The sequence below is a fragment of the Microbacterium sp. NPDC064942 genome (genome assembly GCF_049545525.1).
In the GTDB taxonomy this organism is placed as follows: Bacteria; Actinomycetota; Actinomycetes; order Actinomycetales; family Microbacteriaceae; genus Microbacterium; species Microbacterium gawkjiense.
Map to the genome: position 1 here is coordinate 227,492 of NZ_JBMWDR010000002.1, position 110,604 is coordinate 338,095.

Annotated in this window: 109 protein-coding genes and 3 tRNA genes (2 of these 112 only partly in view); 67 read left to right on the forward strand and 45 right to left on the reverse strand. The window is 70.8% G+C overall.

Features of this window, described 5'->3' with window-relative positions; all coding sequences use genetic code 11:
* A protein-coding gene (gene galT, locus ACPEH2_RS05405) for a galactose-1-phosphate uridylyltransferase (RefSeq protein WP_217529465.1) crosses the window boundary here: on the reverse strand, positions 1-631 show its 5' portion. 551 nt of this gene lie to the left of the window's left edge; the window shows 631 of its 1,182 coding nt (coding positions 1-631); its start codon is at positions 629-631; its stop codon lies off the left edge, out of view.
* A 105-nt stretch (positions 632-736) separates the two neighbouring features.
* Here galT and ACPEH2_RS05410 point away from each other — a divergent pair, with 105 nt between their 5' ends.
* Complete coding sequence (locus ACPEH2_RS05410; protein WP_423718462.1) at positions 737-1,675, forward strand: LacI family DNA-binding transcriptional regulator; 939 nt, start codon at positions 737-739, stop codon at positions 1,673-1,675.
* Positions 1,676-1,802: 127 nt separating this feature from the next.
* Here ACPEH2_RS05410 and galE read toward each other — a convergent pair whose 3' ends face one another.
* The 3 genes from galE to ACPEH2_RS05425 form a co-directional block, all read right to left on the reverse strand.
* A complete protein-coding gene (gene galE / locus ACPEH2_RS05415) occupies positions 1,803-2,780 on the reverse strand; it encodes a UDP-glucose 4-epimerase GalE (protein WP_423718384.1) in 978 nt (325 codons plus the stop codon).
* A 107-nt stretch (positions 2,781-2,887) separates the two neighbouring features.
* Positions 2,888-4,528: a phosphoglucomutase (alpha-D-glucose-1,6-bisphosphate-dependent) gene (gene pgm / locus ACPEH2_RS05420; RefSeq protein ID WP_217529459.1), complete on the reverse strand. Its 1,641-nt coding sequence runs from the start codon at positions 4,526-4,528 to the stop codon at positions 2,888-2,890.
* Between the two features lie 61 nt (positions 4,529-4,589).
* The gene (locus ACPEH2_RS05425; RefSeq protein ID WP_423718386.1) at positions 4,590-5,525 is read right to left on the reverse strand and encodes a LysR family transcriptional regulator; all 936 of its coding nucleotides are present in this window, start codon (positions 5,523-5,525) and stop codon (positions 4,590-4,592) included.
* Positions 5,526-5,597: 72 nt separating this feature from the next.
* On the opposite strand from ACPEH2_RS05425, the gene ACPEH2_RS05430 reads away from it, so the two are divergent.
* Both ACPEH2_RS05430 and pheA read left to right on the forward strand, forming a co-directional pair.
* Positions 5,598-6,521, forward strand: coding sequence for an EamA family transporter (locus ACPEH2_RS05430; protein WP_423718388.1), 924 nt, complete (start codon positions 5,598-5,600; stop codon positions 6,519-6,521).
* Complete coding sequence (gene pheA / locus ACPEH2_RS05435) at positions 6,518-7,480, forward strand: prephenate dehydratase (protein ID WP_423718389.1); 963 nt, start codon at positions 6,518-6,520, stop codon at positions 7,478-7,480. The genes ACPEH2_RS05430 and pheA overlap by 4 nt, the downstream gene beginning before the upstream one ends.
* Before the next feature lie 140 nt (positions 7,481-7,620).
* Here pheA and ACPEH2_RS05440 read toward each other — a convergent pair whose 3' ends face one another.
* Positions 7,621-8,664 carry an LLM class flavin-dependent oxidoreductase gene (locus ACPEH2_RS05440; protein ID WP_423718390.1) on the reverse strand — a complete coding sequence of 348 codons (1,044 nt, stop codon included), beginning with the start codon at positions 8,662-8,664 and terminating at the stop codon, positions 7,621-7,623.
* Positions 8,665-8,715: 51 nt separating this feature from the next.
* On the reverse strand, positions 8,716-9,750 hold the full coding sequence (locus ACPEH2_RS05445; RefSeq protein ID WP_423718391.1) for a LacI family DNA-binding transcriptional regulator: 1,035 nt from the start codon (positions 9,748-9,750) through the stop codon (positions 8,716-8,718).
* 157 nt (positions 9,751-9,907) lie between these two features.
* Between ACPEH2_RS05445 and ACPEH2_RS05450 the strand changes: the two genes are divergently transcribed.
* From ACPEH2_RS05450 to ACPEH2_RS05465, 4 genes are all read left to right on the forward strand, one after another.
* Positions 9,908-11,923, forward strand: a complete 2,016-nt coding sequence (locus ACPEH2_RS05450; protein ID WP_423718392.1) for a beta-galactosidase — start codon at positions 9,908-9,910, stop codon at positions 11,921-11,923.
* Positions 11,920-12,855: a carbohydrate ABC transporter permease gene (locus tag ACPEH2_RS05455; RefSeq protein WP_423718393.1), complete on the forward strand. Its 936-nt coding sequence runs from the start codon at positions 11,920-11,922 to the stop codon at positions 12,853-12,855. The genes ACPEH2_RS05450 and ACPEH2_RS05455 overlap by 4 nt, the downstream gene beginning before the upstream one ends.
* The gene (locus tag ACPEH2_RS05460; protein ID WP_423718394.1) at positions 12,852-13,751 is read left to right on the forward strand and encodes a carbohydrate ABC transporter permease; all 900 of its coding nucleotides are present in this window, start codon (positions 12,852-12,854) and stop codon (positions 13,749-13,751) included. Before ACPEH2_RS05455 ends, ACPEH2_RS05460 begins: the two co-directional genes overlap by 4 nt.
* Before the next feature lie 81 nt (positions 13,752-13,832).
* Complete coding sequence (locus ACPEH2_RS05465; RefSeq protein WP_423718395.1) at positions 13,833-15,176, forward strand: ABC transporter substrate-binding protein; 1,344 nt, start codon at positions 13,833-13,835, stop codon at positions 15,174-15,176.
* Between the two features lie 74 nt (positions 15,177-15,250).
* Here the strand turns inward: ACPEH2_RS05465 and ACPEH2_RS05470 are convergent, their stop codons facing one another.
* Positions 15,251-16,615 (reverse strand): cryptochrome/photolyase family protein, encoded by a 1,365-nt coding sequence (locus tag ACPEH2_RS05470; RefSeq protein WP_423718397.1) that lies wholly within the window; start codon positions 16,613-16,615, stop codon positions 15,251-15,253.
* A gap of 61 nt (positions 16,616-16,676) precedes the next feature.
* Complete coding sequence (locus tag ACPEH2_RS05475; protein ID WP_359920283.1) at positions 16,677-17,846, reverse strand: diacylglycerol/lipid kinase family protein; 1,170 nt, start codon at positions 17,844-17,846, stop codon at positions 16,677-16,679.
* Between the two features lie 103 nt (positions 17,847-17,949).
* Between ACPEH2_RS05475 and serS the strand changes: the two genes are divergently transcribed.
* The 7 genes from serS to ACPEH2_RS05510 all read left to right on the forward strand — a co-directional run bounded on the left by serS (position 17,950) and on the right by ACPEH2_RS05510 (position 23,804).
* Complete coding sequence (gene serS / locus ACPEH2_RS05480; protein ID WP_064003780.1) at positions 17,950-19,215, forward strand: serine--tRNA ligase; 1,266 nt, start codon at positions 17,950-17,952, stop codon at positions 19,213-19,215.
* Positions 19,212-20,117, forward strand: coding sequence for an HAD family hydrolase (locus ACPEH2_RS05485; RefSeq protein WP_359920286.1), 906 nt, complete (start codon positions 19,212-19,214; stop codon positions 20,115-20,117). Before serS ends, ACPEH2_RS05485 begins: the two co-directional genes overlap by 4 nt.
* A 100-nt stretch (positions 20,118-20,217) precedes the next feature.
* Positions 20,218-20,302: transfer RNA gene (locus tag ACPEH2_RS05490), tRNA-Ser, on the forward strand.
* A 20-nt stretch (positions 20,303-20,322) separates the two neighbouring features.
* On the forward strand, positions 20,323-21,630 hold the full coding sequence (locus ACPEH2_RS05495; RefSeq protein WP_423718399.1) for an LCP family protein: 1,308 nt from the start codon (positions 20,323-20,325) through the stop codon (positions 21,628-21,630).
* Between the two features lie 74 nt (positions 21,631-21,704).
* Positions 21,705-21,796: transfer RNA gene (locus tag ACPEH2_RS05500), tRNA-Ser, on the forward strand.
* A 357-nt stretch (positions 21,797-22,153) separates the two neighbouring features.
* Positions 22,154-22,747, forward strand: a complete 594-nt coding sequence (locus ACPEH2_RS05505; protein WP_231477208.1) for an RNA polymerase sigma factor — start codon at positions 22,154-22,156, stop codon at positions 22,745-22,747.
* Positions 22,713-23,804: a CU044_5270 family protein gene (locus ACPEH2_RS05510; protein ID WP_359920289.1), complete on the forward strand. Its 1,092-nt coding sequence runs from the start codon at positions 22,713-22,715 to the stop codon at positions 23,802-23,804. Before ACPEH2_RS05505 ends, ACPEH2_RS05510 begins: the two co-directional genes overlap by 35 nt.
* 173 nt (positions 23,805-23,977) lie before the next feature.
* Here ACPEH2_RS05510 and ACPEH2_RS05515 read toward each other — a convergent pair whose 3' ends face one another.
* Positions 23,978-24,970 (reverse strand): Fic family protein, encoded by a 993-nt coding sequence (locus tag ACPEH2_RS05515; protein WP_239281567.1) that lies wholly within the window; start codon positions 24,968-24,970, stop codon positions 23,978-23,980.
* Positions 24,971-25,745: 775 nt separating this feature from the next.
* Here ACPEH2_RS05515 and ACPEH2_RS05520 point away from each other — a divergent pair.
* From ACPEH2_RS05520 to ACPEH2_RS05555, 8 genes are all read left to right on the forward strand, one after another.
* Entirely contained in the window at positions 25,746-26,267 is a 522-nt protein-coding gene (locus ACPEH2_RS05520) for a DUF1877 family protein (protein WP_423718400.1), read from the forward strand.
* A gap of 65 nt (positions 26,268-26,332) precedes the next feature.
* Positions 26,333-27,784: a DUF3375 domain-containing protein gene (locus ACPEH2_RS05525; protein WP_423718464.1), complete on the forward strand. Its 1,452-nt coding sequence runs from the start codon at positions 26,333-26,335 to the stop codon at positions 27,782-27,784.
* The gene (locus tag ACPEH2_RS05530; RefSeq protein WP_053547123.1) at positions 27,781-28,440 is read left to right on the forward strand and encodes a DUF4194 domain-containing protein; all 660 of its coding nucleotides are present in this window, start codon (positions 27,781-27,783) and stop codon (positions 28,438-28,440) included. The genes ACPEH2_RS05525 and ACPEH2_RS05530 overlap by 4 nt, the downstream gene beginning before the upstream one ends.
* The gene (locus ACPEH2_RS05535; RefSeq protein ID WP_359920293.1) at positions 28,437-31,790 is read left to right on the forward strand and encodes an ATP-binding protein; all 3,354 of its coding nucleotides are present in this window, start codon (positions 28,437-28,439) and stop codon (positions 31,788-31,790) included. Before ACPEH2_RS05530 ends, ACPEH2_RS05535 begins: the two co-directional genes overlap by 4 nt.
* The gene (locus ACPEH2_RS05540; RefSeq protein WP_359920296.1) at positions 31,787-32,908 is read left to right on the forward strand and encodes a DUF3322 domain-containing protein; all 1,122 of its coding nucleotides are present in this window, start codon (positions 31,787-31,789) and stop codon (positions 32,906-32,908) included. Before ACPEH2_RS05535 ends, ACPEH2_RS05540 begins: the two co-directional genes overlap by 4 nt.
* A 112-nt stretch (positions 32,909-33,020) precedes the next feature.
* The gene (locus ACPEH2_RS05545; protein WP_204964613.1) at positions 33,021-33,545 is read left to right on the forward strand and encodes a helix-turn-helix domain-containing protein; all 525 of its coding nucleotides are present in this window, start codon (positions 33,021-33,023) and stop codon (positions 33,543-33,545) included.
* A gap of 25 nt (positions 33,546-33,570) precedes the next feature.
* The gene (locus tag ACPEH2_RS05550; protein ID WP_359920299.1) at positions 33,571-34,155 is read left to right on the forward strand and encodes a PIN domain-containing protein; all 585 of its coding nucleotides are present in this window, start codon (positions 33,571-33,573) and stop codon (positions 34,153-34,155) included.
* A gap of 291 nt (positions 34,156-34,446) precedes the next feature.
* Positions 34,447-35,637, forward strand: coding sequence for a MalY/PatB family protein (locus ACPEH2_RS05555; protein ID WP_359920302.1), 1,191 nt, complete (start codon positions 34,447-34,449; stop codon positions 35,635-35,637).
* Between the two features lie 10 nt (positions 35,638-35,647).
* Here the strand turns inward: ACPEH2_RS05555 and ACPEH2_RS05560 are convergent, their stop codons facing one another.
* Positions 35,648-35,965 (reverse strand): hypothetical protein, encoded by a 318-nt coding sequence (locus ACPEH2_RS05560; RefSeq protein ID WP_217529425.1) that lies wholly within the window; start codon positions 35,963-35,965, stop codon positions 35,648-35,650.
* Positions 35,966-36,034: 69 nt separating this feature from the next.
* Here ACPEH2_RS05560 and ACPEH2_RS05565 point away from each other — a divergent pair, with 69 nt between their 5' ends.
* From ACPEH2_RS05565 to ACPEH2_RS05605, 9 genes are all read left to right on the forward strand, one after another.
* Positions 36,035-36,730 carry a TetR/AcrR family transcriptional regulator C-terminal domain-containing protein gene (locus ACPEH2_RS05565; RefSeq protein WP_359920305.1) on the forward strand — a complete coding sequence of 232 codons (696 nt, stop codon included), beginning with the start codon at positions 36,035-36,037 and terminating at the stop codon, positions 36,728-36,730.
* Between the two features lie 68 nt (positions 36,731-36,798).
* Positions 36,799-37,443, forward strand: coding sequence for a hypothetical protein (locus ACPEH2_RS05570; protein WP_254631846.1), 645 nt, complete (start codon positions 36,799-36,801; stop codon positions 37,441-37,443).
* A 7-nt stretch (positions 37,444-37,450) separates the two neighbouring features.
* Positions 37,451-37,837: a DUF1304 domain-containing protein gene (locus ACPEH2_RS05575; RefSeq protein WP_359920309.1), complete on the forward strand. Its 387-nt coding sequence runs from the start codon at positions 37,451-37,453 to the stop codon at positions 37,835-37,837.
* Positions 37,834-38,811: a Gfo/Idh/MocA family protein gene (locus ACPEH2_RS05580; protein ID WP_359920339.1), complete on the forward strand. Its 978-nt coding sequence runs from the start codon at positions 37,834-37,836 to the stop codon at positions 38,809-38,811. Before ACPEH2_RS05575 ends, ACPEH2_RS05580 begins: the two co-directional genes overlap by 4 nt.
* Positions 38,812-38,832: 21 nt before the next feature.
* Positions 38,833-39,432 (forward strand): DUF1349 domain-containing protein, encoded by a 600-nt coding sequence (locus ACPEH2_RS05585; RefSeq protein WP_423718404.1) that lies wholly within the window; start codon positions 38,833-38,835, stop codon positions 39,430-39,432.
* Positions 39,433-39,470: 38 nt separating this feature from the next.
* Positions 39,471-40,112: a ThuA domain-containing protein gene (locus ACPEH2_RS05590; RefSeq protein ID WP_254631845.1), complete on the forward strand. Its 642-nt coding sequence runs from the start codon at positions 39,471-39,473 to the stop codon at positions 40,110-40,112.
* Between the two features lie 191 nt (positions 40,113-40,303).
* The gene (locus tag ACPEH2_RS05595) at positions 40,304-41,449 is read left to right on the forward strand and encodes a zinc-dependent alcohol dehydrogenase (protein ID WP_423718405.1); all 1,146 of its coding nucleotides are present in this window, start codon (positions 40,304-40,306) and stop codon (positions 41,447-41,449) included.
* 13 nt (positions 41,450-41,462) lie between these two features.
* Entirely contained in the window at positions 41,463-42,038 is a 576-nt protein-coding gene (locus tag ACPEH2_RS05600) for a hypothetical protein (protein WP_217529413.1), read from the forward strand.
* A gap of 185 nt (positions 42,039-42,223) precedes the next feature.
* Entirely contained in the window at positions 42,224-42,553 is a 330-nt protein-coding gene (locus ACPEH2_RS05605; RefSeq protein ID WP_217529411.1) for an ATP-dependent DNA ligase, read from the forward strand.
* A gap of 38 nt (positions 42,554-42,591) precedes the next feature.
* Here the strand turns inward: ACPEH2_RS05605 and ACPEH2_RS05610 are convergent, their stop codons facing one another.
* The gene (locus tag ACPEH2_RS05610; protein ID WP_423718407.1) at positions 42,592-42,885 is read right to left on the reverse strand and encodes a hypothetical protein; all 294 of its coding nucleotides are present in this window, start codon (positions 42,883-42,885) and stop codon (positions 42,592-42,594) included.
* 196 nt (positions 42,886-43,081) lie between these two features.
* Here ACPEH2_RS05610 and ACPEH2_RS05615 point away from each other — a divergent pair, with 196 nt between their 5' ends.
* Positions 43,082-43,888, forward strand: a complete 807-nt coding sequence (locus ACPEH2_RS05615; RefSeq protein ID WP_423718408.1) for a lytic transglycosylase domain-containing protein — start codon at positions 43,082-43,084, stop codon at positions 43,886-43,888.
* Positions 43,889-43,925: 37 nt separating this feature from the next.
* Here the strand turns inward: ACPEH2_RS05615 and ACPEH2_RS05620 are convergent, their stop codons facing one another.
* Complete coding sequence (locus tag ACPEH2_RS05620; RefSeq protein WP_311860339.1) at positions 43,926-44,117, reverse strand: hypothetical protein; 192 nt, start codon at positions 44,115-44,117, stop codon at positions 43,926-43,928.
* 383 nt (positions 44,118-44,500) lie between these two features.
* On the opposite strand from ACPEH2_RS05620, the gene ACPEH2_RS05625 reads away from it, so the two are divergent.
* The 4 genes from ACPEH2_RS05625 (at position 44,501) to ACPEH2_RS05640 (ending at position 46,169) form a co-directional block, all read left to right on the forward strand.
* Positions 44,501-44,791 carry a hypothetical protein gene (locus ACPEH2_RS05625; RefSeq protein WP_423718410.1) on the forward strand — a complete coding sequence of 97 codons (291 nt, stop codon included), beginning with the start codon at positions 44,501-44,503 and terminating at the stop codon, positions 44,789-44,791.
* 98 nt (positions 44,792-44,889) lie between these two features.
* Complete coding sequence (locus tag ACPEH2_RS05630; RefSeq protein ID WP_423718411.1) at positions 44,890-45,207, forward strand: hypothetical protein; 318 nt, start codon at positions 44,890-44,892, stop codon at positions 45,205-45,207.
* A 70-nt stretch (positions 45,208-45,277) separates the two neighbouring features.
* Positions 45,278-45,508, forward strand: coding sequence for a hypothetical protein (locus ACPEH2_RS05635; RefSeq protein ID WP_311285265.1), 231 nt, complete (start codon positions 45,278-45,280; stop codon positions 45,506-45,508).
* Between the two features lie 103 nt (positions 45,509-45,611).
* Positions 45,612-46,169: a Dps family protein gene (locus ACPEH2_RS05640; RefSeq protein ID WP_064003810.1), complete on the forward strand. Its 558-nt coding sequence runs from the start codon at positions 45,612-45,614 to the stop codon at positions 46,167-46,169.
* A 32-nt stretch (positions 46,170-46,201) separates the two neighbouring features.
* On the opposite strand, the gene ACPEH2_RS05645 is transcribed toward ACPEH2_RS05640, so the two are convergent.
* On the reverse strand, positions 46,202-46,531 hold the full coding sequence (locus ACPEH2_RS05645) for a hypothetical protein (RefSeq protein WP_217529403.1): 330 nt from the start codon (positions 46,529-46,531) through the stop codon (positions 46,202-46,204).
* Between the two features lie 61 nt (positions 46,532-46,592).
* Here ACPEH2_RS05645 and ACPEH2_RS05650 point away from each other — a divergent pair, with 61 nt between their 5' ends.
* Both ACPEH2_RS05650 and ACPEH2_RS05655 read left to right on the forward strand, forming a co-directional pair.
* On the forward strand, positions 46,593-46,916 hold the full coding sequence (locus ACPEH2_RS05650; protein WP_064003812.1) for a hypothetical protein: 324 nt from the start codon (positions 46,593-46,595) through the stop codon (positions 46,914-46,916).
* Positions 46,894-47,382, forward strand: coding sequence for a CinA family protein (locus ACPEH2_RS05655; RefSeq protein ID WP_423718412.1), 489 nt, complete (start codon positions 46,894-46,896; stop codon positions 47,380-47,382). Before ACPEH2_RS05650 ends, ACPEH2_RS05655 begins: the two co-directional genes overlap by 23 nt.
* Before the next feature lie 182 nt (positions 47,383-47,564).
* On the opposite strand, the gene ACPEH2_RS05660 is transcribed toward ACPEH2_RS05655, so the two are convergent.
* Entirely contained in the window at positions 47,565-47,918 is a 354-nt protein-coding gene (locus tag ACPEH2_RS05660; RefSeq protein WP_217529401.1) for a hypothetical protein, read from the reverse strand.
* Between the two features lie 299 nt (positions 47,919-48,217).
* On the opposite strand from ACPEH2_RS05660, the gene ACPEH2_RS05665 reads away from it, so the two are divergent.
* Positions 48,218-48,442 carry a hypothetical protein gene (locus ACPEH2_RS05665; protein ID WP_217529397.1) on the forward strand — a complete coding sequence of 75 codons (225 nt, stop codon included), beginning with the start codon at positions 48,218-48,220 and terminating at the stop codon, positions 48,440-48,442.
* Positions 48,443-48,475: 33 nt separating this feature from the next.
* Positions 48,476-48,982: a MarR family winged helix-turn-helix transcriptional regulator gene (locus ACPEH2_RS05670; RefSeq protein WP_217529395.1), complete on the forward strand. Its 507-nt coding sequence runs from the start codon at positions 48,476-48,478 to the stop codon at positions 48,980-48,982.
* A gap of 30 nt (positions 48,983-49,012) precedes the next feature.
* On the opposite strand, the gene ACPEH2_RS05675 is transcribed toward ACPEH2_RS05670, so the two are convergent.
* Positions 49,013-49,564, reverse strand: a complete 552-nt coding sequence (locus tag ACPEH2_RS05675) for a flavin reductase family protein (protein ID WP_253035669.1) — start codon at positions 49,562-49,564, stop codon at positions 49,013-49,015.
* Between the two features lie 231 nt (positions 49,565-49,795).
* On the opposite strand from ACPEH2_RS05675, the gene ACPEH2_RS05680 reads away from it, so the two are divergent.
* The 3 genes from ACPEH2_RS05680 (at position 49,796) to ACPEH2_RS05690 (ending at position 53,046) form a co-directional block, all read left to right on the forward strand.
* Positions 49,796-50,788: a pyridoxal-phosphate dependent enzyme gene (locus ACPEH2_RS05680; protein ID WP_359920329.1), complete on the forward strand. Its 993-nt coding sequence runs from the start codon at positions 49,796-49,798 to the stop codon at positions 50,786-50,788.
* A complete protein-coding gene (locus tag ACPEH2_RS05685; protein WP_423718413.1) occupies positions 50,785-51,942 on the forward strand; it encodes a cystathionine gamma-synthase in 1,158 nt (385 codons plus the stop codon). Before ACPEH2_RS05680 ends, ACPEH2_RS05685 begins: the two co-directional genes overlap by 4 nt.
* Positions 51,943-52,062: 120 nt before the next feature.
* A complete protein-coding gene (locus ACPEH2_RS05690) occupies positions 52,063-53,046 on the forward strand; it encodes a Gfo/Idh/MocA family protein (protein WP_423718415.1) in 984 nt (327 codons plus the stop codon).
* 3 nt (positions 53,047-53,049) lie between these two features.
* Here ACPEH2_RS05690 and ACPEH2_RS05695 read toward each other — a convergent pair whose 3' ends face one another.
* Positions 53,050-53,631 carry a DUF1992 domain-containing protein gene (locus ACPEH2_RS05695; protein WP_423718416.1) on the reverse strand — a complete coding sequence of 194 codons (582 nt, stop codon included), beginning with the start codon at positions 53,629-53,631 and terminating at the stop codon, positions 53,050-53,052.
* Positions 53,632-53,724: 93 nt separating this feature from the next.
* On the opposite strand from ACPEH2_RS05695, the gene ACPEH2_RS05700 reads away from it, so the two are divergent.
* Genes ACPEH2_RS05700 through ACPEH2_RS05710 form a run of 3 tightly spaced genes read left to right on the forward strand, consistent with a single transcriptional unit; the run spans position 53,725 to position 57,910 of the window.
* The gene (locus ACPEH2_RS05700) at positions 53,725-54,342 is read left to right on the forward strand and encodes a PadR family transcriptional regulator (RefSeq protein ID WP_253035664.1); all 618 of its coding nucleotides are present in this window, start codon (positions 53,725-53,727) and stop codon (positions 54,340-54,342) included.
* Positions 54,339-55,058, forward strand: coding sequence for an ABC transporter ATP-binding protein (locus ACPEH2_RS05705; protein ID WP_311285274.1), 720 nt, complete (start codon positions 54,339-54,341; stop codon positions 55,056-55,058). The genes ACPEH2_RS05700 and ACPEH2_RS05705 overlap by 4 nt, the downstream gene beginning before the upstream one ends.
* On the forward strand, positions 55,055-57,910 hold the full coding sequence (locus ACPEH2_RS05710) for an FtsX-like permease family protein (protein WP_423718417.1): 2,856 nt from the start codon (positions 55,055-55,057) through the stop codon (positions 57,908-57,910). Before ACPEH2_RS05705 ends, ACPEH2_RS05710 begins: the two co-directional genes overlap by 4 nt.
* 151 nt (positions 57,911-58,061) lie before the next feature.
* Here ACPEH2_RS05710 and ACPEH2_RS05715 read toward each other — a convergent pair whose 3' ends face one another.
* The 4 genes from ACPEH2_RS05715 to ACPEH2_RS05730 are packed head-to-tail and all read right to left on the reverse strand — an operon-like array spanning position 58,062 to position 63,592.
* On the reverse strand, positions 58,062-59,444 hold the full coding sequence (locus ACPEH2_RS05715) for an aspartate aminotransferase family protein (RefSeq protein ID WP_423718418.1): 1,383 nt from the start codon (positions 59,442-59,444) through the stop codon (positions 58,062-58,064).
* 46 nt (positions 59,445-59,490) lie between these two features.
* On the reverse strand, positions 59,491-60,852 hold the full coding sequence (locus tag ACPEH2_RS05720; RefSeq protein ID WP_423718419.1) for a pyridoxal phosphate-dependent decarboxylase family protein: 1,362 nt from the start codon (positions 60,850-60,852) through the stop codon (positions 59,491-59,493).
* A complete protein-coding gene (locus ACPEH2_RS05725) occupies positions 60,849-62,561 on the reverse strand; it encodes an amidase (RefSeq protein ID WP_423718420.1) in 1,713 nt (570 codons plus the stop codon). The genes ACPEH2_RS05720 and ACPEH2_RS05725 overlap by 4 nt, the downstream gene beginning before the upstream one ends.
* Positions 62,558-63,592, reverse strand: coding sequence for an agmatine deiminase family protein (locus tag ACPEH2_RS05730; protein WP_423718421.1), 1,035 nt, complete (start codon positions 63,590-63,592; stop codon positions 62,558-62,560). The genes ACPEH2_RS05725 and ACPEH2_RS05730 overlap by 4 nt, the downstream gene beginning before the upstream one ends.
* 66 nt (positions 63,593-63,658) lie before the next feature.
* Here ACPEH2_RS05730 and ACPEH2_RS05735 point away from each other — a divergent pair, with 66 nt between their 5' ends.
* Positions 63,659-64,282 (forward strand): TetR/AcrR family transcriptional regulator, encoded by a 624-nt coding sequence (locus tag ACPEH2_RS05735; RefSeq protein WP_253035657.1) that lies wholly within the window; start codon positions 63,659-63,661, stop codon positions 64,280-64,282.
* Positions 64,283-64,412: 130 nt separating this feature from the next.
* Here the strand turns inward: ACPEH2_RS05735 and ACPEH2_RS05740 are convergent, their stop codons facing one another.
* The 6 genes from ACPEH2_RS05740 to ACPEH2_RS05765 form a co-directional block, all read right to left on the reverse strand.
* A complete protein-coding gene (locus tag ACPEH2_RS05740) occupies positions 64,413-65,048 on the reverse strand; it encodes a hypothetical protein (RefSeq protein WP_423718423.1) in 636 nt (211 codons plus the stop codon).
* A 1-nt stretch (position 65,049) separates the two neighbouring features.
* Positions 65,050-65,751 (reverse strand): hypothetical protein, encoded by a 702-nt coding sequence (locus ACPEH2_RS05745; RefSeq protein WP_311285281.1) that lies wholly within the window; start codon positions 65,749-65,751, stop codon positions 65,050-65,052.
* Positions 65,752-65,955: 204 nt separating this feature from the next.
* Positions 65,956-66,411: a hypothetical protein gene (locus tag ACPEH2_RS05750; RefSeq protein ID WP_423718424.1), complete on the reverse strand. Its 456-nt coding sequence runs from the start codon at positions 66,409-66,411 to the stop codon at positions 65,956-65,958.
* Between the two features lie 36 nt (positions 66,412-66,447).
* Positions 66,448-66,915, reverse strand: a complete 468-nt coding sequence (locus ACPEH2_RS05755) for a hypothetical protein (protein WP_423718425.1) — start codon at positions 66,913-66,915, stop codon at positions 66,448-66,450.
* 81 nt (positions 66,916-66,996) lie between these two features.
* Entirely contained in the window at positions 66,997-68,343 is a 1,347-nt protein-coding gene (locus ACPEH2_RS05760; protein ID WP_423718426.1) for an NAD(P)/FAD-dependent oxidoreductase, read from the reverse strand.
* Entirely contained in the window at positions 68,340-69,776 is a 1,437-nt protein-coding gene (locus ACPEH2_RS05765; RefSeq protein WP_423718427.1) for an aminobutyraldehyde dehydrogenase, read from the reverse strand. Before ACPEH2_RS05765 ends, ACPEH2_RS05760 begins: the two co-directional genes overlap by 4 nt.
* Positions 69,777-69,892: 116 nt before the next feature.
* On the opposite strand from ACPEH2_RS05765, the gene ACPEH2_RS05770 reads away from it, so the two are divergent.
* On the forward strand, positions 69,893-71,500 hold the full coding sequence (locus tag ACPEH2_RS05770) for a PucR family transcriptional regulator (protein ID WP_423718428.1): 1,608 nt from the start codon (positions 69,893-69,895) through the stop codon (positions 71,498-71,500).
* 7 nt (positions 71,501-71,507) lie between these two features.
* On the opposite strand, the gene ACPEH2_RS05775 is transcribed toward ACPEH2_RS05770, so the two are convergent.
* Genes ACPEH2_RS05775 through ACPEH2_RS05805 form a run of 7 tightly spaced genes read right to left on the reverse strand, consistent with a single transcriptional unit; the run spans position 71,508 to position 79,090 of the window.
* Entirely contained in the window at positions 71,508-71,843 is a 336-nt protein-coding gene (locus ACPEH2_RS05775; protein ID WP_423718429.1) for a cupin domain-containing protein, read from the reverse strand.
* On the reverse strand, positions 71,840-73,276 hold the full coding sequence (locus ACPEH2_RS05780) for an NAD(P)/FAD-dependent oxidoreductase (protein WP_423718430.1): 1,437 nt from the start codon (positions 73,274-73,276) through the stop codon (positions 71,840-71,842). The genes ACPEH2_RS05775 and ACPEH2_RS05780 overlap by 4 nt, the downstream gene beginning before the upstream one ends.
* The gene (locus ACPEH2_RS05785; RefSeq protein WP_423718431.1) at positions 73,273-74,925 is read right to left on the reverse strand and encodes an amidohydrolase; all 1,653 of its coding nucleotides are present in this window, start codon (positions 74,923-74,925) and stop codon (positions 73,273-73,275) included. The genes ACPEH2_RS05780 and ACPEH2_RS05785 overlap by 4 nt, the downstream gene beginning before the upstream one ends.
* Before the next feature lie 3 nt (positions 74,926-74,928).
* Positions 74,929-75,840: an ABC transporter permease gene (locus tag ACPEH2_RS05790; protein WP_423718433.1), complete on the reverse strand. Its 912-nt coding sequence runs from the start codon at positions 75,838-75,840 to the stop codon at positions 74,929-74,931.
* A complete protein-coding gene (locus ACPEH2_RS05795) occupies positions 75,837-76,721 on the reverse strand; it encodes an ABC transporter permease (protein ID WP_423718434.1) in 885 nt (294 codons plus the stop codon). The genes ACPEH2_RS05790 and ACPEH2_RS05795 overlap by 4 nt, the downstream gene beginning before the upstream one ends.
* Complete coding sequence (locus tag ACPEH2_RS05800; RefSeq protein ID WP_423718436.1) at positions 76,714-77,901, reverse strand: extracellular solute-binding protein; 1,188 nt, start codon at positions 77,899-77,901, stop codon at positions 76,714-76,716. Before ACPEH2_RS05800 ends, ACPEH2_RS05795 begins: the two co-directional genes overlap by 8 nt.
* A gap of 37 nt (positions 77,902-77,938) precedes the next feature.
* Entirely contained in the window at positions 77,939-79,090 is a 1,152-nt protein-coding gene (locus tag ACPEH2_RS05805) for an ABC transporter ATP-binding protein (protein WP_423718438.1), read from the reverse strand.
* A gap of 328 nt (positions 79,091-79,418) precedes the next feature.
* Between ACPEH2_RS05805 and ACPEH2_RS05810 the strand changes: the two genes are divergently transcribed.
* The gene (locus ACPEH2_RS05810; RefSeq protein ID WP_423718439.1) at positions 79,419-80,261 is read left to right on the forward strand and encodes a sulfurtransferase; all 843 of its coding nucleotides are present in this window, start codon (positions 79,419-79,421) and stop codon (positions 80,259-80,261) included.
* A 3-nt stretch (positions 80,262-80,264) separates the two neighbouring features.
* Here ACPEH2_RS05810 and ACPEH2_RS05815 read toward each other — a convergent pair whose 3' ends face one another.
* Positions 80,265-81,503, reverse strand: coding sequence for an FAD-dependent oxidoreductase (locus ACPEH2_RS05815; RefSeq protein WP_423718441.1), 1,239 nt, complete (start codon positions 81,501-81,503; stop codon positions 80,265-80,267).
* Positions 81,504-81,555: 52 nt separating this feature from the next.
* Between ACPEH2_RS05815 and ACPEH2_RS05820 the strand changes: the two genes are divergently transcribed.
* From ACPEH2_RS05820 to ACPEH2_RS05850, 7 genes are all read left to right on the forward strand, one after another.
* Positions 81,556-82,590: a zinc-binding dehydrogenase gene (locus ACPEH2_RS05820; protein ID WP_423718443.1), complete on the forward strand. Its 1,035-nt coding sequence runs from the start codon at positions 81,556-81,558 to the stop codon at positions 82,588-82,590.
* Positions 82,587-83,540, forward strand: a complete 954-nt coding sequence (locus tag ACPEH2_RS05825) for an aldose 1-epimerase family protein (RefSeq protein ID WP_423718444.1) — start codon at positions 82,587-82,589, stop codon at positions 83,538-83,540. The genes ACPEH2_RS05820 and ACPEH2_RS05825 overlap by 4 nt, the downstream gene beginning before the upstream one ends.
* Positions 83,541-83,569: 29 nt before the next feature.
* The gene (locus tag ACPEH2_RS05830) at positions 83,570-85,045 is read left to right on the forward strand and encodes a serine hydrolase domain-containing protein (protein ID WP_423718445.1); all 1,476 of its coding nucleotides are present in this window, start codon (positions 83,570-83,572) and stop codon (positions 85,043-85,045) included.
* Positions 85,046-85,094: 49 nt separating this feature from the next.
* On the forward strand, positions 85,095-85,739 hold the full coding sequence (locus ACPEH2_RS05835; protein WP_363378945.1) for an asparagine synthase: 645 nt from the start codon (positions 85,095-85,097) through the stop codon (positions 85,737-85,739).
* 62 nt (positions 85,740-85,801) lie between these two features.
* A tRNA-Arg gene (locus ACPEH2_RS05840) sits at positions 85,802-85,874 on the forward strand.
* A 350-nt stretch (positions 85,875-86,224) separates the two neighbouring features.
* Entirely contained in the window at positions 86,225-86,647 is a 423-nt protein-coding gene (locus ACPEH2_RS05845; protein WP_423718465.1) for a MarR family winged helix-turn-helix transcriptional regulator, read from the forward strand.
* 13 nt (positions 86,648-86,660) lie between these two features.
* Positions 86,661-87,083: an organic hydroperoxide resistance protein gene (locus ACPEH2_RS05850; RefSeq protein WP_423718446.1), complete on the forward strand. Its 423-nt coding sequence runs from the start codon at positions 86,661-86,663 to the stop codon at positions 87,081-87,083.
* Between the two features lie 54 nt (positions 87,084-87,137).
* On the opposite strand, the gene ACPEH2_RS05855 is transcribed toward ACPEH2_RS05850, so the two are convergent.
* Positions 87,138-88,574 (reverse strand): DUF3459 domain-containing protein, encoded by a 1,437-nt coding sequence (locus tag ACPEH2_RS05855; protein WP_423718447.1) that lies wholly within the window; start codon positions 88,572-88,574, stop codon positions 87,138-87,140.
* Positions 88,575-88,619: 45 nt separating this feature from the next.
* Positions 88,620-90,671 (reverse strand): prolyl oligopeptidase family serine peptidase, encoded by a 2,052-nt coding sequence (locus ACPEH2_RS05860; protein ID WP_423718448.1) that lies wholly within the window; start codon positions 90,669-90,671, stop codon positions 88,620-88,622.
* A 139-nt stretch (positions 90,672-90,810) separates the two neighbouring features.
* On the opposite strand from ACPEH2_RS05860, the gene ACPEH2_RS05865 reads away from it, so the two are divergent.
* Complete coding sequence (locus ACPEH2_RS05865; RefSeq protein WP_251578385.1) at positions 90,811-91,260, forward strand: Hsp20/alpha crystallin family protein; 450 nt, start codon at positions 90,811-90,813, stop codon at positions 91,258-91,260.
* A gap of 74 nt (positions 91,261-91,334) precedes the next feature.
* Here ACPEH2_RS05865 and ACPEH2_RS05870 read toward each other — a convergent pair whose 3' ends face one another.
* Positions 91,335-91,763 carry a MarR family winged helix-turn-helix transcriptional regulator gene (locus tag ACPEH2_RS05870; protein WP_064003846.1) on the reverse strand — a complete coding sequence of 143 codons (429 nt, stop codon included), beginning with the start codon at positions 91,761-91,763 and terminating at the stop codon, positions 91,335-91,337.
* Between the two features lie 36 nt (positions 91,764-91,799).
* Here ACPEH2_RS05870 and ACPEH2_RS05875 point away from each other — a divergent pair, with 36 nt between their 5' ends.
* On the forward strand, positions 91,800-92,333 hold the full coding sequence (locus ACPEH2_RS05875; RefSeq protein WP_359920084.1) for an LPXTG cell wall anchor domain-containing protein: 534 nt from the start codon (positions 91,800-91,802) through the stop codon (positions 92,331-92,333).
* Between the two features lie 171 nt (positions 92,334-92,504).
* The gene (locus tag ACPEH2_RS05880) at positions 92,505-93,095 is read left to right on the forward strand and encodes a TetR/AcrR family transcriptional regulator (protein ID WP_359920081.1); all 591 of its coding nucleotides are present in this window, start codon (positions 92,505-92,507) and stop codon (positions 93,093-93,095) included.
* Between the two features lie 74 nt (positions 93,096-93,169).
* Here ACPEH2_RS05880 and ACPEH2_RS05885 read toward each other — a convergent pair whose 3' ends face one another.
* Both ACPEH2_RS05885 and ACPEH2_RS05890 read right to left on the reverse strand, forming a co-directional pair.
* Positions 93,170-95,230: a PhoX family protein gene (locus ACPEH2_RS05885; RefSeq protein WP_423718466.1), complete on the reverse strand. Its 2,061-nt coding sequence runs from the start codon at positions 95,228-95,230 to the stop codon at positions 93,170-93,172.
* 81 nt (positions 95,231-95,311) lie between these two features.
* Positions 95,312-95,740 (reverse strand): DUF2087 domain-containing protein, encoded by a 429-nt coding sequence (locus tag ACPEH2_RS05890; RefSeq protein WP_311285300.1) that lies wholly within the window; start codon positions 95,738-95,740, stop codon positions 95,312-95,314.
* 133 nt (positions 95,741-95,873) lie between these two features.
* Between ACPEH2_RS05890 and ACPEH2_RS05895 the strand changes: the two genes are divergently transcribed.
* Both ACPEH2_RS05895 and ACPEH2_RS05900 read left to right on the forward strand, forming a co-directional pair.
* Entirely contained in the window at positions 95,874-97,583 is a 1,710-nt protein-coding gene (locus ACPEH2_RS05895; protein WP_423718450.1) for a long-chain-fatty-acid--CoA ligase, read from the forward strand.
* Between the two features lie 80 nt (positions 97,584-97,663).
* Complete coding sequence (locus tag ACPEH2_RS05900; RefSeq protein WP_359920072.1) at positions 97,664-98,548, forward strand: aldo/keto reductase; 885 nt, start codon at positions 97,664-97,666, stop codon at positions 98,546-98,548.
* A gap of 151 nt (positions 98,549-98,699) precedes the next feature.
* On the opposite strand, the gene ACPEH2_RS05905 is transcribed toward ACPEH2_RS05900, so the two are convergent.
* From ACPEH2_RS05905 to ACPEH2_RS05920, 4 genes are all read right to left on the reverse strand, one after another.
* A complete protein-coding gene (locus ACPEH2_RS05905; RefSeq protein ID WP_359920069.1) occupies positions 98,700-100,106 on the reverse strand; it encodes an IS1380 family transposase in 1,407 nt (468 codons plus the stop codon).
* A gap of 57 nt (positions 100,107-100,163) precedes the next feature.
* A complete protein-coding gene (locus ACPEH2_RS05910) occupies positions 100,164-100,364 on the reverse strand; it encodes a helix-turn-helix transcriptional regulator (protein ID WP_359920066.1) in 201 nt (66 codons plus the stop codon).
* The gene (locus tag ACPEH2_RS05915; RefSeq protein ID WP_359920065.1) at positions 100,364-100,843 is read right to left on the reverse strand and encodes a hypothetical protein; all 480 of its coding nucleotides are present in this window, start codon (positions 100,841-100,843) and stop codon (positions 100,364-100,366) included. The genes ACPEH2_RS05910 and ACPEH2_RS05915 overlap by 1 nt, the downstream gene beginning before the upstream one ends.
* Before the next feature lie 480 nt (positions 100,844-101,323).
* On the reverse strand, positions 101,324-102,979 hold the full coding sequence (locus tag ACPEH2_RS05920; protein ID WP_359920062.1) for a RecQ family ATP-dependent DNA helicase: 1,656 nt from the start codon (positions 102,977-102,979) through the stop codon (positions 101,324-101,326).
* A gap of 129 nt (positions 102,980-103,108) precedes the next feature.
* Here ACPEH2_RS05920 and ACPEH2_RS05925 point away from each other — a divergent pair, with 129 nt between their 5' ends.
* Together ACPEH2_RS05925 and ACPEH2_RS05930 are read left to right on the forward strand one after the other, a co-directional pair.
* On the forward strand, positions 103,109-103,681 hold the full coding sequence (locus ACPEH2_RS05925; protein WP_359920059.1) for a cysteine hydrolase family protein: 573 nt from the start codon (positions 103,109-103,111) through the stop codon (positions 103,679-103,681).
* Between the two features lie 44 nt (positions 103,682-103,725).
* Complete coding sequence (locus ACPEH2_RS05930) at positions 103,726-105,810, forward strand: S9 family peptidase (protein WP_359920056.1); 2,085 nt, start codon at positions 103,726-103,728, stop codon at positions 105,808-105,810.
* Positions 105,811-105,989: 179 nt separating this feature from the next.
* Here the strand turns inward: ACPEH2_RS05930 and coaBC are convergent, their stop codons facing one another.
* Positions 105,990-107,231: a bifunctional phosphopantothenoylcysteine decarboxylase/phosphopantothenate--cysteine ligase CoaBC gene (coaBC, locus tag ACPEH2_RS05935; protein ID WP_359920053.1), complete on the reverse strand. Its 1,242-nt coding sequence runs from the start codon at positions 107,229-107,231 to the stop codon at positions 105,990-105,992.
* 42 nt (positions 107,232-107,273) lie between these two features.
* Between coaBC and ACPEH2_RS05940 the strand changes: the two genes are divergently transcribed.
* Together ACPEH2_RS05940 and ACPEH2_RS05945 are read left to right on the forward strand one after the other, a co-directional pair.
* Positions 107,274-107,975 (forward strand): NRDE family protein, encoded by a 702-nt coding sequence (locus ACPEH2_RS05940; RefSeq protein WP_359920050.1) that lies wholly within the window; start codon positions 107,274-107,276, stop codon positions 107,973-107,975.
* A gap of 33 nt (positions 107,976-108,008) precedes the next feature.
* A complete protein-coding gene (locus tag ACPEH2_RS05945) occupies positions 108,009-108,650 on the forward strand; it encodes a YdeI/OmpD-associated family protein (protein WP_359920047.1) in 642 nt (213 codons plus the stop codon).
* Here the strand turns inward: ACPEH2_RS05945 and ACPEH2_RS05950 are convergent.
* Positions 108,633-109,562: an NAD(P)/FAD-dependent oxidoreductase gene (locus ACPEH2_RS05950; protein WP_359920045.1), complete on the reverse strand. Its 930-nt coding sequence runs from the start codon at positions 109,560-109,562 to the stop codon at positions 108,633-108,635. The two genes, ACPEH2_RS05945 and ACPEH2_RS05950, sit on opposite strands and share 18 nt — an antisense overlap.
* Before the next feature lie 68 nt (positions 109,563-109,630).
* Between ACPEH2_RS05950 and ACPEH2_RS05955 the strand changes: the two genes are divergently transcribed.
* On the forward strand, positions 109,631-110,182 hold the full coding sequence (locus tag ACPEH2_RS05955; protein WP_359920043.1) for a helix-turn-helix domain-containing protein: 552 nt from the start codon (positions 109,631-109,633) through the stop codon (positions 110,180-110,182).
* 31 nt (positions 110,183-110,213) lie between these two features.
* Positions 110,214-110,604: the 5' portion of a hypothetical protein gene (locus ACPEH2_RS05960; protein ID WP_359920040.1), read on the forward strand. The gene runs 191 nt beyond the window's last position; the window shows 391 of its 582 coding nt (coding positions 1-391); its start codon is at positions 110,214-110,216; the stop codon falls past the right edge of the window.

Sequence of the window (110,604 nt, forward strand, 5' to 3'; positions counted from 1 at the left end):
CGCCGCGATTCTCGAAGGGGAACACCTGCTCGATGCCGGGAAGGGCGGACAGGGCGGCGGTGCGGTCGGCCCACGCCTCGATGACGGTGCGGGCACGGGTGACGGACTGCGTGCCGAACGAGCCGGTGCGCTCGGGCGAGAAGCAGACCACCTCGGTGCGGCCGACGCTCGTGCGGGTGCGGCCGAGCCCGAGGTGGGCGAGGTCGTCGAGCCCGCGCGGCGGGTCGACTGCGGCGGGGACGTCGTCGGTCGCCTCGGCCAGGGCGGGGCCGAACGAGGGCGACTTGTTCTCGAAGACGGCGACGTCGTAGTGCGATGGGATCTCGGACGGGTTCGTCGGGGTCTGCGGCGCGAGCGGGTCGAGCTCGGCGGGGGGCAGGAACGCGCGGTTCTGCCGGTTCGCGGCGACGGAGACCCAGTCGCCGGTGAGGACGTCCTGCCGCATCGTGGCGGTCTCGGGGCGGGCGTCGAGATCGCGGGTGTCGACGGCGCGCTCCGGGCCGAGGGTCGTGCCGGGGTCGTCGAAGTAGATCAGCTCGCGGCCGTCGGCGAGGCGGGTGCTGCGCTTGACGACGCCGGCGCCCAGGTCGGATGTCTCGGTGGGGGTGGGCTCGAACTGCGGCGTGTTCACGTCAACACGGTAGCCGAAGGGCTGTGTTATCGTCAACATCGCGCGGATCTCCGCAGATCGTGCCGGGGCCGCGCCGGGGAGGATGCCGTGCAGCGACGCGTCTCGATGGCCGACGTGGCCGCGGCGGCGGGTGTGTCCGGCCAGACCGTCTCGCGCGTCGTCAACGGCAGCCCGCGCGTCGACCCCGAGACCCGCGCGCGCATCGAGGCGGCGATGGCCGACCTCGGCTACCGCCCGCACCGCGCCGCCCGGGCCCTGCGCACGGGCCGCTCCGGCACGATCGGTGTCATCGTCGCGACCCTCGCGACGGTCGGCAACTCGCGGATGCTCGAGGCCGTGGCATCCGCTGCGGCCCGGCGCGACCTGGCGGTCACCCTCATCTCGCTCGCCGAGCGGACGGGCATCGCCGATGCCTTCGACCGCCTGCACGACCTCGGCGTCGACGGCGCGATCGTTCTCAACGAGGCGACGGCCATCGCGGAGGGCGTCGCGCCGCCCGCGGGTCTCGCGCTGGTCGCAGTCGACTCACCCGGCGGGGCGTTCGCGACGGTCCAGTCCGACCACGCGGGCGGCGCCGAGACGGCCACACGCAGGCTGACGGATGCCGGGCGTCGTGCGATCGCGCACGTCGCCGGGCCCGCCGGGTCGTTCGCGGCGGCCGAGCGCGAGCGCGGGTGGCGGGCGGCGCACGACGGGCCGCCGCTCCGGGAACCGTTGCGCGGGGATTGGGGTGCGGCATCCGGTCACGCGGCGGGAGTCGTCCTCGCCGCCGACCCGGGCGTCGACGCGGTGTTCGCCGCGAACGACCAGATGGCGCTCGGCGTGCTGCGCGCGCTCGCCGAGGCGGGACGTGAGGACGTCGCCGTCATCGGGTTCGACGACGTGGCGGATGCCGCGGACTACCGCCCGCCGCTGACCACCGTGCGGCAGGACTTCGACGCCCTCGGCGAGGCCGCCGTCGCCGCCCTCGCGGCGACGCTCGACGGCGAGCCCGCGACACGGACGGTCGTCCCGACGACGCTCATCGCCCGCGCGTCGGGCTGACGCGCCGCCCGCTCGCTCGCGGTTGTTCGCGCGAAAGCGCCCCCTGCTGCCGAGAGCGCCCGTCCGAGCGTGTCAGCAGGCGGCGCTGTCGGCACGGACGCGCGCTCTCGCGCGTGACCGGGGGCTCTCAGCCGGCGGTGCGGCGGGCGTCCCAGCCGGTGCGGACCATCTCGTCGACGGTGTACCGCATCTTCCAGTCGAGGTCGCGGGCGGCGAGCTCGCCGGTGGCGACGATGCGGTCGGGATCGCCGGCGCGGCGCGGGGCGATCTCGGGGGTGAACGGGATGCCGGTGACCCGGGCGACGGCATCCATGATCTCGCGCACCGACAGACCGTTCTGCGAACCGAGGTTGTAGGCGGGCTCGACCGGTTCGCCCGCGCGCAGACGCTGCGCCGCGACGACGTGCGCGGCGGCGATGTCGGCGACGTGCACGTAGTCGCGCACGTTCGTGCCGTCGGGGGTGTCGTAGTCGTCGCCGTTGATTCGCGGCGTCTCACCCTTCAGCAGCATCTCGAAGACGATCGGGAACAGGTTGTGGGGGCTCGTGTCGTAGACCGACGGGTCGCCCGAGCCGACGACGTTGAAGTACCGCAGCGAGGTGTGACGCAGGGGTGCATCGGATGCCGCCGTCGCGAGGCCCTGCGCCGCGATCAGCCACTCGCCGATGAGCTTCGATTCGCCGTACGGCGAGGCGGGACGCTTGGGCAGGTCCTCGGTCACGAGGGGCACGTCGGGGGTGCCGTACACGGCGGCGCTGGAGGAGAACACGATGTTCGTGACCCCGGCATCCGCCATCGCCGCGAGCACCACGCGGGTGCCCTCGACGTTCTGCTCGTAGGTGTGGAGGGGGCGCTGCACCGAGACACCGGCGTACTTGAACCCGGCGACGTGGATGACGCCCTCGACGCCGTGCGTGCGCAGGGTGTCGGCGACGAGCTGCTGGTCGAGGATCGTGCCCTGCACGAAGGGCACCCCCTCGGGCACGAACGCGGCGTGTCCGCTGGAGAGGTCGTCGAGGACGATCGGGTCGAGACCCGCCTCGGCGAGAGCGCGGACGATGTGCGCGCCGATGTACCCGGCGCCTCCGGTGACGAGCCAACTCATGGTCCCGAGCCTACTGGCGCGGAACCGGGCCGCCGGACCTCAGGGACCGGGCCGCCGGACCCCAGGAACCCGGCGCCCGCGGCCTCAGAAACCCGGTGCCCGCGGACTCAGGAACCCAGCGCGGCGGCGACGACCTTGCGCGCCTCCTCCTGCACCTGCGCGAGGTGCTCGGGACCCTTGAGGCTCTCGGCGTACAGCTTGTAGACGTCCTCGGTGCCCGACGGGCGCGCCGCGAACCACGCGTACTCGGTCTGCACCTTGAGCCCGCCGATCGCCGCACCGTTGCCGGGCGCGTGCGAGAGCTTCGCGGTGACGGGGTCGCCGGCCAGCTCGCTCGCCGAGACGGCGTCGCCCGACAGCTTCGACAGCGCCGCCTTCTGCTCGGGCGAGGCGGGTGCGTCCACGCGCTGATACGCGGATGCCCCGAACTCGGCCTCGAGCTCGGCGTACCGCTGCGAGGGGGTCTTGCCGGTGACGGCGAGGATCTCGGCGGCGAGCAGACAGAGGAGGATGCCGTCCTTGTCCGTCGTCCAGACGGTGCCGTCCTTGCGCAGGAACGACGCACCGGCGGATTCCTCGCCGCCGAAGGCGACGGAGCCGTCGAGCAGGCCCGGGACGAACCACTTGAACCCGACGGGGACCTCGAGGAGGGTGCGGCCGAGCGAGGCGGCGACGCGGTCGATGATCATCGACGACACGAGGGTCTTGCCGATGGCGGCATCCTGCGGCCAGCCTTCGCGGTGGCGGTAGAGGTAGTCGATCGCGACGGCGAGGAAGTGGTTCGGGTTCATGAGCCCGGCGTCGGGCGTCACGATGCCGTGACGGTCGGCGTCGGCGTCGTTGCCGGTGAGGATGTCGAACTCGTCGCGCCGGGCGACGAGGGCGGCCATCGCCGAGGGGGAGGAGGGATCCATGCGGATCTTCTCGTCCCAGTCGAGCGTCATGAACCGCCACGTCGGGTCGACCTCGGGGTTCACGACCGTGAGGTCGAGGCCGTAGCGCTCGCCGATGAGAGCCCAGTACTCGACCGACGCACCGCCGAGCGGGTCGGCGCCGATCCGAACGCCCGAGCGGGCGATCGCCTCGACGTCGATGATGGATGCCAGGTCGGCGACGTAGCCTTCGCGGAAGTCGTACTCGCCGAGGGTCGCGTCGTCGATGTCCGCGTGGCGGATGCGTCGGACGCCCTCGAGGCCGGCCTCGATGAGCGCGTTCGCGCGGTCGGCGATCCAGCCGGTCGCGTCGGTGTCGGCAGGTCCGCCGTGGGGCGGGTTGTACTTGAAGCCGCCGTCGCGCGGCGGGTTGTGCGAGGGGGTGACGACGATGCCGTCGGCGCGACCGGCATCCGATTCGTCCCGACCCTTGTTGTAGGTGAGGATCGCGTGGCTGAGGGCGGGTGTCGGCACCCACGAGTCGCGGCTGTCGACGCGGACGTCGACGCCGTTCGCGACGAGGACCTCGATGGCGGTGTGCTCGGCGGGCAGCGAGAGTCCGTGCGTGTCGCGGCCAAGGAACAGCGGGCCGGTGATGCCCTGCGCCGCGCGGTAGTCGACGATCGCCTGGGTCGTGGCGAGGATGTGGTCCTCGTTGAAGCTGCGCGACAGCGACGAGCCGCGGTGGCCACTCGTCCCGAACGCGACCCGCTGCGCGGCGACCGACGGGTCGGGCTTCAGGTCGTAGTAGGCGCCGATGAGGGCGTCCACGTCGACGAGGTCAGAGGCTTCGGCTGGCTGTCCTGCGCGGCTCATTCGCCCAGTCTGCCAGGGAACTCGGACGGGAGCGCCTGCGTGTCGCGGATCCGCAGCGAGCTCACGCCGGAAGGCGGCCCGCCTCGGTGACCATCACCGCCGCTCGCTCCGACAGCGCGTCGAGCACGGTCCGCAGAGCCGGCGAGTCCGACATGGTCCGGCGGTGGATCGCCGACACCTCGCGGATGGACTCCGGCGACACGGTCGGGATCGCGACCAGGTCGGGGCCGAGGGGCGGGCGGCCCAGGCGCGGCACCAGCGCGACGGCGATGCCCGCGCGGGCGATCTCGAGGTGGTTCTCGAACTCCATCGACTCGTGCACGATCCGCGGGGCGCCGCCGATGCCGTCGAACAGCCGCCGCAGCCATTGCCGACAGATCGTCGACTCGAACGTCGCGACCCACGGCTCGCCGCCGAGGTCCTCGGGGCGCAGTTCGGTGCGGCCGGCGAGCGGGTGGTCGCGGCGCAGGATGATGTCGGCGACGTCGGTGAACAGCGGGGTCTCGACGAGGTGGTCGGGGATCGCGAGCGCGACGTTGCCCCAGCGGTGCACGAGTCCCAGGTCCCGTTGACCCGACGCGACGAGGGCGACCGTCTCCCACGGTTCGCTCTCGCGCAGCGGCAGTCGCAGATCCGGATGCCGCCGGCCGAGGTCCGCGATGAGGGGCACCATGACCCCGCGCACCACCGTCGAGAACGCCCCGATGCGGATCTCGCCGGCGACCCGGTCGGGCTCGCCGCCCCCGTGGAGGTCGGCGCGAACGCGCTCGAGGTCGGCGAGGATCGGCGTCGCCGAGACGACGAGGCGCGTCGCGGACTCGGTGAGCACGACCCCTCGCCCCACCCGCTCGAGCAGTGCCACGCCGGTGTCGCGCTCGAGGCGCTTGATCTGCTGCGAGACGGCCGACGGTGTGAAGCCGAGAGCGGTCGCGGCGGCGGCGACGCTCCCCTCCGTGGCCACGGCGCGCAGGGACACGACGGCCTCGAGATCGATCATGAAGCGATGCTACCGATTTGCCTCGCCGAATGATTGCTTGTCCTTCACGGATGCCGCGGGTGGACTGGTCCCGTGACCCGCCGTGACATGCTCCTCGCCGCCCTCATCGCCTCGCTGTGGGGCCTGAACTTCGTCGTCATCGACTGGGGGATGAGCGGCATCCCGCCCCTGCTGTTCGCGGCGATCCGGTTCGCCGTCGTCGCACTCGCCGTCCTCGTCGTGCCGCGGCCGCAGACCGGGTGGCGCGTGATCGTCGGAGTCGGCCTGTTCATGAGCCTCGGCCAGTTCGCGCTCCTCTACACGTCGCTCGCGCTGGGGCTGAGCCCGGGCCTCGCCGCGCTCCTCATGCAGGCGCAGGCGGTCTTCACGATCGTGATCGCCGCGATCGCCCTGCGCGAGCGCCCCTCAGCGACGCAGGTCACCGGTGTCGGCCTCGGCGTCGTCGGTCTCGCGATCGTGGCGCTCTTCCGCGGCGGCGACGCTCCCGTGCTCGCGGTCTGCCTCGCGCTCGCGGCCGCGCTGTCGTGGGCCGTCGGCAACGTGATCTCGCGCCGCGCGGGCGTCGTCACCGGGATCGGCCGCGGCGGCACGCTGTCACTGACGGTCTGGTCGTCGCTGGTCGTGCCGATCCCCGCCCTGGCCCTGTCGATCGTCATCGACGGTCCTGCGGCGGTCGGAGCGGGGCTCGCCGCCATCGGACCCCAGGCCGTCCTCTCGACCCTCTACACCGCGGGCCTGTGCACCCTGTTCGCGTACGCCGTCTTCAACGGACTGCTCGGCCGCAATCCGTCCGCGGCCGTCGTGCCGTGGATCCTGCTCGCTCCCGTCGTCGCGATGGGCTCGGCCGCACTGCTGCGCGGCGAGGTTCCGAGCGTCGGAGAGGTGGTCGGCGGGGCGGTTCTCGTCGCGGGTGTACTGATCAGCGGCATCCGTCGTCGACAGCCGATGCCGCGGGCGGTGGGGCTCATGGGGGTGCCCACTAGGCTGTCCGCGTGACATCCGAGCCCCCGGCTTCCCCCACCCGTCGCACGTACAGCTTCCTCGGCCCCGCCGGCACCTTCACCGAAGCCGCCCTCGCGCAGGTCCCCGAAGCACGCGACCAGACCTGGCGCCCCGTCCGCAACGTCGGCGAGGCGCTCGCCGACGTCATCGACGGCCGGTCGGATGCCGCGATGATCGCGATCGAGAACTCCGTCGACGGCGGCGTCTCGACGACGCAGGACGCGCTGGCGACCGTGCCGGGACTCCGCATCGTGGGGGAGTACCTCGTGCCGGTCGAGTTCGTGCTGGTCGCCCGGCCCGGCGTGCGGCTCGAGGACGTCTCGGTCGTCGCAGCCCACCCCGTCGCCTACGCGCAGTGCCTCACGTGGCTGACGGCCGCGCTGCCCGAGCACTCGCACATCCCCGCCACGAGCAACGTCGCCGCCGCCGTGGGACTCGTCGACGGCGGGATCTCCGCGGATGCCGCGATCGCCCCGCCCGGCATCCGCAAGCTCTACGACCTCGACCTGCTGGCCGAGAAGATCGGCGACAATCCGCACGCCGTGACGCGGTTCGTGCTGGTGAGCCGCACGGCTCCGCCGCCCGCGCCGACGGGGGCCGACAAGACGTCGCTCATCGTCGAGCTGCCCGAGGACCACCCGGGTGCCCTCCTCGAGCTGCTCGAGCAGTTCGCAACCCGGGGCATCAACCTGTCGCTGCTCGCCTCGCGCCCGATCGGCGACGAGCTCGGCCGGTACCGCTTCGTCATCGACGCCGACGGGCACATCGAGGACGAGCGCATGGCCGACGCGTTGCTGGGCCTGCGCCGCTTCTCGCCGCGGGTGCTCTACCTCGGCTCGTACCCGCGGGCCGACCGCGCGATCGTCCGCTACCCCGAGCGGTACTCCGACGAGGTGTTCGTCGAGGCGCGCGACTGGCTGCGCGGCCTCGTCTCGGGCGAGCCCGAGGCCTAACCCGCCCGCCTGCGCGGCACCAACCGCGGAGATGTGCCGCTGCGTGGCGGGTGGAACCGGTTACCACCGCGTCTCGGTGACGGATCTCCTCGGTTGTCGCCGCCCGCGTGCGGCGGCACGCGCCTCAGGCCGCACGCGCCTCAGGCCGCGAGCAGCTCGAGCGTGCGGAGGCGCGAGGGCGCGGCATCCATCGGCTCGTCCTCGGTCGCGGCGGACACGGGCGACACCATGACCTCGTCGACGCCGTGGCGGGCGGCGAACTCCGCGAGCCGGCTGCGCACCTCGGGTCCGGTCCCGACGAACCAGCGCGAAATCATCGCGTCGAACACGGGGGCGGCGAGCTCGTCCGAGGCCTCGGCCGCCGCGGCCTGCTCGACGGTCTCGAGCGCCGTGAGGGGCTTGCCGCCGCGCAGACGCGCCATCATGCGCGCCTGCGGCAGCGCGGCGGCGCGGGCCTGCGCGTCGGTGTCGGCGACGACGGCGTTGGCCGTGACGAAGGTGCGGGGCTCGGCGAGCGTCTCGGACGGCTGGAACTGCCCGCGGTAGAGGTCGAGCGCCCGCTCGAGGCCGTCGCCCGAGAAGTGATTCGCGAACACGTACGGCAGGCCCATCCCCGCGGCGAGCTGGGCCGAGTAGCCGCTCGAGCCGAGCAGCCACACCTCGGGGGTGCTGGTCGACGCGGGCGTCGCCCGCACGTCGTACGTGCCGCCCGAGGTGAACCGCAGCGTCGCGCCCTCGGCCGAGACGAGGGAACGGATGTCGGTGACGTGGTTCGGGAACCGCTCGACGTCGCTCGTGGTCCCCGACTGGCGCAGCAGCTGCGTGATGACGGGGTCCGAGCCGGGGGCGCGGCCGATGCCGAGGTCGATGCGACCGGGGGCGAGGGCTTCGAGGGCGGCGAACTGCTCTGCCACGACGAGCGGGGAGTGGTTCGGCAGCATGACGCCGCCGGAGCCGACACGGATGCGGCGGGTCCGCGCCGCCGCGGCGGCGATCAGCACCGGGGGAGTGGTCGAGGCGACGGCCGGCATGTTGTGGTGCTCCGCGAACCAGTAGCGCCGGTAGCCGAGCTCGTCGGCGCGCTGCGCGAGGGAGAGCGAGGCGGCGATCGCCTGGCTGCTGGTCTGCCCCGTGCGAACGGGGACGAGGTCGAGAACGGAGAGGGCCGGGGTCGCAATGCTCATATCCTGGGCTGCAACCGGCGCGGGTCGCCCGGCATTCCGTGCCGACGCCGATCAGGCCGAGTTGCGCCAGACGACGGGGCAGGGGAGGACCGTGCCGCCGGCATCGGGATCCTCGCCGCGGAGTTGACGGAGGACCGACTCGGCGGCCGCACGGCCCAGTCGATCGGCCGGCTGGTGCACGGTCGACAGGGGCGGATCGCAGCGCAGCGCCCACGAGCTGTCGTCGAAGCCGACGATGCCGACGTCGTCGGGGACGACTCGGCCGGCGGACTGCAGCACGTCCATGGCGCCCGCGGCGACGGCGTCGCTCGACGCGAAGACGCCGTCGATGTCGGGTGCACGTTCGAGCAGGGCGCGCATGCCCTCCTGCCCGTCGGAGTAGGAGTACAGCGGAACGCGTTCGACCAACTGAGGGTCGAAGCGGTTTCCGAGGGCGTCGACGAATCCCGCGAGGCGGTCCGATCCCGAGTCGCGGTCGAGAGCGGAGGCGATCATGCCGATCCGGCGGCGGCCCGTCGCGGCGAGCCGGTTCGTGATCTCGCGCGCCGCGCCGCGGTTGTCGATGGCGACGAAGGCGGCGTCGCCGATGTCGCGCGGGTGTCCGACGAACGCGGCGGGCAGGCCGAGGTCGGCGACGGCGCGGGTGATGGGGTCGCCGACGCGGGCCGAGACGATGATGACGCCGTCGATGAGGCCTCCGCTCAGATAGCGGGCGAGGCGCTCGATGTCGCGGGTCGTGTCGGCGATCATGAACGTCAGCTGGTAGTCCGCCTCCGACAGGGCGGCATTGGCGCCGAGGAGGATCGAGCCGATGTTGGGGTCCTCGACGAAGAGCGAGTGCGGCTCGTGGACGATGAGGCCGATCGCCTGCGAGCTCTGCATGACGAGGCTCCGGGCGGCGCGGTTCGGGACGAAGCCGACCTTGGCGATGGCTGCCTCGATGGCCTCGCGTGCCTCGTCCGAGACGTAGGGCTGCCCGTTGAGCACCCGGCTGACGGTGCCCCGCGAGACGCCGGCTTCCGTGGCCACGTCCTTGACGGTCGCGCGACGGCGGCGGCCCATGACATCCGTGCGATCGCTGCTCACGCGTTCATCGTATGTGCACGCACACACCGCGCACAGAGGTTCTGGATCAGTGTTTGACAGCCAGCGACGTCCGACCTACTCTGTACACGTTCACAGATCCTCAACGCGGAGGAACACCGCTCGGACCTGTGCACGTTCACAGGATCCAGAGGAGAACATGTCGGTCCCCGCCCGCCCCTTCGAGCACGACGGCATCGCGTTCGGTTGCGACTACAACCCCGAACAGTGGACGCCGGACGTCTGGGACGAGGACATCGCGCTCATGCGCGACGCCGGCGTCGACCTCGTCGCGATCAACATTTTCGGGTGGGCGCACATCGAGCCGCGCGCGGGGGAGTACGACTTCGCCCGCCTCGACGACATCATCAGCCGGCTGCACGCCGCCGGCATCCGGGTGAACCTCGGTACCGGCACCGCGTCGACGCCCGCGTGGCTGACGACGGCGCACCCCGAGATCCTCCCCGTCGTCGACGACGGCACCCGACGCTACCCCGGCGGACGCCAGGCGTGGTGTCCGAGCTCGCCCGTCTACCGCGAGGCCGCCCTCGCGCTCGTCCGCGCCGTCGCCGCCCGCTACGGCGCGCACCCGGCCGTCGCGCTCTGGCACGTCTCGAACGAGCTCGGATGCCACAACGCGCTCTGCCACTGCGACGAGAGCGCCGCCGCCTTCCGCACCTGGCTGCAGGCCCGTTACGGCACGGTCGCCGAGGTGAACCGCGCGTGGGGCACGGCCTTCTGGAGCCAGACCTATTACGAGTGGGACGAGATCCTCACCCCGAAGGCCACGCTCTCCAGCCGCAACCCGGGTCAGGTCCTCGACTTCCACCGCTTCAGCAGCGACGCGCTGCTCGAGCACTACCGCGCCGAGGCAGAGGCCATCCGCGCGCACAGCGACCTGCCGGTCACCACCAACTTCATGGTCACGGCGCACATCGAGAACCTCGACTACTGGTCGTGGGCGGGAGAGATGGACGTCATCGCGAACGACCACTACCTCGACCACCGCCTCGGCGACCCCCGGTCGGAGCTCGCCTTCGCGGCCGACCTCTCCCGCGGTCTCGCGCAGGGCGCCCCGTGGATCCTCATGGAGCACTCGACCGGCGCCGTCAACTGGCAGCCGCTCAACAAGCCCAAGGCGCCGGGCGAGATGATCCGCAACTCCCTCACCCACGTCGCCCGAGGCGCCGACGGCGTCTGCTTCTTCCAGTGGCGGGCCTCGGTGCAGGGCAGCGAGAAGTTCCACTCCGCGATGCTGCCGCACGCCGGCACCGACTCGGCCGTCTGGCGCGAGGTCGTCGAGCTCGGCGGCATCGTCGACCGCCTCGGCGAGGTCGCCGGCTCGCGCGTCGAGACCGACGTGGCGCTCCTCTTCTCGTGGGAGTCGTGGTGGGCGAGCCAGAGCGAGACCCGCCCGAGCCAGTCGCTCGGCTACCTCGACCAGGTCCACGCCGCCTACCGGGCGCTCCACGCGAACGGTCTGACCGTCGACGTCGTCGCCCCCGGCGCCGACCTGTCGGCCTACCGGTTCGTCGTCGTGCCGGGTCTGCACCTCATGACCGAGACGGATGCCGGGGTCCTCACCGCGTGGATCGCGGCGGGCGGCACCGCGCTCGTCACCTTCTCGACCGCCATCGTCGACGAGAACGACCGCGTCTACACCGGCGGCTACGCCGGTCCGCTGCGCGAGGCGCTGGGCCTCCACATCGAGGAGTTCGCCCCCGTCGCCCCCGACGCCGCGCTCACCCTGAGCGACGGGTCCACCGCGCGGCTGTGGTCCGAGCGTTCGCGCCCGACGACGGCCCGGGTCGAGGCATCCTTCACCGACGGACCCGCCCAGGGGATGCCGGCCGTCACCCGCAACGCGTGGGGTGACGGGACGGCGCACTATCTCGCGACGCTTCTCAGCGACGCCGACTACCGTGACCTGGCGGCGCGCCTCGCCGCCGAGGCGGGGGTCGCCCCCGCCGCCCACGCGCAGCCCGGCACCGGCGATCTCGAGATCGTCCGCCGACGCGGCGAGGGGGCGTCGTATCTCTTCGTGATCAACCACGGCGAGACCGAGGTCCACGTCGACTCCGACGGCGTCGACCTCGTGACCGGCGCATCCGTCGCCGGCCACGTCACCGTTCCTGCGGGAGCGGTGCGCATCATCAGAGAGGAGGCGGCCGCATGACCGCCACGGAAGTCCTCGTGACGCGTTCGTCGGCGAAGTTGCCGCGCGCGAAGCGGATCCCGCGGGCCAAGACCCCGCACAAGGGGGCGATCGCGGTCTTCACCGGACCGTTCGGCATCCTCTTCCTGCTCTTCTACCTGATCCCCATCGGGTACGCGATCTGGCAGTCGCTCCTGGTCGTCCAGCGCGACGGGCTGTACGGCGAGCCGACCGAGGTGTTCGGCGGGCTCACCCAGTACATTCAGGTGTTCCAGAACGCGCCGTTCTGGGAGTCGGTCGGGCGCGTGCTGCTGTTCGGCGTCGTGCAGGTTCCGGTCATGCTCGGGCTCGCACTGCTGTTCGCGCTGCTGCTGGACTCTCCGGTCCTGAAGGGCAAGCGGTTCTTCCGCCTCGCCTTCTTCGCGCCCTACGCCGTGCCCGGCGTCATCGCCGCGATCATGTGGGGCTTCCTGTACTCGCCCAACCTGTCGCCCTTCACCGATGTCACCCGCACGGTCGACTTCCTCTCGCCCGAGATGGTGCTCTGGTCGATCGCGAACGTCGTGACGTGGGTCTTCGTCGGCTACAACATGCTGATCATCTACTCCGCGCTGCTCGCGATCCCCGCCGAGGTGTACGAGGCGGCACGCCTCGACGGCGCCGGTCAGATCCGCATCGCCTGGTCGATCAAGATCCCGATGGTCGCCCCCGCGATCATCCTCACGGCCGTGTTCTCGATCATCGGGACGCTGCAGCTGCTCGCCGAGCCGCAGGTGTTCCGCTCGTTCAGCTCGGCGGTCTCGTCGACGTACACCCCGAACATGACGATCTACGCGACCAGCGCGGTGCCGAATCCCTACCTGGCGGCGGCGTTCTCGGTCGTGCTGGCTCTGGCCACCTGCGTCCTGTCGTTCGCGTTCTTGAAGCTCACCCAGCGGAAGGCCGAGCAATGAGCCTCCTCACCCGTACGAACGGCGCCCTCGCGACCGATCTGCCGAAAACGCGCGGACCGCGCGAGAGCATCCTGTCGCGCACCGCCGCCCTGCTGGTCATGGGCGTGTTCACGCTCTACTTCCTCGTGCCGATCTGGTGGCTGTTCATCGCCTCGACGAAGGACCGCGGCCAGCTCCTGACCACCAACGCGCTGTGGTTTGCCGACTGGAACCTGTTCGCCAACATCGGCGATCTCGTCTCGTACAACAACGGCATCTACTTCCGCTGGCTGCTCAACAGCCTCGCCTACGCCGGTCTCGGAGCGCTGCTGGCGACCGTCTTCGCCGGTATGGCGGGGTACGCGCTCGGCAAGTACAACTTCCGCGGCCGTGAGGCGTTCTTCAACATCGTGCTCGGCGGCGTCCTGGTCCCCGCGACCGCCCTCGCCCTGCCGCTGTTCCTCCTGTTCAGCCAGGTGAACCTCACGAACACGTTCTGGTCCGTCCTGCTCCCCAGCATCGTCAGCCCGTTCGGCGTCTACCTCGCTCGCATCTACGCGTCGTCGTCGGTGCCGGACGAGCTCATCGAGGCGGCACGCCTGGACGGCTCGGGCGAGGTGCGCACCTTCTTCACCGTGTCGTCGCGGCTCATGGCACCGGCGCTCGTGACGATCTTCCTCTTCCAATTCGTCTCGATCTGGAACAACTTCTTCCTGCCGCTGATCATGCTGCGCAGTCAGGAGCTGTTCCCGGTCACCTACGGCCTCTACACGTGGAACACGCAGCTCAACCAGATCCCCGAGCTGCGCACCTACGTCCTGGTCGGCGCGTTCCTGTCGATCGTGCCGCTCATCGTCGCTTTCCTCTTGCTTCAGCGCTTCTGGCGAGGCGGACTGGGCACCGGTTCCGTGAAGTGAGTCCCCGCCGCGGGCGGCGCCCGCGGCATCCCTGCAGTACCTGTCCTGTCACACCCGATCAACGATCAGATTGGAAATCCCATGCAGCACACCAAGAAGGCAGTCGTCGCCGGCGTCGCACTGCTCACGGCGTTCACCCTGGCCGGCTGCGCCGGCGGCAACGGTGGCTCCGGCAACGGCAGCGGCGGCGCAGCCGACCCCGCGGCCTGCGCCCCGTCGGACGGCAAGGTCACCCTCGACTTCACCTCGTGGATCCCCGGCATCGAGGACGTCGTGAAGATGTGGAACGACGAGAACCCCGACATCCAGGTCAAGGTCCAGACCGGCCCCAACGGCAACTCCGGCACCTACTCGAGCTTCTTCAGCCAGCTCGAAGCCGGCAACGCGCCCGACCTCGGCCAGATCGAGTACGACGCGCTGTCGAGCTTCCGCGTGCAGGACGGTCTCGAGGACCTGGCCGCGTGCGAGGACGTCGCCGCCGCCAAGGACGAGTTCATCCCGTGGACCTGGAACCAGGTCACCCTCGGCACCGACGGCGTCTACGGCATCCCGCAGGACTCCGGCCCCATGGCGCTGTTCTACCGCTCCGACCTGTTCGAGCAGAACGGCATCGACGTCCCCACCACGTGGGACGAGTACAAGGAGGCCGCCAAGAAGGTGCGCGAGGCCGGTGGGTACATCACCAACTTCTCGACCGCCGACATCAACCAGTTCGCCGGCTTCGTCTGGCAGACCGGTGGCGACTGGTTCTCCAACGACGGCAACGCCTGGAAGGTCAACCTGACCGGCGACCAGTCCAAGACGGTCGCGGACTACTGGCAGGAGCTCATCGACGAGGACCTCGTCTCCACCTACCCGGCCTGGACCGAGGAGTGGAACAACGCCTACAACTCGGGTGAGGTCTGGACCTGGAACTCGGCCGTGTGGGGTGCCAACTCCATCTCGTCCGGTGCTCCCGACACCGCCGGCAAGTGGTCGGTCGCGCCGTCGCCGCAGTGGAAGGCGGGCGAGAAGGCCGCCGGCAACTGGGGCGGATCGTCGATCGCCGTCTTCAAGGGCACCGACCACCCGTACGAGGCCGCGAAGTTCGCGCTGTGGCTGAACACGTCCGACGAGGCCCTCACCGCCCTCAACGAGTCGGCGAACATCTACCCCGCCACGACCGAGGGTCTGACCCTGCCGTCGCTGCAGGAGGGTGTCGAGTTCTACGGCGGGCAGAAGATCTACGACGTCTTCGCCGAGGCCGCTGCGCAGGTCAACCCCGACTTCGTCTGGGGCCCGACCATGACGCAGACCTACGCCGACGTGTCGGACGGCTTCCAGAAGGCCGCCACCGGCCAGGGCACGCTGTTCGAGGCGCTCGAGGCGGCGCAGACCAAGACGGTCGACGCCCTCAAGGCGCAGTCCATCCCCGTCTCCGAGTGACCGCTCGCTGACACCACGCATCCGCGCCGCGGGTCGGGCCTCCGGGCTCCGACCCGCGGCGCGGCCGCGTTCGGTCAGGACTCGCGCGAGGCCTGCTTGACCTTCTCGTAGGCGTCGAGCGCGTTCTGCCGGGTCGCCTTCAGGTCGACGATCGGCAGGGGCGGCTGCCCGTCGGCATCCCGGTACTCCGGAGCCCACCGCCCAACGTACTCGCGGTTCTTGTCGAACTTGTCGGCCTGCAGCGCCGGGTTGAAGACGCGGAAGTACGGTGCGGCGTCGGCGCCCGACCCGGCGACCCACTGCCAGTTGAACGGGTTGCTCGCCCCGTCGGCGTCGACGAGGCAGTCCCAGAACCACTCCTCGCCGCGGCGCCAGTCGATGAGAAGGTTCTTGATGACGAAGGATGCCGTGATCATCCGCACGCGGTTGTGCATGTAGCCGGTCTCCCAGAGCTCCCGCATCCCGGCATCCACCATGGCGTAGCCGGTGCGCCCCTTCTGCCAGGCCTCGAGTGCGGAGGGCTTCACGCGCGGCCAGGGGAACGCGTCGAACTCCCGCCGGAGGTTCTTCGTCGCGAGGTCGGGGAAGTGGTACAGGGTGTGCCAGGCGAACTCGCGCCAGCCGATCTCGGACAGGAACTGCGAGGCTCCCGTCGCCTCGACCGCAGCGTGCCAGACGGTGTGCGGGCTCAGCTCGCCCCACCGCAGGCGCGGCGAGAGCATCGAGGTCGCCCCGGCGGCGGGACGGTCGCGGGCGTCGCCGTAGTGGCCGAGGTCCTCGTCGAGGAACTCGCGCAGGCGACGGCGGGCCGCTGGTTCGCCCGGCTCCCACGTGTCGCGCAGGCCCTGCGCCCAGTCCGGTGCGGTCGGCAGCAGACCCCAGTCGTCGAGGTCGTCCGACGCCGGGTAGCGCGAGGGCCCGCTCACCTCCCGCGGTTCGGGCAGCGGCGCGCGCGGAGCGGGCTGCGCGAGGCACGCCCGCCAGAACGGGCTGTAGACCGAGAAGTGCGTGCCCGACCCCGTCTGGATGGTCCAGGGTTCGAAGAGAACGGATGCCGCGAACGACGCGACCTCGACGCCGCCCTCCCGCAGGCCCGCCTTCAGCTGCGCGTCGATCTCGCGCTCCGGCCCGCCGTAGCGCCGGTTCCAGAACACGGCGCCCGCGCCGGTGTCGTCGGCCACGTCGCGGACGACGCGGGCGGCGGGTCCGCGGCGCAGGATCAGCCGCGAACCGCGCTCCGCGAGCCGTTCGGCGAGCGAGGCGAGCGAGTGGTGCAGCCACCACCGGGCCGCCCCGCCGAGCGGGCGGATGCCCTCGGACTCCTCGTCGAGGACGTAGAGACCGATGACGGGCTCGCCGCGGTCCACGGCCGCGCGCAGGGCGGGGTGGTCGGCGAGGCGCAGGTCGTCGCGGAACCAGACGATCGAAGGGGACGGCATCCCCTCATCCTCGTCACCCGACGAGGCCGGCGCCGCCCCTTGCAATCCGGCGCGGAATCCCTCAGACAGCCTCGACGGAGTGCCCGCGCGGGATCGCGAGGGTGAGTCCGCCCGCGATGACACGGACGGCGATGCGGGTCGCCTCGCCGAACTCGTCGCCGTCGAGCTGCACGGGGTGCGCCTCCTCGGCGGCGAGGTCGATGCCCTTGCCGCGCGAGTAGCGCACGGAGTTGTCGGCGGTGCGGAGCGAGAGGATCTTGCGCCCGGTGCGGAACTTGCGCAGCACGCTGTTGTCCCACGCGAGGCGCCGCCAGACGAGCAGCCAGCCGAACGCGGAGCGCGGCTGCAGGATCGCGACGTCGAGTTCGCCGTCGGTGATGGATGCCTCGGGGATCAGCTCGAGCCCCGCCTGGAGCGACCCGCAGTTGGCGAAGAGCACACTCTGCACGTCGGCCCGGTGGATGCGGTGACCCGGCACCTGGTAGACGACCGGGAACGGCTTGGCCTGGGCGATCGACCGGGCGGCGCCGTCGACGTAGGCGACCCAGCCGACCTTCTTCTTCAGGTCGCTGTTCGTGTTGGCGATCATCGCGGCGTCGAGCCCCATCCCGCCCATGACGACGAACGCGTGCTCGGCGGTCTCGCCGTCGGGACGACGCAGCTGCGCGAGGCCCACGTCGATCGCGAGGGTGTCGCCGTCGAAGGTGGCGGCGATCATCGCCTCCGGGTCGTCGAGCGGGAGCCGGAGGTTGCGGGCCAGCAGGTTGCCGGTGCCGCTCGGCACGATCGTGAGGGGGACGGGGGAGCCCGTCATCGCCTCGCTCACGGCGCGGACGGTGCCGTCGCCCCCGGCGACGAGGACGGCATCCACCCCTTCGTTCAGGGCCTGGCGGGCGACGTCGTCGCCGAGGTCGTCGACGGTGGTCTCGTAGAAGAGGGGCTCGGACCAGCCGGCCGCCTTCGCGGCGGTCGCGACCTGCTCGCGCAGCGCGTCGCCGTCGACCTTGATGGGGTTGTAGACGAGGGCGGCCTTCGGGCTCGGCCGACCGTCCTCGTCGGGCATCGGCTCGGTCGATCCGCTGCGGTCGACCCGGCGGGCCTCGCCCGTCTCGCCGTCCTCCGTGTCGGGCGCGATGTCGTCGGGCTCGCGGATGACGCCGTCGGGTTCTGCGACAGCAGCCGGGTCGTGCGCGTCGTCGGAGCCGTGCGTCGTGCCGGGGTCGGTCGCCATGCGTACAGGATAGGGCCCGGCATCCGTCTCCCGGGGCCCCTTGCGCGGCTGCGCGATCCGCACCAGGGGAGGGGGCCGGGAGGCCCGCGACTAGACTCGACGGGTGATCGATCTCGCCCTCCTCCGTGACGACCCGGCCCTCGTGAAGCGCTCGCAGGAAGCCCGCGGCGAGTCGCCCGACACCGTCGACGCCGCCCTGGCCGCGGACCGTGAGCGGCGCGCGGCGATCACCGCCTTCGAGGAGCTCCGCGCCGAGCAGAACGCGCACGGCAAGCGCGTCGCGAAGGCGCCGAAGGACGAGAAGGCAGCGCTCGTCGCCGAGGCGAAGGACCTCAGCGAGCGCGTCAAGGCCGCCCAGCAGGCGGTCACCGTGGCCGAGGAGGCCGCCTCGGCGGCCCTCGCGCGCATCGAGAACATCGTCATCGACGGCGTGCCCGCCGGTGGCGAGGACGACTTCATCACGCTGCGCACGCACGGCGAGCCCGCGACGTTCGACTTCGAACCCCGCGACCACCTCGCCCTCGGCGAGATGCTCGGGGCGATCGACACCGAGCGCGGGGCGAAGGTCTCGGGCGCGCGGTTCACCTTCCTCACCGGGATCGGTGCCCGACTCGAGCTCGCCCTCATGAACCTCGGGATGCAGCGGGCGCTCGAGGCCGGCTTCATCCCGATGATCCCCCCGACCCTCGTCCGCGCCGAGGTCATGCGCGGCACCGGCTTCCTCGGTCAGCACGCGGACGAGGTCTACCACCTCGACGACGACGACCTGTACCTCGTCGGCACGAGCGAGGTCCCGCTCGCCGGCTATCACATGGACGAGATCCTCGACCTCGAGGCGGGCGCGAAGCGCTACGCCGGCTGGTCGACGTGCTACCGCCGCGAGGCCGGCTCGTACGGCAAGGACACCCGCGGCATCATCCGCCTGCACCAGTTCAACAAGCTGGAGATGTTCGTCTACACGACGCCCGACGACGCCGAGGCAGAGCACCTGCGCCTCGTCGAGATGCAGGAGCGCATGCTGCAGGACCTCGGTCTCGCGTACCGCGTGATCGACGTGGCCGCCGGCGACCTGGGGTCGTCCGCCGCGCGCAAGTACGACGTCGAGGCCTGGGTCCCGACGCAGGGCGCGTACCGCGAGCTCACGTCGACGTCGAACTGCACCACCTACCAGGCCCGCCGCCTCGACATCCGGTACCGCCCCGAGGGCGGCCGCACGGCTCCCGTCGCGACGCTGAACGGCACGCTCGCGACGACCCGCTGGATCGTCGCCCTGCTCGAGACGCACCAGCGCGAAGACGGCTCGGTCGTCATCCCCGAGGTCCTGCGCCCGTACCTGGGCGGCCTCGAGGTGGCGGAGCCGATCGCGTGAGTCCCGAGGGAGCCCCCGCGACCGGCGAGGTCCGTGCCGTCTCGCCCGACGATGCCGCCGAGGTGGTCGACGAGATCGCGACGGATGCCGCCGAGCCCCCGCGCGAGCGACTGCTCATCGCGCTCGACGTCGACGGCACGATCCTGCTCGAGGACGAGAGCTACAGTCCCGGTGTCGTGGACGCGATCGCCGACGCGCAGCGGGCCGGGCACGAGGTCATGCTCGCGACGGGTCGCTCGTGGGAGGGGACGCGCCACATCCTCGAAGGGCTGGCGCTCACCCCCGAATACGTCGTGTGCTCGAACGGCGCGGTGATCCTGCGGCGCACCGGCGCCGAAGGCACCCGGGAGTACGAGCGGTTCCACACCGAGCAGTTCGACGCGTCCGAGGTGCTGACCCTGCTGCGCGACCACCTCCCCTCGGCGCGGTACATGGTCGAACTGCCCGACGGGCGTCGCCTCTACACCGACGACATGGACGAGTGGAACGTGTCGCGCGCCGACCGCGTCCCGTTCGAGGACCTCTCCGCGCAGCCGGTGTCGCGCGTCGTCGTGGTGTCGGAGGAGGGCACCGATCAGGACTTCGTCGACCTCGTGTCGCGGATCGGCCTGAACGAGGTCTCGTACGCGGTGGGCTGGTCGGCGTGGCTCGACATCGCGCCGCAGGGCGTCGACAAGGCGACCGGCCTCGAGAAGGTGCGCGACTGGCTGGGCATCGACCCCGCCCACGTCGTCGTCATCGGCGACGGACGCAACGATATCGGGATGTTCCGATGGGCGCGCGCGAACGGTGGACGGGCGATCGCCATGGGCCAGGGGCCCGATGAGGTGACCTCCGAGGCGTCGGAGCTCACGGCATCCGTCACCGAGGGCGGAGTCACGGCGGTGCTGAAGGCCCTCTGACCGGGCCCGTTCAGGCCGCCCACAGGCGCTGCCGCGAGAATGGACGGGTTCTGGGGTCGGCTAGACTCGGCCTGTTCGACCGGGGCTGTCTGCGCGGTCGGGAGGGTTGTCCGAGCGGCCGAAGGATCCGGTCTTGAAAACCGGTGGGCAGCAATGTCCCGTGGGTTCGAATCCCACACCCTCCGCACTGTCCGAAAGGTGATCCGTGAGCGCAAGGCATGACGCGAAGGCGACGAAGTTTCGCCGTCAACCCGTCGCCCGTCACGGAGCGCTGACGTCGCCGCATCCGCTGCGCCAGGTCTTCACGATCCTCGCGGCGGTCCTCGCCGTCGCGCTGGTCAGCACGGTCGCCATCGGCGGGTTCTACGTGTGGGATGCCGCGCGCAGCCTCGACGAGAACGGTGTGGCGATCGGCGACGACGCCACCCTGCCGCCGCACATCGGCGAGATCGAGGGCGGCGTCAACATGCTCGTTGTCGGCACCGACTCGTGCGAGGGTCAGGACCTCAAGCTCTTCCCGCGCTGCGCGGACGACGACGGCGGCGAGCGCAACGACGTGACGATGCTCGTGCACATCAGCGACACGCCCCGCCGCGTGACCGTCGTCTCGTTCCCGCGCGACATGATCGTGCCCATCCCGTCGTGCACCTCGCCGGACGGCACGACGTCCGCCGCGATGAGCGCGCAGATGATCAACACCTCGTACAGTTACGGGGGCCTCGGCTGCTCGGTCGCGACCGTCGAGGAGTTGACGGGGATCGACATCCAGTTCGCCGCGGCGATTCGCTGGACGGGCGTCATCAACATGTCCGACGCGATCGGCGGTGTCGACGTCTGCCTCAGCGACGACATCAAGGACCGGCACACGGGTCTCGACCTCAAGAAGGGCAACCAGACGCTCGTGGGCGCCGAGGCGCTGCAGTTCCTCCGCATCCGCCACGGCATCGGCGACGGGTCCGACCTCGGCCGCATCTCGAACCAGCAGCAGTTCATGAGCTCGCTCGTGCGCAAGCTGCAGTCGGGCGAGGTGCTCTCGAACTACCCCGCGCTGCTGAACCTCGCCAATACGGCACTCCGTCAGGTGAACGAGAAGCAGCTGGTCCTCAGCGAGTCGCTCACCAACCCGCAGCGGATGGTGCAGATCGCGATGGCCGTCGCGGACGTCCCGTACAAGGACATCGTCTTCGTGCAGTACCCGACGTACTACGCCCCCGGTGGTGCCCGCGTGCTGCCGGTCACGTCGGCGGCCGACGTGCTCTTCACGGCTCTGGCCGAGAACAAGCCGATCCGCGTGACCGGTGCTGCGAGCGGCGGCAACGGCGTCGAGGTCGTCGGCGAGGCCGACGACCCGAACGCGACGCCCGATCCGACCGGATCCGCGACGCCCGACCCGAGCGGGACCCCCGGGGCCACGGCGACCCCGCCGGCGGGCGAGGAGGGCACCGTCGACCTGCCGGGCGAGATCACGGGCCAGTCGGCCAACGAGGTCACCTGCACCGTCGCGCAGCGCTGAGCCCCGGTTCGGTGAGGCGCCGCAGAGCGGTTATGCTTGCGTGGTGTATCCGCGCCGTCCGCGGCTGGATGCCTGGAGACGTCGCATAGTCAGGCCTAGTGCACCACCCTGCTAAGGTGGAGTCCCCGTAAGGGGACCGAGGGTTCAAATCCCTCCGTCTCCGCCAAAAAAAGTCCTGATCAGAGGCAATTTTCTTCCGCTTCTGCCACGAAATCTGCCATTTCTGCCACGTTTTCGATGTGGTTGGCGTTGAGCAATCTTGCGGTTCTGCGGGATTATGCTGAGCGTTCTGCTCACTGTGAGTTGCTCGGCGCATGGTTGCGGCTACTCAAGGGTGAGACCGAGCGCGCGATCCCTCCGTCTCCTCCCCGACTCGGCGTGCCCGCTCGGGCGCTCGCTTCCGCTCGCTGTGCTCGCGCCGTCGGCGGCTATCGTCGCGTTGTCCGCACCGGCACGTCGTGTCATCAGATCGGGTCGAGGTGGTGGATCGTGAACTCGAACGGGAGGAATGAGCAATACAGACGTGAGCACAGACAACGAGGTGATCGAACGTTCGGCGGATGAGCCGGGTGCGTTCGCGTTGCTCTTCGATCGACATGCGCCGGCGATCTACCGCTACGCGGCGCAGCGGCTGGGAGAGGGCAGCGCCGAGGACGTGATGTCGGAGACGTTCCTCGTCGCCTTCGAGAAGAGAGCAGCGTACGACCTCGCGATCGTCGATGCTCGCCCCTGGCTGTTCGGGATCGCCACCCGCTTGATGCATAAGCATGTGCGGCTGGAAGCGCGGGCATGGAAGGGCATGGTCGCGGATCTCGCGGCGCAGCTCTCGCCCGACATGATCGAACAGGCGGGCGCGCGGTTGGACGCGGCACGGCTCACGCGGCGCTTGGCTTCGGCGCTGCGTGGCCTGCCCGCGTCCGACCGCGACACCCTGCTGCTGTACGCCTGGGGCGACCTCGACTACGCGGGCATCGCACGCGCTCTCGACGTGCCGATCGGCACCGTCCGCTCACGCCTGAATCGTGCCCGCCGCATCCTGCGGACCGCGGCCGGCACCAACGATCCCGAACTGGAGAAGGAACATGGACGAGTTGACGCTGCTGCGCAACACGCGTAGCGAGACCGAACCGCCGGAGTCGACGTTGCACCGGGGCAGGGCGGCGCTCCTAGACGCAGCCTCCGGCTCCGCCCAGCCGCACATCGGCACGTCGCGCCGACCGAAACGCGCCCGACGCTTTGCGATCGGCGGACTCAGTACGGTCGGCGCCGCGGCACTGGTGGCGGGGCTCGTGCTGACGGACGTGGTCGGCCTCGCTGGCTGGCGTGGTGGGGCGGATGCCGCTGCCGCCGCCGTGCTCGACGAGGCGAGCGCCGCCGCGATCACCTCAGTCGATCCCGCGGTGCAGCCCGGCCAATATCTGAGGGTCAACACCAGGGGCGTACACCTCTCAAGCGGAGGTATCGGTGATGTTGTGGCGTCGTACCAGTACGCGTCCGATGACACTCTCTACCGCCCCGCAGATCCCTCCGATGACTGGGTGTGGGTCCGCGGTCCGCAATCCATCGCGGCGACATTCGGTCCGGAGTCCGAGCAGGTGGCGAACGCGTGGTGGGAAGCCGTGTCCTCCTCGTCAGGTTCATTCGAGGCTGGGGATCTTCTCCGGGCACCTGGGGGCGCGTTCTACGGGGGTGACGCCGGGGCGGGGTTTGCCGATCTGGACCAGCTTCCGCGTGACCCGTATCGACTGCTCAACTACATCTACCGTGTCACCCTCGGCTCCGGTCCCTCGCCCGACACCGAGGCTCTCGTGTACATGGCCGACCGTCTCCGTGCCGGGAACGTGCCCGCCGACCTGCGCGCCGCGATGTACAAGGCTGCGGCCTTGATCCCGGGCGTCACGTTCATCAGCGATCAAGCTACCCTTGACGGCCGCACGGGGGTCGCGATCGGCCGCGTCGAGGACGCGTGGGGCACCCGGGTGGACATCATCATCGACCCCGATACCGGCACGTTCATCGGCGATCGCGAGGTCCTCCTCCGCGACCAGGACGGCGTACCGGCGGGCACGGCGGTGCGCTGGACGAGCGTCACCTCCTCGGTCGTCGACGAGGCGCCCGAGGGCGGATCGGTGTGCGGGAAGATGACCGTCAACCCGGAGACCGGGCAATGCTGACCGGGACAACTGTCGGAGTCGAACCGACGAGTCTCATCCTCCCTCCGACGGAGTCGCTTGTGATTCCGCTCGACCTGCACCGACCTCATGCGATGAGCGACCAGCGCTGATTGCACCACATCGATTCCCCTCGCGACCCGTGAGGGGGATCGATGTGGTGAAGCGCGTGCCGACTATTGCTTCTTCTCGCCACGTGAGTACTTTGATGCCTTGTACTCCTCGAGAGCAGACTTGCTCGACCGGTACCGGCCGTCGCTCCCGATGATGGCTTCGAGGCGCCCGCGCGATGCGGCTTGCTTTAAGGCGACGAGGCTGAAATCGTCGTCGACGAGTGCCTCGAGAGGCACGTACTTGGCAGGGCCGGCGATGTTCGGGATGAGCCGATGGAGATTGTCGACGACGGAGCGGCTGATCACCTCTGCCAGAGGCCCGTCATCCCCTTGATCCGAGCGTTCGAGTGCGCGGAGGTACTTCCGTCGCTGTTCCTTGAGGATGATCGCGGGCGGCCACCCGAGCCGGATGAGTAGAAGGTTGAGCAGGAGTCTTCCGCTGCGTCCGTTGCCATCGATGAACGGGTGGACGCACTCGAACTCGCGATGCAGCCGGGCCAGCTCTTCCGGAACCGCGGCGATGGTGAGTGATCCATCGGTGATCTGTTCTTGCAAGTGATTTGCTCGATCGACCCACGCGGTGATCTCGGACGGGATGAGCGGGAAGGTCGGGGGCTTCATGCCGCCCGCAAATTCCTGGATCTCATGCTGCCGCCAATTGCCTGGCCCTTCGGTGTCATGCGCATCCGGGTGTGGCGCCACCTCCCACACCTTCGCCATGGCGAGAGCATGGACGCGCCGAACCTCGGTGACGGTGACCAGACCGTCGTGCGACCACTCATCCGGGGCGACGGCCTGCTGGTATACCCACCGGGCGGCTTCGGCGTATCCGAGGACCTCCATGTAATCCTTCAGCTCCTTCGCCCCCACAGCGCGCCCCTGTTCGAGCAGGGTCTCGACTTCGCGGAGGACGAGAGTGTTTCCCTCGATCGCTGTCGAGTGGTGAGCTTCAAGATGCCACAGATGATCCCACAGCGACTTGGCTTCGTAGGGCTTCGGCAGCCCGCCGTAGTTCGCCAGCTCATCGATTGCGGTCGCGAAACGCTTGTAGATCACTTCACGGCTCGGTCGTCCGCGTCCCGGCCGCCCACTCGTAGAATTTGTCATCACCGCTCCGCCCTAAATCAACATCGACAACTTAGCATGTTGTCATCGCTGACCACTGATTAATCAACAACGACAAACTCAAGTCCGTCAGGCGTCTGAACGCACAGGACCGGGTCTTCGTGAGGAGATAGCTTCCGCCCAGAATCCTCGACCGTTTTGAGACGCGGCGCGGAGCGGTCGAAGCCCTCGAAATGATCGTCGAGCCTGAATCGGCGTAGGCTGAAATCGCGTGCTGAAAGCGGCGCGCGGCCGTGGGATCGCTCCTCAATCGCTGCCACGTTTCTGCCACGAATGGAACCGAATCGACCTGATCGAAACGGACGCCGCCGGGGTCAGAACCCGCGGAATCACGCGGTTTCAGTTGACTTCGATTGCCATCGGCGCGATTTCAAATCCCTCCGTCTCCGCGGAAAATCCCAGATCAACGACGGTTTATTTCGCATCTGCCACGAAATCCGCCATTTCTGCCACGTTTGCGAAGCGTTCCGTTCTGGGCGCTCTGAGCTCGATCATGAGTTCCCGCTCATCAACCTGCTCGGTTGCGGCTGGACCGGGCGAAGGTTCAGTGCCGCTGCCCGCGAGACCGCGAGCGCATATCCCTCGATCTCCAGGGGCGGGGCCATGCGAAGGCCTCCGGTCCTCCACAGCGGCGGATTCGGGCGCGTTCTCCCCACGGCGTCGGATGCGGTGATCGTGGCTGCGCCTGCATCGGGATGCTGGCCGCATGGGAATCCGCTACTACGCCTATGCCTTCGATGCCGACCTTGCTCAGCAGGCGGTCGATGACCCGCACAGCATCCTCTCCAGCGACCCGCTCGCTGACGCGTGGGGCCTGGAGCCGCACGCGAGCGTGAGTGTCGCGACGTTCGAGCAGGTCTCACCGAAGCGCGACATGCTCTATCTCGACAAGGTATGGTCCGCATTGCAGTCCCTCACGCGCTCGGGGCCCGGAAGTCCCGCCGCCGGCTCGTGCTACCGGATGTTCGAGGGGAACGTGACGATGCACGACATGGGCTGGGACCCGTGGGTGAGGACGATCCTCCCGGAGGAGGTGCCAGCGATTCGGGACGACCTCTGTGCGATCGACGAGGACCAGGCGCGAACGTGGGCGCGCACTTGGCGAAGCCGGCACGGAGTCGACGACGACGACGAGCTCCGCTACGTCCTCGACTACCTCACGCGGGCACAGGAATTCGTCGAGGCGCTCGCGACAGACGGTCGCGGGATGGTCTACCTCATCGGGTGACTCAGCCCGAGCTATCCGCCGCCGCCGCGTCAACGGATGTCGGTGTGTTCCTTCAGAATGGACGCGTGCCCGCCGTCGCCCAGGTTCTCGAGCTCCTCCAGCTTGCGGAGCGCGATGCGGCGTGGAAGCTGCTTCGAGCCGACAGCGCACCCGTGGTCGCCGGTCTTCTCGGCACCCACCTGGGCGGAGACGAGCGCCGAGTCGACGCTGAGGAGCTGTACGAGCGGATCGATGCCGACCTCGAGCGGCTCCGTGCGCAGGGGCTGATCTTGCCGCTGACTGCGAAGGGGTACTGCGGGGAGTGGCGATCGGCCGGCTTCCTGGTGCGTCGGCCGTCATCGGAAGCGCGGGGTGAGACGCTCGAGCTTTCCCCGGATGCGATCGCCGGGATCCGCTTCTTGCAGGGGCGTGCCGCCCCGCGTTCGAGTGTGACCGAGTCTCGGCTTGCGAGTCTTGCGGCGCAGGTCCGTCGCCTCGCGATCGACACCGATCCTGACGTGTCAGCGCGCATCGCGCTACTCGAGGAAGAGATCGAGTCGATTGAGCGGCGGATCGAGAGCCTGCGTTCCGGTGACGAGTCCGCGATCGATGAAGACCGGGCGCTCGAGCGCGTTCGCGACGTGCTGGCGCAGGCGGCGGACGTGCCGGACGACTTTGCTCGGGTGCGTGCCGAGTTCGAGACGCTGAATGCGTCGCTGAGGGCGAAGATCGTCGAGTCCGATGTTTCTCAGGCGTCAGTCGTCGACGAAGTCTTCCGCGGAATCGACCACATCTCCGACTCGGATGCAGGCCGCAGTTTCGCTGCCTTCTCCCAGCTCGTGCTCGACCCTGCACTCGGTGCCGCATTCGAGGCCGACATCCGTCGCATCCTCGACCGCAGATTCGCTCGTGATCTCACCTCGGATGAGCGCCGGGCACTGCGCGCCTTCCTCGCAACGCTCAAGGGACGAAGCGCGGAGATCCACGATGTCATCACATTGTTCGCCCGGGCGCTCCGCCGCTACGTGCAGTCGCAGGACTACCAGCGCGACCGGGTCCTGCGGACTCTTCTGCGGGAGGCTCAGCACGCGGGGGTGGAAGCCGCCGCACACACGCGTCCGTGGCATCCGACGTTTCTCACGCTGGATCTCTCGGCCGTTGCGCTGTCGAGCGTCGGGGCGATCGACCTTCACGACCCCGCCGAATTCGCCGCCACCGAAGAGATCGTCACGCAGACGACATCCCTCGCGAGCCTCGAGGAGCTGCGGGCGATCGCTCGCGAAACCGAGATCGACTTCGACGAACTCACCCGGAACGTCAACGACCTGCTCGCCGAGGTGCCCTCGTGCACCGTCGCAGATGTCCTTGCTCGATACCCCGCGACGCAGGGGGTCGGCAGCGTGATCGGACTTCTCTCGATCGCCGCCGAGCAGGGCACCGTTGACGATGAGCCCGAGGTACTCGCTTGGCAGGGCGCCGACGGAGTCCCGCGTGCGGCGATTGTGGCCGCGCACCGATTCACAGGAGCGGTGGCATGACCGAGTCGACCACGGCGGATGTCGCCCCCGACGAGCACGGAGGCCTCTGGCGTGGCGACGCCGGCGAACTCCCTGATCGCACGAGGCGCGTCTTGCTGCGTCTGGTGCGTGGCCCGTATCTTTCCGGAGCGCGCGAGGCGCAGCTGTGGGCGGTGCTGCTCACCGACGAGGCTGTCCTCCGCTCCCGGCTCGCCGATTTGTTCCTCGAATTGGTTATCGATCGGGACAACGAGTTCGCCTTCGTCCGCAACGCTCCGTCCGAGGACGCCCCGAAGGCAGTGCGGTCTGAGGCGTTGACGTTCCTCGACACCGCAATGCTGCTTGTCTTGCGCCAGACGCTGCTGAGCGAGGAGGGTCGCGGTCGGGTGATCGTCGGGCAGGCGGAGGTGTTCGAGCAGCTCGCCGTGTTCCGCACCCCGGACCGTGATGAGAAGGACTTCGCGAGCCGCGTCAACTCGTCGTGGAACAAGATGCAGAACAAGCTCCGCGTGTTGCACGCCGTTGGCGATGACCGTGCCGAGATTTCGCCCGTGCTCCGACTGCTCGTCGATGCCGACCAGATTCGCGCGATCACATCGGAGTACCACCGGATCGCCCGAGAGGGCGGAGGAGAATCCGCTGCCCCGTCGACGGATGCCGAGGATGACACAGAATGACGATGCTGAGCTTCCCCACCGACGAGCCGGAGGTCGATCCGACCAGGCCCGGCCAGTGGCGACTCGCCCAAATCGAACTCGTCAACTGGGGCACGTTCGCCGGCCACGTCTCCGTGGATGTCGCGCGCGCCGGCCACCTGTTCACCGGCGCATCCGGATCGGGCAAGTCGTCGCTACTCGACGCGATTGCCGCCGTCCTCACCCCCGACAGGTGGCTGCGCCTCAACGCGGCGGCTCAGGATGGCGCTTCCCGGCAGAGCGATCGGACGCTGATGAGCTATGTGCGTGGCGCCTGGAGCAAGGAAGCTGACGAGACTGCCGATCGGGCCACCACGACCTACCTGCGCTCGAAGGCAACCTGGAGCGGCATCCTGCTGCGCTACGAGAATCTCCGCGATGAACCGGTCGTCCTGCTGCGGGTGTTCCACGCATCGGGCACGCGCACCGAACCGACCGCGTTGAAGGACGCACGGATCTTCACCCGCGGTCACGTGAAGCTTCTCGACGTGAAGCCGCACGTCGAAGGCGGAATTGACGCGCGTCGCATGTCGAAGGCCTTCCCCGACGCGCTGATCACCACCGGCGGGAGACACGGACGCTTTCACGAGCGGATCATCCGTCAGTTCGGCTTCCGCGGAGATGCGACGCTTCAGCTTCTCCACAAGACACAGTCAGCGAAGAACCTCGGCACCCTCGACGCGTTGTTCCGCGGGTTCATGCTCGACCAGCCAGGGACCTTCGCGCGGGCCGAGACCGCCGTTGAGCAGTTCACGGAGCTCGATGCCGCGCACAAGCACGTGGTCGACCTGAGGAAGCAGGCTGATGCGCTCCGCAAGGTCGACGAGGCGATCACCGCGTTCGACTTGGCGGGCGCTGAGATGGCGGCGATCTCCGATCTGCACGACGGGGTCGAGCCCTTCACAGCGGGACTCAAGTTGCGGCTCGCGAAGGAAGCTGCGGGCCCCGCACGCGCCGCGCTGGCGCGCGCCGAGAGCGACCTGAGTGACGCCGCGCGAGAGCAGCAGTTGGCGGCAGAGGCGCTGGAAACCGCGAAGGCGCGGGTCCGGGACGAGGGCGGCGCGCGCGTCGAGCTTCTGCAGGAGCGGATCGACAGTGCGCAGCGTGCCGAGGACGTCACTAGGCAATATCGAGCTCAGTTGACCGCAGAGCTGATGCGCATCGGCGCACCAACGCCCGAAGACCCCGAGCAGTTTGCGGAGCTCCTTGCCGCGGCCGTCACCGAGGTTGCGCGCGACATCCCCGCTGTGTCGTATGAGGTCCGTGACGCCGCGAGTCAGGCGCGTAAGGCGCTGGACGAAGTCACCAGGCAGATTCAGGCGCTGAGAGATCACCGGAGCAACCTCGACGAGAAGCTTCTGAGCGCACGACGATTCCTCGCGGACGCTGTCGGTGTGCCGGCATCGACATTCCCCTTTGCGGGCGAGCTGATCTCGGTTGCCGAGCAGCACTCCGCCTGGCGCGGCGCGGCAGAGCGAGTGCTCGCTCCGTTTGCGTCGACGCTCCTCGTGCGGGACGAACATCTTGTCGCCGCACGTCGGGCAGCCGACTCGCGGACACTCGGTGTCCGGCTCGTCATCGAAGCGGTCCCGCACGCCGTCGACGAGCCGCGTCGCCCCAAGGATGCCCGCTCGCTCGTTCATCGCCTCGCGGTGAGCGATGGGCCCTTCGCGTCCTACGTCCGCAAGCGCATGGCCTCCGAGTTCGACTACGCCTGCGTTTCGCACCCCGACGAGCTTGATGACGTCGAGCGTGGCGTCACGATCGGCGGCCTGGTCAAGCGCAACTCACGCAGGTATGAGAAGGACGACCGTCACGAGGTCGGTGATGCCACTCGATGGGTGCTGGGCGGCGACACCCACGCGCGGCTCGAGGCATTGCTTGAGCGTCGGCGGGACGCGATGGCGGCGATGGAGGAAGCATCCGCCCGCGACGCCGAGGCCGACTCGTTTCGTCAGGACGCGGTCAGTCGGCGCGACGTCTTCACACGCGTGTCGACGTTCAGCTGGGACCAAGTGGACCTCGCAACTGCGATGGCGGTCACCGCGGCCCAGCGCGACGATCTCCGGGTGCTCACCAGCGAGTCGGGGACTCTCCGCGAAGCACAGGAGGCCGCGGAGCGAGCGACCCGGCGACTGGACGAAACGAACGCGAAGCACGCACGAGCGCTCGGAGCCCACGCTGTCGCCCGCAGTCACGTCGAAAGCATCGCGGCACACGTCGCCGAACTCGAGGCCACCCCATATGCACCGGTCGAGGAGCGGATCGCCGACGCCCTCGAAGGCCGGTTCCGAGCCGAGCGACGCTCCGTGAGCCTGGAGACGGTGGACGAAGTCGCGCGAAAGGTGCAGTCGGCACTCTCGAAGGAGAAGGACGCCTCGGCCAGTCGCGCAGCGGATGCTGAGGCCAGCTTCGCCGGGCGCGCCGCCGAGTTTCGGCTCGGGTGGCCCGCTGCATCCGCAGAGCTGACTGCTGACATCCGCGACCGCTACGGCTACCGGGAACTGCGCGAAGGCATCATCGCCCGCGGCCTGCCCGAGAAGGAGTCCGAGTTCCGCAAGCTGTTGCGGGAACGATCGCAGGACGTCGTCGCACACTTGCTCAGCGACCTCCGCGACGCCCCGGGTCTCATCCGTGAGCGAATCCTCCCCGTCAACGCATCCCTGGGGCGGTCCCCGTTCGAGGGAGCGGACCGCTTCCTCGAGATCGATGTGAAGACGACGCGGACCCCGGAGGTCGACGAGTTCCTGACGGACCTCCGTCGCATCGTTGAAGGCAACTGGGCCGACGAGTCGGCCGCCGGTGCCGAGCAACGATTCGCCGTGCTGCAGCGCGTAATCGGTCGACTCGGATCTAAGGACCGCGTCGACATCGATTGGCGCAACCGGGTGCTCGACACGAGGCTTCACGTGAGCTTCCTCGCGCGGGAGAAGGACGTCGCCGGCCGCGTTGTGCGGGTGTATGACTCCGCAGAGGGCTTGTCGGGTGGTCAGCGACAGAAGCTCGTCATCTTCTGCCTCGCGGCAGCGCTGCGGTACCAGCTGACTGAAGAAGAGGACGAGGTTCCGAGGTTCGGGTCGATCGTGCTCGATGAGGCGTTCGACAAGGCTGACAGCCGATACACGCGCAACGCGATGGAGGTGTTCCGCGAGTTCGGATTCCACATGATCCTCGCGACACCGCAGAAGCTGCTGCAGACGCTCGAGCCGTACGTGGGTGCGATCACGTCGGTATCGAACCCCGACCGCGACGCCTCACGGCTGGCGAACGTGGTGTTCTCGGTCGGTGAACCTGAGGTCGCCACCCCGCCGCACGCGGAGTCGCGCGTGTGACCACGCTTGTCACACCGTCTGACCTGCGCGCGCGGGCGAAGAAGCTCTTCGACCGCGATGCACGCACCTGGGCCGCCGAGCAGCAGACCGATGTCGTGCTCGACGTTCCGCTACGCCCGCCGACGGAGCGGGAGGCGCTGGACGATCTCAATCTGGTTCGACGGTGGGTCGACGCCTGGCGCGGTGTGAGCGAGGATTCGGGTATCGAGCTCGAGTGGGTCGTCCGCCATTGGTCACGCATCGGGTCGCAGGAAGTCCCCATTCGCGCGGTGCTGCGCGGTTCGGATTCGATCGCTCGAGCGGCGGGCGAGGCGGAGGGTTGGCGACGTCTGATGGCGCGACTTGACGAGTTGAGGGACCTGGCCGGTTCCGACGCCAGCGGCGTGCTCCGCGCCCATGGCCGCGCGATCAGCGATCTCGATGGTGCCGATTTCGACAGGCTCGTCCATGTGCTGGCCTGGTTGCGCGAGAACCCGGAATCGGGCCACCTGGTGCGGGAACTGCCGATCCGCGGCATCCACACCAAATGGATCGAATCTCGCCGCGGACTCGTCGAGGCGTTGCATCGGGCGGGAACCGGAGCGCCCGGACTGGGCCTTCGCGAGCCGTCACCGCTCATACGGATCCGTGCTCTCGATCCGTCGCTCTCGTTCCAGGGGCTCACCGATGTGTCGGCGCCCGTCGACGACCTTGCGGCAAGCACGATCCGACCCGAGCGCGTGTTCGTGTTCGAGAACCTCGCCACCCTGCTCGCGATGCCGGATGTGCCCCGAGCTGTAGCAGTGCACGGTGGTGGTCACCGCGTCGATCTCGTCGCCCGCCTCCCGTGGGCGCAGACGGTCACCTACTGGGGCGATCTCGATTCGCACGGATTCGCCATACTCAACCGACTTCGAGCCAGGGGTGTGGACGCAACGTCGGCGTTGATGGATATGGATACTCTGTTCGCTCACCGTGATCTGTGGGGGACCGATCCGGATCCGAACGTCGGCGTGTTCGAGCTGCTCAAGCCTGATGAGCGCGCGACTCTTCAGTCGCTGAGCGCGGAGGGCAACATACGCCTCGAGCAGGAGCGCCTCCCGTGGAGTTACGCGCTCGAACGGCTCGGGGTGTCCTGACGAGGCATCTGGTCGTTGCCCCAGCGCGCTCCTATTGGCCTGTCAGCGACGCGTGCTACCGTAATCGCAACAAACGCAACCTCCTGCGTTTACGTGTATTGAGGTGATTTCCGTGTCTCGCGCTGCCGTCGTTGAAGAGACGTACCTTCCCAGCAGGGAAGTCGAGCTTGCCCCTGTGCTGGACTTCCTCACCGCCCATGAGGCCGCCGGCCGGGCTCTTCCCGAGCCGAGGTACTTCCTTGCGGGCGCGCGTCCAGGCGACCAGGTCGAGCTTCCGGAAGAGGTCTACCTCGCTCTCCGCAAGATCGTGGACGCGATGCAGAGCGGGCTTGCCGTGTCAGTTGTACCCCAGGCAACACGGCTCACCACCCAGCAGGCAGCGGATCTCCTGAACGTGAGCCGCCCGACCATTGTGAAGCTCCTCGACGAGGGTGAGATCCCATTCGAGAAGGCGGGAACGCACCGACGCATTCTCCTCGCGGATCTGCTCGAGTACCGAGAGCGCCGTCGGGAGCGTCAGTACGACATGCTCGCCGCCACGCGCGACGCCGTCGACGAAGACAACATCGAGCAGACGCTCGAGGACCTCAGAGCGGCGAGGAAGGCGGTCGCCGCAAGGCGGGCAGCCCGACTCTGACCTCGCAGACTGACAGGATGGGGTCGTGTTCACGGCGACCCTTGACACCAGCGTGCTGTGGCCGAGCCTGCAACGCGACTTCCTCCTTTCGCTCGCGGTCGAGGGCGCGTATCGACCGACCTGGAGCTCGGCGATCCTCGACGAACTCGAGTTCCACGAGGAAGTCAAGCTTGTGAAGCGGGGGATACCCGTAGCGGAGGCTGCCAGCCGCGCAGCAACCCTCATCGCCGCGATGCGGCGAGAGTTCGCCGACGCGGAGGTCGAAGGCTGGGAACCGCTCGAAGGTACCTTCGGGCTTCCCGATCCGAATGACGAGCACGTGGTCGCTACGGCCGTCATCGCGGGAGCCGGAGCGATCGTCACCGAGAACCTGAAGGACTTCCCTGCAGCCAAGATTCCGCCGGGCATCCAGGTGCTCAGCGCCAGGGAGTTCGCGAAGAACACTGTCGCGCTCAACCCCGGGCATGCGCTCGCCGCGGTGCGGGAGATCGCGAGTCGTTCCGGCCGCTACGGTGCAGCGCTCACCGTCGAGGAGATCCTGGACACGTTGCGCGACCGATACGGCATGATCGAAGCCGTCGAGATGATGGTCGAAGCTGCGTCCGCGTAGCCTCCAGTTCGCATGACTGAAGAGCGGGGTGCAGCCACCTGGTTTCGCGCCGAACACCCGCCACGTTTCTGCCACGAATCGAACCGCGCTGACCTAATCGAGGAGAACGTCTGTGACCTCAGAACACGCGGAATCATGCGGTTTCAGCTGGGTCCAGTTGCCATCGGCGCGATTTCAAATCCCTCCGTCTCCGCCACGAGAAGCCCCGGTTCGCCGGGGCTTCCGGCGTTTCGGATGCCGAGTGTTACGACCCGATTTGCACGGCCGCCGCGCACCCCGCATCGTCGGAGGATGAGCGCCCTGTCTCCGATCGGATCCCACCCGTTCGACCGGATCGATCGGTCGCGTTTCGATCGTCCCGAGAGCCGCAAGTGGAGCCTGCACCCGGGGTCCGTCGGCGCGTGGGTGGCCGAGATGGACTTCGGCATCGCGCCGCCGGTCTCGGAGGCGTTGCAGCGAGCGGTGACCGACGGCATCCTCGGCTATCTGTCCCCGCCGCTCGCGGCCGAACTCGGGCACGCGACGGCGGACTGGATGCGGACGGAATACGGGTGGCAGGTCGACCCCGAGCGGGTGCACCCGGTGTCGGACGTCATGGCCGCCCTCGGCGTCGCGATCACGGAGTACGCGCCGGCGGGGTCGGCGGTCATCGTGCCCACCCCCGCGTACATGCCCTTCCTCACCTACCTGCCGACCATCGGACACCCCGTCGTGGAGGTACCCGGAGTCGTGGTGGACGGCCGCTGGCAGCACGACCTCGACGGCATCGACGCGGCCTTCGCCGCCGGGGCGCGGACGCTCGTGCTGTGCAACCCGCACAACCCGACCGGCACCGTTCTGAACCGCGAGGAGTTGACCGCGCTCGCCGAGGTCGTCGAACGGCACGGCGGCCGGGTGTTCGCCGACGAGATCCATGCACCGCTGCGCTACGACGGCGCGCCCCACGTGCCGTACGCGTCGCTGTCCGAGGCGACGGCGGCCCACACGATCACCGGCACGAGCGCGTCGAAGGCGTGGAACCTCGCCGGGGTGAAGACCGCGCAGCTCATCACCTCGAACGACGCCGACCAGGCCGCGTACCGCCGCTTCGGATTCGCGGTGCAGCACGGCGCGGCGACCGTCGGCGTCGTCGCGGCGATCGCCGCCTACCGCGACGGGCGGCCGTGGCTCGACGATGTGATCGCGTACCTGGATGCCGAGCGGCACGAGCTCGAGCGAGTGCTCGCCGAGCACCTCCCCGGCGCGCGGTACACCCCGCCGCAGGCGACCTACATCGGGTGGATCGACGCGGCCGGCCTCGACCTGCCGACATCGCCGGCGACCTTCTTCCGCGAGGAGGCGGGAGTCGTCCTCACCGACGGCGCATTGCTCGGCCGTGGCTACGAGGACTTCGTCCGCATCGTGTTCGCGACGCCGCGCCCGGTCCTGCGCGAAGCCGTCCACGCGATGGGGGATGCCGCCCGCCGCGTCGCGGGCGCCTGATCACCGGCTCTCAGAGACCGGCGACCTGCTCCTCTTCGTCGGGCTCCGGCACGATGCGGAGTCCGCCGGGGGAGTTCGCGGTGGCCATGAGGCTCTCGATCCACGCGGGGTTCAGCGGACCGCTGGAACGGCTCTGGTAGCGAATGTCCCAACTGGTGGACACGCCCACCCAGCGCGAGACGCGGCCGCTTCCGAGGCTCGGGTCGACCGTCCACGTGAGGATGAACGGCTCGCGACGCCGCAGTTTCGTCACCATCACGACTTCGAGGTGAGCGAGGAGGCGGTCATCGAGCGTGACCGTCTCGGAGCCGAATGCCAAACGTCCCATCAGCGCAAGCTTACGCTGTAAGCATGCGGATCCGCCGAGAAAAGGGGAGGATCGGCGTGGAGGCTCCTCATGAGCAGACAGACCGATCGTGCGATGACGCCGCGACTGAGTCGCGCAGGTATCGTCGACGCGGCGCTCGAGCTGGTCGATCGCTCGGGTCCCGTAGGACTGTCGATGCGCGCCCTGGGCAATCACCTGGGTGTTGAAGCGATGTCGCTGTACCGCCACGTCCACGGCAAAGAGGACCTCCTCGAAGGCGTCGTCGACCTGCTGACGTCGGAGCTCACCGAGGTGATGGAGCGCGAGGCCAAGGAGCATTGGCAGACGTTCCTGCAGAACGTGGCCCACGCCGTGCGCGAGATCGCGATCACGCATCCGCTCGCCTTCCCCCTGATCGTGACCCGCCACCCCGCCGCGCCGTGGTTGCGCCCGCCGCTGCGCAGCATCGAGGCCGTCGACATCCTTCTGCGCGTCCTGCTGGCGCACGGGTTCTCCGACGAGCAGGCGGTCCGTGCCTATCGCGGCTTCAGCAGCTTCCTGCTCGGTCAGCTGCTCCTCGAGACCGCCGTCCGCGGTGCCGACGTCGGTGGGGTGGGGGCCGCGTCCGGGACGGGGGAGCCTTCCTTCTCGGGCGAGGACGACCTGGACGACGCGCCGCAGGTGCGCCGATTACGCCCCCTCCTGAGCGAGGACCACAGCAAGGAGGAGTTCGAGACCGCCCTTGAGGTCCTCCTCGACAGGCTCGAAGCCGAGCTGTCGCCGTAGCGCGCAGATCGTTTTCGCCGGGTGCATCCGCGGCGGTCCTTCGACGGGAATACACAGTGGCGCCCGACATGTCCGCCGGCACCATCGTCGACGTCGCCGTGAACGCCTCCGGCGGCGGCACCCCCGACGGCAACGCGTCCGGCTACGACATCCTGGTCCGGGCCCTCCGCGCGACCGGGCTCGACGAGACCCTCGCCGAGCCCGGGCTCGACCTACACCGTGTTCGCGCGGAACGATCGGGCCTTCCTGCGCCTCGTCACCGACCTGACCGGCACGGCGCCGGCGTCCGAGGCCGCCGCCCTCGAGGCGATCACGACCGCTCGGGGGGTGTCGTCGGCCACGCCTGGTCGCCCGACCTCGACACCTGGACCGCTCAGCCGCACCTCGGGGCGGTGTCGACGCGCTTCCCCCACCTCGAGGTCCTGCAGACGGTCCTGGTGGGGGAGGAGCACCTCACGTTGTTCTGCGCCACGCGCTCCGACGGCGTCGACGGCGTCTGGGCGATGCCGACGGGGCAGGTCCCGATCGACGCGCGCCCCGACGACGCCCGGCTGATCGCCGCCGCCCCCGCCTATGCGGGTCGGGTGGTCCGCGGTCGTGACGGTTCGCCGGTGCTCCTCGCCTTCACGCGGGATGCCGGGGGCGCCCCGCTCGGCATCAGCGACCCGATCGAGGTCGCGTCGCTCTGGCGCGACGCGGTGCGTCTGGGATGATGGCGGCATGATCATCGCCGGCTTGGTGTTCGCGGCGCTCGGCGCCGCCATCCACGTCTACATCTTCTATCTGGAGTCGATCGCATGGTCGGGGGCAGCGGCGCGGCGCACCTTCGGCACGACGGACGAGACCGTGCACGTCACGAAGCCGTTCGCCTACAACCAGGGCTTCTACAACCTCTTCCTCGCGATCGCCGTCTTCCTCGGCATCGTCTTCGTCGCGACCGGATCGACCGCGATCGGCGCGACCCTCGTCTTCGTCGGCGCCGGGTCGATGGTGGCTGCCGGTCTCGTGCTGCTGCTGTCGGATCGCTCCAAGGCGCGCGCCGCGATGATCCAGCTGACGGCGCCGCTGCTCGGTGTCGTCCTGCTCGCGATCGGACTGGCGCTCTGAGACTCGCGGTCGTCGGCGCCGGCAAGATCGTCGCCGAGTTCCTGCCCCACGCCCGGCAGATCCCGGGCGTCACCCTCGCCGCGATCGTCGGCACCGAGCGCAGCAGGGCGAAGCTCGAGCAGACCGCGGTGACCCACGGCATCCCGTCCGTCTTCACCGACCTCGACGCCTGTCTCGCCGACCCTGCCGTCGACACCGTGTGGGTCGCGGTGCCGAACGTGCTGCACGCCGACGTCGCGCGGCGGGCGCTGCTCGCCGGAAAACATGTCGTCTGCGAGAAGCCCTTCGTGCTGCGCGCCGAGGACCTCGCCGAGCTCCGCGCGCTCGCCGAGGAGCGCGGGCTGATCCTGGTGGAGGCCATCAGCACGCAGTACCTCGCGAACGTCGAGTGGATGCGGCGGAACCTCGGCCGCCTCGGCGACCTGCGGCTCGTGCAGTGCGAGTACTCGCAGTACTCCTCGCGGTACGACGCGTTCCGCGCGGGGGACGTCGCGCCCGCCTTCGACCCGGCGGCCGGCGGCGGCGCCCTCATGGACCTCGGAATCTACGCGCTGCACCTGGTCGTCGGTCTCGTGGGCGCCCCTGACTCTGTCGTCTACACGCCCCGGATGGAGCGCGGTGTCGACACGTCGGGTGTCGCCGTCCTCGGCTACCCCGACCTGACGGCCGTCTGCGTCGCCGCGAAGGACTCGCCGGGCCCCTCGCGCACGAAGATCCAGGGGACGCAGGGCGTCATGATCGTCGACGGACCGCCCAACGAGATCGCCGCCGTCGAGCTGCTGCTGCGGGACGGGACGAGCGAGCGCATCGCCCTCGACGACGACCCGCATCGGATGACCGCGGAGTTCCGGGCCTTCGTGCGGATGATCGCCGAGCGCGATCTCGCCGAGCGCGACCGGCGGCTCGACCACAGCGCGGCGGTGCTCGACGTCGCCCTCCGCGCCGTCGCCTCCGCGGGCCTCCGCCTCGGCTGAAGCGCCCGATAGCCTGACGGGATGAGCGCCGTCACCCGAGCAGAAGAGCCCGTCGCCTGGTCGGAGGGGACCTGGACGACCCCGCCGCACGCGGCTGTGGATCAGGACGGGATGCTGTGCGTCACCGCCGTCGAGGGCAGCGACGCGTGGCGGATCACCTCCTATGGGTTCGTCCACGACACCGAGCACGCGCTGCTCGCGCCGATCCCCGACGGCACCGCGATGGAGGTCGCCTTCGACGCGACCTTCGAGGCCCAGTTCGACCAGGCCGGGCTGTTCGTCCGGGTGGACGAGACGCGGTGGGTGAAGGCCGGTGTCGAGTTCTCGGACGGCGACCTGCAGCTGGGCGCCGTCGTGACCGACAGGATGTCGGACTGGTCGCTCGCTCCCGTGCCGGAGTGGCTCGGCCGCCGCATCACGGTGCGCGTGAGCCGGGACGGGAACGCGCTCACCGTGCGGGCGGGCGCCGACGACGAGCCGCTGCGGCTGGTCCGCGTGATCCCCTTCGCGGCCGACCTGGATGCCACGGCGGGCCCGTTCGTCTGCGCCCCGACCCGTGCCGGGCTGACCGTCGCCTTCGCGTCGTGGCGGCGGGGCTCCGCCGACGCGGAGCTGCACTGACGGCCCGAGGCAGGGCGCCGACGCGGCAGCCTCCCGGCATGACCGTGCGCACCGTGATCCTGTCGGGTGCCGGCCGGTACGCCGACCCGTGGCATCCCTTCGCCGAGACCTCCGCCCGACTCGCGGCGATCCTGCAGGGAATCGGTCACGACGTGACCGGCCGCGAGGACGTCGATGCCGCGATGGCGTCGCTCGCGGACGCCGACCTCGTCGTCGTCAACGCGGGCGATCCGTGGCGCGGCGGGGAGCGGGGAGTGGATGCCGCGGCCGTCGCCGCGTTCGATGCGGCGCTCGACCGCGGGGTCGGCGTCCTCGCGATGCACTGCGCGGTCGCCTCGCTGCGCGACTACCCGCGCTGGGCGGGTGCGATCGGGGCGGTCTGGCTGCCGACGCTGTCGTTCCATCCGCCGTTCGGCCGGGTCGTGGTCGACGCCCGGGACGGGGTGCCCTTCACCGTCGAGGACGAGCGGTACTGCGCGCTTCAGGCCACCGGCGACCGGGACGTCATCGCGTGGCACGAGGGCGACGCCGGTCACCGCGAGCCGACGGCGTGGCGGCGCACGGTCGGCCCCTCCCGCGTCGCGGTGGACGTGCTCGGTCACGACGCGCGCTCGTACGACGCGCCCGGGCACGCCGCGCTCGTCGCGGACCTGGCCGCCTGGGCCGCCGCCACGCGCTGAAGACCCTGCCGCCGCGCGCTGAACACCGACGCGCGGGGCGCCGGCTCAGCCGCGCCACATCCTCACCGAGGCGGGCATGAGGTACCGCCTCGAGCTCGACGCCTCGGACTGACACGTCCCCGCGACGGGCGCAACCCCCTCGCTCGCGTGCTCCCCTCCGACCAGGCTCGCACGGAACCTGAGGAGGATCGATGAAGGCGATGACCTATCGCGGACCGTACAAGATCCGCGTCGACCAGAAGAGCGACCCGGTGATCGCTCACCCGAACGACGCCATCGTGCGCGTCGAGCTGGCGTCGATCTGCGGCTCCGATCTGCACCTGTACCACGGCATGATGCCCGACACCCGGGTCGGCCACACGTTCGGGCACGAGTTCATCGGCTGGGTCGAGGAGGTCGGCTCGTCGGTGCGGAACCTGACGCCCGGCGACCGGGTCATGGTCCCTTTCAACATCTACTGCGGATCATGCTTCTTCTGCGCCCGCGGTCTCTTCTCCAACTGCCACAACGTCAACGCCAATGCGACGGCGATCGGCGGCATCTACGGATACTCGCACTCGACCGGCGGGTTCGACGGCGGTCAGGCCGAGCTGGTGCGCGTGCCGTTCGCCGACGTCGGCCCTCAGGTGATCCCCGACGACATCGCGTCCGAGGATGCGCTTTTGCTGACCGACGCGTTCTCGACCGGGTACTTCGGCTCGCAGCTCGCCGACATCGTCGAGGGCGACACTGTGGTCGTGCTGGGAGCCGGTCCCGTCGGGCTGGCCGCGGCGCGCTCGTGCTGGCTCATGGGGGCCGGCCGCGTGATCGTCGTCGACCACCTCGACTACCGGCTGCAGAAGGCGCGCGAGTTCGCCTTCGCCGAGACCGTGCACTTCGGTCAGGTCGACGACATCGTGCTGACGCTCAAGAAGATGACCGACGGTCTCGGCGCGGATGCCGTGATCGACGCCGTCGGGGCCGAGGCGGACGGCCACGTCCTGCAGCACGTCACGGCCGCGAAGCTCAAGCTCCAGGGCGGCTCGCCCATCGCTCTCAACTGGGCGATCGACGCGGTCCGCAAGGGCGGGACTGTCTCAGTCATGGGCGCCTACGGGCCGCTGTTCAGCGCGATCAAGTTCGGCGACGCCATGAACAAGGGACTGACGATCCGCGCCAACCAAGCGCCGGTCAAGCGGCAGTGGCCGCGCCTGCTCGAGCACATCCGCGCCGGACACATCGCCCCGCGGGAGCTCATCACCCACCGCTTCGACCTCGACGACATCGCCGAGGGTTACCACGTCTTCTCGTCGAAGCTCGACGGCATCATCAAGCCCGTCGTGACGTTCGGCGCCTGAGCGAGGAGGAACCATGCCGTACCGCGCAGACAAGCCCGGCCAGACCCCCGACCCCGAAGACCTCCGCCGCCGCATCCCCGGCTGGGGCGCCGACCTCGACCCCGCCGACCGCCCCGCCTTCCCGCGCGAACAGCCCGGGATCGAGACCGGCGCCCACTGGGACCTGCCCGAGCAGCAGCCGCACGGGTCCGGTCGCGAGCGCTCGATCGAGCACGAGCGCCTCACCCCGGTGTTCGGGACCGCGCAGCCGCTCCACGGCGTCTCGGGGGCGATCCGGCGACTGGCCTACGCGAGGTTCAGCGAGGGGCAGACACCGCACTGGATGCTGCTGATCCTGGGCGACCGGGTCGAGTCGGCGGGCGCTCACGCGAGGTCCCTGTTCTCCCGCCGCCCCGACGACCCGGTGACGCAGTCGGGCATCCTCGGCGAACGCGGACGCGGCCCGATCTCCTCGCGTGTCGGGCGGGGCCGCGTGGACGTGCGCCACACCTGGATGGACCCCGTCCTCGTCCTGGGGCCGTGGGTGGTGGCCGCGGTGGTCGTCTTCCGGATCGTCCGCGCGGCGGTGGCCCCGGCATCCCGCCGCTGACACGATCTTCCGACACGCCCGGGACGACATCGACCCCCGGCGCACCGCGCGCCGGGGGTTGCGCGGCGCGGGCGGGGAGAGGATCGTGGCACGGCTACGGAGATGCACCGCCCTGCGGATCCGCAGCGCCGTCACGCACGGCGTGTCCGCGGGTGACGGTGCGGTCTCGGCCGGAGGGCCGCCCCATGGGTCGATTCAACTACAGCAGTCAGGTCAAGACCGAGGTCGAGGACCGGGCGCTCGCACACCTGCAGGTCGTCATCGGCAACAAGCTGCGCCGCGGAGAGTCCTTCTTCTTCACGTGGCGCGACAACGCGACCGTCGGCGACGGTCGACGATCGGTCTGGATCCACCCGTCCGCGGACCTCGACTTCAAGTACTACGGGTCCCGCGCGCCGGCGATGAACCGGACGTGGCTCGAGAAGCTCGCGTACGCCGCGAACTCATCGGGCGGACTGTTCGTCATGTCCGAGCCGCCCGATGAGCCTCAGACGGGGACCATCGAGTCGATCTGAGCGGATGCCGGGCGTCGCCGCCCGGCATCCGACTCGTCTCAGGACAGCTTGTCCTTGATGACGCCCTCGGCCTTGTCGATCAGATTCGGCTTGGCGTCGGTGCCGTAGAAGCGCGGATCCGGCTGCGTCGGCGGGGGCATCGGCACCGAGGTGTCGGGCCCGTCGAGGGAGGTGAACTCGCCCTTGCCGTCGGGGGTCGGGCCGCTCGCCCACGAGCCTTCCGCCGCGGCCTGACCGTCGGAGAGGTGGACCTCCTGCATCCGCCGCGCGAAGATCGCATCGCGCTTGTCGGGTGTCGCGGTGAACTGCAGTTCCTGTCTGTGGAAGAACATCCTGGCTCCTGTCCGGTCGCCGCGGCGGGAGAAATGCCGGATGCATCCGAGCCGCGTCCGGGGACCGTAGGCAGCGCTCTTCCGGTCGGTGAGGGGCCGTGACGAGCTGACCGCGACGTGCGACACGGGCAGCCCGCAGCGGGCCCTCACGCCGACGGGTTAGCGTGGTGCGGGCAGTCGGACCGGGGAGGCGCAGATGGCGGCACGCCGCAGGCGATCCCCGGCGCGCGCGCGGCGCGGCCGGCTCGCGGCGCTCGCCGTCGGGATCGGTGTCGCCCCCGCCGCCGTCGTGATCCTCCTCGCCGCGTGCCTGCCGGCGGCGCTGCATCCCGCCGAGCCCGAGGGCGCGCCCCTGCCGCCGGTTTCGTCGCGCTGGGCCGACACCCCGCCACCCGCCCTCGCCGTCGCGGGAGCCGACCCCGCCCGCGCGGCGGCGGTCGATCTCGTCGACGCCGAGTGGGCGTCGCGGGTGGCGGCGGCCACCGGCATCCCCCGTCGCGCCGTCATCGCGTACGCGGCGGCGGACCTCACCGTCGCGCACGAGCAGCCGTCCTGCGCGATCGGCTGGAACACCCTCGCCGGGATCGGGTGGGTCGAGTCCCGGCACGGGTCGTACGGCGGGTCGCACCTCGACGAGAGCGGCCTGGTGACACCCCGCATCCTGGGGCCGCGGCTGGACGGGGACGGTGTGGCGGCCATCGCCGACACGGACGGCGGGGACCTCGACGGTGACGACCGGTGGGACCGCGCGGTCGGGCCGCTGCAGTTCATCCCCGAGACCTGGCGGCGGTGGGGCGCGGACGGAGACGCCGACGGCACCCGCGACCCGAACCACATCGACGACGCCGCCCTCGCGGCTGGGCGTTACCTCTGCCGGTCCGGCCCGATGGTGACCGAGACCGCCTGGCGCGACGCCGTGTTCACCTACAACCCGCTCACCCGGTACATCGACGACGTCGCGACCCGCGCGAACGAGTACGCGCAGATGACGCCGGCGGGCTGACACGACGAAGGCCGCACACGGGGTGCGGCCTTCGCGATCAGTGGTCGGTGCGCTTCAGCGACCTGCTGGAATCCGCCGAGTCGGGATCGACGCCCGGCTCGACCTTCTCGATGGGCACCGCCGCATCGTCCTCGACGGCCTGCTTGACCGCATCCATCGGGTCCTCGTCCGGGAGTGCACCTCCGGGAATCGGCTTGTCCGACTCGGTGTGCTGCGCGTCGTGGTCCATGACTGCTCCTCTCGTCGAGGTGCCGACGTTACGGAGACGCCGGGCCGCAGGGCAGGGGCTTGCACAGGTGAGGCCCCGGCGATAAGCCCGATCGCCGGGGCCGTTGTAAGCGCGGGAGAAAAAATCGGTGACCCGAACACCTCTCGTCTCGACCGTCCGCCTACGTACCTTGCACCGTCAACGCTAGGCGAGCGCACGTGACGTGCCGGGGGCATTGACGCCGCATCCCGGCGTCTGCTACTCACCCCGGCTAACCCTCGGTCCCGGCGGTGTCAAGCCCCTCGGTGCGCGCCTTGCGCGGAGCGATGGTGGGACCCGCGAGGCGGTCAGCTCGCGGCAGATCGACGAAGACCTGCGAACACGCTACATCCGGAGGTGCGACCGTGAGTGAGGATCCCTGCGGGCGATTGATCCTCGAGCCGCTGTCCGCGTCGGCATGGCGGCTCTGCGACGCGACGGCGGCGGCGTCCGACGCCGCCCATCTGATCGCGTACGTCGAGGCCGCCGACGACGGCGGGTACGACGTCACCTGGGTCTTCTGCGGTCGTGGGACGGGGTGGTACCCCACCGTGGACGAGCTGCTGCGCGGGGCGATCCGTTACCTCGCGGCAGCCGCGCCCCGCCGCGCCAAGCCGAAGCCGATCGCGCACCGTCCGCCGCTGGCGGCCCTGTAGGGGCTAATCGTCTCATCGCCGACTGTCAAGATCGTGACTCCGTGGGCGATCCGGCGCATGCTGGGTCTCCGATGTCCGTCCGAGGCCGAGGAGAACCGATGAACCGCATCGACATCTCGTACGGCGGCCAGTGGTACAGCATCGGCAATCGCACCCTCGACGAGGTCCATCAGGAGATCCAGGAGGGGGTGGCCGCAGGGCAGCATTGGCTCGCCGTCAATGACGGGGAGGGCAGCCCCCGGCCCGCCTACCTCTTCATCACACCGGGTGTCCCGATCGCCGTCATTCCCGTACCGGAGCCGCAGGATCCGCCCACCGACGGCCAGGCGGCGGCGTTCGACGACCCCGACCCCGACGGTTTGCCGCCGTTCTGGCGCGGCCCCCGCATCCATCCGGATCGGCAGCGGTCCGTCTGAGTTCTATCCCCGGTGCCCGTGGCGGTCAAGGGGATGACACCTGCGCCGCCCGGCGCGCAGACTGTCCTGCATGAGCGACGCCATTGACCCCCGTGAAGGGGTCCAGTCCGGCCCCTCGATGTCACAGAATCCCGCGGATGCCGCGCAGAGGATCGACGGCATCATCGTCCAGTGCCAGGCCGACCTCGCCGGCCAGGAGGGCGCGGACGTGCGCCTGCTGCTGGAGCGCCGACTGCAGGATGCCGGTTTGACGCTCTCCGACGAGGAGATGACCGCCGCTCTGGCGCGCCTGGGCGCGTGAGCCCGGCTATCACCGGGGCCGCCGGCGGCGCAACCCGATGTCGTCTGCGACGACGCCGACGTAGCGTGACACACGACCCTGTTCCGAGAAAGAAGGATGTGTCATGACGACAACCCAGACGAAGTCCGCGACCTCGGCGACCCGCAACAAGCGTCGCCCCGCCAAGTCGGGTGCGCAGCTGACGGAGGAGCAGAACGCGGAGCGCGGCTTCACCGCGTCGCAGAAGCTCAGTGACAACCTGCAGGCGGTCCTCGTCGACCTCCTGGAGCTGTCGATCCAGGGTAAACAGGCGCACTGGAACGTGGTCGGCAAGAACTTCCGCGACACGCACCTGCAGCTCGACGAGATCATCGACGCCGCCCGGGAGTTCAGCGACACCGTGGCCGAGCGCATGCGCGCCCTGCACGCCGTCCCCGACGGCCGCAGCGACACCGTCGCCGAGACCACGACGCTGCCCGAGTTCCCCCACGGCGAGGTGTTGACCTCGGACGTCATCGACCTCGTGACCGAGCGCCTCGAGGCGACCATTTCGACGTGCCGCGACGTGCACGACGAGGTCGACGAGGAGGATCCGACGAGCGCCGACATCCTGCACGGCATCCTCGAGAGCCTCGAGCAGTTCGCCTGGATGATCAGTGCGGAGAATCGCACTCCTCGGTGATCCTTCGACGAGAGCCTCTGCCGACGGCCGCGTCACTCCGTGACGTGGCCGTCGCGGTCGTCGTGGAACATCTCCGGCATGAGTTGGATGCCGCCGGAGGAGTTGGCGGATGCCGCCAGTTCCTCGATCCACTCGCGGCTGAGCGCGGGCGGCTCGGGCTCGTCGAACACGAAACGCAGGGGGATGGCGGGGTGCAGCCAGATGGTGGTGCGTCCCTGCGGCGAGTCCTCGGGGTGCTGCCACGAGACGGTGAAGCTCTCGGAACGTCGGAGCTTGGTCGCTATCACGATCTTCAGGTGAGCGAGCGCGCGATCCGCGATCCGGATGGGCATCGCCGAGCTGCCGTAGTAGATCACACCCATGGGGCCACCATAATGGGAGATGTCCGTCGCGACTCCGCGATGACACGACGAGGGGGCCGCAGTGGGCAAGTTCATCTATGAGGATTCCATCAAGGTGGACTTCGAAGACCGCACCCTGGCTCACCTGCAGCAGGTCATCGGCAACAAGCTGCGGCGCGGCGAGTCCTTCCACTTCACGTGGCGCGACGACAGGAGCATCGGCGAGGGCCGCACGTCCGTCTGGCTCCACCCCCACGCGTCGCTCGTCTTCAAGTACTACGGCAGCCGTCAGTCGCGCATCAATCGCGCGTGGTCCGAGGCCCTGATGTACGCCGCCAACTCGCCGGCCGGTCTGCACCTGGTCCCCGAGCCCGCCGATCCCGGTGAGGCGGAGAGCTCTGCCTGATCTCGTCGAACGCATCGCCGACGCGGCAGGCCGCGTCGGGGTGGTCTGCGCGGTCGCCGAATCCCTCACGAGCGGGCGTCTGGCGGCCGAGGTCGGGCGCGGCTCGTCCGCCCAGGACTGGTTCGCGGGCGGGGTCGTCGCGTATCAGGTGCGCGTCAAGGAGGAGGTCCTGGGCCTCGGACCCGGAACCGATCCCTGCTCGCCCGAGTGCGCAGAGCAGCTCGCACGCGGGGTCCGGGCCCTGCTGGGCGCGGATGTCTCCGTGTCGACGACGGGCGTCGGCGGACCGGACGCCCAGGGCGGGCACGCTCCGGGCACCGTCTACCTCGGCTGGGCGACGGCAGATGCCGCCGGCCACGAGCTCGTGCGGTTCGACGGGGATCCCGCCGAGGTGATCGACCAGGCGGTCGGGGCTGCGCTGGCCCTGCTGCTGCAGACCGTCGAGGCGACGCGCGCGGACGGGTGACGGGCGCGGCATCCGTGGCGTCCGCACAAGAAGCCGCCCCGCGCCGTGGGGGGTCGGCGAGCGGGGCGGCAGGGGGGGCCTGTGGGGTCACACCAGCAGGGGCGGACTCCCGAAGCGTTCGGTGAAGTCGGCAGCGAGGGCGTCCTCGTAGGCGTCCGCCTCGTCGATCAAGTCGGGGTGACTCATGCGGCGGCCACCGGGCGACGAGTCTCAGGACGGGCGGCGGTGATCTCGGGGATGTCGAGATCGGCATCGAGGACGAGTCCTCCGTTGGAGGTGGACTGGTCGGCCATTTCACGCAGCGTCGCGGGGTTCAGGGGGATCGCCGCGGCCTGGTCGTAGACGAAGCGCAGCGGGATGGCGGGCTGGAACCAGAGGGTCGTGCGGCCCTCGCCCTCCTCTCCGGTGCCCTTCCACGAGACGACGAAGCTCTCGCTGCGCCGCAGCTTGGTCGTCGCCACGGCGGCGAGGTGAGCGAGGATGCGGTCCGGCATGACGATGGGGGAATCGACGTTCCCGTAGTAGAGGCTTCCCATGACGTTCTCCTGGTGTGGGTCGTGGTGAGGGGGTCAGTGGTGGGCCGGCCGGGCCGTAGACCGGTGGGGCCGCTGTCGTGAGAGCGAATCGAGGATGAGTGCCCTCCAGCCCGTCCGCTGCTCAGGGATGAGAGCGACCCCGAGTGCCGTGAAGGGCGCCGGGATGGGGTGTGAGGGTGTGGGTGTCATCGTTCCGTTCCTGAATTACTAGCTAAACAATACATCTAGTAGATTTCACATCTCTTGTCTATCATTGGTTCCGAGAAGGACAAGAACTGTCACAGATTCGGACATGTAAGGTGGTGAAGTCGATGGAGGTGCTCGACTCGTACGGCTCCGTGGACGTCAGCGACAGCGTCGCGACGTGGCACGAGGTCGAGGCGGGCTTCTGGGTCGGCAACACCCACGGCGCGTTCCTCGGAACCGTCGAACAGAACCCCGCGGGATGGATCGCCCGAGATCACACCGGCGGGTTCGTGGGGAAGTATCCGGACGCGGCTGAGGCTCGGGCGGCGATCGGATGATGTTGGACACCCGTCACGAGCCGAGGAGTTGACATGCCTCAGTCCATCGTGCGACACGAGCACACGCACCTCTACGCCGCGCAGCCCAAGACCGACGCGGGGCGCGAGCTGAGCAGCGCCATCCTCGAGCTCCGTCATGCCGAGCAGGTCCAGGCGGACCGTTCCCAGCGCATCTCCGGCCTCGGCGGCATCGACCTCGCCGCCCTCCGCTATCTCGTGCAGGCGCGGCGTGAGGAGCGGGAGGTCAGCCCGAAGGACCTCATCGTGATGCTCGGGACCTCCAGTGCCACCGTCACCAACGTGATCGAGCGACTCGTGAGCAAGGGCTACGTCATCCGGGAGCAGCACCCTTCGGACCGGCGTGCCCACTATCTCGTGCCGACGGAGACCGCAGCCGATCTCGTCGACGAGGTCTACGGCGCCCACCACGGCGCCGTCGTCTCGGTCATCGACAGTCTCGACGAGCAGGCCGCGACCGTGACGGCCGACACCATCCGCCGCATCGCCGCAGCGCTCGACGATCTCGCCCGTCGCGGCTGACCACGACCCTCGAGGGGGTCGCGGCTCTTCTCAGATGACGGTGTCCGGCCCCAACCGGTGCCACGTGCGGTTGTGGTAGACGAGCGGCGACGTCGAGTCGCGCGCGATGTTCGCCTGCAGGGCGTGCGCGGCGATGACCGTCGAACCGCCGGCATCCATCCGGTCGATCACGGCGCACCGCACCCAGGCCCGCACACCGTGATAGACCGCTTCACCGGTGACCAGGCGCGACCACGGCAGCTCCGCGAAGCGGTCGATTCCGCTCGTCGCGCCGATCTCGGCGAGGCGCAGGTCGTCGGCGTCCAGCAGGTGGACGACGAGCGTCTCGGCCGCGGCGAGCACGGGCGCCGCCGACGACTGCGACGACACCGAGAAGATCAGGAGCGGGGGATCGGCGCTCACCGACGACACGGACGTCGCCGTGAGCGCGACGGGGCCGTTCCCGGCATCCGCGGTGATCACGGCGACACCGCCCGGGTGCCCCCGGAAGACGGCCTTGAACTCCTCGGGCGAGAGCGACTCGCCGAGCCCGGACGCGGCGAGTCCGTGATCGTCCGAAGCGGCGTGTGCGGGAGAAGTCATACCTCGAACCTACGATCACGCGGACGGGGGGAGGGTCATGTGTCCGAACCTTTCGTCCTGTTGCGTTGGATGACGACGAGAGCGGACGGACACGGATGCCGGGTGTCCGGTACCATGGCCGGGTGCTGACCCTTCGCTGTTGTCGTCGCTGACCGCCGGTTACCCGGCGACTCCCGCGACCCCATCAGCTTCCGCGCCTCTGTGAGCGCGGCATCCCGTCAGGAAGAACCCGTGCGTTACGCCAGCTCCATCGCCGACCTCGTCGGCAACACCCCTCTCGTCCGTCTGAACTCCGTCACCGAGGGCCTCGCCGCCACGGTCCTCGCCAAGGTGGAGTACTTCAACCCGGGCAGCTCGGCGAAGGACCGCATCGCGCGGAACATCATCGACGCCGCGGAGCGCGACGGGCACCTGAAGCCCGGAGGCACGATCGTCGAGCCCACGAGCGGCAACACCGGTGTGGGGCTCGCACTCGTCGCGCTGCAGCGCGGGTACCGCATGGTCTTCGTCGTGCCCGACAAGTTCGCCGGCGAGAAGGTCGCGGTGCTGAAGGCATACGGGGCCGAGATCGTCATGACGCCCACGAGCGTCCCGCCCGAGCATCCGGACTCCTACTACAGCGTGTCGGACCGGCTCGCCGCCGAGATCCCCGGCGCCTTCAAACCCAACCAGTTCGCGAACCTCCACGGACCGCGCGGCCATTACGAGACCACCGGGCCCGAGATCTGGCGCGACACCGACGGTCGGGTCACGCACTTCGTGGCGGGCGTGGGCACCGGCGGCACCATCAGCGGGACGGGGCGGTTCCTCAAGGAGGCGAGCTCGGGAGCGGTCACCGTTGTCGGCGCCGACCCGGAGGGCTCGATCTACTCCGGCGGCGACATCCACGGCTACCTCGTCGAAGGGGTCGGCGAGGACTTCATGCCCGCGACCTTCGACCCGACCGTCGTCGACCGTTACGAGAGGGTGGACGACGCCGAGTCGTTCGCGATGACCCGTCGCCTCGCGCGCGAGGAGGGTCTGCTCGTCGGCGGCTCGTCGGGGATGGCGGTCGTCGCGGCGCTCCGCGTCGCACGGGACCTCCCGGCCGACGCCGTGCTCGTCGTGCTGCTGCCCGACCACGGGCGCGGCTACCTCAGCAAGATCTACGACGACGGCTGGATGACCGACCACGGCTTCACCGTCGACACCGAAACCGAGACCACCACCGGGAGCCTCGCATGAGTGCACAGTCCTCCGCTCGCGGCTTCGCGAGCCTCGCCGTCCACGCAGGTCAGGAGCCCGACGAGGCGACGGGTGCCGTCATCCCGCCCGTCCACTTCTCGACGACGTACGCGCAGGACGGCATCGGCGGCCTCCGCGGCGGCTACGAGTACGGCCGCAGCGGCAACCCGACCCGCACCGCCCTGCAGACCCAGCTCGCCGCGATCGAGGGCGGCGCGTACGCGCTCTCGTTCGCCTCGGGGCTCGCCGCCGAGGACGCGCTGCTGCGCGCCGTGCTGCGCCCCGGCGACGAGGTGCTGCTCGGCAACGACGTCTACGGCGGCACGTTCCGGCTCATCTCCCGCGTCCTCGGCGACTGGGGCGTGAAGCTGCGCGTCGTCGACATGAGCGACCCCGAGAAGGTTCGGGCCGCCGTCACCGAGCGCGCGCCCCGCATCCTCTGGGTCGAGACGCCCTCGAACCCGCTGCTGCGCATCACCGACATCGCCGGCCTCGCCGAGATCGGCCACGGCGTCGGCGCGCTCGTCGTCGTCGACAACACCTTCGCGACCCCCGCGCTGCAGCGCCCGCTGTCGTTCGGCGCCGACGTCGTGGTCCACTCGACGACGAAGTACCTCGGCGGTCATTCCGACGTCGTGGGCGGTGCGCTCGTGCTGAACGACGACGAGCTCGCCGAGAAGATCGGCTTCCTGCAGTTCGCCGTCGGCGCCGTGTCGGGACCCCTCGACGCGTGGCTGACGACGCGCGGCATCAAGACGCTCGCCGTGCGGATGCGTCAGCACAGCGAGAACGGGCTCGCCGTGGCATCCTTCCTCGACGGACACGACCGGGTCGCGCGGGTCTACTACCCGGGCCTCGCGTCGCACCCCGGTCACGAGCTCGCGTCGCGGCAGATGGCGGGCTTCGGCGGCATCGTCTCGCTGGCGCTCGAATCGGGCGAGGCGGCGCGCCGGTTCGCCGAGTCGCTGCGGCTGTTCACGCTCGCCGAGTCGCTCGGCGGCGTCGAGTCGCTCGTCAACTACCCCGACGCGATGACCCACGCGTCGGTCCGCGGCACCGAGGCGGCCGTCCCCGTCGAGGTCGTGCGCCTATCGGTCGGCATCGAGGACGCCGCCGACCTGCTCGCCGACATCGAGCAGGCGCTGCAGGGCTGACGCCGGCGGGGCGCGGGCGCGTGCCCGGTGCAGGAAGAACGATGCGATCGGGCCTCTAGGGGGCGACCTTCGCCTCGCTGAACCTGCATCCGGTCCGCCCGCGGGCGATAGCGTGGCCGGATGACACACGCACGATGGGCCATCCTCGGTGCCGGCGCGATCAGCGGCGACTTCGCGCACGCGCTGCCCGACTCCGACCTCGGCCGGCTGCATGCGGTCGGCGCGCGGGACGTCTCGCGGGCGGAGGAGTTCGCCGCCGCGCACGGCGCCCCCGTGGTGGGGACGTACGACGAGATCCTCGACCGCGACGACATCGACGCCGTCTACGTCGGCACGGTGCACACGACGCACACGGACCTCGTGCAGCAGGCGCTGGCCGCGGGCAAGGCCGTGCTGTGCGAGAAGCCGCTCGGCGTCGATCCTGCCGAGACGGATGCCGCGATCGCGGCCGCTCGCGCTGCCGGACTGCCCCTCGTCGAGGCCTTCAAGTACCGCTTCGGGCCGTTCGCCGACCGCCTCCGCGAGCTGGTGGGCGGGGGAGCCCTGGGCGACCTGGTCGAGATCGAGTCCTCGCTCGGCTTCGCCGCGGGCAGCCGCACCGGACGCCTGTTCGACCCGGCGACGGCGGGTGGCGCGATCCTCGACGTCGGGTGCTACCCGTTGTCGCTCGTCGTCGGCGTCGCGGCGTGGGCGGGGCACGACCTCGACGGACTCGAGGTGCAGGCGGTGGCCGGCACGATCGGTGAGACCGGCGTCGACGAGAGCGCAGCGGCATCCGTCGATCTCGGTGGTGCGTCGGCGAACATCCGCACCGCGATCATCCACGACCTGCCGCGCCTCACCCGCGTCGTCGGGCGCGAGGCGAGCCTGGAGATCCCGAACGTGTGGGGGAGCCGGACCGACAGCACCGCGGCGGCGACGCTGATCCGCACGGACGGCACCCGTGAGGAGATCGAGGTACCGACCGTGCAGCCGATGGCGGCGGAAGCGGATGCCACGATCCGCGCCCTCCGCGAGGGGCGGACCGAGGCGCCCGAGATCCCGTGGGCCGAGACCCGCACGATCGCGCGGCTGCTCGCAGAGTGGCGCGGCGGCATCGCCTGAGCGTCAGCGGGTCCGCCACCACCGGCGACGGTGCGGTTTCTCGGGCTCGGCCGGGGGAGCGGATGCCGCGGCCCGCGCCGCGCGCCGGGCGCGCCACGCGGCGACCTCCGCGTCGGGGTCCCGAGTCGGGGTGACGACGGGCGGTCCGCCGAGCAGTTGACGGCGCGCCTCGACCACGCGGCGGGAGAAGTCCGCGGTGTACTCACGGACGTCCTCCTCGCGGTGGAAGGCGTCGACGCGCTGCTCGAACTCGGCGTGCTCGATGCGCAGCCGCAGGGCGGGCGGTCCGAGCCCGGACAGCTGCTCCGTCTGGATCTTGCGCTTGATCCACCAGTCGGGGTCGTGCGACCCGTCGAGCCCGTCGAGGGGCTTGCCCGCGCCGGGCAGGTCGTCGAAGTCGCCGCGGCGGATCGCCTGCTGGATGGCGGTCTCGACGTACATCGCCCGCTCGGTTCCGGTCGGGGTGCCGGCGTGCCGCTCGGGTTCCGGTGACGGGTGCTCGCCGTTCTCGCGCGCCGCCTGCTCGACCCGGTATCGCGCCGCACGCAGGCGGGGGTCCTCGTCCATGCCGCGGTCATCGGCCATTCCTCCAGAGTATGGCGCGCCGGTCTTGCTCCGGCGTTGCCGAGTATGCATATACTCAGAAAACACATACCCGGTATGCAGCGAGGAGTCCCGATGTCGGTACGTTCGAGCCTGTTGGCGATCCTGGATCAGGGTCCCTGCTACGGCTACCAGCTGCGGGCGGAGTTCGACCGCCGCACCGGGTCGACCTGGCCCCTCAACGTGGGTCAGATCTACAACACCCTCGACCGCCTCGAGCGCGACGGCCTGGTCGAGAAGGGTGACGTCGACGAGCAGGGTCACGTGTACTGGCAGATCACGGATGCCGGATCCGCCGAGGTGCGCGCCTGGCTCGACGCTCCCGTGGAGCGCTCGCAGGGCACCCGCGACGAGCTCGCGATCAAGCTCGCCGTCGCCGCCACCCTGCCGGGGGTCGACCTGGCCGCCGTGATCCAGCGGCAGCGCTCCGCGTCGCTGCGGCAGCTGCAGGAACTGAACCGCGCCAAGTATGCGGGTGCGAACCCCGACGGTCCCGAGGAACTCGCCTGGTCGCTCGTGGTCGATTCGATGATCTTCTCCGCCGAGGCCGAGGTGCGATGGCTCGACCACACCGAGCAGCGGCTCGCGCGGCATCCTCATCACACGATGGGTTTGGAGCTGTCCACCGAGACACCCAAGCGGGGGAGGCCTGCCAGATCCGAGGCGGGCAACGCCGAGGCGGTCGTGCGGTGAGCGCCGCCGTCCTGCAGCTGGTGGGGGTCACACAGCAGTACGGCGAGGGCGAGACGAGCGTCTCGGCACTGTCGGGCGTCGACCTGACGGTCGACAAGGGCGAGCTCGTCGCGATCATGGGAGCGTCCGGTTCGGGCAAATCCACGCTCCTGTCGATCGCGGGCGGGCTGCAGAAGCCCACCAGCGGCGAGGTCGTCGTCGAGGGGACCTACCTCTCGACGGCGACGCGTCGCGATCTGGCGCAGCTGCGGCGGCGCTCGCTGGGATTCGTGTTCCAGGACTTCAATCTCATCCCGACCCTCACGGCCGTCGAGAACGTGACGCTGCCGCTCGAGCTCGACGGCTTCCGAGCCCGGGTGGCGCGCCGTGCGGGTCGGGATGCGCTCGCCTCGGTCGGTCTCGAGGACAAGGTGGACGCCTACCCCGACGACCTGTCGGGTGGTCAGCAGCAGCGCGTCGCGATCGCCCGCGCGGTGGTCGGCGGCCGCCGGCTGATCCTCGCCGACGAGCCGACCGGCGCGCTCGACTCGGTCACGGGCGAGGCGGTCATGAAGATGATCCGCCACCGCGTCGACCAGGGGGCCGCCGGCATCCTCGTCACCCACGAGCCGCGCCATGCGGCGTGGGCGGACCGCATCGTGTTCCTGCGCGACGGCCGCATCGTCGACGAGTCGCAGCGTCGCGGCGCCGACGCGCTCCTGTCGGACGCGCGATGACCGCCGTGCAGGACCGGCCCCGAGCGGATGCCGGTACGCGCCGTCGCGTCGAGCGCCCGAAGCCCTCGCGCACGGCCCGCCTGCGCGTCTCGGCGCGCATCGCACGTCGTCAGGTGCGCCGTACGTGGGTGTCGTCGCTGTTGATCATGACGCTCATCGCGCTACCGATCGCGGGGATGGCGGGGGTTGCGGTGATGGTGTCGAGCTCATTCGCGACGCCCACCGAAAGGGTGAATGCCGAACTCGGGCGCATGTCCGCGTATGTGGAGCCGCTGTGGGCTGCCGATGCCGGCTTCTGGCAGAACCCGGAAGACCCCTACGAGTACGGGAATGCGTCGCAATGGGGCGGGTCCGACGGTTCGACAGAACCCGATCCGTCAGCCGACCCGGCGAGCGTGCTCGCCCCGGGCACGGAAATCGTTCCGGTGTCGTTCGGAGACGAGCGCATCGAGACGGTCGACGGCAACGCCCGCGCGCGCGCCGTCGCGGGTGATGTCACGGACGAGCGGTTCGAGGGCGCGTACACACTGATCGACGGACGGGCACCGATGAGTGACGACGAGGTCGTCGTGACTCCGGCGGTGCTCGACCGGGCGGGCGTGACGATCGGTGGCACACTGTCCCTCACGGACGGCGAACGGTTGACCGTCACGGGCACCTTCGATGATGCCACCGCCGGTGACGCCGACCCCGTACTCGCCTTCTTCGACGCTGACAGATACAGCCCGGTCCGGTCGTTCCTGCCGCATATCGACGTCGACGAGGACCTGCTGAGCGCCTTGAACGCGGCCGGTTTCGGCGTCTACGCGCGCGAGTTCGTTCTGGACCCGCCTCCGTTCGATCAGCCGTTCGACGACTTCTCCATCCCGACATCCGCCGAACGTGCGCAGCAGCGCGAGCTCGCGCTCGCGGCGGGCATCGGGGGTGGCGGACTCGCGGCCGGGTACATGGTCGTCATGCTCGCCGGCGCGGCCTTCGCCGTGAGTGCGCGCCGACAGCAGCGCGCACTTGCGATCGCCGCCAGCGTCGGCGCCGAGCCCCGAGATCTGCGCCGCATCGTGCTCTTCCAAGGGGCGGTCCTCGGCATGATCGCCGGTGGGGTCGGCCTCGCGGTGGGTGTGGCCGGAGCGGCGATCCTCATGCCGCTTCTCGCCAACGGGTCCGCGACGATGTTCTGGGGATTCCACGTCCCCTGGCTGTTGCTGACGGGCGTGCTGATCTTCGCCGTCGTCGTCGGTTCGGCATCGGCGTGGATGCCTGCCCGGACGGTCGGCAGGTCGGACACCATCTCCGCGCTGCGCGGAGCACGTCGCCCGATGAAGGTGACGGCCGCGCGTCCGCTCTGGGGATCCGTTCTGATCCTCGCAGGCATCGCCGTGACCATCGCCTCGGGTATCGCGGCGGGGGCGATCGCCATCAGCGAGACGATCCCGTGGGACTCACCACTGCGGTGGATCCCGACCGTGGGAATCGTCGGGGGGCCGATCCTCGCCCAGGTGGGCATCCTCGTGTCGGGACGGTGGCTGCTCTGGCTCGCGTCGCGTCTGCTCTCCCGCATCAGCCTCGCCGCGCGGCTCGCGTCGCGCGATGCCGTCGCCAACGGTGCACGTACCGTCCCCGCGTTCGCGGCCATCGGCGCGACCGTGTTCGTCGGTGTCTTCGCCGTGGCGATGGGGATGATGTCGGCCGAGCAATCCGCCCGGAACTACACCTACAGCGCCCCGGTGGGGACCGTCGTCGCCGACATCTCGACCATGGGAGAGCCCTTCCTGACCGCGGAGGATGCGCAGGAGGCGGCGGAGTCGGTTGATCGCCTCTTCGCGTCCTCCGAGGCGACGGCGATCGGCGTCGTGAGCGGCGGGCAGCCCGTCTACTACGTCGAGACGGTCGCCGACATCCCCGACGACCAGGAGCACGTCATGCTCGTCGCGCCGGCGCGCTCGCTCGTTTCCCCCGACGAGAACGGGCCTCAGGGGGCCATGTTCTCCGGGAGCACGATCGACAACCTGTCGGTCGTGGCGGCGGACGACCTCGAGGTGACGACGGGGATCACGCTCACCGAGGACCAGCGCGCCGCGTACGCGGCGGGGGCCGTCATCGTCGTCGACCATCGCTACGTCATGGACGGTCAGGTCGAGGTGGGCGCGTGGAGTGCCCGCGATGCCTACGAGGGCAGGATGCCCAGCAACGTCTGGTCGGGCGACGATGCCGCCGACCCGAAGTGGGAGCGTACCGCGGCCGCGATCGAGGTGACTGCACCGCACCAGAACATCGTCGCCGCAGTCGCCCCCGCGACGGCTGCGGAATGGGGGATGAGCGTGGTTCCCCGACAGGTGCTCGCGGTCTTCCCCGAGGGATCCGACATGAACTCCCAGGACCGGCTGAACGCGTTGTCGGGCAGTCTCGACACCGACGAGTACCAGGTGTCGATGTGGCGTGAGACCGGCCCGACCGAGGCCGCGGTCTGGCTCGTCCCCCTCCTCGGCGCCGTCGCCGTGCTCGTCCTCGGCGCGAGCGCGGTCGCCCTCGGGCTGGCGCGCTTCGAGCGGCGCCCCGACGATGCGACGCTCGCCGCGGTCGGGGGGACGCCGGGGCTCCGCCGTCGCATCGGGCTGTGGCAGGGGCTCGTGATCGCCGGGTTCGGCACGTTCGCGGGAGCGGCCGCCGGCATCCTGCCGCCCATCGGGTTCTGGCTGCAGTCGCAGACCGGGTACCAGCCATTGAGCCTCGCCGACATCCCGTGGTGGTTGCTGGGTGCGCTCGCGCTCGCGCTGCCGCTCGGTATCGCGCTCGTCAACTGGCTCGTGCCGCCGCGCGAACCCGAGCTCACGCGACGCAACGTCATCGCGTGAGCCCGGGTCAGCCGTAGCACTCGCGGACGCGCTCAGCCGCCGCCGCTCCACCGCCGAATCACCATCCGGATACCGAGTCACCACCGGCTTGTGCGCATCCGTCTGGTGATTCGGCACGCGAGTGGTGATTCGGCGCACGCGCGATGCGGCGTCAGAGGTGAGCGGATGCCTCGGTCAGCACGCTGCGAAGGATCCCCTCGATCTCGTCGAACTCCGTCGGCCCCATCGTGAGGGGCGGCGCGAGCTGGATCACGGGGTCGCCGCGGTCGTCGGCGCGGCAGTAGAGGCCGGCGTCGAACAGCGCCTTCGAGAGGAATCCGCGCAGCAGTCGCTCGGACTCGGCGTCGTCGAAGGTCTCCTTGGTCGCCTTGTCCTTCACGAGCTCGATGCCGAAGAAATAGCCGTCGCCGCGGACGTCGCCGACGATCGGCAGGTCGAGCAAGCGCTCGAGCGACGTGCGGAACGCCGGTGAGTTGTCCCGCACGTTCTGCAGGAGCCCCTCCTCTTCGAAGATGTCGAGGTTCTCGAGCGCGACCGCCGTCGACACCGGGTGCCCGCCGAAGGTGTACCCGTGCGGGAACGAGGCCGTCCCGTGCGCGAACGGCTCGTGGATCCGGTCGCTGATGATCGTGCCGCCCAGCGGCGAGTACCCGCTCGTGACCGCCTTCGCGAAGGTGATCATGTCGGGCTGGTAGCCGTAGCGGTCGGCGCCGAACCACTCGCCGAGGCGGCCGAACGCGCAGATGACCTCGTCCGAGACGAGCAGCACGTCGTGCCGGTCGCAGATCTCGCGGACGCGCGCGAAGTAGCCGGGAGGCGGTGGGAAGCATCCACCCGAGTTCTGCACCGGTTCGAGGAAGACCGCCGCGACAGTGTCGGCTCCCTCGAACAGGATCGCCTCCTCGATGCGGTCGGCCGCCCAGGTCCCGTACTCCTCGGGGGTCGTGCCGGTGAAGCCCTGCTCAGCCGCGCGGTACCAGTTCGTGTTCGGCACGCGGAAGCCGCCCGGTGTCACCGGCTCGAACATCGACTTCATGCCCGGCAGACCCGTGATCGCGAGAGCGCCCTGCGGGGTGCCGTGGTAGGCGACGAAACGCGAGATCACCTTGTGCTTCGTGGGCTTGCCCAGCAGCCGCCAGTACTGCTTGGCCAGCTTGAACGCCGTCTCGACCGCTTCGCCGCCGCCGGTCGAGAAGAAGACGCGGTTGAGGTCGCCGGGAGCGAGGTGCGCGAGTCGGTCCGCGAGCTCGATCGCGGACGGATGCGCGTACGACCAGATCGGGAAGAACGCGAGCTCCTCGGCCTGCCGGGCGGCCGCCTGCGCGAGGCGGGTGCGGCCGTGGCCGGCGGCGACGACGAACAGCCCCGAGAGCCCGTCGATGTACTTCTTGCCGCTCGCATCCCAGATGTGGTGGCCGTCGCCCTTCACGATGATGGGGACGCCCGATCCCTCGGTCATCGACGATTGCCGCGCGAAGTGCAGCCACAGATGGTCGCGGGCCATCGCCTGCAGGTCGGTCTCGGATGGTGCCATGGGTTCCTCCGGTGCGTCGATGTGGGTGGTGGGCGGATGCCGGGTGTCAGCGCATGGTGTCCAGGATCCCGACGAGGTCCTCGAACGTCGTGCGGGGGTTGAGGATCGCGAAGCGGGCGTTCGTGCGGCCGGCGTGGCTGGAGGGCGTGACGAAGGCGTGCTGGTCGTCGAGCAGGCGGTTCGACCAGGCCGTGTAGTCTTCCTTGCTCCAGCCGCGGCGCTCGAAGACGACGACGCTCAGCTGCGGACGACGCACGAGTTCGAGCTCCTCGCGGGACTCGATCTCGGCGGCGATGCGCTCGGCGAGCGAGATCGAGCACGTGATCGCCTCGCGGTAGACCTCGGCGCCGTACGTCGCGAGCGAGAACCACAGCGGCAGCCCGCGGGCCCGGCGCGTGAGGTGCGCGGCGAAGTCCGACGGGCTCCAGTCGCTCGTCTCGGTGAGGGTGTCGAGGTACTCCGCGTGCTGCGTGTGCGCGCGACGGCCGAGCTCCGGGTCGCGGTAGAGCAGCGCGCACGCGTCGAACGGGGCGAACAACCACTTGTGCGGGTCGACGATGAGCGAGTCGGCGTGCTCGATGCCGGCGAAGTAGTGGCGGGCCGAGGGCGACAGGGCTGCCGCCAGGCCGTACGCACCGTCGACGTGCAGCCACACCCCGTGCTCGCGCGTGACCTCGGCGACCGAGGCGACGTCGTCGACGATCCCGAAGTTCGTCGAGCCCGCCGTGGCGACTACGGCGAAGACGCTGTCGCCGTGCTCCTCCAGGGCCGCGCGCACCGCGTCGCCGTGGAGAACACCACCGGCATCCGGCGCGACCGGGACGACCTCGACGTCCATGACGCGCGCGGCGGACGCGATCGAGGAGTGCGCCTCGGCGGAGCAAACGACGCGCCACCGGTCCGGACGGATGCCGCGGTCCCGCGCGGTCTCCCGTGCAGCCACGAGCGCCGACAGGTTGCCGAGGGTGCCGCCCTGCACGAAGACGCCGCCGGCGGTCGCCGGGAGGCCGAACTCGGTCGCGAGCCAGCGGAGCACCTCGTTCTCGGCGTGGACGGCCCCGGCGCCTTCGAGCCAGGACCCGCCGTAGAGCGCGCTCGCCGAGACGACGAGGTCGAACGCGGCGGCCGCCTTGGACGGCGCGCTCGGGATGAACGAGAGGTAGCGCGGGTCGTCGGTGGTGATGCACGCCGGGGCGAGGACGTGCTCGAAGACCCCGAGCGCCTTGCGGGCGCCGATGCCCTGCTCGGTGATCGTCACGCCGGCGAGGCGCGCGAGCTCGGCCGGCGGCAGCGGCTTGTCGAGCGGGTTGTCGTCCGTCAGCAGTCGCTGCCGCGAGTAGTCGAGGACGAGGTCGACGATCTGACGGGTCTCGTCGGTCACGTCGTGCATGCGGGCGGGCTGGGTCATCGGTTCTCCGAGGTGGGGCGGGGGAGCGCAGGGGTGCGCGGTGGTCGGGTCCGGCGGGTGCCCAGACGTTCGAAGGCTACGCCCAGGCGCAGCAGCGCGGTGTCGTCGTAGGCGCGGCCGGCGATCGTGAGGCCCACCGGCATCCGGGTGTCGCTCATCGTGCCCATCGGCACGGTCACGGTCGGGATGCCGAGATGCCGGATCGCGAGGTTGCCGTTGGCGATCCAGACGCCGTTGCGCCAGCCGAGGTCGGCCGAGGCCGGGTTCACGTCCATATCGGCGGGACCCACGTCGGCGACGGCGGGGAAGACGACGGCGTCGAGGCCGGCGGCATCCATCCACTCTTCGAGATCGGTGCGGCGGAGGCGTTCGAGGGCACGCAGACCCTCCTCGAGCTCGGGCATGTCGCCCAGCCCGGCGCCCGGATGCGCGCGCACCCAGTCGGGGTATTCGGCGATGTCGTCGTCGAAGCCGGTGTAGCGGTCGGGGAGCGCACCCGGCGGGTGGGGGAAGATCGCGGCGCCGTCGACGTTGGCGAGGGTCGAGAGCGCGGGGTCGCCGTTGGCGGCGAGGAAGTCGTCCCACGCCCACGCCGACAGGTCGACGATCTCGCGCTGCAGATACCCCTCGGGGACGCGGTCGCGGATGGTCGAGGCTCCCGCGCGGTCGCCCTCGTACTCGCTCACGACGGGGAAGTCGACCTCGACGACGGTCGCGCCCGCGGCCTCGAGGTCGGCGCGGGCCGCACGCCACAGCGCCAGGATCGACGGGCGGGTCTCAATCCGCTGACCCGTCGGACCGCCGATGCCGGTGCCGGTCCCGGCATCCGGATCGGCGTTCACGTACATGCGGGGGATGCCGAGACGCACCCCGGCGAGCGAGGCGCCCTCCGCCAGCGCGGGATACGACGCGGGCCGCACCGCCGACGCCGCGGGGAGGGTCACCCACGGCTGCGCGCGCCAGAAATCGCCGCGGGTCTCGGTGTCGTCGGCGACGATGACGTCGAGCACCTCGAGCAGGTCGGCCATCGTCCGGGTGTGAGGCACGACGACGTCCATCGTCGGGACGAGCGGCCAGTTGCCGCGCACCGAAATGACACCGCGCGAGGGCGTGTAGGCGCAGAGCGCGTTGTTCGACGCGGGGCCGCGACCCGACGACCAGGTCTCCTCGCCGAGGCCGAACGCGGCGAAGCTCGCGGCGGTCGCCGTGCCCGACCCGTTCGACGACCCGCTGGCGAACGGTGCGGTGAGCCATTCGGCGTTGTATGGGCTCTCGGCGCGACCGTACACGCCGCGCTGCATCCCGCCGTTGGCCATGGGGGGCATGTTGGTGAGGCCGAGGCAGATCGCCCCTCCGGCACGCAGGCGTTCGATCGTGAACGCGTCGCGCTGCGCGACGAGGTCCGCGAAGGCGGGCGACCCGGCGGCGGCCGTCAGTCCCCGCACGAGGTAGCTGTCCTTCGCCGTGTACGGGATGCCGTCGAGCGGTCCGAGGGTCTCGCCGCGGGCCCGCCGCGCGTCGGAGGCCGCGGCCTCGGCTCGCGCGTCGGGATTGCGGACCACGACGGCGTTCAGCGCGGTGGCGGTGTCGGGTCCGTCGTACGCGTCGATCCGGGCGAGGTACGCGTCGACGAGCTCGACCGCCGTGGCTTCTCCGGACTCGAGGGCGGCGCGCAGGTCGGCGATCGGCGCCTCGACGACGTCGATCATGCCGTCACCGCCGGCTGCTGCTGCGTGATGCAGTGGATGCCGCCGCCGCGGGCGAACAGGCCGCGGGCGTCGACCGTGACGACCTCGCGGCCCGGGTACGCCTCGGCGAGGATCGCGCGGGCCTGCGCGTCGGCCTTCTCCTCGCCGAAGCCGCACGCGATCACGCCGCCGTTGACGACGAGGTGGTTGACGTAGCTCCAGTCGACCGGCCCATGAGCGTCGATCAGGGTCTCGGGGGCGGGGAGCGACACGATCTCGAAGCGGCGACCGGCGGCATCCGTCTGGCCCTCGAGCTCGGTGCGCAGCTGCGCGGTCACCGCGTGATCGGGGTGCGCCGGGTCTCGCTGATCGTGGAGCAGGATGCGGCCGGGCGAGGGGATCGTCGCCACGATGTCGACGTGCCCGTTCGTGCCGAAGTCGTCGTAGTCGCGGGTCAGGCCGCGGCTCAGCCACACGGCGCGCGTCGCGCCGAGCGTGCGGGCCATCTCGGCCTCGACGCGCGCCCGGTCGGCGAACGGGTTGCGGCGGGGATCGAGCTGCACGGTCTCGGTGAGCAGCACCGTGCCCTCGCCGTCGACGTGGATGCCGCCGCCCTCGTTCACGAGGACGGACGAGACGAGCTCGGCCCCTACCTCGGCGGCGATCAGGCGCGCGTGCGCCGCGGAATCCTGCCACTGCGCCCAGTCGGGCGCGCCCCAGCCGTTGAAGATCCAGTCGACCGCGCCGAGGACGCCGGGGCGCTCGTCGTCGACGACGAAGGTGGGGCCGTGGTCCCGCATCCAATACTCGTCGACGGGGGCCTCGAGCAGCGTCACCTCGCCGGGGAGCATGCGGCGTGCGCGCGCCGTCTCGGTCGGATCGACGACCATCGTGAGCGGCTCGAACCGCGCGACGGCGGCCGCGACGGCGGCCCAGGTGGCGTACCCCTCTTCGCGTTCGGCGTCGGTGTCGCCGAGGGTGAGGCCCTCGCGGGGGAAGGCCATCCACGTGCGCTCGTGCGGGGCGGTCTCGCTCGGCATCCGCCAGGCCATGGCGTCTCCCTGGGGTGTCGGGTAGCTTATTGATCGTTTGATCAACAAGGGGAGGGTATCGAGTCCATGACGCAGACGTCAACCGTCCGCCGGCGGCGCAAGACCCCCGCCGAACGCCGCGATGAGATCGCGGCCGCGGCGCGCGGGATCGCGCTCGCCGACGGTCTCGATGCCGTCACGCTGCGCGCCGTCGCCGCGCGCGTCGGCGTCGCGCCCGGCCTCGTCGCCCACCACGCGGACGGCATGGACGCGCTCGTCGCCGAGGCGTTCGGCGCCGTCGTCGCGGACGAGCTGCGCGCCGTCGTGGGCGCGATGAGGGTGACGGATGCCGCGACGGCGCGGCTCGGCATCCTGCTCGACACCGTCCTCGGCGACGAGCCGAGCGCCGTCACGCTCGTCTGGGTCCAGGGCTGGGCGCTCGGCGCCCGCAACGAGGCGCTCGCCGCACGTGTGCGCGCCGAGATGGACGCGTGGCAGCGGGCGCTCGCCGCCGAGATCGTGCGCGGAACCGGGCGGGGCGAGTTCGCGGAGGTCGATGCGGATGCCGTCGCCTGGCACCTGCTCGCGATGATCGACGGCCTCGGAGCTCACGGCCTCGTCCGCTGGCGCGACGATCCGTCTCGCACCGACCTCACCCGCCGCGCGCTCGCCGCGCTGCTCGGCGTCGCGCCCGGCGCGCTGCACCGCTGACTCGCCGCCGAGACGTCGCAGATGGTCGCCCCGCCGCACCCGCCGGCGACCATCTGCGACGCCTCGAGCCGACGGGAACGGCGGTCATCCGCCGTGAACGGATGCCGGTGGCGTCGGCTCGAGGTCGGCGTCAGCTGTCGGGGCGCGAGATGTCGAGGGTGACGAAGTTCGTGCCGGGGACGAGGCGGACCTCGAACGTCGCGCCGTCGAGCGTGCCGAGCGGGAGGTCGAAGCGCTGCTCGAGGGCGTCCCGGCTCAGGCGGCGCAGCTCGGCCGCCTCGCCGGCGGGGGCAAGGAACTCCATGTCCCCACTGCTGGTCTGCCCGTAGGCATCCGGGTTGTCCTGCCCGATGGCGTCCTCGTACAGCTCCTCGACGATCTGACCGGGGATCTTCTTCGGCGTGCCGAGCACCTCCTTGCCCACCTCGCCGGGGGTCTCGAGCACCGCCTTGCCGATCGAGGTCCCGAGGTCGTTCGCGACGCTGTAGTCCGGCGCGGCGTGGCGTCCGGTGCGGCCGAGCTGTTCCACACCGCGGGTGACGTCCGTGAGCATGTCGTACTTCTTGGCATGGCTGGTAACGGGGGAATCGCGCCGGTGCTTCCCCGCGTCCGCGGCGTTGCGCCGGTCCGTGCCGCGGATGCGGGCGGCGTCGGCGCGGTGCTTGCCGCCGCGCTTGCGGAACGCGCTCCCGAACCCTTTCTTGAACTCGCGGCCGGCGCCGTCGACGGCGTCGACGATCTCGCGCATGAGGCTCTTCATCGTCATGTCAGTCTCCCGAGATCTGCAGGTTGGCCAGGTCCGCGAGCAGCCGATCGGTGCGGTCCTCGATGTCGACGGCCTGCGCGTCCATCTCGTCGGCGGCCGCCTCGAGCGCCTCGATGTCGGCCTCGAACTCGTCCACGTCTCCGACGGCGCCCTCCACGACGGGCGCGTCCATGAGGGCCATGACGATCACCGGGACCTGCTCGACGAGCGGCTCGACGGCGAGGGGCAGCACCTCGTTGATGACCTGCTCGATCGTCGCCTCCATCGCCATGGCGAGCAGCTTCTTGCGCGCGAGCAGCAGCACCGCTGCGCCGCCGGCGCCGAAGGGACCCGCGGCGAGCAGGGGGACGAGCTGCATGAGCGTCAGGGTTACCTCGGCGATGACCTTGATCTTCATCGCGAGGACGATGCCGCCCGCGATGTCGATGCCCGTCGCGGCGGGGCCGAGCACGTCGAGCAGCTTCTGCATGTTGTCGGAACGGTTGCGGTTCCACCCCTCGACCTGCGCCGTGCCCGCGTTGCCCTGCAGCGCCGTGGCCAGGTCGCCGTTCACGCGGCTGTCGACGGCCTGGATGATCGACTCCATGTCGTCGCGATAGCCGCGCACGAGGTCAGCCGCCTTGTGGACCTCGTCCTCGTCGATGTCGGGCCATTCCAGCCCCATCTTGTCCATGATCCAGATCAGCTCATTCGGCAACATCATCCCCACGGGTACCACCTCCGCCGTCGACAGTAGCGAGCGGCCTCCGCGACGGCGATGGGGAGAAGGCCCCATTCCGCCGCGCTCGCGAGACGTCGCAGATGGTCGCCCCACCGCCCGCCGCGCGACCATCTGCGACGCCTCGACCCGACGGGAACGGCGGTCATCGGGTGGCGATGGATGCCGGTGGCGTCGGCTCGGCGACGATCAGATCTCGCGCAGGGTGTGGTGGGAGGGCACGTGGTTGTCGCGGTAGTACGCGACGAAGAGGTCGGCGGCCTCGTCGAGGCTGAAGACCTCGTGCGGGTGCACTTTGGTGCTGTGTCGTCCCTCGTCCCAGCGGATCGTCTCGGTCGACTCCGGCTCGCTGCCGCCGGTCGGCTTGCCGACGGCGTACTGGTGGGCCGTGCCCGCCTCGTCGACCACGCGCACCTCGACGGTCACCCCCTCGGCATCCCCGGCGCACTGGATGTACTCCTCGGAGAACGGAATCTCCGCCAACAGGTCGGCCCCGTCCGGTGCACGCCAGAGGCTGTACGCCCACAGCTTCGCGCCATCCATCCGCCGGACGGAGAACCGGATCTGGTCCTCGTACGGACGGGCCACGTCCACCAGGGGAGAGCGCGCGAACCCGTTGAGCTGCACGATGTGCGTCGGCGTCATCACAGAACTCCCAGCCGGTCGAGCTGCGGGTCGGGGTCAGACACCGCCGAGCTCACGCAGGGTGGACTCGGCGGGCACGCGATCGTCGCGGTAGTAGGCGATGAACAGGTCTGCTGCCTCGTCGAGGGTGAAGACCTCGTTCGTGAAGACCCGCGTGCTGTGCCGGCCGCTGTCCCATCGAATCGTCTCCGTCGGCTCCGACGGGAGTCCCGTGGCGGGTGTGCCGACGGTGCACTGGTGCGCCGCGCCGAACGTGTCTACGGAGCGGACTTCGACCGTCACGCCCGCCGCGTCGCCCGCGCACTGGATGTAGTTCTCCGCCGGAGGCAAGCTCGCCCGGAGGTTCGCACCTTCGGGCGCCCGCCAGAGGCTGAGTGCCCAAAAGGAGGTGCCGTCCATCTGCGTCAGGGTGAACCGGATCTGCTCCTCGAAGGGCCGCAGGTTGTCGATCAGGGGGAACCTGCTCGAACCGTTCTCCTGGAAGATGTGCGTCGGCGTGCTCAAGGTACCTCCTGCAGGATCACATGAACGGCCCATTGTGCCCCGGGAGAGGAACGAGGTAAACCTCCCACTGTCGTCGGCGCCTCACCGACCGGCGATGAGGTCGGCGATGCGGGCGACGGGCGAGGTGCCGCCGCCGCGGTCCTCGTGCGCGTCGGCGAACCGGTAGGCGCCGTAGATCCCGCGCACGGCCAGCCAGCGCAGCGGCTCGGGTTCCCACCGGCGCGCACGGTGCCCGACCCAGGGCAGCGACACGAGGTCGGACTGCTCGCCGAGCACGAGGTCGGCGAGCGTGCGACCGGCGAGGTTCGTGGTCGCGATACCGGTCCCGACGTAGCCGCCCGCCCACCCCAGGCCGCTCGCGCGGTCGAAGCCCACGGTTGCCGCCCAGTCGCGCGGCACGCCGAGCACGCCCGACCACGCGTCCTCGACGGGGACGTCGGATGCCGCCGGGAAGAACCGCCGCAAGAGGTCGGTCAGCGCCGTCACGGTCGACGCCGGCGTCGCCCCGTCCGTGTCGATCCGCGAACCGTACCGGTACGGCACGCCGCGGCCGCCGAACGCGATCCGGCCGTCGGCGGTGCGCTGCGCGTACATGTAGACGTGCGCGGCGTCGCCGAGGGTCGCGGCATCCGTCCACCCGATCTGCTCCCACGCCTCCTCCGGCAGCGGGGCGGTGACGATCATCGACGAGTTCATCGGCAGCCACGTGCGGCGCTCGCCCCGCAGGTCGGTCGTGAACCCCTCGGTCGCGCGGATGACGGCCGACGCCCGCACCGTGCCGCGGTCGGTCACGGCTCGACCGGGCAGGATCTCGGCGACGGCTGTGTCCTCGAAGATCGACACGCCGCGGCGCTCGACCGCGGTGGCCAGCCCGGTCAGCAGCTTCACGGGATGGATGCGGGCGCAGTGCGGATGCCACACCGCGCCGAGCATGCCCGCTACCCGCACGTGCTCGGCGGTCCGCGCGGCATCCCACCGTTCCACGTCGGTGCCCGGCCAGGCCGACTCGGACGCGAACATCGCCTCGAGGCGCGCGAGCTGCGCGGGGCTGCGGGCGATCGTCAGCTCCCCGCCCGCGCGGACGTCGGCGTCGATGCCCTCGGCCGTCGCGACCCGGATCACCTCGTCGACGGTGTCGTTCATGGCGCGCTGCTGGCGGATGCCGCCGTCGCGTCCGTACCGCTCGCGCCCGCCCGTCACCGAGTTCGTCAGCCACCCTCCGTTGCGCCCCGATGCCCCGAACCCGGCGAAGCGACGCTCGATCACCGCGATGCGCAGGTCGGGACGGCGCTCGGTGAGGTAATACGCGGTCCACAGCCCCGTGTAGCCCGCGCCGACGATCGCGACGTCGACGTCGAGGTCCCCGGGCAGCGGTGCGCGCGCCGGCTCGGCGCCGTGGTCACGCCACCAGTGCGAGACGGTGGTCACGCGAGGCTCGCCATGACGTGCTTGAGGCGCGTGTAGTCCTCGAAGCCGTAGACCGAGAGATCCTTGCCGTAGCCGGAGTGCTTGAACCCGCCGTGAGGCATGTCCGACACGAACGGGATGTGCGCATTGATCCAGACGCAGCCGAAGTCGAGGTCGCGGCTGAACCGCAGCGCCCGCGCGTGGTCGGTGGTCCAGACGGATGCGGCGAGGGCGTAGGGCACCCCGTTGGCGAGCGCGAGCGCCTCGGCCTCGGTCTCGAACGCCTGCACTGTCAGGACCGGGCCGAACACCTCCTGCTGCACGATCTCGTCGTCCTGCCGCACCCCGGTGACGATCGTCGCGGGGAAGAAGAACCCCGTGTCGCCCTGCCGGGAGCCGCCTGTCGCGACGCGCGCGTGCGGGGGCAGCCGCTTGATGAACCCCTCGACGCGGGCGAGCTGGTCCCCGTTGTTGAGCGGTCCGAAGAACGCGTCGGGGTCGTCGGGGGTGCCCGTGCGGGCGTGCGCCGCCGCGTGGGCGACGAGCCGGTCGACGAGCTCGTCGTGACGCGAGGCGTGCACGAGCACGCGGGTCGCCGCGGTGCAGTCCTGGCCGGCGTTGAAGAACGCGGCCTCGACGATCCCCGGGACCGCTGCGTCGAAGTCGGCGTCGGCGAAGACGAGCGCGGGCGCCTTGCCGCCGAGTTCGAGATGCACCCGCTTCAGCTGACGGGCCGCGCTCTCGGCGACCTGCATGCCCGCGCGGACCGAGCCGGTGATGGCCACCAGCTGCGGTGTCGGGTGGTCGACGAGCGCCGCTCCGGTGGCCCGGTCGCCGAGGACGACGTTGAGCACGCCGGGCGGCAGGATGCCCGCGGCGAGTTCGGCGAGCCGGACGGTGGTCTGCGGCGTGGTCTCGCTCGGCTTGAGCACGACGGTGTTGCCGGCGGCGATCGCGGGGGCGATCTTCCAGATCGCCATGTTCAGCGGATAGTTCCACGGCGTCACCTGGGCGACGACACCGATCGGCTCGCGCCGCACGTACGAGGTGAACCCCTCGGCGTACTCGGCCGCCGCCCGTCCGTCGAGGTCGCGGGCCGCACCGGCGAAGAACCGCAGCTGATCGACGGACTGATCGATCTCATCCGCGACGAGGGTCGCGCGCGGCTTGCCGGTGTCCTGCGACTCGAGGTCGGCGAACTCCTCCGCGTGCTCCTCGAGGGCGTCGGCGAGACGGAACAGGGCGAGCTGGCGCTTCGCGGGGGTCGTCCCGCGCCAGCCGGGGAAGGCAGCGGATGCCGCCGCGAAGGCGGCATCCACGTCCTCCGCCGTCGACACGCCCATGTGCCCGTAGACCTCGCCGGTGACCGGGCTCACGAGGTCGAGCACCTCGCCCGACGGCGTCCGGCGCTCGCCGCCGATGATGTTCGCGGGGGTCCAGGGGGTGGTGCTCACGGGGTCTCCTTCGGTGCAGAGCCGCGTCGGGACGCGGCGGCGGTCATCCGGACGGATCGTCCGGAGCGGTTAGGCTGTGCCCACCTGTGCTCCCTGAACCCGAACGGCGAGTATCGATGCCTGACACCGACGACGATCGGATGCCGGAGCGGACCGAACGTCCGGACGGCGCCGTCAGCCTGCCCCGGGTGCGGGAGGTGCTCGCCCTCGGTGCGCTGCAGTCGGGTAGGCCCGAGGTGCTCGTCGGCGGTCCGGCGCTGGATGCCTTCGTGCGGTGGGTGCACGTCTCCGACAGCCCGGGCGTCGCCCGGCTGCTCAACGGCGGAGAGCTTTTGCTGTCGACCGGGTCGGCGTGGCCCGACGACCCCGAGCGATTGGCCGAGTTCGTCGTCGAGCTCGCTCGTGCGGGGCTTTCGTGTCTCGTCCTCGAGCTCGGGACCCACCACGCCGCGGTGCCACCCGCAGTCGTCTCGGCCGCCCGCGCGAACGGTCTCGCGCTGGTAGCCCTGCACGACGAGGTGAAGTTCGTCGGGATCACCGAGGCGGTGCACCGCCGGATCATCGACGATCAGTCGGCCGCGCTGCGGGTCCGCGAGGAGGTGCGGTCGCGGTTCACGGCGCTCGCCCTGCGGGGTGCCCCGGCCGACGACATCGTCGCGCAGGTCGGTCACGTGCTGTCCGCCCCCGTCGTCCTCGAGACGCTCGCACACGACGTCGTCGTCGCGGCGGTCCCCGCTGCGATCGAGGAGGAGACCCTCACCCGGTGGGAAGTGCGCTCCCGGCTCGCGCACCGCGGCGCGGGGGAACCGGACTGGCTCATCGTGCCCGTCGAGGCGCGGGGGATCCGCTGGGGTCACCTCATCGCGCTGCCCGGCCCGCCGCATCCGGCCGGCCGGCTCAACGTCGTCGAGCAGGGGGCGCTGGCCCTCTCGTTCGGCCGGCTGACCCAGGGCGGCGCCGAGGAGTGGGGTCGCATCGGCCGGAGTCAGCTGCTCGACCGGCTCATCCGCGGCCGCTTCGGCGCCCGCGGCCCGGTCACCGCGCGCGTCGAGGCGGCGGGGCTCCCCGTCGACGGAGCGCAGCTGCGCGGAGTGGTCGCGACGGGCGTCCTGCCCGATCCGCAGGTCGCCGACGACGCGGCGCGCCGTCTGGGCGGTCGCGCGCTCGCCGGCTCTCCTGCCGGCAGCGGCGTCGCGATGCTCCTGTCGCTGCCGACGCGCGACCCGTTCGACGACGACACCGCCCGCGCGTTCGCGGTCGCCCTCGGAGGCGATCCCGATCGCACGGTCCTGTCCATCGGCTCGGCCGCGACGGGACTGGATGCCGGGCTCGCCTCGCTGCAGGAGGCGATCGACCTCGCCCGCGGCGCGACGGCGCCGCGCACCGGCGGTCCGCACCTGCGGCGCGCGGAGGACCGGCCGCTCGCCCGGCTCATCACGGCCCTGCGCGACGACCATCGCGTCATCGAGCACGGCGAACGCATGCTCGCGCCGCTCATCGACTACGACCTCGCCCGGTCGGGCGACCTCCTCGATGTGCTCGAGGCGATGCTCGCCCATCCCGGCAACCGCACGGCCGCGGCATCCGCGTCGCACCTCTCGCGCTCGGTGTTCTACCAGCGCATCGCGCTCATCCAGGAGCTGCTGGGCGCCGACCTCGACGACGGCGAGGTGCAGACCGCGCTGCACCTCGCGCTTCTCGTGCGTCGCGCGACGGTCGGCTGAGTCCACGTCAGGCGCCGTCCGTCACGTAGACCTTACGCAGGGTCTCGGTGACCGTCCACTCCGTCGCCGTCCCGGCCGAGAGGCGGCCGACCGCGCCGGGGAAGAGGACGAGTTCGCCGCCGGCCCACCGCACGGTGGCCCGGCCGGACAGCACGACGAACACCTCGTCCACCTCGACGTCGGTCGAGGTGCCGGGGGTGTGCTCCCACACGCCGACCGACTCCGTCAGCTCGACCCACCCGGTCTCGGGCGCGCCGGCGACGACCTGCTCTGTGGGGAGAGGGGAGAGGGGGATGTCGAGGGCCGCGGCATCCTGCACCGTCTGCGGCTCGAGGGCGCTCATGAGTCGAACCCGAGGCCGAGCGCGTCCAGGGTCCGCAGGAGTGCGTTGCGGCGCCCGCGGCGATGGTCGGCGCGATCCAGCGACCACCGCGTCGCCTCGATCCCGATCGCGGCCGCCGGTTCGGGCGGGAAGGGCAGCGGGCGCTTTCGCACCATCTTGAGCGCGGTCCGCTCGGTCTCGAGACCGCCGAGCAGGTCGAGCATGACGTCGGCCGCGAAGCGCGTCGATCCGACCCCGAGGCCCGTGAACCCGGCGGCGTAGGCGACGCGCCCGCGCCGGGCGGTGCCGAAGAACGCCGTGAACTGGGTCGAGGTGTCGATCGCCCCCGCCCAACGGTGCGAGAACCGCAGCCCCTCGAGCTGCGGGAACGTCGTGAAGAAGTGGCTGGCGAGCCGGCGCCAGGACTCGGGTCGGTCCTCGTAGCGCGGGTCGACGCGGCGCCCGTAATGGTAGACGGCGTCGTAGCCGCCGAAGAGGATGCGGCCGTCCCGGGTCGGGCGGTAGTAGTGGAACTGGTTGGCCATGTCGCCGATGCCCTGGCGGTTGCGCCAGCCGATCGCCTCCCACTGCGCCTCGCTGAGCGGCTCGGTCATGAGGACGTAGTCGTAGACCGGCACAGTCATGAGCCGGTAGCGGCGCAGCAGCGAGGGGAACACGTTCGTCGCGAGCGCGGCGTGCGCGGCATCCACCCGCCCCTCCTCGGTGACGACCGACACCCCGCCGGCGGACGGTGTCTCGATCGCGCGGACGCGGGTGCGTTCGGCGATGACGACGCCGCGCTCCTCGCAGGCGCGGGCGAGCTCCGCCGCCATCAGTCCGGGGTGGACGAGCGCCGTCGTGTCCTTCTCCCACACGGCGCCGAGGTAGGTGGGCGAGTCGACCTCCCGTCGCGTCGCCGCCTCGTCGAGCAGGGTGACGTGCGGGTCCTCGCGCGCCCAGTCCTCGAGCCACGCCAGCTGGTGCTCCTCGACGGCGGGGGCGAGCTGGCCCGTCCGCTCGAACTGGAAACCGATGCCGTAGTCGCCCTCCGCAGCCGCGATGGCGGCCAGGTTCTCGCGGCCGAGGCGGTCGAGGGTCGGCATCTCGTCGGGCCAGCGGGCCAGGCCGTTCTCGGGCCCGTGCGTGAGGCTCGCCTCGCAGAACCCGCCGTTGCGTCCCGACGCCGCCCAGCCGACCCGGTTCGCCTCGAGGACCACGACGCGGAGCCCCGGATCGCGGGTGACGGCGAGGAGCGCCGTCCAGAGCCCGGTGTACCCCGCGCCGACGATCACGAGGTCGGCGCGGTGGGTGCCGCGCAGCGGCGGACGGTCCGGGCGCAGGGTGCGGGGCACGTCCTCGGTCCAGAACACGGCGTGCCGACTGTCGTCGAGACTGCGGTCGATGACGGATGCTGCCGGTGGCCGCCGCTCGAAGACCGTGGTGTGGGCGCTCACGCGTCCTCCGACGCGTAGACGCGGGTGCCGTCGACGAAGGTCTGCAGCACGCGCGTCGCCCCGATCCGGTCGGCGGGGCCGGCGAACGGATCGCGGTCGAGGACGGCGAGGTCGGCGGCCTTGCCGACCTCGATCGTGCCCGTCGTCTCGTCGAGGTGGTTCACCCACGCGGAGCCGGCCGTGTAGGCGGTGAGGGATGTCGCGAGGTCGATGGCCTGCTCGGGCAGGAACGCCTCGTAGTCGCCCTCCTCGTGTCCCGGCGCGGCCATGCGGTTGACGGCGGTGTGGATCGCTGCGAGCGGGTCGGGCGTCGAGACCGACCAGTCGCTGCCCGCCGCGAGCACGGCACCGGCGCGGAGGAGGTCGCCGAAGGGGTACTGCCACGCGATGCGCGGCTCGCCGAGGAAGGGCAGCGTCAGGTCGATCATCTGGGGCTCGTACGTCGCCCAGAGGGACTGCATGTTGGCGGCGACGCCGAGCTCCCGGAACCGTGCGACGTCGTCGGGGTGGATCACCTGCAGGTGCGCGATGTGGTGCCGGCTGTCGGTGCGACCGTTGCGGGCGATCGCGTGCTCGACGGCGTCGAGGCACTGCCGCACGGCGCGGTCGCCGATCGCGTGGAAGTGCACCTGGAAGCCGAGGGCGTCCAGCTGCGGGACGGCCTTGTTCAGGATCTCGGGGTCTACGAACGAGATGCCCGAATTGTCGGTGGGGTGGCCGTGACCGTCGTGGTAGGGCGCGAGCATCGAGGCGGTGAAGTTCTCCGCGACGCCGTCCTGCATGATCTTGATGCTCGTGGCCTGGAAACGGCCGTGGCTGAAGCGCTCGCGACGCTCGAGGAGCGACGGGATCTGCTCCAGCCCCGCCGTGCGGTCCCACCAGAGCGCGCCGACGACCTTGCCGGTGAGCGAGCCGTCCCGGGCCGCCTCGCGGTAGGTCTCGCCCTGGTCGACGAGGTCGCTGTAGGTTCCCACGATCGCGTCCTGCCACGCGGTGATCCCGAACGAGTGCAGGTACCGCTGGCCGGCGAGGAGGGCCTCGCGCAGGAAGGCGGGGGAGGGGTCGTCGATCAGCCGGTTCACGAGCGACATCGCGCCCTCGTGGAGCGTGCCCGTCGGGTGGCCGTCGGCATCCCGTTCGATCCGTCCGTCGTCCGGGTCGGGGGTGTCGCGGTCGATGCCGGCGAGGCGCAGCGCAGCGGAGTTCACCCATGCCCCGTGCCCGTCGCGGTTGGGGAGGAAGGCGGGCCGGTCCGGCAGGACGCGGTCGAGCACCGTGGCGGTGGGGGTCCCGCCGGGGAACGCCGACATCGCCCAGCCGCCGCCGAGGATCCACTCCTCGTCCGGGTGGGATGCCGCATACTCCGCGATCGTGGCGAGGTAGTCCGCCTCGGTGGTGCCCTCGCCGAGGTCGCAGCGGAGCAGCTCGAGTCCGCCGGAGACGGGGTGGACGTGCGCGTCCTGGAAGCCGGGCACGAGCAGCCGTCCGGCGAGGTCGACGACCTCGGTGCCCGGTCCGATCAGCTCCGACACGTGGTGCCCGACAGCCACGATGCGCCCTCCCGCGACGGCGACGGCCGAGGCGCGCGAGCGGACGGTGTCGGCGGTGAAGACCGGTCCGCCGGTGAAGACGAGATCAGCGGATGCCACGGCTCATCCTCCTCCCATGGTGCGGGCGATGTCGGTGGCGGAGTCGCCGGCCCGACGCAGGACGATCGCGACGACCGCGAGGGCCACGAGGGTCAGCAGCAGCATCACCGTCGACACCGCCGCGATCTCGGGACGCAGCCCCGACCGCACGGCGCTGAGGACGTAGACGGGCCACGGCGTCGAGCCCGACACCTGCACGAAGGCGGCGATGACGGTGTTGTCGAGACCGAGCGTGAACGAGAGGAGGAAGCCGGCGAAGACCGCGGGGGCCGCCAGTGGCAGGGTCACCCGACGGAACGTCGTGAACGCCGACGCGTACAGGTCGCTCGAGGCCTCCTCGAGGTTGGCGTCCTGCCCGACGAGGCGGGCGCGGACGAGGTACGAGACGACGGCGGTCGAGAAGAGCGAGGCGCCGATCGACAGGCGGACGATGCCGTCGTCGAACACCGCCATTCCGGCATCCTGCCCCAGCATGACGAACCAGGGGAGCAGCGCGACCGCGTCGACGATCTCGGGCGTGACCGAGACGAACAGCAGCAGGCCCAGGAACCACCACACCCACCTGCCGGGGTGCCGGGCCATCGCGATTCCCGCGAGCGTGCCGAGGACGGTCGCGATCGCCGCCGAGAAGGCGGCGGTCACGATCGACACCCGGACCGCGTTCTGCACCGCGGGCTTCTCGAGGATCGTCGCGAACGCGTCGAGTCCGAAGCCGTCCCACGACACGAGCAGCCGGCCGGTGTTGAACGAGTAGACGACGATCACGATGATCGGCGCGAACAGGAAGAGGAGGACCAGCACGCCCCAGACGTTCAGGGCGATGTCGCTCCACGAGCGGTGGTGCCGGCGGTCGCTGCCGGGCAGCGTGCCGTCGCTGCGACGCAGGATCGCCTCGGTCTTGGTGGTGACGCTCATGCCGGGATCTCCAGACGGTTCCGCAGTCGCGCCGGCAGCAGGACGAGCCACATGAGGCCCGCAGCGACGCCGATGCTCAGTGCGATGACGAGCATCAGGACGACGGCCATCGCCGAGCCCAGCGCCCAGTTCTGCGCGGTCTGGAACTGGCTCGCGACGAGCTGACCGACCATGTTGCCCTGCGCGCCCCCGAGGACGGTCGCCGTGATGTAGTCGCCCATGAGCGGGATGTAGACGAGCAGCACGCCCGCGACGATGCCGGGACGCGAGAGCGGCAGCGTCACGCGGGCGAACGTCGCGAACTTGCCGGCACCGAGGTCCTTTGACGCCTCGCGCACGAGCGGACCGACCCGGTCGAACGCGACGAACAGCGGCAGGATCATCAGCGGCAGGTAGTTGTAGACCACGCCCAGCAGGACCGCGCCCCGGGTGTAGAGCAGATCGAGCGGACCGTCGAGCAGCCCCAGTTGCTGCAGGCTCGACGACAGCCATCCCTCCGGCGCGATGATGACCTGCCAGCCGATCGTGCGCACGAGGAAGTTCGTCCAGAACGGGATGAGGATGAGCGCCAGCAGGATGCCGCGGCGCTGCGGGCGCACCTTGAACGCCATCCAGTAGGCGACCGGTGCGCCGATCGCGAAGCAGAGGGCGGTGCCGAGCACCCCCACCCAGAGGGTGTTCTGGAACGTCGTGAAGAAGGTCGGCGACAGCGCCTCGACGTAGCGGTCGAACGAGAGCACGTCGTTGGCGTGCGTCCCGAAGATCCCGGGCTTGTAGCCGAAGCTGAACCACACGACCAGGAGGACCGGGGCGACGAAGAACGCGACCAGCCATGCCCAGGCGGGCAGCGCGAGCAGGCCGCCGAGCGACCGTCTACGCACCCGCAGCGGCCTTCATCTCGTTCCAGATCGCGACGCGCGTCGTCTGCGAGTCATTGAGCTGCTGCTCGTGCATGGTCGCGAGCTGCGCCTCGGTGAAGAAGATGAGATCGGTCAGCTCCATCCCGGCGTCCTCCGCCGTCTTCTGCATGTCCTTGCCGCCGACGTTGTAACCGATGTAGTCGAGGGACAGCATGAGGGACTCGGGTGTGAGCGAGTAGTTGATGAAGGCGTGCGCCGCTTCGGGATGCGGTGCGCCCGCCGCGATCGCCCAGTTGTCCATCCAGAGCTCGGTGACGGGGCCGGGGAGGACCCACTGCCAGCGGTCGGGGTCGCTCGATTCGAGCAGCCCCAGGCGGGCGTCGCCGTTCCACGCCTGCATGAGGACCTGCGTGCCCTGCGGGATGGCGTTCGTGCCGGGGTAGGAGTCGAACGCCGAGATGTGCGGCGCGATCTCGTTCACGAGGAACGCGCGGCAGGCCTCGAGCTCGTCGGCGTCCTCGGTGTTCCAGTCCAGGTCGTTGGCCCAGAAGTAGGCGCCGATGATGCCGGCTGGGTCGTCCGACATGCTCGTGCGGCCGCTCGCCTCGTTCTGGGCGGCGTCGAAGAAGTCCGACCAGGACGTCAGCTCGCGGGTGATGACGGTCTTGTCGTAGACGAAGCCGGTCGTGCCCCACGCCTTGCAGACGGAGTACTCGTTCTCGGGGTCCCAGGCGCGTGCGAGCGAGGACGGGTCGAGGTTCGAGAGGTTCGGCAGGAGGTCCTTGTTCAGCTTCGTGAGCAGCCCGTTCTCGATCATCTGCGGGATGAAGACGCCCGTGGGGACCACGATGTCGTATCCGCTCGTGCCCTTCGCGGCGACGAGCTTCGCGATGAGCTCCTCGTTGGAGCTGTACGAGTCGAGCGAGACCTTGGGGCCGAGCGCCTTCGTGAATCCCGCGACGACGTCGGGGGAGTCGTAGTCGCCCCACGTATAGACGGAGAGTGCGTCCTCGAGCGCCCCGCCGCTGGCCTGCGCCTGCGGGCCGGTGCTCGACCCGCCGCCCGGCGCGCAGGCGGCCAGCAGAGCGGCCGTGCCGCCGAGCGCGGCCAGGCTGAGGACCTGGCGCCGCGAGATCTCGCGACGGATGAAGGGGACGGCATCGGCGTGGGCGAGGACGCGGATCGGGTTCGGCTCGGTCATCGGGTGCCTCCGGGTCGGTGAGTGTGCGGTGCGGGGATCATTCGGTGGGAGGGGCGACGTACCCGGCTGCGGCGGCCGCGTCGTCCGAGGGGAACAGCAGCACGTCCTGCGGGCGCCAGCGGCAGACCACCGCGTCGCCGAGGGCCAGACGCGGCGCCTGCGGCGTCGGACGCCGGACGATGAGGCTCTGATCGTCGCCCAGGCGCACGAGGTACTGCATCGTCTCGCCGAGGTGCGAGACGCCGAGGAGCTCTCCGCGCACCTCGTTCGGCTGCGCGTCGGCATCCGTCTCGCCCTCGATCGTGACGTTCTCGGGGCGGACCGCGGCGCTGCCGGTGCCGGAGGGGAGGACGCTCGCCGCCGCGCGGACGCGCACGTGCGGGCTGTCGATGCCGGCGCCGCCGTCGGTCACCGTGCCGCGGAAGAAGTTCTGCTGCCCGACGAACGCCGCGACGTAGGCGGTGGCCGGGCGCGAGTAGACCGTGTCGGCGTCGGCGAGCTGCTCGATGCGTCCCTCGCGCATGATCGCGATGCGGTCGCTCATCGAGAGGGCCTCGCCCTGGTCGTGCGTGACGAAGACGAAGGTGATGCCCAGGCGCGACTGCAGCAGTTTGAGCTCGAGCTGCATCTCCTCGCGCAACTGCCGGTCGAGGGCGCCGAGCGGCTCGTCGAGGAGGAGGACGGACGGCCGGTTGACGAGGGCGCGGGCGAGGGCGATGCGCTGCTGCTGACCGCCGGAGAGCTGCGTGGGTCGGCGACCGGCGAAGCGGCGCATCTGCACCATGTCGAGGGCGGCGGTCACGCGCTCCTGGATCTCGGACTTCGAGGTGCGCCGCTGCGTCAGCCCGTAGGCGACGTTCTCGGCGACGGACATGTGGGGGAAGAGGGCGTACGCCTGGAACACCGTGTTCACGTCGCGCTTATTGGGAGGCGTGCCCCGGACATCCGCCCCCGAGATCGAGATGCGTCCGGAGTCGGGGTGTTCGAAACCGGCGATCATGCGCAGGGTGGTCGTCTTGCCGCATCCCGACGGGCCGAGCAGCGAGATGAACTCGCCCGGCTCGATGGTGAGGGAGAGACGGTCGACGGCGGTCTGATCGCCGTAGCGCTTCGTGACGTCGGTCAGTACGACGGCGCCTTCTCGGGCGCTCGTCCGGGTCGCGTCCTGCAGGAAGGCTTCGGGTGCCATCGTCACGGGTCCTCCGCTCTTGCGCCGGAGGGCGGCGCATTTCGCGTCATTCAATACGTCCGGATGGGTTCCGTGCAACGCGGCCGGAAGGGAATCGGACGGATCCGGACGGGCGTGCGCACGGGCCGACAGTTTGTCCGGAAGACGTTCACCGCGCGGTAACAAACTCTTCTCGCGACGGTCGATCACTTCCCTCCCGGCGGGCTCGAACCGACGCGAAGTGCGGTCATCGCGGCGGCATGCGAACAGTTCGAGTCGGCTCGGACCCCGGAGCCCGCGAGGCGTCGCAGATGGTCGCGATTCGCCCCGACGGTCGTAGGGTCGAGCCATGACTCGCGCGAGACTGATCGACCCCCACGAGCTCGAGCGGATGATGCGGGATGCCGCGCCGCTGACGGTCCTCGACGTGCGGTGGCGGCTCGACCGCCCCGACGGGCGGGCGGACTACGAGGCGGGTCACATCCCCGGTGCGGTGTACGTGAGCCTCAACGACGAGCTCGCCGCCCACGGCGCGCCGGAGGACGGCCGGCATCCGCTGCCCGACATCGCCGACCTGCAGACCGCCGCCCGGCGCTGGGGCGTCGACACGGGCGACACCGTCGTGGTCTACGACGACTGGCAGACATTCGGCGCCGCGCGCGCCTGGTGGGTGTTGACGGATGCCGGGGTGCCCGACGTTCGCGTGCTGGACGGTGGACTGGGGGCATGGCGCAGCGCCGGCCTCCCGCTCGAGTCCGGGCCCGTGCACGCGGCGCGCGGCGACGTCGCGCTGACGCCGGGACACCTGCCGCGCCTCGACATCGACGAGGCGGCGGCGCTGCCGGCATCCGGGATCCTCTTCGACGTGCGCGCGCCCGAGCGCTACCGCGGCGACGTCGAGCCGATGGACCCGCGGGCGGGGCACATCCCCGGCGCGGTCAACGCGCCGACGGGCGGCAACGTCGACGAGCACGGGCGCTTCCTCTCGCCCGAGCACCTGCGTGAGCGCTACGCGGCGCTCGGCGTCGCTGGCGACACGACCGTCGGCGTCAGCTGCGGCTCGGGGGTGTCGGCCGCGCAGGCCGCATTCGCGCTGAGCCTCGCCGGCGTCGACGCGGCGCTCTACGGCGGGTCGTGGAGCCAGTGGGCGAACCACCCCGACCGCCCGGTCGCGACCGGCGATCGCCCGTAACGCTCAGCCGAGGACGGCCCGGGCCGCGCGCTCAGCCGAGACGAGCGCGCCCGCGATCGACGGCGTCTCGCGGTGATCGCCCGCGAGGACGACCCGATCCGACAGGCGCACCGGCGACGCGTGCCGCAGCGGCGGAGGCAGAGCCGGCAGCGCGTGGGGGATGTCGTCGCGGCGCAGCAGCTCCCAGCTCCGCGCCTCGCCGCCCCACATCCGCTCCATGTGGGCGCGCACGGCACGCTCGTCGGCACCGCTGCCCAGCAGGCAGCTCGCCGCCACGAGGTGCCGGCCGGCCGACGCGTAGGCGGGGGCCGTCCGTGACATCACGACGCTGTTGACGATCGGTCCCGAGCGCTCGCCGTCCACCGCGAGCAGAGCGGATGCCGGTGCCTCCGGCCCCGTGCCGAACCACCACGTCTGCAGCCCCCGCATCGCCGGTGCCGGCAGGTCGGTGAGCCCCGCCAGCGCCTCGCCGCCCACGGCCACGACCACCTCGCGCGCGGCGATCGGGGCGGCCCCGTCGAGCTCGACACGGTCTGCGCGGACGTCCATGCTGCGCACGGCATGAGAGAGGCGGATGTCGGCCCCCGCGGTACGGGCGAGGTCGGCGAGCCGTCGCGGCAGGGTCGCGACGCCCTGCGCGGGCACGCCCGGGCGGCCGAGCGCGAACAGCCGGGCGAGCAGCGTCGCGTACGCGCCGGACGTCGCGGCGCCGTCGTCGGCGAGCACGCCGGTGAGGAACGGTTCGAGCACCGAGCGGCGCAGCGGGCCGGTCAGACCGACGCGGTCCCACCTCTCATGCAGGGTCGCGTCGTGTCCCTCGGCGACGGATGCCGGGCGCACCAGCGCCGGCACGAGCCACCGCGCCGCGGCTACGAGATCCCGCGCCGAGACGAGACCCGAGAACGCACCCGCGACGGTGGCCGGCAGGAGCTCGGGGTGCCGCAGCGGATGCGCGAGGACGTCCGACCCTCCGCCGCGCACGACACGCACCCCGACGGGGAACGGGCGCAGGTCGAGGTCGGCGGGATCGAGCGCGCGGGCGAGCGCGTCGTAGTGGGGGTTCACGACCTGGAACCCCCGGTCGAGCAGGAACCCGTCGACGCGGTCGGTGCGCTGCCGACCGCCGACCTCGTCGGCCGCGTCGAGGACGACGACGTCGCGTCCGGCGCGGGCGAGCAGCGTCGCGCAGCGGAGCCCGGCGAGGCCCGCGCCGATGACGACGACATCGTGGAGTGCGGCCATGGCGACAGCCTCGCACAGCGCGTCGCCCCGGCATCCGTAGTTGAATTCAAGGATGCGAGCTGCGTATATGTACGGTCCCGGTGACGTCCGCGTGATCGACGCCCCCGAGCCCCGGATCGAACAGCCCACCGACGCCGTCCTTCGCACCGTCGTCGCGTGCGTGTGCGGCAGCGACCTGCACCCATACCACTCGATGACCCCGTCCGAGCGGGGGCGCTCGATGGGGCACGAGATGATCGGCGTCGTCGAGGAGGTCGGTTCCGAGGTCCGCACGGTCGCGCCCGGTGACGTCGTCATCGTGCCGTTCGTCTTCTCGTGCGGCGCGTGCGAGTTCTGTCGTGCCGGGCTGCAGACCTCGTGCCGCTTCGCGGGCCTCTCGGTGCCCACGGGCGCCGGCGGTGCGCAGGCCGAGCGTCGGCGCGCCCCGTTCGCCGACGGCACCCTGTATCGGGTCGACGTCGCCGAGGACGACCCGCGGATGCCGGGCCTCCTGACCCTCAGCGACGTCTACGGCACGGGCTGGCACGCGGCGGTCACGGGCGGCGTCGCGACCGGCACGGACGTCGTCGTCATCGGCGACGGCGCCGTCGGGCTGCTCGCCGTGCTGTCCGCGCAGAGGCTCGGGGCGGAGCGCATCATCCTCATGGGCCGCCACGAGGCGCGCACCGACCTGGGCCGCCGCTACGGCGCGACCGACGTCGTCGCGGCCCGCGGCGACGAGGGCGTGGCCGCCGTTCGCGAGCTGACCGGCGGCCTCGGCGCGCACGTCGTCATCGACGCGGTCGGTCACCTGCCGGCGTACGAGCAGGCCCTCGGCGCCGTGCGCGCCGGCGGCACCGTGACCCGCGTCGGCGTGCCCCAGTACGCCGACGCGCCGCTGCAGCGGGTGCAGTTCGAGAAGAACGTCACGGTCACCGGCGGCGTCGCACCGGTGCGGGCCTACATCGACGACCTCCTGCCGGGCGTCCTCGACGGTACAGTCGACCCCGGGGCCGTCTTCGATCGCGAACTGAGCCTCGGCGAAGCCGCCGACGGCTACCGCCTGATGGATGACCGCGCCGCCCTGAAAGTGATGCTCCGCCCGTGACCTCCGCCCTGCCGCTCTCCGGCACCCAGCACACCCTTCGCTTCGGCCCGTACGAGGCGGTCATCGTCTCGACCGGCGCCTCGCTGCGCGTCCTCCGCCACGACGGCCGCGACCTCATCGTCCCGTTCGACGCCGACGAGGTGCGCCCCGACTACCGCGGCACGACGCTCGCCCCCTGGCCGAACCGCATCGTCGACGGCACGTACACCTTCGACGGCCAGGAGCTCGTGGCGGCGCTGACCGAACCCGAGCGCTCGCACGCCCTCCACGGCCTGCTCTCGTGGGCCGACTTCGAGCGCGTCTCGGGCACCGAGAGCGCGGTGACCCTCGGCGCGACCGTCGTCCCCCAGTCGGGGTACCCGTGGCGTGTGCGCGTCGAGACGACGTACGCCCTCGGCGCGGACGGGCTCACGCAGACGGTGCGTGCACGCAACCTCAGCGACCGGCCCGCACCGTTCGGCACCGGCCCGCACCCGTACCTGAAGGCCGGCCCCGCGCGGCTCGACGAATGGACGCTCGCGCTGCCCGCGGCATCCGTCCTCGAAGTCACGCCCGACCGGCTCAGCCCCGTCGCGCTGCACCCCGTGACCGACCACGACCCCGAGCGGTTCGACCGGCGCGCGCCGCGGCCGCTCGGCGACGTGCAGCTCGACCACGCGTTCACCGACCTCGAGACGGATGCCGCCGGTACGGCCGTCCTGCGCCTGACCGACCCGTCGGGTGTCGGCGTCGAGGTCACCTGGGGTGCGGAGTGCCCGTGGGTGCAGGTCTACACGGGCGACAAGCCCGACGGGCCCGCGAACCCGGCGCACCGCAACGGTGTCGCCGTCGAGCCGATGACGTGCGCGCCCGACGCGTTCAACGCCGCCTCGTACGACTACGACGCGGGCCTGCTGGTGCTCGAGCCGGGCGCCGAGTTCTCGGCCTCGTGGCGCATCGCGGCGATCTGACCCTGCATCGTCATCCCTAGGATGGCGACATGACGTCGACGTCCACCTCCCTGCCCCGGTCCACCCCGTCCGCGCAGGGGGTGGATGCCGCCGGTGTCGAACGCCTGCTCGACGCCGTCGGGCAGACCGAGGCCGAGATGCACAGCCTCATGGTGCTGCGCCACGGCACCGTGATCGCCGAGGGATGGTGGGCGCCGTTCGCGCCCGATCTGAAGCACCTCGTGTACTCGCTGTCGAAGACGTTCACGTCCGCCGCTGCCGGTCTCGCCGTCGCGGAGGGGCGTTTCGGACTCGACGACGTCATGATCGACCACTTCCCCGAGCTGGTGCCGGACGACGTCGACGACAAGTACCGCCGATACCTCGTGCGTCACGCGCTGACGATGTCGAGCGGGCACGAGAGCGAGGCGCTCGACCGTGCCGCAGCCGCGGCGGAGGGTGCGGGCGGCGACGTGCTCGCCGGATTCTTCCGCGTTCCGCCCGAGCGCGAGCCGGGCAGCGTCTTCGCCTACAGTCAGCCGACCATCTACGGCGTCGGGCGGCTCGTCGCCAAGACGACGGGCGGGACGATCCTCGACTACCTGCGTCCGCGCCTGCTCGAGCCGCTCGGCATCCACGAGGCGCAGTGGATGATGCTCGGCGACGTCGAGATGGGCTTCAGCGGCATCCACGTCTTCACCGAATCGCTCGCCAAGACGGGGCAGCTCGTCCTCGACGGCGGCCGCTGGCAGGGCGAGCAGATCCTCGACCCCGAGTGGGTCGCCACCGCCACGTCGAAGCAGATGGACAACGACACCGCGCACCGCGGCCCCGGCGCGCCCGAGCCGATCGATTGGCAGCAGGGGTACGGCTTCCAGTACTGGATGAACCGGCACGGCTTCCGCGGCGACGGGGCGTACGGCCAGTTCATCATCGTGTGGCCCGAAGAGGATGCCGTGATCGTCACGACCGGCGAGACGATCGACATGCAGGAGCTCCTGAGCCTCATCACGACGCACCTGCGCCCCGCGATGACGGGGGCGGGCACCGCCGAGGCCGATGCGGCACTCGCGGCGCGGCTCTCGTCGCTGGCGCTCCCGCTGCCGGACGACACCGATGCGGGCTTCGCGGGAACCTTCGACGCCGACGTGTCGTCGCCGGTCGTGGGCCCGTTCTCGTTCGGTGAGGCCGTGCCGGGTGCTGAGCGCGTCGAGGTCGCCGAGGCGGGCGACGGGTGGACTCTCCGGTTCCTCGGCGACGGTCTCGATGTGACTCTTCCCGTCGGTCGCGGCACGTGGGCTGAGGGGGAGTGGCCGGCGCCCGCCGACGGGCTCGACGCGGTGCCCTTCCGCGCCGTCGCGGGCGTGGACGCGGACGGTGCGTGGCACGCGCGGTTGCGCATGATCCAGACACCGCACTCGCTCCTCGTCGACATCGCCCCCGGCGGCGCGGCCTCGATCGCCTGGCGGTTCCCGCCGCTGCGCGGCGACGGCCCGGCCGGTCACGCGCTGCCGTCGCTCGGCTGACCGGCATCCGCTGCGCCTGCCTCGGTAGAATCGTCGGTGAGGGGTGAGCGTGACGGACAATGAGCGGGTCAGGACCCGGGACGTCGTCGCCGAGGGGCTCTACATCGCGTCCGCGGCGACGCGTTTGGCGTTGAAGAACCGCATCCTCGTCGACATCCTCGTCGACGGTGACGACTTCGATCCGGAGCGCTTCCTCGGCGATGCCCGCGACATCCTGGTCTCACTCGCCGAAGAGGCCGAAGCGGATGCCGCCCGCACCGACCGCGAACGCAAGGCGGCGCGCACGCGCTACTCCGACTCGAGCGGGACGCACGACTACCGCAGCCGCGACGTCCGCAACCTCCGCCGCCGCCGCAAGCAGTCGCTGCACGTCGCTAAAGAACTGCGCGCCCGCGCCGAGGACCAGGAGGAACTGCGCAAGCTCGTCGTCGACGCGCGGGACGCGGCCTGGGCCGAGGTGTCGAAGAACATCGACCGGTCCCTTCGGATCACGGCGGCGCGCCCCGACCTCGACGCCGACTACGAGCGGATGCGGGTGGCCCGCATGCAGGCGCTGCGCCTGGTCGACCTACCCAAGCTCCGCGCGCACCGACGCAGCGTCGCCAAGCAGCAGGCGCTGCGCGAAGAGGGCGTCGAACCCGAGCCGATCCTCGAGGCCGGCCACGGAGGGATCGATCCGGGCGAGCTCGAATAGGCCTCGATTTCGGATGCGGCCCGTGGTGACGTATGCTGTTCCTCGGCCCGGAAACAGGCCATGCGCCCGTAGCTCAATGGATAGAGCATCTGACTACGGATCAGAAGGTTAGGGGTTCGAGTCCCTTCGGGCGCACACTGTGTTGAGACAGTCCAGGTAAGGCCCCGCTTCGGCGGGGCCTTACCTGTTCTCCGGCGCGATCGCTCACGGCGGGCCATAGCCGTGTCAGGATCGTTCGGTGACGAGCGCGGTGCCGATGACGCGGACGCATCCTGCTGACGAAGTGTGGACCGACGCGGGTCGCGGCTTCCGGCGGTGGGAGACCTCGGTCGTCCTCGGCACCCGCGCTGAGGTGTGGGAGTGGGCCACCACGGTCAAGGCGTCGACCGCCGGAGATCGCGGGTCGCTCGCGACCACGCTCACCCAGTTAAGTTGTGCACAATTTGATTGCGTGCCACCATTGTCGTATGAGAGCAATCGAGCAGATGGTGTGCTTCGGGGTGTACTCGGCCAGCCACGCGTTCACGCAGGCCTACCGGCGTGTGCTTGCGCCGTGGAAGCTGACGTACCCGCAGTACCTCGTCATCGTCGCTCTCGGCGAGCAGCAGCCCCGGTCGGTCAAGGAACTGGGCGAAGAGCTCTTCCTCGACTCGGGCACCCTCTCGCCCCTCATCCGCCGCCTCGAAGCGCGCGGTGTCGTCTCCCGTTCGCGCAGCCCCCACGACGAGCGTGTCGTCGAGGTCGCGCTGACGGACGACGGCCGCACTCTCCGCTCGGAGCTGTCCGTCGTCGGCGCGGAGATCGCGCGCTGCACCGGACTGAACGAGGAGAAGGCACGGATGCTGCTCGACGTGGTCCACGACCTGAACCGCGTCATGCGCACCACCGACGAGGCGATCGCCTCCTGACGAAAGGATCCCCATGGAAGCCCTCTACACCGCCGAAGCCCTCGCAACCGGAGGCGGCCGCAACGGTCACGTCCGCACCGTCGACGGCCTCGTCGACACGGACGTGCGTGTGCCCAAGGAGATGGGCGGTGCCGGTGGCGCCCCGAACCCCGAGCTCTTCTTCGCCGCCGGCTACGCGGCGTGCTTCCACAGCGCCCTGCAGTCCGTCGCGCGCCAGCAGAAGGTGACGCTCGAGGACACCAGCGTCGGTTCGCGCGTCAGCATCGGCTCGAACGGCCAGGGCGGATTCGGCCTCGCCGTCCAGCTCGAGGTCGTCATCCCCAACCTCCCGCACGACCAGGCGCAGGCGCTCGCGGATGCCGCGCACCAGGTCTGCCCCTACTCCAACGCCACCCGGGGCAACATCGAGGTCACCGTCACGGTCGTCGAGGACTGACCTCCGCCGGACTCAGAGGGCCGGTCTCAGAGGGCCGGTCTCAGAGGACCGGACTCAGGCGAGAGGGCTCACGCGCAGCCAGCGGAATCCGCAGGCGGGCAGCGTGAGCCCTTCGTCGATCCCGACGTCGACACCCTCGACGAGATCGAGGGCGGTCGGCGCGAAGCCCGACAGCGTCACGGCCGGCACGTGCACCGGTTCGGCGGCGACGTTCGCCAGCACCAGCACGACGGTCCCGTCGCCGGGTCGCTGGTAGCCGACGACCGACGGCGCCGGTACGTCGAAACCGATGAGGCGCGCCCCGTCGAATTCCGGCGTCGTGTGACGCACCGCGATGAGCTTCGTGATGTCGCGCCGGAGCCGGCCGGCCGAGGTGGCGGCATCCGTCATCTGGGCGTAGCCGTCCCGCGGCTTCTGGCCCCGGTGCGTCCACCGCGCGTCGTCGCGTCGCTCCGGATCGTCGCGGAACGTCGGGTCGTTGAGCTGTCCCACCTCGTCGCCGAGCCACAGCATCGGCAGGCCCGGCACGCTCAGCAGGAGCGCGTGGGCCAGCACCACCCGCGCCTCGCCGAGCGGGTCGCCCGCCTCGACGCCGGCGAGCGAGGCCGTGGTGCCCGCGACGCCGCCGACGGTCGCGATCCCCCGGCCGAAGCCGGAGCCGTCGGTGTAACGCGCGGTGAGCTCGGCGGCATCCGTCTGCCATACGACAGCGTCGGCGTCGCGGACCGCGACCACGTCGCTGCGGCTGTCACGCCGCTCGAGCGCGTGCTGCAGGGGAGCTGCGTACCCCGTGGCGAACGCCTGCCACAGCGGCGGGGACCCGGGGGATGCCGGCAGCACCTCGACCCCGGGCGCACCGATCGCGAGCACCGGGGCGGTGACCGCCGCCGTCTCGGGGTCGAGGACGAGGAAGACCTCGACGCCGCGGCCGGCCAGGAACAGCAGATCGTCGACGAACACGCGCAGATCCGAGGCGGCGGGGACGTCGACGGCCAGGGCGATCCCCGACAGGCGCAGTTCGGCCGCCAGGTCGGAGAGCCGGTCGATCGAGCCGAGTCCGGGGTCGCCGCGGCGCAGGTCGACGGTGCCGTCCTCGCGCCGGGCGAACGGCGACTGCACGTGCAGCACGCTCACGCCGAGTTCGCGCAGCGCCGGGATCTCGTCGCGGAGCCCGGCGAGGTTGCCGGCGTAGCGATCCGCGAAGCACGCCGCGCCGAGTGCGTAGCGCGAGCGTGACATCGGCGTGTGCGCCGCGCGCTGCTCGCCGTGCACCTTGAGTTCGAGCGAGCGACCGTTCGCCGCCACCACCGCTGCCGTCACGAGGTCGGCCAGCAGCGACGACGAGGAGTCCGCCCGCTCGGCGAGGGCGGCGTGCAGCGCGGGAAGGTGTCGACGGATGCGGTCCGCCGCGGCCTCGTCGACGCGGGTGCGCTCCGCGACGGTCGACAGCGTGGCCGCGAGTTCCTCCTCGACGGCCCCCATGGTGCTCATGCGGTGGACCTCCCGCTCCCAGCGTAGAGGGCGAGCGTTCCCGCCTCAGTCGGCGCGGCCCACCGTGCTGTCGAGGAACGCGTGGATCGTCGCATGCAGCGCCGCGGTGGCCGCCGCGTCGATGGTGCCCGCGTGACCGCCTTCGACGGGCTCGAGGTAGTGCACCTCGGCATCCGTCTCGTCCGCCAACCGCGCCGCCATCTTGCGCGCCTGCACCGGTCCGACCCGGTCGTCGCTGGCCGCCGCGTAGATGAGGGATGCCGGGTACCGCCGCCCGGGCTCGATGAGGTGGTACGGCGAGAAGGTCTTCACGAACTCCCAGTCGGCGGGGTCGTCGGGGTCGCCGTACTCGGCGATCCAGCTCGCGCCGGCCGACAGGCGCGTGTACCGCCGCATGTCGAGCAGCGGGACGCCGCACACGATCGCGCCGAAGTCGTCGGGGTACTGGGTCAGCATGTTGCCGACGAGCAGGCCGCCGTTGCTGCGACCGTGGCAGGCGATGCGGTCGGGGGTCGAGACGCCGCGGGCGACGAGGTCGCGGGCGACGGCGGCGAAGTCCTCGTACGCGCGGTGGCGGTTCTCACGGAGCGCCGCGAGGTGCCATTCCGGGCCGAACTCACCGCCGCCCCGGATGTTCGCGACGACGTACACCCGGCCCTGCTCGAGCCAGGCCGGGCCGACGATCGTCGGGTACTCCGGCGTCAGCGCGTGCTCGAAGCCGCCGTATCCGTTCATCAGCACGGGCAGCGCCCCGCGACGCTCGCGGGGGCCGACCTCGAAGTACGGCACACGGGTGCCGTCGGCCGACGTCGCCCAGTGCTGCTCGGCGACGAGACCCGTCGCGTCGAACGTCGCGCGGCTGTGGTCGACGACCCGCGGCTCCGCGCCCGGGTCGAGGACGAGCAGGGTCGGCGGCGTGAGGAAGCCGCGCGCGACGACCCAGAGCTGGTCGTCCTCGTCGTCGTCCGCCGTGGCGACGTTCGCGCTGAAGAGGTCGTCGTCGCCGAGCCCGAGGTCGAGGTCGACACCGGTCAGCGTCGCCGGGTCGAGCGACACCAGTCGGCTCTGCACGCGGTCGAGGATCGTCAGCACGAGGCGGGTCTTCGTCCACGTCCAGGACTCGAGCACCGCGGTGTCCGTCGGCGCGAACGCGACACGGAGACCCGACCCGTCCCCGCTCGTCACGGTCTCGAGGGGGCCGAGCAGGAGGGTGCCCGACGGATGCGTCGTGTCGCCGATGCGCCACGGCGTCGTCGTCCGGACGGCGACCAGGTCGCCGTGCACGTCGGCGTGCGCGTCCTGCGGCACGGCGATCAGGTGCGGTTCGGCGCCGTTCCACACCCACGCCTCGGAGTGGAAGAAGTCGTGCGCGATGACGACGATCGGCGTCGCCGCGCCGCCGGTGTGATCGACGTGCGCGAACACGCCGACGTCCGACGGGACACCCGTGAGGATCGGCGGCGCGTCCTCGAGCGATTCGCCGCGGCGCGAGGCGCGGGCGGTGATCGGATAACCCGAGTCCGTGACGCCGCCGCCGTGCAGGGCCGTGGCGACGAGCAGCGTGTCGCGGTCGACCCACGCGATCATGGACTTCTCCGCGTCGAGGGCGAAGGGGGAGTCCTCGACGAAGCGGCGGGTCTCCAGATCGAACTCGCGCACCACGGCGGCGTCTCCGCCGTCGGGGCTCAGGCGCACGAGCGCGCGGCTGCTGCCGGCCGGCCCGTGCGTCGCGCCGGCGAAGGCCCAGGTCCTCCCCTCCTCGCGGCCCAGTGCGTCGACGTCGAGCAGGACCTCCCAGTCCGGGGTGCCCGCCGTGAAGGCGGCGAGGGACGTCCGGCGCCAGAGGCCGCGCGGGTTGTCGGCATCCCGCCACAGGTCGTACATGAGGTCGCCGTGACGACTCGGGACGACGAGGCGGTCGGGGTCCTGCAGGATGCCGGTGAGCCGGGTCTCGAGCGCGTCGCGGGCAGCGCCCGCATAGGCGCCTTCGGTCTCGGCGGTGCGCTCCGCGGCCCACGCGCGAGCGGCGGATCCGTCGATCTCCTCCAGCCAGAGGAACGGGTCGGCGGGCTCGGGGGCGATCTCGTGGGCGCTCATGCGGTCAGCCTACGGGGCACCCCAGCCGCGTCGTTCGCCGTGCGAGAACCATTGGCACTCTCCATGCGCGAGTGCTAATCTGGAGGTACTTGAGCCGCAGGGGCTCAACTTTCAGACCACTTGGACAAAGGAGAGAATCATGGCGACCTACGACCCGTTCCGTGAAATCGACCGCCTGGCGTCGACGCTCTTCGACACGCGCCGCGGCCCGCGACGGATGCCGATGGACCTGTATCGCGACGGCGACCACTACGTGCTGAACGCCGACCTCCCCGGCATCGACCCGGGATCGGTCGACATCGACGTCGACGGCCAGCTGCTGACCATCCGCGCCGAGCGCACGCTGTCGTCGGGCGAGGGCGTGAAGTGGATCACGCGCGAGCGTGAGACCGCGAGCTTCCTCCGCCAGCTGAACCTCGGCCAGGGCATCGACACCGACGCCATCACCGCGACCTACAACAACGGTGTGCTGACCGTCACCATCCCGGTGAGCGAGAAGGCCAAGCCCCGCAAGGTCGAGGTCGTCGCCGACGGTTCGGCCCCGACCATCTCGGCGCGCGAGAGCGAGCCGCAGCCGATCGACCAGTGACCGGCGCACCGCTCCGGCGGTGAGACGACGATCGCCCCGCACCCCGTCTCGGGTGCGGGGCGATTTTCCTGTCGTCAGACGCCGCGCAGGCGAGCAGTGAGCCGCTCGAGCTCGGCGAGTTCGTCGTCGGTGAGCACCGACATCCGCTCGGCGATGGTGCGGCCGTGCGTCGTCGCGAGCCGGCGGAACATCGCCGCGCCCTGCTCCGTGGCGCGCAGCACGGCGCCGCGGCCGTCGTTGGGGTCGGGGCACTTCGCGACGAGCCCGCGCGCCACCATCCGGTCGACCAGGCGCGACACGCTCGGCTGGCTGATGAGCATGTTCGCCGTCACGTCGCGCAGCCGCGCGGTGTGACCCTCGCAGCGCGTGACGGTCAGGAGCACGTCGTATTCGGCGCTCGAGAGGTCGTCGTCCTCGAAGTCCCGTGAGATCTCCGCCAGGACCTCGTGCTGCGCGCGGAAGAGGCTCTCCCAGGCAGCGATGGCGAGGCGGCGGTCGGTCATGGCGTCAACTGTAGCGTCGCTCATAGGGTTGACCGCGTGCAGCCCTGGTCCCGTCGTCTCGCCCGTGTCGGAGCCGTCGTCGCCGTCGCGCTCGGCGTTCTCGTGGGCGCTCCCTCGGCGGCAAACGCCGACGTCGAGGACTTCTCCTTCGACAGTCTGACCGTCGATTACACGCTGACCCGCGCCGAGGACGGCACGAGTCGGATGCGGGTGGTCGAGGAGTTCGTGGCGCGGTTTTCCGAGACCGACCAGAACCGCGGCATCCGACGGGTGATCCCCGACGAGTACGACGGTCAGCCGCTGCGGCCGAGCCTCGAATCGGCGGTGGACGCGGAGGGCGACCCGTGCGACGAGGGCCGTCACCGGGTGGCCGTCGTCGACGAGTCGGGTGAGTTGGTCGGCTGGGCCTCGGTCACTGTGGCCGCGGAAGAGGTCGTCGCCGTCGGCGACGAGCTCGCGTCGGCCGGCGGTCAGTCGGGTCCGGTGTGGATCGCGGGCGGTGCAGGTGCGGCGCTGCTCGCGCTCGGCGCCCTGCTGGTGATGCGACGCCGTCGGAGCGCGACCGTCTGACGCGTCACGAAGTAAGGGCCGGCTGGAGAGGCATCCAGCCGGCCCTTGTCCCTTTGCACCAAGAGTGTCCTGCAATCACATGTCGGTAGCTGCCACAGCAAAACATCTACCGTGCAACGAATGTATAACGACGAGATAACGGTGGCAAGGGTTTCTTGTTATCAATTTGTGATGGACGGGCAAGGGGTGCGCTGGAACCCCCTCGACCCCCGGTTCTTGCGCGCAGCGCTCGTCCGCCTGCTGGCGGACCGGCCCCTCGCGGCGGTGTCGGTCGCGGAGCTCTGCCGTGAAGCGGGCGTGCACCGCACCACGTTCTACAAGCACGCCGCGGGCGTCGACGAGTTCGCCGTCACGATGCTGACCGACGAGATCGACGCGATCGCCGCGATCGGTGTGGACATCGCCACCGAAGCGGATGCGGCCCGCGTCTACCACGCCGTGACCCGCCGCCTGCTCGAGTGGCTCGCCGGGCGCCGCGACCTCTACCGCGCCCTGCTCGAGTCCTCGGCCCGCGGCGCGCTGCATGCCGCGCTGAACGACAGTCTGCGCCGACGCGCCCACATCGCCCTGGAAAAACTCGCCGAGGCGGGTGTCCGCGACGCACCGCGGTCCCCGCGCGACCGCGACGAGGCCGCGGCCTTCATCGCCGGGGGCCTGGTCGGCGTGATGGACGTCTTGATCCGCGAGGACGACACCGATGCCGCAGCCGCCGAGGCCCGCATCTTCGGGTTGATGCCGGAGTGGTGGCCCGGCGTGCACTGAGGCCAGCGCGACCCGGACGCCGTCGAGGGCTCGCACCCGGACCGGGTGCGAGCCCTCGTGCGCTGCGGCGCAGCCTAGGCCCGGTAGACCTGCACGACCGACGGGCGCGGCGCGTTCGGCACGTCGCCCCGTCGCGTCGACCCGTAGTCGGGGAACAGCGACGTGGGAGCCGCGACCGTCCCGTTCTCGCCGGGATGCTGCACCGCGACGAAGACGAGCTTCTCGCGGGCGTGGATGACGGGTCCGCACGTCTCGGCCTCGCGGGGGACCGCGAGGAACTGCTGCACGCGCCCGCGCTCCCGACCCTCGAGCGGAACGCGGAACAGTCCGTCGTTGAACCCGATCGTGCTGGGCGCGCCGTCGGTGGAGATCCACAGCGTGCCGTCCTCATCGAACGCGAGGTTGTCGGGGCACGAGATCGGCGACACCTTGTCCTTCGGGTAGCCCGCGAAGTAGGTGCTCGGGTCGGACGGGTTGCCGCACTGCAGCAGGATGCTCCAGCCGAAGCTCGTCCCGGCCTGGCCGCGGCGCTCGGTCAGCTCGATCACGTGACCGTGCCGGTTGCCGGTGCGGGGGTTCGCCTCATCCACCATCGAGGTCTTGCCGCGGTCGGTGTTGTTCGTCAGCGCGACGTAGACCTTGCCGGTCCGCGGGCTCGGCTGCACGTCCTCGGGGCGGTCCATCTTCGTCGCGCCCACCTTGTCGGCGGCCAGTCGCGTGTAGACGAGCACCTCTTCCGTCGTCATCCCCGGCACGACGCTCTTCCCGTTCCGCGTGAGCGCGACCCACTCACCCGTGCCGTCGAACGTGCCGTCCGCCGGCAGTGCGCCCGAGCCGTCGATCTGCCCGGCGGGGGAGTCCCCGCGGAACCGGGCGACGAACAGGTCGCCCTCCGACAGCAGCGTCATGTTCTTCTTGCGCGACGAGCTGATGCGGTTCTTCGAGACGAACTTGTAGAGGTAGTCGTTGCGCTCGTCGTCTCCCATGTAGGCCACCACGCGGCGGTCCTCGGCCACGATGACGTTCGCCCCCTCGTGCTTGAAGCGCCCCATCGCGGTGTGCTTCTTCGGCGTCGACGTGGGGTCTTCGGGGTCGATCTCGACGATGTAGCCGAAGCGGTTGGGCTCGTTGACGTAGCCGGGGTCGAACGAGTTGAAACGGGGGTCGTACTGCTCCCATCCGGTCGACGTGGTCCGCGAGGCGCTCGCCTGGTAGCGCTTCTGCCCCGGGGTGTCGGCCGCCCACGCGAAGTACCCGTTGAAGTTCTCCTCGCCCGAGAGGATGGTGCCCCACGGCGTCGTGCCGCCGGCGCAGTTGCCGAGCGTCCCCTTGACCCAGCGGCCTTCGGGGTCGGCGGCGGTGGTCACGAGATCGGACCCGGCGGCGGGGCCGGTCAGCTCGAAGACCGTCTCGACCGTGATCCGGCGGTTGCGGCGGCCGTCGACGACGTAGCGCCAGGGCCGGCCGCGCCGGCTGCGCTTCAGCTCGACGACGGACATGCCCTGCGCCGCCTTGTAGACCTCGCCGCGACGGCGGAGCTCGGCGGCATCCGTCGACGGCGGGAACATGATGTTCGGGTTCACGTACTCGTGGTTGTTGACGAGCACGCCCGTCTTGCCGCTGCGGTCGGCGAGGATGTCGAGGTAGTCGCTGTTGTACCCGAACTGACGGGCCTGCGCGGCCGGGCTCTGCGCGTCGAGCGAGAAGGTCGGTGCGTCCGAGAAGAGCGGGTCGCCCCAGCGGATGATCGGCGACCAGGTCCACCCCTTGGGCACGGTCAGCGCGTCGACGGACGCCGGGACGGGAGCGATCGGCTGGAAGGGCAGGCCGTGGCCGTGCCCGCCGTAGCCACGGGTCGCCTCGATGAGTCCGCCCGGCGTGGCCGACGCCGCAGCGGGGTTCGCGAGGCCGAAGGCGTCGGTCGCGACGACGACCGCGCCGGCCGCCGCGGCGCCGAGCAGCGTCCGGCGCGAGAGGGCGAGCTCGGCGACGCTGCGGAACGTCGGGTTGTCCGACCCGTTGCACTCGGGACCGAGGCAGGCGTCGGCGCACTTGAACCGGCAGGTCACCGCCGACCGCTTGCCGACGGCGTGGGTCGCGAGAGGAAGGGACGTGCGGGTGGTGGGGGGTTCCAGAATCGTCACCGCTCCAGGATCGGTCGCTGTTCCTGCGACCGGGTGAATCGACGGTGAACGTCGGGTGACGGTCGCGGAGCGCTACCCGGCGGTCGGATCCGCCACCACCGCGTACTCGGTGCCCGAACGCGTGCGTTCCACGAGCTCGTGGTCGACGAGGTATCTCCGCAGCACGGCGACGTCGTCGCTGATCGCGGCGAGGCGCTCGTTGACGGTCTGTTCGTCGACGACCTCGCCGGGCCGGAGGATGCGACCGGCGATGAGCGCGAGCAGGCGGCGCCTCTCCTCGGCCCGCGCCGGGTAGCCCGACAGCCGACCGTCGGGGGACAGGAACCGCTCGACACCCGTGGGCCGCGGCGCGGCGGGTGTCTCGGCCAGCGTCCGAGCGAAGGCGGTGCGTCGGCCCGCAGGTCGTGGCCGTCGCCGGTGACGAGGCCGGCGCGCTGCAGCGTCTCGACCACGTGGCGGCGGCGCGAGGGGGAGAGTCCCGCGACCGGCGATGACGCCCATGTCGACGACGTCATCCGGGCGCTGTCGGCCGGTCTCGCCGCGTTCGATCGCCCCCGTTTACCCCCCGCGTCAACCCTCAGCCGACGCATGGAGCGCCGCCCTACGCTGGCGGGACACCGAGGAGGACATCCGCATGAGCCCGACACCCCCGGCATCCGATCTGCAGGACCGCCCCTGGCTGGCCGCGTACGCGCCCGGCGTCCCGAGCGACATCGACCCCGTCGACGAGACGCTCGTGGATCTGCTCGATCATGCGGTGGAGCGTTACGGCAGCAAGATCGCAACGGAGTTCTTCGGATCCGAGACCACCTACGCCGAGCTCGGCGAACAGGTCTCCCGCGCCGCCAACGCGCTGCGCAAGCTCGGGGTCGGGCCCGGTGACCGCGTCGCGCTCGTGCTGCCCAACTGCCCCCAGCACATCGTCGCTTTCTACGCCGCGCTGCGGATCGGCGCGATCGTCGTCGAGCACAACCCGACGTACACCGCCCGCGAGCTGCGGCATCAGTTCGAGGTGCATGAGGCGGTCGTCGCGATCGTCTGGGACAAGGTCGCCGACATCGTCGCGGAGTTCCCGAGCGACGTCGCCCCCGCCGCCATCGTCGCGGTCGACATGACCGACGCGCTGCCGTGGGCGATGCGGACGGCCCTGCGCGTGCCGGTGCCGGCGCTGCGGGAGCGGCGCGAGGCGATGACGTCGAAGCCCACCGCCCGCGGCGTCATCCGGTGGTCGCAGTTCACCAAGGCGCGTCGCCTCTCGCATAAGCACCCGCGCCCCGTCCTCGACGACACGGCGCTCCTGCAGCTGACGAGCGGGACGACCGGGATGCCGAAGGCCGCCGTCCTGTCGCACCGCAACCTCCGCTCCAACGCGGCGCAGGGGCGCGCGTGGGTGCCGGGCCTGCACGAGGGCGAGGAGACCTTCTACGCCGTCCTGCCGATGTTCCACGCCTACGGGCTGACGCTCTGCCTCACCTTCGCGGTGTCGATCGGCGCGCGCATCGTGCTGTTCCCGAAGTTCGACGTCGACCTCGTCGTCGGCGCGCTCAAGAAGTCGCCGCCGACCTTCCTGCCCGGCGTGCCGCCGATCTACGACGCCCTGTCGCGAGCGAGCAGCCGCAAGGGCGTCGACCTCTCGACGATCCGCTTCGCGATCTCGGGCGCCATGAGCCTGCCCGTCCCGACGGTGACGCGGTGGGAGGAGGCGACGGGCGGTCTGCTCGTCGAGGGCTACGGCATGACCGAGACGTCGCCGGTCGCGCTCGGCAACCCGATCGGCCCGACGCGGCGCCCCGGCACGGTCGGCGTGCCCTTCCCGAGCACCGAGATCCGCGTCGTCGACCCCGACGACCCGACCGTCGACCGTCCAGCGGGCGAAGCGGGCGAGCTCCTCATCCGCGGACCCCAGGTGTTCCAGGGGTACTGGCGCCGGCCCGAGGACACCGCCGCGGTCCTCCTCGACGGCGGATGGCTGCGCACCGGCGACATCGTCACGGTCTCGGAGGACGGTTTCGTCACCGTCGTCGACCGCGTCAAGGAGCTCATCATCACGGGCGGCTTCAACGTCAGCCCGAGCGAGGTCGAGCAGGTGCTCACCCTGCACCCCGACGTCGAGTCCGCCGCGGTCGTCGGCGTGCCGCGGCCGACCGGCGGCGAGGACGTGGTCGCCGCGGTCGTGATGAAGGAGGGGGCGGCGTTCGAGGCATCCGCTCTCAAGGACTTCGCCCGCTCGCACCTCGCGTCGTACAAGGTGCCGCGCAAGGTCGTGCAGCTCGACGACCTGCCGCGGTCGCAGATCGGCAAGGTGCTGCGCCGTCAGGTGCGCGAGCAGCTGACCGCGCGCTGATCTGTCAAGGGCTCTCGCCGCCGGCATCCGTGGATGGCAGGGTGGATGCCGCACCCCCACCACCCCGTCGAAGGAGACCCATGTCGCAGCGCACCCTCGGACCGTTCACCGTCTCGGCCATCGGACTCGGCGCCATGCCGGTCTCGATGAACGGCAACGGCATCCCGTCGCACGACGACGCGGTGGCGACCGTGCGGGCGGCGCTGGACGCCGGTGTCACCCTGATCGACACCGCCGACATCTACGCGCCCAGCTGGGACGAGATGGGCCACAACGAGCGCATCGTCGCCGACGCGCTCGCCGGCTGGGACGGCGACCGGTCGTCGATCGTCGTCGCCACGAAGGGCGGCATCACGCGCACCGCGGAGAAGGACTTCGGGCGCGACGGTTCGCTCGACTACCTCCGCCGCGCCGTGCAGAAGTCGCTGCAGAACCTGCAGGTCGACGTCATCGACCTGTACCAGTACCACCGGCCCGACCGGTGGATGGTCTACGGCGAGATCATGCAGAACCTGAAGACCCTGCAGGACGAGGGCCTCGTCCGCACGGTCGGCATCTCGAACGCGAGCGTCGAAGAGATCCAGATCGCGCAGGAGGTGCTCGGCGAGGGAGGTCTCACGAGCGTGCAGAACGAGTTCTCGCCGCGGCACCCGGGCAGCTACGGCGAGCTGAAGTACTGCGTCGAGCACGGCATCGCCTTCCTGCCGTGGAGCCCCCTCGGCGGCATCGGCGGCGCGGGCACGGTCGGCGAGCGGTTCACCGCGTTCGCCGAGATCGGCCGCGACCACGGCGTCAGCCCGCAGCAGGTCGTCCTCGCGTGGGAGCTGTCGCTCGGCGAGACCGTCATCCCCATCCCCGGAGCGAGCCGCCCGGCATCCATCACCGACTCGTTCCAGGCGCGGAACCTCGAGCTCTCGGCCGACGAGCTCGCCCGCTGCTCCGCCGCGGTCGGCATCGACATCTGAGGCGGGCTTAGCCTCGATCCACCGATGAGCCCTTGGCGGGTGGCGTCGGCCTGATCGGCGAGGGGTGATCTGCCGTGGGCAGGGTTGAGTTCCGGGCGTCTCATCCCGGTCGTCCACTTCGTTCTCGCTCGTGCCGTCGTCGCGGCGGTGGTCAGCTTGCCATTGACGGTGGCGGCGCGTGGGTGGCGGTGAAGAGTCGGTCGAATGCGGTCTGCCAGGGCCAGGCCTCCGGCAGGTGCAGGGTGATCCGCCGCGCGGACCGTGCCAGCCGTGCCGGCACCGAGATGAGGGTGCGGCGGATCGTCGCGGTCGTCGCTCTGGCGAGCCGGCCGGCGTGGCCGGCGATCAGCCCCGCAGTGCGGGTGAGGTTGAACGCGATCACGGCGAGCACGAGCCAGGCGCTGTTCGCGCTGAACACCCCCGACGGCAGGTGAGCGAGCGGGCCACCCTTCAGGTCTGCGTGGACTTGCTCGATGATCGCGTGACCGCGGTGGGTCTTGTCCGCTGCGACGGTGCCCATCGTCTGCTCGTCGGTGGTGGTAAAGAACGCGTGATGCCGGTAGACATCGAACAGTGTCGGCTGCTCCACCTTGTTTGGGTTCAGGTCCGGGATCCGCCGCACCACCAGTCGCCCTTCGACCTGCTCAGCGATCTTCCTCGGCCGGAACGCGGTGAAGGGCACTTCGGCGACTTCTGCTTTGGAGATCAGCCGCCCGGTGGCCTCGTCTCGGATCGAGTCGGTGTACTCGATCATCTCCCATGCATCCTCGGGGATCGTCGCGATCGCGGCTTTGACCGCGGGGTCCATCCGGACGGTGACCGACACGTCCGCGCCGGCCTTGATCGCGGTGCCGATGGTGGCGTGTCCGTAGAACGCGGAGTCCGCACGCAGCAACGGTCGGGCACTGCTTCCGGGGTTCAAGCGGCGCAGCGTCGCGAGAGCGTCGCCGACAATCCTGGCGGCACCCTTCGGGGAACCGGTCTTCCCCTGCCGCAGCCGTTGCCCCAGGATCACCGGTGCTGACGAGGTGGTCGAAGCCGTCGCAAGCAACGCGTTGAGTCCTCGGACGCCGGAGTACCCGAACGAGGCGCCCTGCTTCTGGTAGCCGTGGACCTCGATGATCGTGTCGTCCAGATCGACCATCACCCGCTCGTCGTTCGACGTCAGCAGTAGCGGAGCGGACTGGGTGAGGTTGACCAGGGTCCGGGAGGCGACGGCGTCGAGTTGGCGGACGTGCCCGAACCGGAACTCCCGCAGGAACGAGCCCAGCGTCGACGGCGCGTATGTCCGGTCGAACAAGCGGCTCATCCCGCCATGACGGAGCACGTTCATGTCATCGATCGAGTCCGCCCCAGCGAGCATCCCCGCGACCAGCGCCATCACCTTCACCCCCGCGTTCGCGCCCTTGTCTGTCGGGACGCTCAACCGCGACTGCGCGAGCTCGTCGAGCCCCGCCGAACGGGCAAGGCGGAGCATCGGGACCAGCCCCGCGGCCGACACGAGATTCGGATCATCGAACACCGCAGACACCGCGGCACGGGCATGTTTGAACTGCATCGACGAGACGCCTCTCGACTCGGTGGGCGGCTATCTCTGCTCAACGCGTTGCCGCGGTTACGAGGCAGGAGAAGGGAAGAACACCTCTTCGATCCGCGCGTCGAACGTTGCAGCAATGCGGAACGCGAGATCAAGGCTGGGATCGAACCGGTCCCGCTCGATAGAGATGACGGTCTGCCGCGAGACCCCGAGGAGGTCTGCTAGGCGCTCCTGAGAGAGACCTGCCGCCGCGCGCCGCTCACGCAGATCGTTGCGCATCAGGACTCCCGGTGCTGCAACACCCAGTACCGCGCCGAGAAGTCGAGTAGCCCGACCGCCATCAGCAATGAGAGTGCCAGCAGTGCTGACGCGTCAATCCGAAGTAGCGACACGAGCAACAGGCCACCAGCCGCAACGAAGAGAACATCCGTGAACGCGCCCGCCCGAGCTCGTTCCGACTGGCTCCGCTCGATGGAGTCTCTTGAATTAGCCCGTCGCGCGTTTGGCGAGTGCCGGCCAATGAGGATCGCCCACGCCAGCGTGGCCGCCATCGCACCGCCGATCAGTGCGGACCACAGCACGCTGAACGCCGCGACAGCCGGACCGACTGCGGAAAGATCGTCATCCCGCAACCCGATCAACCACGCTGTCACTCCGAACACGCCCGCCCCAACAGCCGCAGCAAGGACGATGAGGAGGACGCGTCGCATTGAACTGCCGGTGCGAGCAGGGCGATCGATGTTTGCGTGTTCAGACATGGGGTTGTGCCTCTCTGCGGCTCGAAGATCCTGCCTTCCAACATATGTAAAGTGCGCTTTACAGTCAAGTTTGCTTTACGTCCTGTTCGAGGTGCCATCGCCCGCACCCGCGAGATGCAGTACTCGGTGAGCGAATCGCGGCGAGCACTCCAGTAGCCACCCCAGATCAGACGGCCTTTCATGCGTCGCGCTGCCGAAACGCCCCCGAGATCATCGGTGGATCGAGGCTTAGACCTCCGGGGTCCGGTCGGGTGTGCCGGGTGCAGGTTCAGCGTGCGTTGCGGGGCCCGTACGGGCCTGATGCAGCCGCCTGACCTGCACTCGGCACGCGTCGGCCGCGGTGACGCCCGGTCCCTCGTCGGCGATGGGGTCCGCGGCTAGCTCGACCCTGAGCCGCGGTGGTTGTGCCGAGCGCAGGTTCAGGGGGAGAAGTGGCGACCGTGGCTGTCCGAAGCCGCCGGCTGACCTGCACTCGGGACGTCAACCGGCCTTGAGCAGGTGCTCCCGCTCGACGATCTCGAGCGACAGCACCTTGTAACCCTCGCTGTCGAAGAACACCCGCATCCGGTCGTCGTCGATCGAGACGACGGTGCCGGCACCCCACTCGCGGTGCGAGACCTTCGCGTCGATCTCGAAGCCCGCGTCGGAGGGGGATGCCGCGGCCCGCGCGGCGTCGGCGGCTCCCGCCGCGCACGTGTCGCAGTTGCCGCACGGCTCATCGAGTTCCTGCCCGAAGTAGCCGAGCAGCACCTGTCGGCGGCAGCGCCGCGTCTCGGCGTACTCCCGCATCGTCTCGATGCGGGAGCGTTCGATGCGCTCGCGCTCCTCGACCCGTTCCAGCGCGGCCTTCACGGCGGCGCGCTCGTCGAGATTCCGCCGTAGCGAGACGCCCGACTTCGACGCGCGCGCCGACCCGGTGTCGACGAGCAGCGTCAGCAGTCCGGTGACGCGCCGGGGTGACAGGCCCGCGTCCGTCGCGAGGGCGGACTTCGTGCGGGCCCGAGTCGACATGGCGCGCATGAGGGTGCGCAGCTCCGCGGCATCCGGGTTCTTCGTCGCGAAGTAGCGGCGCAGGGCGAGGTCTTCGGCGCGGTAGTGCAGGGTGCCGTGGGCCTCTTCGCCGTCGCGGCCGGCGCGGCCGAGCTCCTGGAAGTAGGCATCGATGGACTCGGGGACGTCGGCGTGGATGACGAAGCGCACGTTCTCCTTGTCGATCCCCATGCCAAAGGCGCTCGTCGCCACGACGACGTCGAGGTCGTCGCAGAGGAACTGCCGGTGCACCTCGGCGCGCTCCTTCGCCGGCAGGCCCGCGTGGTACGCGCGCGCCCGCTTGCCGCGGCCGACGAGCTCGTCGGCGTAGAGCTCTGCCGAGCGTCGCGTCGAGGTGTAGAGCAGCCCGGGGACCGGCAGCGACGCGACCTCGTCGACGACGGCGGCACGCTTCTCGCGGTCGTCGCCGTGACGGCGCACCCCGAGGCGGATCGACGGCCGGTCGACGTCGCCGATGTGCACGGAGGGGTCGTCGAGCCCGAGACGGGCGGCGATCTCCTCACGGACGGGAGTGGATGCCGTCGCCGTCAGCGCGAGGATCGGGGGCCGCCCGAGCCGCGCCGCGACCTCTCCGAGGGCCAGGTAGTCGGGACGGAAGTCGTGCCCCCACGAGGCGATGCAGTGCGCCTCGTCGACGGCCAGCAGGGCGATGTCGAGTTTCGCGAGCTCGGCGACGACCTCGTCGTTGGCGAGCTGCTCGGGAGCGAGCAGGACGTAGGTCGCCTCGCCCGCGCGCAGGCGACGCCACGCGTCGGCGCGGGCCTTCTCGCCGCGACCCGAGTGGAGGGCGACCGCTTTCGGGGCGTCGGGTGCGTGCTCGAGCCCCGCGAGCTGGTCCTCCTGCAGGGCGATGAGCGGGGAGACCACGACGGTCACGCCCGGGCGCAGGGCCGCGGTCACCTGGTAGACGGCGGACTTGCCCGATCCCGTCGCCCAGACCACGAGCACGTCGCGCCCGCTGGCGGCCGCCTCGATCGCGTCGAGCTGGGCCGGGCGCAGGTGCGTCAGTCCGAACCGCTCGGCGGCGACGCGCTCGACTTCGGCGCGATCGGGGGCGGACGGTGCAGAGGTGGAGCGGCGTGGCATCCCTCCACGGTCGTCGAGGATGCGGCATCCGCGGACACCCTTGACACCCGCTGCCGCGGGCACCAGTCCTGGCAGGATCCCGCCGCATCCCGACCGCCGTTCGGTGACACCCCATGTCAGGCTCGGAGCGTGCAGATCCCGCCGCGAGACATCGCCCTCGACCGTGCCGCCCTCCTCGTCGTCGACGTGCAGCGCGGGTTCGACGACACCGCCCACTGGGGCGAGCGTGACAATCCGGCGTGCGAGGCGAACATCGCCGCGCTCCTGGCCCGGTGGCGCGAGCGGGGGTGGCCGGTCGTGTTCGTCCGGCACGATTCGACGTCGGATGCCTCGCCGTTGCGGCCCGGGCAGCCGGGCAACGACCTCAAGCCCGAGGTCACCGGCACGCCGGATCTGCTCGTCACGAAGAGCGTCAACTCCTCGTTCCACGGGTCGCCCGACCTCGACGCGTGGCTGCGCGCGAATGACATCGCGCAGCTCGTCGTGACCGGCATCTCGACGAACCACTGCTGCGAGACCACGGCGCGCGTGGGCGGCAACCTCGGGTACGACGTGTACTTCGCCCTCGACGCGACCCACACGTTCGACCGCACGGCGCCCGACGGCACGATCGTCCCGGCCGCGACACTGGCGGCTGTCACCGCGACGAACCTCGACGGCGAGTTCGCGACGGTCGTCACCACCGCCGACCTGCTGCGCTGAGCCGGGTCCTGTCGCCCCAGCGGGTGCGCGGTTAGCGTGGAGGGATGCCGCATACCCCCTTCGCCTCGCTCGAGGACTACATCGCCCTGCCCCGCGTCGACGCCGTCGCGCTGTCGCCCGACGGCACCCGCGCCGTCCTCACCGTCGCGACGCTGAACAAGGACGAGACCGGGTACGACCGCGCACTGTGGGAGGTCCCCGCGACAGGCGGCGGCTCGGCGCGGCGGCTCACGCGGTCGGCGAAGGGCGAGCAGGGCGCCGTGTTCACGGCGGACGGCGACCTGCTGTTCGTGAGCGCCCGCCCCGACGCCGAGGGCGACGGCGACGACGACGCGGCGCAGCTCTGGCTGCTGCCCGCGGGCGGGGGTGACGCGCGAGCGATCACACGGCTGGCCGGGGGAGTGTCGGCGATCGCGGCGGTCGCGGATGCGGCATCCGTCGCCGTCCTGTCGGCCGACCTGCTGCCCTCGGCCGACTCGTTCGAGGCCGACGCGACGCTGCGTGCCGAGCGCAAGAAGCGCAAGCTGTCGGCGATCCTCCACACGACCTACCCGGTGCGGTACTGGGACCACGACCTCGGCCCCGCCGAGCCGCACCTGCTCTCGCTCGACCTCGGCGACCTCTCCGACTCGGTCCGGTCTTTCGCCGCCTCCGACACGGCCGAGGACGAACCGGATGCCACGACCCCCTACCCGGCATCCCTTCCGCGCCCGCGCGACTTGATGCCCGCGCCCGGCCGCACGGCCGATACCGCCGGCGCCGCGCTCACCCCCGACGGGCGCTCGCTCATCGCCGCGATGCGCTTTCCGCAGGGGCGCGCCGAGCGGTTCGCGATCGTCTCGATCGACGTTGCCTCGGGCGAGCGCACGACGCTGTTCGAGGAGCGCTCGACGTACTTCGAGTCGCCCGCGATCAGCCACGACGGCCGGCTGATCGCCTACGGCCGCGCCGCGTTCTCGGACCCGACCGGCCCCGCCGACCAGGAGCTGTGGGTCGCCGGGATCGACGGCTCCGAGCCGCGCCGCCTCGCCGAGGGCTGGGACCGCTGGCCGACGAGCATCGCATGGGCGCACGACGACACCGCGCTCATCGTGACGGCCGACCAGGACGGGCGCGGCCCGGTGTTCCGCGTGCCGCTCGACGGCGGCGCCCCCGTGCAGCTGACGACCGACGACCACGCGTACTCGAACGTGTCGGTCGACCGCGCGACGGGTGCGCTCGTCGCGCTCCGCTCGTCGTGGATGGTGCCGCCGCATCCGGTCCGCATCGACCCCGACGGCACCGTGACCGTGCTGGCGACGCCGGCTCCGCTGCCGACGCCCGCCGGCGCGATGACCGAGGTCGAGACGACGGCCGAGGACGGCGCCCGGGTGCGCGGCTGGCTGCTCCTGCCCGAGGGGGCGGATGCGGCATCCCCCGCACCCCTGCTGCTGTGGATCCACGGCGGGCCGCTGAACAGCTGGAACGCCTGGAGCTGGCGCTGGAACCCGCAGCTCGCCCTCGCCCGCGGCTACGCCGTTTTGCTGCCCGACCCCGCGCTGTCGACCGGGTACGGTCTCGAGTTCATCGCGCGCGGCTGGAACAGCTGGGGCGCCAAGCCCTACACCGACCTCATGTCGATCACCGACGAGGTCGTGGCACGGGCCGACATCGACGAGACGAAGACCGCCGCGATGGGCGGCTCGTTCGGCGGGTACATGGCCAACTGGGTCGCCGGCCACACCGACCGGTTCCGCGCGATCGTCACGCACGCGAGCCTGTGGGCGCTCGACCAGTTCGCGGGCACGACCGACAGCTCGTCCTACTGGCAGGAGATCTTCACGCCCGAGGCGATGATCGAGAACTCACCCCACCGCTTCGTGCGGGACATCTCGACGCCGCTGCTCGTGATCCACGGCGACCGCGACTACCGCGTGCCGATCGGCGAGAGCCTGCGCCTCTGGTCGGAGCTCAACGAGCACTTCGGCGAGGACGACGGCACGACGGTGCACCGGTTCCTGTACTTCCCCGACGAGAACCACTGGGTGCTGAAGCCCCAGCACGCCGTCGTCTGGTACGAGACGGTGTTCGGCTTCCTCGGCGAGCACGTGCACGGCGAGCCCGCGCCGAAGGTCGCCGGGCTCGGCTGACGCGAGGGCGCCGCGGCGGGGGCGTGTTCCGGGGGCGCAACTGGTCGCGTCGGATGCCGGGGCGCGGCATCCCGGGTCCCCGGAACGCCGGCGGCGTCGGTTCCGGGGACGCAACTGGTCGCTTGGACGGCCGGCACGCGGCGCCCCGGGTCCCCGGATCGTCGGACCCCTCCAGCGTGTCAGCGCAGTCGACGCACGGCGTCCCACAGGGCGTCGGCCACGGCGCGCTTGGATCCCGACGCCTCCGCGACGACCTCGTCGGTCCCGTCGATGAACAGCGCCGCGTTCTCGGTGGCCTCGAAGCCCTGCTCCCAGCCGACGCGGTTGACGGTCAGCAGGTCGACGCCCTTCCGCGCCCGCTTGCGGACGCCGCGTTGGCGCAGTTCGTCGTCGGAGTCGGCCGTCTCGGCGGCGAAGCCCACGATCGTCTGCCCGGGCCGGCGGCGCTCGACCAGGCCCGCGAGGATGTCGGGGTTCTCGACGAGGTGGAGGGTGACGGCGCCGTCCTCCTTGCGGATCTTGACGTCCGAGACTTCGGGCACCGAGAAGTCCGCGACGGCTGCGGCCATGACGACGACGTCCGCCTCGGGCGCCGCAGCCCGGACGGCCGTGTCGAGCTCCGCCGCCGTCCCGGCGCGCTCGATCGTGATGCCGGGATGCTGCTCCGCATCGCCGAGCACGCCGTCGTCGACGTGCGCCGCGACGAGGTGCACCCGTGCGCCGCGGTCGGCCGCCGCGACCGCCACGGCCACGCCCTGTCGTCCGCTCGAGCGGTTGCCGAGGTAGCGCACCGGATCGATCGGCTCGCGCGTGCCACCCGCCGACACGACGGCGCGGAGGCCGTCGAGGTCGCGGAGGTCATCGCGGTCGTGGGGGGCACCGGCATCCGTCGTCTGCTCGTCGACGGCCGCGAGGGCGGCCGCGACGATCTCGTCGGGCTCGACCATGCGGCCGAGGCCGCTGTCGCCGCCGGTCAGCGGTCCGTCGGCGGGCCCGACGATGTGCACGCCGCGCTCGCGGAGGGTGGCGATGTTCGCCTGCGTCGCGGCGTGGTCCCACATGGCCGTGTGCATCGCGGGGGCGACGACGACCGGAGCCGTCGTGGCGAGGAGGGTGACGCCGAGCAGGTTGTCGGAGATCCCGGCGGCCATCTTCGCGAGCGTGTTGGCGGTCGCCGGCGCGACGATCACGAGGTCCGCGCTGGTGCCGAGGGTGACGTGGCGCACCTCGGCGACGTCGTCGTGCACACTCGTCGTGACAGGATGGCGGCTGATCGCCTCCCACGTGGCGGTCCCCACGAAGCGGAGCGCGTCCTCGGTGGGAACAACGTGCACCTCGTGCCCGTTGGTCACCAGCGCACGGACCACCTGCACCGTCTTGTACGCGGCGATGCCGCCCGAGACGCCCACGACGACGAACATGGTCCGATCCTCCCACGGGGTCGGACGCGAAAGGCCGGAACGATGTGCACCGTCATCGTCCACGTCCCGGAGGATCCCGCCGCGGCGATCCGGCTGCTCGCCGTGCGCGACGAGGACCCGGGGCGCGCATGGGATCCGCTCGGCGCCTGGTGGCCGAACCGTCCCGGTGTCATCGGGGTGCGCGACACCCGCGCCGGCGGCGCGTGGCTCGCGGCCGATCCCGCCGGTGCGCGTCTGGCCGTCGTCCTCAACCGCGCCGACCTCATCGACGACACCCTCGCGACGGGCTCGCGCGGGCACATCGTGCTCGACGCAGCCTCCGGGGGCGGACTGCCGGACGCCCCGCCTACCCACGGTTTCAACCTCCTGACGGTGACCCCCGGTCGTGCGCGCGTCGCGATGTGGGACGGCGCCGCCGTCCGCGCCGTCGGCCTCGCCCCGGGCGTGCACATGATCGCGCACGACGACGTGGACGACCCGAAGACCGCGCGCATCGTCGCGTGGCACGACGCCTTCGCCGCGCCGGCGGACGACGACTGGGTGGCGGACTGGCTGGGTGCCCTCGAGCGCACGACGGCGCTGCCCCCGACCGACGACCGCGCGATCATCCGCGACAACCGGCCGCACGGGTATCCGACGCTGTCGCTGCTCGTGTGCGCGGCATCCGTCTCCGCAGGCGGCGCCGAGGTCGTCTACGGCGAGCTCGACGAGCCCGGCGCCTGGAACAGCCTGCAGCTGCGCTGAGCGGAGTCGGATGCCGGTGGTAGCTTCGCGGGCATGGTGGAACCGGCATCCGAACCGATCTTCTTCGCCTCGGCGACGGAGTTCGGCGACTGGCTCGAGGCGCACCACGCGACCGCTCCCGAGGTGTGGACGGTGTTCTACAAGAAGGGCGACCCGCGTCAGGGGCTGACGTGGGCCGACGCGGTGCCCGAGGCGCTGCGCTTCGGGTGGATCGACTCGATCAGCCGCGGCATCGGCGACGGCGCCCGCATCCAGCGGTGGACGCCGCGGAAACCTCGCTCGGTGTGGAGCGCCGTCAACATCGCGCACGTCGAACGCCTGCACGCCGAAGGACGGATGCATCCGGCCGGGCTGGCCGCCTATGAGAAGCGCACGGCCGACCTCACCGGGGTCTACTCGCACGAGCAGCGCAACGAGCTGACGGTGGAGCAGGCGGCATCCCTCGCCGCGAACCCCGCCGCCCAGGCGTTCTGGGATGCCGCGACGCCGTCCTACCGGCGGGCGGTCGCGAACTGGGTGCAGAGCGCCAAGCGCGAGCAGACGCGCGCCGACCGGCTCGCGACGCTCGTCGAGGACTGCGCGGCCGGGCGGCTCGTGCCGTTCCAGCGGTACGGCGAGCCACCCGCGTGGCTGGCACGTGCCGCCGCGGCGGCTGCCTCAGCCGCGCAGGAGTGACGCGCGCGCCGCATCCTCCGTCACGAGCGCCGCGTTGAGCCCGGCACCCGCCATCGATCCCTGCCCCATCGACAGCGGCACGTTGCCGAACGGCGTGACGACGTTGCCGGCGGCGAACACGCGCGGGTGGCTGGTGGCGCCGCGCATGTCGACACGGAGCCCCTCCCCCGGGGTGTCGGACACGGCGAGGGCCAGGTTCTCGGCGAAGGCGAGGCTCAGCCGGGGCGTCGGCGCGGTGAGCAAGGCGTCGATCGGGTGCGCGGTCCCGTCCGCCGTCACGGCTGCGACGATCGCGTCGTCCTCGGTGCGCAGTCGGGTGACGGGGGAGGTGACGATCCGGATGCCGCGCGCCGAGAGGCGGCCCGCGACCGTCTCGTCGAGCTCGCCCATCGCGGCCGTGAACGCCGTCACGTCATCGCTCCACTGCCGGATGAGCTCGATCTGATGCAGGCTCGCGGGCGACGTCGCGAGCACGCCGAGGCGGCGGCCCGCGACCTCGTAGCCGTGGCAGTACGGGCAGTGGAAGACGCCGCGGCCCCACTGCTCGCGGAGCCCGGGGATCTCGGGCAGGTCGTCGACGACACCCGTCGTGAGCACGACGCCCCGGGCGGAGACCTCTCCGCGCTCGTGGGTGACGGTTATCCGGTCGCCGTCGTCGGCGAGCGACAGGACGGCCCCGTCGAGGAACTCGACCCCGTAGGCGCGTGCTTCGGCGCGTCCGGTCTCGAGGAGGTCGGCGGGGGAGCGGCCGTCGTGACCGAGGACGCCGTGCATGTGCGCGGCGAAACGGTTGCGGGGCGCGCCGGCGTCGATCACGAGGGTGCGGCGTCGGGCGCGGCCGAGCATCTGGGCGGCGCTGAGGCCGGCGGTGCCGCCGCCCACGATGACGGCGTCGTAGCGGATGTCTGTCATGGCCCCCACCCTGTGTCGGAGGCGGTGCTTTCGGCAAACGGTCTTGCGGAGATGGCAAACTGATCCGCATGGCGATGGATCTCAGTCGGATCGGTGCGCGGCTGCGCGCGGCGCGGCAGCAGCGCGGATGGACCTTGGCCGACCTCGCGTCGAAGGCGGGGATGTCGACGAGCACGCTCTCACGGCTGGAGTCCGGGCGACGCCAGGCATCCCTCGAACTGCTGCTGCCCCTCGTGTCAGTCCTCGATCTGCGTCTCGACGACCTCGTGCGCGGGGAGCCCGCCGACCCGCGGGTGCGGCGGGCGACCGAGCGGCGGCACGGCAGAGTGGTCGCGCCGCTCACGCTCGAGCACTCGCCGGTGCAGACGTACAAGATCCGCTTCCCCGCCTCCGGTGCCGCGCCGTCGCCGAAGGTCCACGACGGGGTGGAGTGGTTCTACGTCCTGAGCGGCACGATCCGGCTCGTGCTCGACGGGCGGGAGCATCTCATCGGGGCGGGCGAGGCGGCGGAGTTCGACACGCGCCTGCCGCACAGCATCAGCGCCACCTCGGACGGCCCGGCCGAGGTGGTGAGCATCTTCAGCGCGTCGGGCGAGCGCATCCACGTGCACGGGGCGTGACGGTGTCGGGGACCGGTCGTACCGTGTCGCCATGGAAGCCGATGAGCTGTTCCTCCAGGCGGATGCCGCGTTGCGCTCCGTCATCGATCGCATCGACCCGGCCGACCTGTCGAAGCCGGCGCCGCAGGAGTGGACGTCCACCCCTGACCCCACCTTCCGCGACATCCTCTTCGCGCACGCGTACGACGAGGCGTGGGTCCCCGATGTCCTCGCCGGGAAGTCGGTCGCCGACGGCGACGACTTCCGGGATGCGGACCTGCTCGGCGACGAGCCGATCGGGTCGTACGACCGGCTGAACGACACCGCGACCGCTGCGGTGCGCGAGGGCGTCGCGCCGGGAACGGTGTTCCGCTTCCAGTACGGCGACTATCCCGCGAACGAGGGGTATGCGCACCTGGCGACGTACCGCGCGTTCCAGGCGT

Coding starts and splice junctions, on each gene's coding strand:
- ACPEH2_RS05410 (WP_423718462.1), top strand. CDS start 737: ATGGCCGACGTGGCCGCGGCGGCGGGTGTGTCCGGCCAGACCGTCTCG.
- galE (WP_423718384.1), bottom strand. CDS start 2,780: ATGAGTTGGCTCGTCACCGGAGGCGCCGGGTACATCGGCGCGCACATC.
- pgm (WP_217529459.1), bottom strand. CDS start 4,528: ATGAGCCGCGCAGGACAGCCAGCCGAAGCCTCTGACCTCGTCGACGTG.
- ACPEH2_RS05425 (WP_423718386.1), bottom strand. CDS start 5,525: ATGATCGATCTCGAGGCCGTCGTGTCCCTGCGCGCCGTGGCCACGGAG.
- ACPEH2_RS05440 (WP_423718390.1), bottom strand. CDS start 8,664: ATGAGCATTGCGACCCCGGCCCTCTCCGTTCTCGACCTCGTCCCCGTT.
- ACPEH2_RS05450 (WP_423718392.1), top strand. CDS start 9,908: ATGTCGGTCCCCGCCCGCCCCTTCGAGCACGACGGCATCGCGTTCGGT.
- ACPEH2_RS05455 (WP_423718393.1), top strand. CDS start 11,920: ATGACCGCCACGGAAGTCCTCGTGACGCGTTCGTCGGCGAAGTTGCCG.
- ACPEH2_RS05460 (WP_423718394.1), top strand. CDS start 12,852: ATGAGCCTCCTCACCCGTACGAACGGCGCCCTCGCGACCGATCTGCCG.
- ACPEH2_RS05465 (WP_423718395.1), top strand. CDS start 13,833: ATGCAGCACACCAAGAAGGCAGTCGTCGCCGGCGTCGCACTGCTCACG.
- ACPEH2_RS05470 (WP_423718397.1), bottom strand. CDS start 16,615: ATGCCGTCCCCTTCGATCGTCTGGTTCCGCGACGACCTGCGCCTCGCC.
- ACPEH2_RS05475 (WP_359920283.1), bottom strand. CDS start 17,846: ATGGCGACCGACCCCGGCACGACGCACGGCTCCGACGACGCGCACGAC.
- ACPEH2_RS05510 (WP_359920289.1), top strand. CDS start 22,713: ATGGACGAGTTGACGCTGCTGCGCAACACGCGTAGCGAGACCGAACCG.
- ACPEH2_RS05520 (WP_423718400.1), top strand. CDS start 25,746: ATGGGAATCCGCTACTACGCCTATGCCTTCGATGCCGACCTTGCTCAG.
- ACPEH2_RS05530 (WP_053547123.1), top strand. CDS start 27,781: ATGACCGAGTCGACCACGGCGGATGTCGCCCCCGACGAGCACGGAGGC.
- ACPEH2_RS05535 (WP_359920293.1), top strand. CDS start 28,437: ATGACGATGCTGAGCTTCCCCACCGACGAGCCGGAGGTCGATCCGACC.
- ACPEH2_RS05555 (WP_359920302.1), top strand. CDS start 34,447: ATGAGCGCCCTGTCTCCGATCGGATCCCACCCGTTCGACCGGATCGAT.
- ACPEH2_RS05560 (WP_217529425.1), bottom strand. CDS start 35,965: ATGGGACGTTTGGCATTCGGCTCCGAGACGGTCACGCTCGATGACCGC.
- ACPEH2_RS05565 (WP_359920305.1), top strand. CDS start 36,035: ATGAGCAGACAGACCGATCGTGCGATGACGCCGCGACTGAGTCGCGCA.
- ACPEH2_RS05570 (WP_254631846.1), top strand. CDS start 36,799: ATGTCCGCCGGCACCATCGTCGACGTCGCCGTGAACGCCTCCGGCGGC.
- ACPEH2_RS05575 (WP_359920309.1), top strand. CDS start 37,451: ATGATCATCGCCGGCTTGGTGTTCGCGGCGCTCGGCGCCGCCATCCAC.
- ACPEH2_RS05585 (WP_423718404.1), top strand. CDS start 38,833: ATGAGCGCCGTCACCCGAGCAGAAGAGCCCGTCGCCTGGTCGGAGGGG.
- ACPEH2_RS05590 (WP_254631845.1), top strand. CDS start 39,471: ATGACCGTGCGCACCGTGATCCTGTCGGGTGCCGGCCGGTACGCCGAC.
- ACPEH2_RS05595 (WP_423718405.1), top strand. CDS start 40,304: ATGAAGGCGATGACCTATCGCGGACCGTACAAGATCCGCGTCGACCAG.
- ACPEH2_RS05600 (WP_217529413.1), top strand. CDS start 41,463: ATGCCGTACCGCGCAGACAAGCCCGGCCAGACCCCCGACCCCGAAGAC.
- ACPEH2_RS05605 (WP_217529411.1), top strand. CDS start 42,224: ATGGGTCGATTCAACTACAGCAGTCAGGTCAAGACCGAGGTCGAGGAC.
- ACPEH2_RS05610 (WP_423718407.1), bottom strand. CDS start 42,885: ATGTTCTTCCACAGACAGGAACTGCAGTTCACCGCGACACCCGACAAG.
- ACPEH2_RS05615 (WP_423718408.1), top strand. CDS start 43,082: ATGGCGGCACGCCGCAGGCGATCCCCGGCGCGCGCGCGGCGCGGCCGG.
- ACPEH2_RS05620 (WP_311860339.1), bottom strand. CDS start 44,117: ATGGACCACGACGCGCAGCACACCGAGTCGGACAAGCCGATTCCCGGA.
- ACPEH2_RS05630 (WP_423718411.1), top strand. CDS start 44,890: ATGAACCGCATCGACATCTCGTACGGCGGCCAGTGGTACAGCATCGGC.
- ACPEH2_RS05635 (WP_311285265.1), top strand. CDS start 45,278: ATGAGCGACGCCATTGACCCCCGTGAAGGGGTCCAGTCCGGCCCCTCG.
- ACPEH2_RS05640 (WP_064003810.1), top strand. CDS start 45,612: ATGACGACAACCCAGACGAAGTCCGCGACCTCGGCGACCCGCAACAAG.
- ACPEH2_RS05645 (WP_217529403.1), bottom strand. CDS start 46,531: ATGGGTGTGATCTACTACGGCAGCTCGGCGATGCCCATCCGGATCGCG.
- ACPEH2_RS05660 (WP_217529401.1), bottom strand. CDS start 47,918: ATGGGAAGCCTCTACTACGGGAACGTCGATTCCCCCATCGTCATGCCG.
- ACPEH2_RS05670 (WP_217529395.1), top strand. CDS start 48,476: ATGCCTCAGTCCATCGTGCGACACGAGCACACGCACCTCTACGCCGCG.
- ACPEH2_RS05675 (WP_253035669.1), bottom strand. CDS start 49,564: ATGACTTCTCCCGCACACGCCGCTTCGGACGATCACGGACTCGCCGCG.
- ACPEH2_RS05685 (WP_423718413.1), top strand. CDS start 50,785: ATGAGTGCACAGTCCTCCGCTCGCGGCTTCGCGAGCCTCGCCGTCCAC.
- ACPEH2_RS05690 (WP_423718415.1), top strand. CDS start 52,063: ATGACACACGCACGATGGGCCATCCTCGGTGCCGGCGCGATCAGCGGC.
- ACPEH2_RS05695 (WP_423718416.1), bottom strand. CDS start 53,631: ATGGCCGATGACCGCGGCATGGACGAGGACCCCCGCCTGCGTGCGGCG.
- ACPEH2_RS05700 (WP_253035664.1), top strand. CDS start 53,725: ATGTCGGTACGTTCGAGCCTGTTGGCGATCCTGGATCAGGGTCCCTGC.
- ACPEH2_RS05710 (WP_423718417.1), top strand. CDS start 55,055: ATGACCGCCGTGCAGGACCGGCCCCGAGCGGATGCCGGTACGCGCCGT.
- ACPEH2_RS05715 (WP_423718418.1), bottom strand. CDS start 59,444: ATGGCACCATCCGAGACCGACCTGCAGGCGATGGCCCGCGACCATCTG.
- ACPEH2_RS05720 (WP_423718419.1), bottom strand. CDS start 60,852: ATGACCCAGCCCGCCCGCATGCACGACGTGACCGACGAGACCCGTCAG.
- ACPEH2_RS05725 (WP_423718420.1), bottom strand. CDS start 62,561: ATGATCGACGTCGTCGAGGCGCCGATCGCCGACCTGCGCGCCGCCCTC.
- ACPEH2_RS05730 (WP_423718421.1), bottom strand. CDS start 63,592: ATGGCCTGGCGGATGCCGAGCGAGACCGCCCCGCACGAGCGCACGTGG.
- ACPEH2_RS05735 (WP_253035657.1), top strand. CDS start 63,659: ATGACGCAGACGTCAACCGTCCGCCGGCGGCGCAAGACCCCCGCCGAA.
- ACPEH2_RS05740 (WP_423718423.1), bottom strand. CDS start 65,048: ATGACGATGAAGAGCCTCATGCGCGAGATCGTCGACGCCGTCGACGGC.
- ACPEH2_RS05745 (WP_311285281.1), bottom strand. CDS start 65,751: ATGATGTTGCCGAATGAGCTGATCTGGATCATGGACAAGATGGGGCTG.
- ACPEH2_RS05750 (WP_423718424.1), bottom strand. CDS start 66,411: ATGACGCCGACGCACATCGTGCAGCTCAACGGGTTCGCGCGCTCTCCC.
- ACPEH2_RS05770 (WP_423718428.1), top strand. CDS start 69,893: ATGCCTGACACCGACGACGATCGGATGCCGGAGCGGACCGAACGTCCG.
- ACPEH2_RS05775 (WP_423718429.1), bottom strand. CDS start 71,843: ATGAGCGCCCTCGAGCCGCAGACGGTGCAGGATGCCGCGGCCCTCGAC.
- ACPEH2_RS05790 (WP_423718433.1), bottom strand. CDS start 75,840: ATGAGCGTCACCACCAAGACCGAGGCGATCCTGCGTCGCAGCGACGGC.
- ACPEH2_RS05800 (WP_423718436.1), bottom strand. CDS start 77,901: ATGACCGAGCCGAACCCGATCCGCGTCCTCGCCCACGCCGATGCCGTC.
- ACPEH2_RS05805 (WP_423718438.1), bottom strand. CDS start 79,090: ATGGCACCCGAAGCCTTCCTGCAGGACGCGACCCGGACGAGCGCCCGA.
- ACPEH2_RS05810 (WP_423718439.1), top strand. CDS start 79,419: ATGACTCGCGCGAGACTGATCGACCCCCACGAGCTCGAGCGGATGATG.
- ACPEH2_RS05815 (WP_423718441.1), bottom strand. CDS start 81,503: ATGGCCGCACTCCACGATGTCGTCGTCATCGGCGCGGGCCTCGCCGGG.
- ACPEH2_RS05820 (WP_423718443.1), top strand. CDS start 81,556: ATGCGAGCTGCGTATATGTACGGTCCCGGTGACGTCCGCGTGATCGAC.
- ACPEH2_RS05830 (WP_423718445.1), top strand. CDS start 83,570: ATGACGTCGACGTCCACCTCCCTGCCCCGGTCCACCCCGTCCGCGCAG.
- ACPEH2_RS05845 (WP_423718465.1), top strand. CDS start 86,225: ATGGTGTGCTTCGGGGTGTACTCGGCCAGCCACGCGTTCACGCAGGCC.
- ACPEH2_RS05850 (WP_423718446.1), top strand. CDS start 86,661: ATGGAAGCCCTCTACACCGCCGAAGCCCTCGCAACCGGAGGCGGCCGC.
- ACPEH2_RS05855 (WP_423718447.1), bottom strand. CDS start 88,574: ATGAGCACCATGGGGGCCGTCGAGGAGGAACTCGCGGCCACGCTGTCG.
- ACPEH2_RS05860 (WP_423718448.1), bottom strand. CDS start 90,671: ATGAGCGCCCACGAGATCGCCCCCGAGCCCGCCGACCCGTTCCTCTGG.
- ACPEH2_RS05865 (WP_251578385.1), top strand. CDS start 90,811: ATGGCGACCTACGACCCGTTCCGTGAAATCGACCGCCTGGCGTCGACG.
- ACPEH2_RS05870 (WP_064003846.1), bottom strand. CDS start 91,763: ATGACCGACCGCCGCCTCGCCATCGCTGCCTGGGAGAGCCTCTTCCGC.
- ACPEH2_RS05880 (WP_359920081.1), top strand. CDS start 92,505: ATGGACGGGCAAGGGGTGCGCTGGAACCCCCTCGACCCCCGGTTCTTG.
- ACPEH2_RS05890 (WP_311285300.1), bottom strand. CDS start 95,740: ATGGGCGTCATCGCCGGTCGCGGGACTCTCCCCCTCGCGCCGCCGCCA.
- ACPEH2_RS05895 (WP_423718450.1), top strand. CDS start 95,874: ATGAGCCCGACACCCCCGGCATCCGATCTGCAGGACCGCCCCTGGCTG.
- ACPEH2_RS05900 (WP_359920072.1), top strand. CDS start 97,664: ATGTCGCAGCGCACCCTCGGACCGTTCACCGTCTCGGCCATCGGACTC.
- ACPEH2_RS05905 (WP_359920069.1), bottom strand. CDS start 100,106: ATGCAGTTCAAACATGCCCGTGCCGCGGTGTCTGCGGTGTTCGATGAT.
- ACPEH2_RS05910 (WP_359920066.1), bottom strand. CDS start 100,364: ATGCGCAACGATCTGCGTGAGCGGCGCGCGGCGGCAGGTCTCTCTCAG.
- ACPEH2_RS05915 (WP_359920065.1), bottom strand. CDS start 100,843: ATGTCTGAACACGCAAACATCGATCGCCCTGCTCGCACCGGCAGTTCA.
- ACPEH2_RS05920 (WP_359920062.1), bottom strand. CDS start 102,979: ATGCCACGCCGCTCCACCTCTGCACCGTCCGCCCCCGATCGCGCCGAA.
- ACPEH2_RS05930 (WP_359920056.1), top strand. CDS start 103,726: ATGCCGCATACCCCCTTCGCCTCGCTCGAGGACTACATCGCCCTGCCC.
- coaBC (WP_359920053.1), bottom strand. CDS start 107,231: ATGTTCGTCGTCGTGGGCGTCTCGGGCGGCATCGCCGCGTACAAGACG.
- ACPEH2_RS05940 (WP_359920050.1), top strand. CDS start 107,274: ATGTGCACCGTCATCGTCCACGTCCCGGAGGATCCCGCCGCGGCGATC.
- ACPEH2_RS05945 (WP_359920047.1), top strand. CDS start 108,009: ATGGTGGAACCGGCATCCGAACCGATCTTCTTCGCCTCGGCGACGGAG.
- ACPEH2_RS05950 (WP_359920045.1), bottom strand. CDS start 109,562: ATGACAGACATCCGCTACGACGCCGTCATCGTGGGCGGCGGCACCGCC.
- ACPEH2_RS05955 (WP_359920043.1), top strand. CDS start 109,631: ATGGCGATGGATCTCAGTCGGATCGGTGCGCGGCTGCGCGCGGCGCGG.